This window comes from Streptosporangium sp. LJ11, assembly GCF_051918945.1.
GTDB lineage: Bacteria > Actinomycetota > Actinomycetes > Streptosporangiales > Streptosporangiaceae > Streptosporangium.
Genome location: NZ_JBPXMB010000003.1, coordinates 1 through 115,343, shown reverse-complemented (window position 1 = coordinate 115,343; position 115,343 = coordinate 1). Strand labels below are relative to the sequence as shown.

The 115,343-nt window shown below is 70.9% G+C and carries 90 protein-coding genes and 2 pseudogenes (1 of these 92 running past the window's edge); 44 read left to right on the top strand and 48 right to left on the bottom strand.

What is annotated here, in order from left to right; translation table 11 throughout:
* The 8 genes from ACTOQ3_RS05300 to ACTOQ3_RS05265 form a co-directional block, all read left to right on the top strand.
* Positions 1-1,427 carry the 3' portion of a phage resistance protein gene (locus tag ACTOQ3_RS05300; RefSeq protein WP_440082276.1) on the top strand. 2,275 nt of this gene lie to the left of the window's left edge, so the window shows 1,427 of its 3,702 coding nt (coding positions 2,276-3,702); its start codon lies off the left edge, out of view; its stop codon occupies positions 1,425-1,427.
* 3 nt (positions 1,428-1,430) lie between these two features.
* Entirely contained in the window at positions 1,431-4,043 is a 2,613-nt protein-coding gene (gene pglZ / locus ACTOQ3_RS05295) for a BREX-2 system phosphatase PglZ (protein WP_440082275.1), read from the top strand.
* A gap of 17 nt (positions 4,044-4,060) precedes the next feature.
* Complete coding sequence (gene brxD, locus ACTOQ3_RS05290; RefSeq protein ID WP_440082274.1) at positions 4,061-5,371, top strand: BREX system ATP-binding protein BrxD; 1,311 nt, start codon at positions 4,061-4,063, stop codon at positions 5,369-5,371.
* Positions 5,368-7,446: a DEAD/DEAH box helicase gene (locus ACTOQ3_RS05285; RefSeq protein WP_440082273.1), complete on the top strand. Its 2,079-nt coding sequence runs from the start codon at positions 5,368-5,370 to the stop codon at positions 7,444-7,446. Before brxD ends, ACTOQ3_RS05285 begins: the two co-directional genes overlap by 4 nt.
* A 216-nt stretch (positions 7,447-7,662) precedes the next feature.
* On the top strand, positions 7,663-9,507 hold the full coding sequence (locus tag ACTOQ3_RS05280; RefSeq protein WP_440082272.1) for a GmrSD restriction endonuclease domain-containing protein: 1,845 nt from the start codon (positions 7,663-7,665) through the stop codon (positions 9,505-9,507).
* Positions 9,504-10,478 (top strand): CBS domain-containing protein, encoded by a 975-nt coding sequence (locus tag ACTOQ3_RS05275; RefSeq protein ID WP_440082271.1) that lies wholly within the window; start codon positions 9,504-9,506, stop codon positions 10,476-10,478. The genes ACTOQ3_RS05280 and ACTOQ3_RS05275 overlap by 4 nt, the downstream gene beginning before the upstream one ends.
* Before the next feature lie 1,014 nt (positions 10,479-11,492).
* Positions 11,493-12,389: an FAD-dependent monooxygenase gene (locus ACTOQ3_RS05270; RefSeq protein ID WP_440082270.1), complete on the top strand. Its 897-nt coding sequence runs from the start codon at positions 11,493-11,495 to the stop codon at positions 12,387-12,389.
* Between the two features lie 35 nt (positions 12,390-12,424).
* Entirely contained in the window at positions 12,425-12,577 is a 153-nt protein-coding gene (locus ACTOQ3_RS05265; RefSeq protein ID WP_440082269.1) for a TetR/AcrR family transcriptional regulator, read from the top strand.
* Positions 12,578-12,631: 54 nt separating this feature from the next.
* On the opposite strand, the gene ACTOQ3_RS05260 is transcribed toward ACTOQ3_RS05265, so the two are convergent.
* From ACTOQ3_RS05260 to ACTOQ3_RS05250, 3 genes are all read right to left on the bottom strand, one after another.
* Positions 12,632-12,913, bottom strand: coding sequence for a hypothetical protein (locus tag ACTOQ3_RS05260; RefSeq protein WP_440082268.1), 282 nt, complete (start codon positions 12,911-12,913; stop codon positions 12,632-12,634).
* 389 nt (positions 12,914-13,302) lie between these two features.
* Positions 13,303-13,740: a hypothetical protein gene (locus ACTOQ3_RS05255; RefSeq protein WP_440082267.1), complete on the bottom strand. Its 438-nt coding sequence runs from the start codon at positions 13,738-13,740 to the stop codon at positions 13,303-13,305.
* Positions 13,741-14,036: 296 nt separating this feature from the next.
* A complete protein-coding gene (locus ACTOQ3_RS05250; RefSeq protein ID WP_440082266.1) occupies positions 14,037-14,792 on the bottom strand; it encodes a helix-turn-helix domain-containing protein in 756 nt (251 codons plus the stop codon).
* A 237-nt stretch (positions 14,793-15,029) separates the two neighbouring features.
* Here ACTOQ3_RS05250 and ACTOQ3_RS05245 point away from each other — a divergent pair, with 237 nt between their 5' ends.
* Positions 15,030-15,695 carry a DUF4097 family beta strand repeat-containing protein gene (locus ACTOQ3_RS05245; RefSeq protein ID WP_440082265.1) on the top strand — a complete coding sequence of 222 codons (666 nt, stop codon included), beginning with the start codon at positions 15,030-15,032 and terminating at the stop codon, positions 15,693-15,695.
* A 379-nt stretch (positions 15,696-16,074) separates the two neighbouring features.
* A complete protein-coding gene (rph, locus tag ACTOQ3_RS05240) occupies positions 16,075-18,681 on the top strand; it encodes a rifamycin-inactivating phosphotransferase (RefSeq protein WP_440082264.1) in 2,607 nt (868 codons plus the stop codon).
* Positions 18,682-18,765: 84 nt separating this feature from the next.
* Here the strand turns inward: rph and ACTOQ3_RS05235 are convergent, their stop codons facing one another.
* On the bottom strand, positions 18,766-19,260 hold the full coding sequence (locus ACTOQ3_RS05235) for a TetR/AcrR family transcriptional regulator (RefSeq protein WP_440082263.1): 495 nt from the start codon (positions 19,258-19,260) through the stop codon (positions 18,766-18,768).
* A gap of 39 nt (positions 19,261-19,299) precedes the next feature.
* On the opposite strand from ACTOQ3_RS05235, the gene ACTOQ3_RS05230 reads away from it, so the two are divergent.
* Positions 19,300-20,070, top strand: a complete 771-nt coding sequence (locus ACTOQ3_RS05230; protein WP_440082262.1) for a zinc-binding dehydrogenase — start codon at positions 19,300-19,302, stop codon at positions 20,068-20,070.
* 98 nt (positions 20,071-20,168) lie between these two features.
* A complete protein-coding gene (locus tag ACTOQ3_RS05225; protein WP_440082261.1) occupies positions 20,169-21,776 on the top strand; it encodes a carboxylesterase/lipase family protein in 1,608 nt (535 codons plus the stop codon).
* Positions 21,777-21,854: 78 nt separating this feature from the next.
* On the opposite strand, the gene ACTOQ3_RS05220 is transcribed toward ACTOQ3_RS05225, so the two are convergent.
* Complete coding sequence (locus ACTOQ3_RS05220) at positions 21,855-22,910, bottom strand: helix-turn-helix domain-containing protein (RefSeq protein ID WP_440082561.1); 1,056 nt, start codon at positions 22,908-22,910, stop codon at positions 21,855-21,857.
* Positions 22,911-23,011: 101 nt separating this feature from the next.
* Here ACTOQ3_RS05220 and ACTOQ3_RS05215 point away from each other — a divergent pair, with 101 nt between their 5' ends.
* Entirely contained in the window at positions 23,012-23,971 is a 960-nt protein-coding gene (locus ACTOQ3_RS05215) for a proline dehydrogenase family protein (protein ID WP_440082260.1), read from the top strand.
* Positions 23,972-24,029: 58 nt separating this feature from the next.
* On the opposite strand, the gene ACTOQ3_RS05210 is transcribed toward ACTOQ3_RS05215, so the two are convergent.
* The 9 genes from ACTOQ3_RS05210 to ACTOQ3_RS05170 all read right to left on the bottom strand — a co-directional run bounded on the left by ACTOQ3_RS05210 (position 24,030) and on the right by ACTOQ3_RS05170 (position 35,419).
* Positions 24,030-24,686, bottom strand: coding sequence for a response regulator transcription factor (locus ACTOQ3_RS05210; protein WP_362846521.1), 657 nt, complete (start codon positions 24,684-24,686; stop codon positions 24,030-24,032).
* A 219-nt stretch (positions 24,687-24,905) separates the two neighbouring features.
* A complete protein-coding gene (locus ACTOQ3_RS05205; protein WP_440082259.1) occupies positions 24,906-25,529 on the bottom strand; it encodes a hypothetical protein in 624 nt (207 codons plus the stop codon).
* Between the two features lie 329 nt (positions 25,530-25,858).
* Positions 25,859-26,782: a hypothetical protein gene (locus ACTOQ3_RS05200; RefSeq protein WP_440082258.1), complete on the bottom strand. Its 924-nt coding sequence runs from the start codon at positions 26,780-26,782 to the stop codon at positions 25,859-25,861.
* A gap of 101 nt (positions 26,783-26,883) precedes the next feature.
* Complete coding sequence (locus ACTOQ3_RS05195) at positions 26,884-30,207, bottom strand: WD40 repeat domain-containing protein (protein ID WP_440082257.1); 3,324 nt, start codon at positions 30,205-30,207, stop codon at positions 26,884-26,886.
* Positions 30,204-31,472, bottom strand: coding sequence for a hypothetical protein (locus tag ACTOQ3_RS05190; RefSeq protein WP_440082256.1), 1,269 nt, complete (start codon positions 31,470-31,472; stop codon positions 30,204-30,206). Before ACTOQ3_RS05190 ends, ACTOQ3_RS05195 begins: the two co-directional genes overlap by 4 nt.
* On the bottom strand, positions 31,469-32,614 hold the full coding sequence (locus ACTOQ3_RS05185; RefSeq protein ID WP_440082255.1) for a hypothetical protein: 1,146 nt from the start codon (positions 32,612-32,614) through the stop codon (positions 31,469-31,471). The genes ACTOQ3_RS05190 and ACTOQ3_RS05185 overlap by 4 nt, the downstream gene beginning before the upstream one ends.
* A gap of 233 nt (positions 32,615-32,847) precedes the next feature.
* Positions 32,848-33,231 (bottom strand): hypothetical protein, encoded by a 384-nt coding sequence (locus tag ACTOQ3_RS05180; RefSeq protein WP_440082254.1) that lies wholly within the window; start codon positions 33,229-33,231, stop codon positions 32,848-32,850.
* 160 nt (positions 33,232-33,391) lie between these two features.
* Positions 33,392-34,246, bottom strand: a complete 855-nt coding sequence (locus ACTOQ3_RS05175; protein WP_440082253.1) for a helix-turn-helix domain-containing protein — start codon at positions 34,244-34,246, stop codon at positions 33,392-33,394.
* A gap of 180 nt (positions 34,247-34,426) precedes the next feature.
* A complete protein-coding gene (locus ACTOQ3_RS05170) occupies positions 34,427-35,419 on the bottom strand; it encodes an aldo/keto reductase (protein WP_440082252.1) in 993 nt (330 codons plus the stop codon).
* A 115-nt stretch (positions 35,420-35,534) separates the two neighbouring features.
* Between ACTOQ3_RS05170 and ACTOQ3_RS05165 the strand changes: the two genes are divergently transcribed.
* From ACTOQ3_RS05165 to ACTOQ3_RS05150, 4 genes are all read left to right on the top strand, one after another.
* Entirely contained in the window at positions 35,535-36,092 is a 558-nt protein-coding gene (locus tag ACTOQ3_RS05165; RefSeq protein WP_440082251.1) for a TetR/AcrR family transcriptional regulator, read from the top strand.
* An 89-nt stretch (positions 36,093-36,181) separates the two neighbouring features.
* Positions 36,182-37,399, top strand: a complete 1,218-nt coding sequence (locus ACTOQ3_RS05160) for a hypothetical protein (RefSeq protein ID WP_440082250.1) — start codon at positions 36,182-36,184, stop codon at positions 37,397-37,399.
* Complete coding sequence (locus ACTOQ3_RS05155) at positions 37,389-38,714, top strand: hypothetical protein (RefSeq protein ID WP_440082249.1); 1,326 nt, start codon at positions 37,389-37,391, stop codon at positions 38,712-38,714. Before ACTOQ3_RS05160 ends, ACTOQ3_RS05155 begins: the two co-directional genes overlap by 11 nt.
* 173 nt (positions 38,715-38,887) lie before the next feature.
* Entirely contained in the window at positions 38,888-42,238 is a 3,351-nt protein-coding gene (locus ACTOQ3_RS05150) for a chromosome partitioning protein ParA (RefSeq protein WP_440082248.1), read from the top strand.
* A 49-nt stretch (positions 42,239-42,287) separates the two neighbouring features.
* Here the strand turns inward: ACTOQ3_RS05150 and ACTOQ3_RS05145 are convergent, their stop codons facing one another.
* From ACTOQ3_RS05145 to ACTOQ3_RS05135, 3 genes are all read right to left on the bottom strand, one after another.
* Positions 42,288-42,746, bottom strand: a complete 459-nt coding sequence (locus ACTOQ3_RS05145) for a nuclear transport factor 2 family protein (protein WP_440082247.1) — start codon at positions 42,744-42,746, stop codon at positions 42,288-42,290.
* A gap of 152 nt (positions 42,747-42,898) precedes the next feature.
* A complete protein-coding gene (locus ACTOQ3_RS05140; RefSeq protein ID WP_440082246.1) occupies positions 42,899-43,663 on the bottom strand; it encodes an SDR family NAD(P)-dependent oxidoreductase in 765 nt (254 codons plus the stop codon).
* Between the two features lie 40 nt (positions 43,664-43,703).
* Positions 43,704-44,663 carry an NADP-dependent oxidoreductase gene (locus tag ACTOQ3_RS05135; protein ID WP_440082245.1) on the bottom strand — a complete coding sequence of 320 codons (960 nt, stop codon included), beginning with the start codon at positions 44,661-44,663 and terminating at the stop codon, positions 43,704-43,706.
* Between the two features lie 158 nt (positions 44,664-44,821).
* Here ACTOQ3_RS05135 and ACTOQ3_RS05130 point away from each other — a divergent pair, with 158 nt between their 5' ends.
* On the top strand, positions 44,822-45,208 hold the full coding sequence (locus tag ACTOQ3_RS05130; RefSeq protein WP_440082244.1) for a winged helix-turn-helix transcriptional regulator: 387 nt from the start codon (positions 44,822-44,824) through the stop codon (positions 45,206-45,208).
* Positions 45,209-45,419: 211 nt separating this feature from the next.
* Positions 45,420-46,148 carry a class I SAM-dependent methyltransferase gene (locus ACTOQ3_RS05125; protein WP_440082243.1) on the top strand — a complete coding sequence of 243 codons (729 nt, stop codon included), beginning with the start codon at positions 45,420-45,422 and terminating at the stop codon, positions 46,146-46,148.
* Positions 46,149-46,161: 13 nt separating this feature from the next.
* On the opposite strand, the gene ACTOQ3_RS05120 is transcribed toward ACTOQ3_RS05125, so the two are convergent.
* Complete coding sequence (locus tag ACTOQ3_RS05120) at positions 46,162-47,196, bottom strand: DNA-3-methyladenine glycosylase family protein (protein ID WP_440082242.1); 1,035 nt, start codon at positions 47,194-47,196, stop codon at positions 46,162-46,164.
* A gap of 31 nt (positions 47,197-47,227) precedes the next feature.
* Positions 47,228-48,001: a hypothetical protein gene (locus tag ACTOQ3_RS05115; protein ID WP_440082241.1), complete on the bottom strand. Its 774-nt coding sequence runs from the start codon at positions 47,999-48,001 to the stop codon at positions 47,228-47,230.
* A 41-nt stretch (positions 48,002-48,042) separates the two neighbouring features.
* On the opposite strand from ACTOQ3_RS05115, the gene ACTOQ3_RS05110 reads away from it, so the two are divergent.
* Positions 48,043-48,423: a VOC family protein gene (locus ACTOQ3_RS05110; RefSeq protein WP_440082240.1), complete on the top strand. Its 381-nt coding sequence runs from the start codon at positions 48,043-48,045 to the stop codon at positions 48,421-48,423.
* Between the two features lie 90 nt (positions 48,424-48,513).
* Here ACTOQ3_RS05110 and ACTOQ3_RS05105 read toward each other — a convergent pair.
* A pseudogene (locus ACTOQ3_RS05105) lies at positions 48,514-48,861 on the bottom strand (ATP-binding protein); the annotation flags it as partial.
* 20 nt (positions 48,862-48,881) lie between these two features.
* On the opposite strand from ACTOQ3_RS05105, the pseudogene ACTOQ3_RS05100 reads away from it, so the two are divergent.
* Positions 48,882-49,277 (top strand): annotated as a pseudogene (locus ACTOQ3_RS05100) (DUF5753 domain-containing protein); the annotation flags it as partial.
* Complete coding sequence (locus ACTOQ3_RS05095) at positions 49,268-49,489, top strand: DUF397 domain-containing protein (protein ID WP_440082239.1); 222 nt, start codon at positions 49,268-49,270, stop codon at positions 49,487-49,489. The pseudogene ACTOQ3_RS05100 and the gene ACTOQ3_RS05095, both read left to right, overlap by 10 nt.
* Before the next feature lie 175 nt (positions 49,490-49,664).
* On the opposite strand, the gene ACTOQ3_RS05090 is transcribed toward ACTOQ3_RS05095, so the two are convergent.
* The 3 genes from ACTOQ3_RS05090 to ACTOQ3_RS05080 all read right to left on the bottom strand — a co-directional run bounded on the left by ACTOQ3_RS05090 (position 49,665) and on the right by ACTOQ3_RS05080 (position 52,978).
* Positions 49,665-51,068, bottom strand: a complete 1,404-nt coding sequence (locus tag ACTOQ3_RS05090) for a serine/threonine-protein kinase (RefSeq protein WP_440082238.1) — start codon at positions 51,066-51,068, stop codon at positions 49,665-49,667.
* 58 nt (positions 51,069-51,126) lie between these two features.
* Positions 51,127-51,801 (bottom strand): response regulator, encoded by a 675-nt coding sequence (locus tag ACTOQ3_RS05085; protein ID WP_440082237.1) that lies wholly within the window; start codon positions 51,799-51,801, stop codon positions 51,127-51,129.
* A 67-nt stretch (positions 51,802-51,868) separates the two neighbouring features.
* Positions 51,869-52,978 carry a sensor histidine kinase gene (locus ACTOQ3_RS05080; RefSeq protein ID WP_440082236.1) on the bottom strand — a complete coding sequence of 370 codons (1,110 nt, stop codon included), beginning with the start codon at positions 52,976-52,978 and terminating at the stop codon, positions 51,869-51,871.
* Between the two features lie 111 nt (positions 52,979-53,089).
* Here ACTOQ3_RS05080 and ACTOQ3_RS05075 point away from each other — a divergent pair, with 111 nt between their 5' ends.
* Positions 53,090-54,154, top strand: a complete 1,065-nt coding sequence (locus ACTOQ3_RS05075; RefSeq protein WP_440082235.1) for a DUF418 domain-containing protein — start codon at positions 53,090-53,092, stop codon at positions 54,152-54,154.
* Positions 54,155-54,308: 154 nt separating this feature from the next.
* Here ACTOQ3_RS05075 and ACTOQ3_RS05070 read toward each other — a convergent pair whose 3' ends face one another.
* Positions 54,309-58,337 (bottom strand): AAA family ATPase, encoded by a 4,029-nt coding sequence (locus ACTOQ3_RS05070; RefSeq protein WP_440082234.1) that lies wholly within the window; start codon positions 58,335-58,337, stop codon positions 54,309-54,311.
* Positions 58,338-59,465 (bottom strand): exonuclease SbcCD subunit D, encoded by a 1,128-nt coding sequence (locus ACTOQ3_RS05065; protein ID WP_440082233.1) that lies wholly within the window; start codon positions 59,463-59,465, stop codon positions 58,338-58,340.
* Between the two features lie 141 nt (positions 59,466-59,606).
* Between ACTOQ3_RS05065 and ACTOQ3_RS05060 the strand changes: the two genes are divergently transcribed.
* Positions 59,607-61,124, top strand: coding sequence for an alpha/beta hydrolase family protein (locus ACTOQ3_RS05060; RefSeq protein ID WP_440082232.1), 1,518 nt, complete (start codon positions 59,607-59,609; stop codon positions 61,122-61,124).
* Positions 61,125-61,225: 101 nt separating this feature from the next.
* Here ACTOQ3_RS05060 and ACTOQ3_RS05055 read toward each other — a convergent pair whose 3' ends face one another.
* Positions 61,226-62,164 (bottom strand): alpha/beta hydrolase, encoded by a 939-nt coding sequence (locus ACTOQ3_RS05055; protein WP_440082231.1) that lies wholly within the window; start codon positions 62,162-62,164, stop codon positions 61,226-61,228.
* 331 nt (positions 62,165-62,495) lie between these two features.
* On the opposite strand from ACTOQ3_RS05055, the gene ACTOQ3_RS05050 reads away from it, so the two are divergent.
* A complete protein-coding gene (locus ACTOQ3_RS05050) occupies positions 62,496-63,974 on the top strand; it encodes an LCP family protein (protein ID WP_440082230.1) in 1,479 nt (492 codons plus the stop codon).
* Positions 63,975-64,101: 127 nt separating this feature from the next.
* Here the strand turns inward: ACTOQ3_RS05050 and ACTOQ3_RS05045 are convergent, their stop codons facing one another.
* From ACTOQ3_RS05045 to ACTOQ3_RS05035, 3 genes are all read right to left on the bottom strand, one after another.
* The gene (locus ACTOQ3_RS05045) at positions 64,102-65,115 is read right to left on the bottom strand and encodes an enolase C-terminal domain-like protein (RefSeq protein ID WP_362846451.1); all 1,014 of its coding nucleotides are present in this window, start codon (positions 65,113-65,115) and stop codon (positions 64,102-64,104) included.
* A gap of 274 nt (positions 65,116-65,389) precedes the next feature.
* On the bottom strand, positions 65,390-66,859 hold the full coding sequence (locus tag ACTOQ3_RS05040) for an MFS transporter (RefSeq protein ID WP_440082229.1): 1,470 nt from the start codon (positions 66,857-66,859) through the stop codon (positions 65,390-65,392).
* 49 nt (positions 66,860-66,908) lie between these two features.
* Positions 66,909-67,646 (bottom strand): TetR/AcrR family transcriptional regulator, encoded by a 738-nt coding sequence (locus tag ACTOQ3_RS05035; RefSeq protein WP_440082228.1) that lies wholly within the window; start codon positions 67,644-67,646, stop codon positions 66,909-66,911.
* Between the two features lie 171 nt (positions 67,647-67,817).
* Here ACTOQ3_RS05035 and ACTOQ3_RS05030 point away from each other — a divergent pair, with 171 nt between their 5' ends.
* Positions 67,818-69,275 carry an MFS transporter gene (locus ACTOQ3_RS05030; RefSeq protein WP_440082227.1) on the top strand — a complete coding sequence of 486 codons (1,458 nt, stop codon included), beginning with the start codon at positions 67,818-67,820 and terminating at the stop codon, positions 69,273-69,275.
* Positions 69,276-69,419: 144 nt separating this feature from the next.
* Here ACTOQ3_RS05030 and ACTOQ3_RS05025 read toward each other — a convergent pair whose 3' ends face one another.
* The 5 genes from ACTOQ3_RS05025 to ACTOQ3_RS05005 form a co-directional block, all read right to left on the bottom strand.
* Entirely contained in the window at positions 69,420-70,583 is a 1,164-nt protein-coding gene (locus ACTOQ3_RS05025) for a VWA domain-containing protein (RefSeq protein ID WP_440082226.1), read from the bottom strand.
* Positions 70,576-73,293: a DUF5682 family protein gene (locus tag ACTOQ3_RS05020; protein WP_440082225.1), complete on the bottom strand. Its 2,718-nt coding sequence runs from the start codon at positions 73,291-73,293 to the stop codon at positions 70,576-70,578. The genes ACTOQ3_RS05025 and ACTOQ3_RS05020 overlap by 8 nt, the downstream gene beginning before the upstream one ends.
* 162 nt (positions 73,294-73,455) lie before the next feature.
* The gene (locus tag ACTOQ3_RS05015; RefSeq protein WP_440082224.1) at positions 73,456-74,523 is read right to left on the bottom strand and encodes an ATP-binding protein; all 1,068 of its coding nucleotides are present in this window, start codon (positions 74,521-74,523) and stop codon (positions 73,456-73,458) included.
* Positions 74,523-75,935 (bottom strand): DUF5691 domain-containing protein, encoded by a 1,413-nt coding sequence (locus ACTOQ3_RS05010; protein WP_440082223.1) that lies wholly within the window; start codon positions 75,933-75,935, stop codon positions 74,523-74,525. Before ACTOQ3_RS05010 ends, ACTOQ3_RS05015 begins: the two co-directional genes overlap by 1 nt.
* Positions 75,932-77,416 (bottom strand): SWIM zinc finger family protein, encoded by a 1,485-nt coding sequence (locus ACTOQ3_RS05005; RefSeq protein WP_440082222.1) that lies wholly within the window; start codon positions 77,414-77,416, stop codon positions 75,932-75,934. Before ACTOQ3_RS05005 ends, ACTOQ3_RS05010 begins: the two co-directional genes overlap by 4 nt.
* A 97-nt stretch (positions 77,417-77,513) precedes the next feature.
* Here ACTOQ3_RS05005 and ACTOQ3_RS05000 point away from each other — a divergent pair, with 97 nt between their 5' ends.
* The 3 genes from ACTOQ3_RS05000 (at position 77,514) to ACTOQ3_RS04990 (ending at position 80,631) form a co-directional block, all read left to right on the top strand.
* On the top strand, positions 77,514-77,945 hold the full coding sequence (locus ACTOQ3_RS05000) for a cupin domain-containing protein (protein WP_440082221.1): 432 nt from the start codon (positions 77,514-77,516) through the stop codon (positions 77,943-77,945).
* Between the two features lie 153 nt (positions 77,946-78,098).
* The gene (locus tag ACTOQ3_RS04995) at positions 78,099-79,634 is read left to right on the top strand and encodes an aldehyde dehydrogenase family protein (protein ID WP_440082220.1); all 1,536 of its coding nucleotides are present in this window, start codon (positions 78,099-78,101) and stop codon (positions 79,632-79,634) included.
* A gap of 187 nt (positions 79,635-79,821) precedes the next feature.
* Entirely contained in the window at positions 79,822-80,631 is an 810-nt protein-coding gene (locus tag ACTOQ3_RS04990) for a class I SAM-dependent methyltransferase (protein ID WP_440082219.1), read from the top strand.
* Between the two features lie 39 nt (positions 80,632-80,670).
* Here the strand turns inward: ACTOQ3_RS04990 and ACTOQ3_RS04985 are convergent, their stop codons facing one another.
* A complete protein-coding gene (locus ACTOQ3_RS04985; protein WP_440082218.1) occupies positions 80,671-82,500 on the bottom strand; it encodes a M14 family zinc carboxypeptidase in 1,830 nt (609 codons plus the stop codon).
* Positions 82,501-82,652: 152 nt separating this feature from the next.
* On the bottom strand, positions 82,653-83,060 hold the full coding sequence (locus ACTOQ3_RS04980) for an ATP-binding protein (RefSeq protein ID WP_440082217.1): 408 nt from the start codon (positions 83,058-83,060) through the stop codon (positions 82,653-82,655).
* Positions 83,061-83,252: 192 nt separating this feature from the next.
* Between ACTOQ3_RS04980 and ACTOQ3_RS04975 the strand changes: the two genes are divergently transcribed.
* Both ACTOQ3_RS04975 and ACTOQ3_RS04970 read left to right on the top strand, forming a co-directional pair.
* Entirely contained in the window at positions 83,253-84,077 is an 825-nt protein-coding gene (locus ACTOQ3_RS04975; protein WP_440082216.1) for a helix-turn-helix domain-containing protein, read from the top strand.
* 33 nt (positions 84,078-84,110) lie between these two features.
* Positions 84,111-84,341, top strand: a complete 231-nt coding sequence (locus ACTOQ3_RS04970; protein WP_440082560.1) for a DUF397 domain-containing protein — start codon at positions 84,111-84,113, stop codon at positions 84,339-84,341.
* Between the two features lie 188 nt (positions 84,342-84,529).
* Here the strand turns inward: ACTOQ3_RS04970 and ACTOQ3_RS04965 are convergent, their stop codons facing one another.
* Entirely contained in the window at positions 84,530-87,481 is a 2,952-nt protein-coding gene (locus ACTOQ3_RS04965; RefSeq protein WP_440082215.1) for an AAA family ATPase, read from the bottom strand.
* Between the two features lie 14 nt (positions 87,482-87,495).
* Positions 87,496-88,188 carry a hypothetical protein gene (locus ACTOQ3_RS04960; protein ID WP_440082214.1) on the bottom strand — a complete coding sequence of 231 codons (693 nt, stop codon included), beginning with the start codon at positions 88,186-88,188 and terminating at the stop codon, positions 87,496-87,498.
* 1,012 nt (positions 88,189-89,200) lie between these two features.
* Between ACTOQ3_RS04960 and ACTOQ3_RS04955 the strand changes: the two genes are divergently transcribed.
* The 10 genes from ACTOQ3_RS04955 to ACTOQ3_RS04910 all read left to right on the top strand — a co-directional run bounded on the left by ACTOQ3_RS04955 (position 89,201) and on the right by ACTOQ3_RS04910 (position 95,126).
* Positions 89,201-89,929, top strand: a complete 729-nt coding sequence (locus ACTOQ3_RS04955) for a hypothetical protein (protein ID WP_440082213.1) — start codon at positions 89,201-89,203, stop codon at positions 89,927-89,929.
* Between the two features lie 5 nt (positions 89,930-89,934).
* Positions 89,935-91,122 carry an SRPBCC family protein gene (locus ACTOQ3_RS04950; protein ID WP_440082212.1) on the top strand — a complete coding sequence of 396 codons (1,188 nt, stop codon included), beginning with the start codon at positions 89,935-89,937 and terminating at the stop codon, positions 91,120-91,122.
* A gap of 25 nt (positions 91,123-91,147) precedes the next feature.
* Positions 91,148-91,588 carry a gas vesicle protein GvpJ gene (gvpJ, locus tag ACTOQ3_RS04945; protein WP_440082211.1) on the top strand — a complete coding sequence of 147 codons (441 nt, stop codon included), beginning with the start codon at positions 91,148-91,150 and terminating at the stop codon, positions 91,586-91,588.
* A 145-nt stretch (positions 91,589-91,733) separates the two neighbouring features.
* Positions 91,734-92,468, top strand: a complete 735-nt coding sequence (locus ACTOQ3_RS04940; RefSeq protein ID WP_440082210.1) for a GvpL/GvpF family gas vesicle protein — start codon at positions 91,734-91,736, stop codon at positions 92,466-92,468.
* Positions 92,469-92,484: 16 nt separating this feature from the next.
* Positions 92,485-92,706, top strand: a complete 222-nt coding sequence (locus tag ACTOQ3_RS04935) for a gas vesicle protein GvpG (RefSeq protein ID WP_440082209.1) — start codon at positions 92,485-92,487, stop codon at positions 92,704-92,706.
* Positions 92,707-92,751: 45 nt separating this feature from the next.
* On the top strand, positions 92,752-93,189 hold the full coding sequence (gvpO, locus tag ACTOQ3_RS04930) for a gas vesicle protein GvpO (RefSeq protein ID WP_440082208.1): 438 nt from the start codon (positions 92,752-92,754) through the stop codon (positions 93,187-93,189).
* Position 93,190: 1 nt separating this feature from the next.
* A complete protein-coding gene (locus tag ACTOQ3_RS04925; protein ID WP_440082207.1) occupies positions 93,191-93,625 on the top strand; it encodes a gas vesicle protein in 435 nt (144 codons plus the stop codon).
* Positions 93,618-94,412: a GvpL/GvpF family gas vesicle protein gene (locus ACTOQ3_RS04920; RefSeq protein ID WP_440082206.1), complete on the top strand. Its 795-nt coding sequence runs from the start codon at positions 93,618-93,620 to the stop codon at positions 94,410-94,412. The genes ACTOQ3_RS04925 and ACTOQ3_RS04920 overlap by 8 nt, the downstream gene beginning before the upstream one ends.
* On the top strand, positions 94,402-94,695 hold the full coding sequence (locus ACTOQ3_RS04915) for a gas vesicle protein (protein WP_440082205.1): 294 nt from the start codon (positions 94,402-94,404) through the stop codon (positions 94,693-94,695). Before ACTOQ3_RS04920 ends, ACTOQ3_RS04915 begins: the two co-directional genes overlap by 11 nt.
* Positions 94,692-95,126: a gas vesicle protein K gene (locus ACTOQ3_RS04910; RefSeq protein WP_440082204.1), complete on the top strand. Its 435-nt coding sequence runs from the start codon at positions 94,692-94,694 to the stop codon at positions 95,124-95,126. The genes ACTOQ3_RS04915 and ACTOQ3_RS04910 overlap by 4 nt, the downstream gene beginning before the upstream one ends.
* 105 nt (positions 95,127-95,231) lie before the next feature.
* On the opposite strand, the gene ACTOQ3_RS04905 is transcribed toward ACTOQ3_RS04910, so the two are convergent.
* From ACTOQ3_RS04905 to ACTOQ3_RS04895, 3 genes are all read right to left on the bottom strand, one after another.
* On the bottom strand, positions 95,232-97,895 hold the full coding sequence (locus ACTOQ3_RS04905) for a glycoside hydrolase family 3 N-terminal domain-containing protein (protein WP_440082203.1): 2,664 nt from the start codon (positions 97,893-97,895) through the stop codon (positions 95,232-95,234).
* A gap of 399 nt (positions 97,896-98,294) precedes the next feature.
* Complete coding sequence (locus tag ACTOQ3_RS04900; RefSeq protein WP_440082202.1) at positions 98,295-99,839, bottom strand: MFS transporter; 1,545 nt, start codon at positions 99,837-99,839, stop codon at positions 98,295-98,297.
* Between the two features lie 209 nt (positions 99,840-100,048).
* Entirely contained in the window at positions 100,049-103,345 is a 3,297-nt protein-coding gene (locus ACTOQ3_RS04895) for a BTAD domain-containing putative transcriptional regulator (protein ID WP_440082201.1), read from the bottom strand.
* A 236-nt stretch (positions 103,346-103,581) separates the two neighbouring features.
* Between ACTOQ3_RS04895 and ACTOQ3_RS04890 the strand changes: the two genes are divergently transcribed.
* Positions 103,582-103,908, top strand: coding sequence for a carboxymuconolactone decarboxylase family protein (locus ACTOQ3_RS04890; protein WP_440082200.1), 327 nt, complete (start codon positions 103,582-103,584; stop codon positions 103,906-103,908).
* A gap of 95 nt (positions 103,909-104,003) precedes the next feature.
* Here ACTOQ3_RS04890 and ACTOQ3_RS04885 read toward each other — a convergent pair whose 3' ends face one another.
* Positions 104,004-105,263 carry a nucleotide sugar dehydrogenase gene (locus ACTOQ3_RS04885; RefSeq protein ID WP_440082199.1) on the bottom strand — a complete coding sequence of 420 codons (1,260 nt, stop codon included), beginning with the start codon at positions 105,261-105,263 and terminating at the stop codon, positions 104,004-104,006.
* A 648-nt stretch (positions 105,264-105,911) separates the two neighbouring features.
* Between ACTOQ3_RS04885 and ACTOQ3_RS04880 the strand changes: the two genes are divergently transcribed.
* Complete coding sequence (locus ACTOQ3_RS04880) at positions 105,912-108,020, top strand: DUF4082 domain-containing protein (RefSeq protein WP_440082198.1); 2,109 nt, start codon at positions 105,912-105,914, stop codon at positions 108,018-108,020.
* A 72-nt stretch (positions 108,021-108,092) separates the two neighbouring features.
* On the opposite strand, the gene rfbB is transcribed toward ACTOQ3_RS04880, so the two are convergent.
* From rfbB to ACTOQ3_RS04865, 3 genes are all read right to left on the bottom strand, one after another.
* Positions 108,093-109,070 (bottom strand): dTDP-glucose 4,6-dehydratase, encoded by a 978-nt coding sequence (gene rfbB, locus ACTOQ3_RS04875; protein WP_440082197.1) that lies wholly within the window; start codon positions 109,068-109,070, stop codon positions 108,093-108,095.
* Positions 109,067-110,134: a glucose-1-phosphate thymidylyltransferase gene (locus ACTOQ3_RS04870; protein WP_440082196.1), complete on the bottom strand. Its 1,068-nt coding sequence runs from the start codon at positions 110,132-110,134 to the stop codon at positions 109,067-109,069. The genes rfbB and ACTOQ3_RS04870 overlap by 4 nt, the downstream gene beginning before the upstream one ends.
* Positions 110,135-110,220: 86 nt before the next feature.
* Positions 110,221-110,754: a GtrA family protein gene (locus tag ACTOQ3_RS04865; RefSeq protein WP_440082195.1), complete on the bottom strand. Its 534-nt coding sequence runs from the start codon at positions 110,752-110,754 to the stop codon at positions 110,221-110,223.
* Between the two features lie 14 nt (positions 110,755-110,768).
* Between ACTOQ3_RS04865 and ACTOQ3_RS04860 the strand changes: the two genes are divergently transcribed.
* A complete protein-coding gene (locus ACTOQ3_RS04860) occupies positions 110,769-111,818 on the top strand; it encodes a glycosyltransferase family 2 protein (protein ID WP_440082194.1) in 1,050 nt (349 codons plus the stop codon).
* Here the strand turns inward: ACTOQ3_RS04860 and ACTOQ3_RS04855 are convergent.
* The 3 genes from ACTOQ3_RS04855 to ACTOQ3_RS04845 form a co-directional block, all read right to left on the bottom strand.
* Positions 111,736-112,560 carry a GNAT family N-acetyltransferase gene (locus tag ACTOQ3_RS04855; RefSeq protein ID WP_440082193.1) on the bottom strand — a complete coding sequence of 275 codons (825 nt, stop codon included), beginning with the start codon at positions 112,558-112,560 and terminating at the stop codon, positions 111,736-111,738. The two genes, ACTOQ3_RS04860 and ACTOQ3_RS04855, sit on opposite strands and share 83 nt — an antisense overlap.
* Entirely contained in the window at positions 112,560-113,714 is a 1,155-nt protein-coding gene (gene rffA / locus ACTOQ3_RS04850; RefSeq protein WP_440082192.1) for a dTDP-4-amino-4,6-dideoxygalactose transaminase, read from the bottom strand. Before rffA ends, ACTOQ3_RS04855 begins: the two co-directional genes overlap by 1 nt.
* Positions 113,715-113,793: 79 nt before the next feature.
* The coding region (locus ACTOQ3_RS04845; RefSeq protein ID WP_440082191.1) for a hypothetical protein at positions 113,794-115,343 on the bottom strand (1,550 nt) is incomplete at its 5' end.

The window sequence follows — 115,343 nt, the reverse complement described above, 5'->3', positions numbered from 1 at the left end:
GCGGGGTGCTCAAGGAGGTGTACGGGGTGGCCGACCCCGACCAGGCCAACCTCGGCCGGGAATCCGAGCAGCATGTCATCCCCCTGGTCGACGGGCTGGAGGTCCGGCTGGCCGCCGCGATGGGACTGTCCGGGGCGCTGGACGCGATCTGCGGCAAGCTGCTCGACCACCGCTACACCAAGCACCCCAACCTCAATCCGGACGGCAAGCACCCTGTCTACCGGGCCAAGGACCTGGAGCTCGTACTGCGCACGATCGAGCAGGCGACGCAGAGCGAGGCCAAGCGCGCCGAGGTGCTCAAAACCGACGTGCCGACGCTGTTCCGGATCGGCCACCAGCTGGAGCTGGGCACCATGCACGAGGCTCACTTCGTGCTCCGCGAGGAATGGCCGCTGCGCATCGAGCGGGCTGCGAGCGGGCAGGACAGAAGCGGCGATCTCGCCGTGTCCGACATCAAGAAGTGGATACTCGACGAGCAGCCCGGCCTGCCCGGCGACATCGTCAACCTGATCGTGTTCGCCTACGCGATCCAGCGGGACCGGGCCTGGATCCGGGCCGGGCAGATCGTCGGGGCACCGGACCTGAAGAGCCTTCCGGGCGACATGGCGCTCCGCGCGCAGCTGCTGCCGGACGCCGGGGAGTTCGCAGTCGCCTCCGACCGGGCCCACCAGTTATTCCAACTGGCCAGGCAGCCCATTCTGAGCGCGCGTGCCGTCCGCACCCTCGCCGTCGCGGTGCGGAAGCGGGCCAGCGAGTTGCTGCCCGACGCCGAGACCCTGCTCAAGGAGCTGGAGCGGCACGAGACCCTGCTGGAGCTGACCGGCTCCAAGCGGCTCGACACGGCCCGCACCGCCGCTGCCCTGGTCGAGACGCTCGCCGGGATCGGCGACGACACCGCGCTCCTGCGGAAGCTGGCCGCCTTCTCGCTGGACCGCCCACCGGGGGTGTACGTCGCGAGCCTGGAGCAGGCCAAGACGGTGGTCTCGGCGTTCGGCGCGGTGACCTGGCAGATCATGGCATCTCTGGCGGCCCGCGAAGACGAGCCCGCCAAGATCGTACTGATCCGGCTGCGGGAGGTCGCCACTCGGGACGAGCATGACGTCTCGCTGGTTTCCGCCCTCAAGATCGCGAACAAGGCCGCAGTCGATCTGGTGGTCACCCCTCAGCCACCTCAACCTCCGGTCGTCTCGCCGCCCGTCGTTACGCCACCTGCCATCACCGTTCCGGTCTCTCCCGACCCGGCGCATGTCGTTCCCTCTCCCGGCGGAAAAACCGATGGCGTGACCGTTCCCGTCGCCGCCCCCGGCACGGTCCGCCACACGGTTCACGCCACCAACGAACTGGAGACCATCATCGGCGAACTGCGTGGTCTGGCCAGGAGACATCCGGAGGCGCGGATCGAGATCACCTGGCGAGTGGTGGAATAGTCGATGAGCTCACCAACCCTGACCGGGCAGCCGCCGCACGCCAGCAAAGCCGTGATCGAGGCTGCGGTGCGCCGTGCCGTCACCCGAGGCGCCCCGGAAAGAATCATCGCGCTGCGCGCCGCCCCCGAGTGGCGCGGCCTGTCCTCGCTGCCGATCGACGGACATCATGTCGAGGTCCGCGCCTGCGGGACCGTACTGGCCGTGCTGGACGCGGTCAGCTCCCACCGCGACGGTTATCTGGTGCTGCTGACACCGTGCGAGGATCTCGGCGACAGCCTGCTCGCCCGGGTGGTCGAGCACGAGTTGCGGCCGGTCAACCGGTTCGACCTGGTCCGGGAGTCGTTCGGGGCACGTCTCGCCGACCCTCGGCTCTCCTCCCGAGGCTGGACGTGGCTGGCGGAGGCATTGATCGAAGCCCAACCTCCGGCGGGCTGGCCCAAGTTGGGCGGCGGAGTGCTCACTCTGGAGACCGCGCTCGGCACGCTCGCCACCGCTCGCTTCGAGGGCGAGGTGGACGCGGTCACCCTGCTCTCCTGGAGCCGGGACGCCGCCGCTGTGGCGCGTTTCCACGCACTGGCCGACGCGGAGCGTACCGGCCTGCGGGAGTGGTTGGAGAGCGAGATCGGCCCGGTCGCCTCCGTTGTGTTCCGGCTCGCGGCGAACGGCCACGCGACGGACACGGTGCCGCTCGGCCTGGTGACCTCGGTGCTCTTCGGTGACACCACCGCTCGCAAGCAGGTGGCCGTCCAAGCCAAGGTCCGTGTCGAGGAACGCTTCTTCGGCGGCTCCCCGATCTCTCCGCAGACTGTACGGCGCTTCTCCGAGACCGCGGAGTCGCTTTGGACCCGCTGGCTGGCCGACCCCATCACCCTGCGGCAGGCCGAGATGGTCGTCGCACGAGCCGAGCAGATCTTCGTCGAGCTGCAGGCCGAGTCGCTGGCCAACCTGAGCGACGCACTCACGCTCGGCTTTTACGCCCGATTGAATGCGCTGGCCGAACACCTCGTCAGGGTCACCGCCTCCGGTGATCTGGACGGGCTGGAGAGCACTCTGGACAAGGTGCTCAAACATCGCCTCGCCATGCGCCACCGGGAGGAGGTGCGCTCCGCGGAGATGGCGGTACGACTGGCGCGCTGGCTGAGCTCCTCCATGGAGACACCCCAGACCGTCGACGCGCTCGCCGTACGGCAGGTACGCGAGTGGGGCTGGGTGGACCGGGCCATCGCCGCGGTCTGGCAGGCCGACACGGCGAAGGTCCCAGGAGCCAAGGTCGCCTACGGAGCGCTCTACGAGGCCTCGCGAGCTCGCCGTACGACGCTGGACGAGACGTTCGCTCACCGCCTGGCTGCCTGGACCGAGCACGGCTCCGACACCACCGAACTGGTGCTCGCCGAGAACCTGCTGGAGCGAGTGGCCCGGCCGCTGGGCACTCCGGTGGTGATCGTGCTGGACGGGATGAGCGCGGCGGTCGCCTGTGAACTCGCCGACGACATTCTCACCGAGTGGGGATGGGCCGAGATCGGCCGCCGGGCCGACGGTCGCGAGCCCGCGCTCGCGGTGGTGCCGTCGATGACCCGCTTCTCCCGGACCAGCCTGCTCTGCGGGCGGCTCCACGAGGGCACCCAGAAGGACGAGGTACCCGGCTTCCGCGCCCTGTGGTCGGGCCGCAGGAGCACACTGTTCCACAAGGGCAACCTGAGTGGCGACGCGGGTGCGAAGCTGGACGGCGAGGTCCTGGCGGCGATCGCCGAACCCACCGTCGTGGTCGGGATCGTGCTCAACGCCGTAGACGACTCCCTCGACAAGGGGCCGACCGACGGACGTGACTCCTGGACTCTCGATGGTGTCGCCTATCTGCGCGAGGTACTGGCGGCGGCCTGGTCCGCGGGCCGTACCGTGGTACTGACCTCGGACCATGGGCATGTCCTGCACCGTGACGCCCCGATGGCGACGGAGCGGTCGGCCTCGGCCCGCTATCGGAGCGGAACACCGGGGGCGGGCGAGGTGTTGCTGCGCGGTCCGCGCGTGCTGAGCGGAGACGGAGAAGTGGTCGCGCCATGGGACGAGTCGATCCGCTACACCGCCAAACATTCTGGCTACCACGGCGGAGCCTCGCTGGCCGAGATGGTGATCCCGATTCTGGTGTTCACCCCCTCCGAGCGGCACCGCCCGTCAGGCTGGCAGGCGTTCGATCCCAGCCAGCACTCCCCCGCCTGGTGGAACCCGCCGGTCATGGCGGCTCCTGTACGAGCCACGAGCAAAAAAGAGCAGACAGATGTCCTGTTCTCCGTCGCCGAGGCGACAGGCGACTCTCTTGGCGCCCGGGTCGTCTTGTCGGAGACCTTCGAGGCTCAGCGGGTCTTCGTGCGCAACGCCCCGGCCTCCGGTGAGATCGCCATGCTGATCGACGGTCTCGCAGCGGTGGGTGGGAAGCTCCCGGTGAACGCGGCCGCCGCACTCGTCGGTCAGGTTCCGGCACGGATGCGCGGCTATGTGAGCCAGGTCTCCCGGCTGCTCAACCTGGAGGGCTACGGTGTGCTGACGCCGGCCGACGGCGACCGTACCATCGTGCTGGATGTCGGTCTGCTCAAGCTGCAGTTCTTGGGAGAGGTCTGATAGTGACAGTTCCCGCGGTGAGTGCCGCCCGGCGCCGCGAGGTGATCTCCGCCCTGCGACGGGGGACGGTACCAGCCACGGGGCTGGACCTCTTCGCCGTCGGGCTGGAACGCTTCGAGAACGCGCTGGACGAGGAGCTGTCCGCCGTCACTACGGGCGGCGCGGTGTTCAAGGCGGTCCGCGGTGAGTACGGCTCCGGCAAGACGTTCTTCGCGCGCTGGCTCGCCGAACGGGCCAAACGGCGCGGTATGGCGGTCAGCGAGATCCAGATCTCCGAGACCGAGACGCCCCTGCACCGGTTGGAAACGGTCTATCGCCGGCTGACCGAACGGCTGGCCACCGCGTCGCACCCGCCGTCGGCGCTGCGTGAGGTGATCGACGCCTGGTTCTTCACCCTGGAGGAGGACGTGCTCGCCGCCGGAGCAGGAGATCTCGACGCCGGGGTCGCGGAGCTGATGGAACAGCGCCTGGCCGCCGTGGCGAAAAGCACCCCGGCCTTCGCGGCGGCACTGCGCGGCTACCGCGGTGCCCGGCTCGCAGAAGACAACGCGACCGCGGAGGCGCTGCTAGCTTGGCTCGGTGGTCAGCCCAATGTGGCCGCTGCCGCTCGCCGGGCCGCCGGGGTCCGGGGAAATCTGGATCACTTCGGAGCGCTGGGGTTTTTACAGGGTCTGCTGACCGTGCTGCGCGACTGCGGCCACCCGGGCCTGCTCGTCGTGCTGGACGAGACCGAGACCTTGCAGCGGGTCCGGTCCGATGTGCGGGAGAAAGCGCTCAACGCGCTGCGGCAGCTCATCGACGAGGTCGACGCAGGCCGTTTCCCCGGCCTCTACCTGCTGATCACCGGCACTCCGACGTTCTTCGACGGACAGCAGGGTGTTCAACGACTGACGCCGCTGGCCCAGCGGCTGGCGACCGACTTCACCGCCGATCCCCGGTTCGACTCGCCGCGTTCCGTGCAGCTCCGGCTCGCCGGATTCGATCTCCCCAAGCTCGTCCAGCTCGGCTCCGCCGTACGGGATCTGTACGCGGCGGGCTCGGCGCATCCGTCGCGGGTGATGAACCGTGTCGATGACCCGTACGTGGAGACTCTGGCCCGCGCCGTCACCGGGAACCTGGGTGGGCAGGTCGGGGTGGCACCCCGGATCTTCCTGCGGAAACTGGTCGACGGGGTGCTGGACCGAGTCGAGGAGTTCGACGATTTCGATCCGCGTCGCGACTACACGCTGACCGTGTCCTCCGCCGAGCTGACGTTCGTGGAGCGGGAGGCCGCGGCGCCCTCGCTGCGTGCGGCGAGCGTGGACGACGTGGAGCTCGACCTGCCGTGAGGCTCCACCCGACGCTGCACCATCACATCGTCAATGCCCTGGGATGGCCGGAGCTGCGTCCACTCCAGGCCGCCGCCGTGGGACCGGTGCTGGATGGGGAAGACGCGCTGCTACTGGCCCCCACCGCGGGCGGCAAGACCGAGGCGGCCGTCTTCCCGCTGCTCTCGCTAATGGAGGCGGACGGCTGGAGCGGCCTGTCGGTCATCTACGTGTGCCCGCTGAAGGCGCTGCTCAACAACCTGCTCCCCCGGCTGGAGACCTACGGCGGCTGGCTGGGCCGCCGGGTGGCGCTCTGGCACGGAGACGTGACCGCCGCACGACGGCAGGCGATCCTGCGCAACCCACCGGACATCCTGCTCACCACACCGGAGTCGCTGGAATCGATGATGGTGAGCACCAAGGTGGACCACCGCATGTGGTTCGGCGACCTACGGGCAATCGTCGTGGACGAGGTGCACGCCTTCGCCGGGGACGACCGGGGCTGGCATCTGCTGTGCGTGCTGGAACGACTGACCCATCTATGCGGGCGACCGATCCAGCGGCTCGGGCTGTCGGCGACCGTCGGTAACCCCCCGGAGTTGCTCGCCTGGCTGCAGGGCTCGTCGAAACGGCCCGCGCGGGTCATCGCTCCGGAGGCCGGTCCTGCTCCAGCGCCGGACGTGGGGCTCGACTACGTGGGATCGGTGCCGAACGCCGCGCGGGTGATCGCAGCACTACACCGAGGCGAGAAACGGCTGGTCTTCTGCGACTCCAGGAGTCTGGTCGAGCAGCTCGGTGCCTCCCTCCGGGAGCTGGGCGTGACCGTGTTCCTCTCACACGCCTCCCTGTCGATGGACGAGCGGCGACGGGCGGAACAGGCATTCACGGAGGCGCGGGACTGCGTGATCGTGTCCACCTCCACCCTGGAGCTGGGCATAGACGTCGGCGACCTCGACCGAGTCATCCAGGTCAACGCCCCCTCCTCGGTAGCCTCGTTCCTCCAGCGACTGGGCCGTACCGGACGCAGATCCGGTACTCGGCGCAACTGCCTGTTTCTGGCGCTGACCCACGACGACCTGCTCACCTGTGCCGGGCTGCTGCTCTTGTGGAGTCGTGGCTATGTGGAGCCGATCGTGGCACCTCCGTCGCCCCAGCACATCGTCGCCCAGCAGATCCTGGCCCTCGCGCTGCAGGAACATCGGATCGGCTCGCGCCTCTGGCAGGAATGGTGGAACGGGCTCGGCCTGTTCGGCCCGTCGGCGCTGCCGGTGGCCGAACATCTGGTCGCCGAGGGTTTCCTAGAGTCCGACGGCCCGCTTTGGTTCATCGGCCCCGAGGCGGAGAAGCACTTCGGCCGTCGGCACTTCATGGGTCTTACCGCCGTCTTCACTGCTGCGCCCGAATTCGCCGTGTTGCACGGCCGTCAGGAACTCGGGAAGACCGATCCCTCCCTGCTGACCGCTTCGGTGGACGGGCCACGGCTGATCCTGCTGGGCGGGCGCACCTGGCGGGTTACCTGGGTGGACTGGAAACGGCGGCGCTGCTTCGTCGAACCGTACGACGGTGGGGGCGGCCGGGCTCGGTGGGTGTCCTCCGGGATCGGCGGTGTCTCGTTCGCGGTGGCCAGGGCGATGCGGGACGTTCTCCTGGGTGAGGATCCCCCGGTGTCACTGAGCCAACGGGCGGTCGGCGGGCTGGCAGCGGTCCGCAAGGACAACCTCGAGATCGTTCATCCCGGCGGCACGGTCATCGTCCGTGCCCCCTCCGGCGACCTGCGCTGGTGGACCTGGGCCGGGTATCGCGGCAACACCACCCTGAAGGCGACCCTGGGATCACTAGCCGACGAGTCACAGCGAGTCGATGATCTCTACCTGCGGCTCCGGGGCGACCTGACCGCCGCGGAGTGGCGCTCCGCAGCTCCTGCGCTGCGGGATCGGCTTTGCCTGCCAGAGGTCGACGACAAGGCGGTGGACGGCCTAAAGTTCAGCGCCGCGCTCCCCCGCCGACTCGCCGTCGCGACCCTCTCCACCCGCCTCGCCGCCCTCGACACGGCGGCAACCGTACTCGACGAGCCACAACGTTTCACGATCCTGTAATACCTCCCAAGTGAACGCTTGCTGCGACGCAGACCACCGCCCCGAAATAGACATATGAACTAAAAGCGACAAACCCGCTGTCCAGGTAGTTTGGGTGTGGCATTGGCGCCACATGACTCCCATGAAATAAAGGAGGATTAAGAGGATCACACAGACAAGTTCGTGAACCGTGGCTAGAGTTTTTGGACCAACACCGATGCTACGCCAGGGAGAGCCGTGCCCTTCGAGAATCCCAGTTACAACCTCGGCGACCTGCTGGATATGGTAGCCACCGGCGAGGTGCAACTCCCCGACTTTCAACGGCTCTGGAAGTGGGACGACGAACGAATCAGATCCCTTCTGACAACCGTGACCATGGGGTATCCACTGGGCGTGATGATGACCCTGGAGACAGGGGGGTCAGGTGCTCGGTTCAAGCCACGCCCGCTCACCGGAGCGGCCCTGGACAGCGACGTGGAGCCCGAGCAACTACTGATGGACGGCCAACAGCGGATGACCTCGCTGTACCAGGCACTCAAGTCGGCCAATCCTGTGGAGACCGTAGACGCGCGCAAGAAGAAGGTGCAGCGCTGGTACTACATCAACATAGAAACTGCGATCTCTCCGAACGGAGATCACGAAGAGGCAATTCTCTCTGTGCCAGCTGATCGGATCATCCGTCAAGACTTCGGTCGTGAGGTGATGCTCGACCTCAGCACCGAGGAACAGGAGTGCACGAGGGGATATTTTCCGCTCAGGCTCGTCTTCGACATCAGTGCCACCGGGAGATGGATGTGGAAGTACGCCACCGACGATGTACGAAGGGAGCAGTGGACGGAATTCCACAAGGGCGTCCTGGAGAACATCACAAAGTATCAGGTTCCGGTGATCAGGCTGACCAAGAGCACGCCGAAAGAAGCGGTCTGCACCGTCTTCGAGAAGGTCAATACCGGCGGCGTTCCGCTCAATGTGTTCGAGCTCCTGACCGCGACCTACGCGGGAGATCGTAAGTACTTCCAGGCCAACGGATACGACTTCCAACTCGTGGAGCACTGGGAGAAGGTCCTGAAGGAACTCTCAGAACACCGTGTCTTCAATGGACAGACCCAAAGCGAACAGCTCGCCAGCAGTGATTTTCTGCAGACCATCTCACTGCTGTCCACCTACCATCGACGCCGCCCACATTCGGGTAGTGATCCGTTCGTCACGCCGGTGGCGAGCTGCAAACGCAAGGACATCCTGGATCTCCCGTTGGAGGACTACCTCCAATGGGCTCCGAAGGTGATCGAGGCGTTCCACTGGACCGCCCGGTTCCTCACGACTCAGGGAATATTCAGCTATCGAGATCTTCCATATCGCACGCAGGTTGTCCCCCTCGTCGCGATCCGAACCATGCTGGGGACAATCACTGATGAGCACGGCGCCCTGGAGAAGATCACTCGCTGGTATTGGTGCGGAGTTCTGGGCGAGCAGTACAGCGGAGCCCTGGAAAGCCGGTTCCCACGTGACATGGAACAGGTAGTCGCATGGGTACGCGGCGGGAAGGAGCCGGAGTCGGTTACCGCGGCGACCTTCCGCGCCGCCCGGTTGGACACCTTGTTCAGCCGTAACAGTGCCGCCTACAAGGGCGTATACGCCCTTGTCCTGCGACAGGGCTGCTACGACTGGACATACAGCAAGGACGTCATCGACACGACCATCTTCGAAGAGCATCAGATCGACCTCGTGCGGATCTTTCCCGCTGCCTGGTGCGACAAGAACGGCGTCCCCGCAGAGCAGAAGAACGGCATCGTGAACAAGACGCCGCTAACCCAGCACACTTCCCGGATCATCGGCACTCGTTCACCGTCGGTCTACATGCGGGCGCTGGAGAGAGAGACGGGCATGCCCGGCAATTGGTTGGATGACGCGGTCGGCACTCATCTGATCGATGCCGCTGATCTTCGGGTCGCCGATTTCAGAAAGTTCTACACCAACCGGCATCGAGAATTGGTCGCACTGATCGAGGGTGCCATGGGCCGACTGACCATTCCAGCGGAAACAGCCCCTGAGAACGCTTCCGACTACCAGGAGGCGGAGTGAACGACAAGCTCAAGCAGTTTCTGGATGAGGCAGCCGTCTCGCCGGTCGAGCTGACCGTCCGGGACCTGCTTGCCAAGTGGGATGTGAAGATCCGTAATTTCAACACAGTTCCCCGGATTACTGCGGATCTCACCAATGCCAACCTGACATGTGACCCATCTTTTGATGACGTTGACCTGAATACAACGGTATGCGTCTCCTCCAAGGAAGCAATCGCCGACCAAGACGAAACGGACGACAAGTCCGCGCTCTCCTTCCCCTATGCGGCTCTCTTCGTCAGCGATATTCCCTCAGCGAGCCGCGAGGTGACTTCGATCCCACCGGATGCGACGCTGGCTCAGGCACGCACCGTGATGATGGATCATGGCTACTCGCAGATTCCTGTTATCACCAATAGTGGAGTTCTCGTCGGCGCTGTGAGTTGGGAGCGGATAGGACACATCCAGGCCGGCGCCCCGAGCGCCGAACTCTCGGATGTCATCGACCCTCACCCCAGCACCATCAAGATCAACGACGATCTCCTCAAAAAGATCCCGTCGATCTATGAAGCAGGATTCGCACTTGTGCGCAACCAAGATGACGATATCTGCGGGATCGTAACCACCGCCGACCTCACCGAACAGTTCTTACTGCTCGCCGAACCGTTCTTCCTCATCGGAGAGATTGAGAGGCGGCTACGACGCTGCATCGACAAAACCTTCTCAGCCGATGATCTGCAAGTCGTGGGCAAAAAGATCACCTCAGCCAATGGCATGACTTTCGGACAGTACGTAAGGTTTCTTCGTACCGAAGGTATCTGGCCTCGACTTAGCTGGCAGATCGACTGTGCACTCTTCACCAACCGACTCGACCATATTCGCCAGGTCCGGAATGAGATCATGCACTTTCGCCCTGACCCATTGACTCCGAATCAGCGTGAACGCCTGCTTCTTTTCGCTTCCTGGATGCGTAGCCTAGACCCTCAGCCTTGACCATCCATTCAGGTTACATGAGTAGCAGAGTCATCCATAGGAGTGGCATTTTTTACGGTCGTCGCTATTTAAATGCAAAGGTAAATAAAAATCGTTCCAGCTGAATCGACAGTCGATTTATCTCATCTGCATACTTTATGACATTTATGATAGATTTGTCATGATTTGCTGCCAGCGCCCCCAGGGAACGCGCCGCCGATATTTTCATTCGGAAGATTTCGACAGAGTCTATGTTCTGATCTGACGACGAAAGTATCGCGAAACATTATGTACAGGTGTTGATCACTTTTTGCTTTGGCTGCGGTGCATGGGCTTGGTTTCCTATCCGGCCAGCCCCTCGAAGAAGCGGACAGATTATCCAGCACCCTCTAAGACTTGGCCAGTCTTACCTTCGGTGTATCCGGCCTAGTTTTTGAACTTCTTGCGATCCGCGATTTCTCGCCGACCACCCTTGAACCATATGGACATCCTTCTACGCCCAAACTAGATTCAGCACGGGGGGTGTTCTTCGCCGACGAGGCGTCGGTACACACCGACTACCACGTGGGTGAGCGGTCAGGGCTCGGTCCGGCGTGGCGTTCGAAGTACGGTTCTGCCGACGACCCGCGTAGGGCCCATCGCGTCGAAACTGACCAAAATAACCAATTTGGTCAGTTCGTTCAGTACGGTGACAGGCAAGCACGCCGAAGGAGTCCTCACGACGAACACCCCCGCCGACCGGCGCGCCCTGGTGGTCGGGCTCGGCATCGCCGGCATCGCCACCGCGCTGCGACTGCGCCAGGTCGGCTGGGAACCGGTGGTGGAGCGGGCGCCCACCCGCCGCTCGGGCGGGTACTTCATCATGCTGTTCGGTGCCAGCGTCGCCTCCGCCCGGCGGCTGGGCGTACTGGACCAGATCGATACCCGAGGCGGGCCGTGGATAGCCATGTACGACGTCGACCGGGCGGGGCGCCGCCGTCCCGGGCTGGACCCGGCCACGCTGGGGGAGGGCCCCGCCGGCTGCTGCGCGGCGCCGTGGAGCGGGGACTGTTCTCGGCGCTGCCAGCGGACGTGGAGATCCGCTACTCCACTGTGCCCGTCCGCATCGTCCAGAACGGGTCCGGGGTGGAGGTGTCGCTGCACGACACCGCGGCCGACGCCGTCGTCACCGAGCGTTTCGACCTGGTGGTGGGCGCCGATGGGATGCGCTCCACGGTGCGCGGGCTGGTCTTCGGCTCCGAGGACTACCTGCGTCCGCTGAACCATATGGTGGGCGCGGCCCTCCTGGACGGGCCGGTCGACGGCTTCGGCCTGTCCGACGGGGTGGTCCTAGCCGAGCCCGGCCGCTCGGCGTGGGCCTTCCCCTTCGCCGATCACGCCCCGAGCCTGCTGTTCTCCTACCGCACCGGCGACGTCGACGCCGAGTTCGCCCGCCCGCCGATCGAGTCCATCCGCGCCGCGTTCGGGCCTGAGCCCACCGGCCCCCTACTGGAGGGCCTGCTCACCTGCTACGAGCAGGCCTCCGACACCCTGTTCGACTCGGTGAAGCAGGTCAGGATGCCGACCTGGCACCGCGGCCGGGTCGTCCTGCTCGGGGACGCGGCCTGGTGCGTGACCCTGTACACGGGCATGGGCGCCTCCAGCGGCATGGCCGGCGCCGAGCTGCTGGGCACCATGCTGCGACGCCACCCGGGCGATCTGCCGGGCGCGCTGCCGGCCTGGGAGGCGCGGATGAGGCCCTTCGTCCGCGCCCAGCAGGATGGCGCCCTGGTCGGGCGCCGGATGTTCACCCCGCAGGATCGCAAAGAGCTCCTCCAGCGTGCCGGGATGATGCGCCTGATGCGCGCGCCGGGTGTCGGAAAGGCCGTGAGCAGGATAATGCTCAACAACAAGAACATGCGGGTCAAGAACGTCTACGTCGCCGCCCCCTGACCAGATCCGAACCGCTGACAAGGAGGACAGTTCCGGTGGGCCCATTGGTCGAACTCCACTCGCGCAAAGCCGCCCGCATCCTGGACAGCGCGCGCGAGCTGGTGCGCGACCACGGCGCGGGCAAGGTCACCGTGTCCGAGATCAGCCAGGCGGCCGGCGTCGGCAAAGGCACCGTCTACCTGTACTGACCCAGCAAGGAAGACCTGATCCGCGGCCTGTTCGCCCGCGACCTGCTGACCCTGCTAGAGGAGGTCATCGGCCACATCGGCGCCGACCCCGCCACCGTCCGGCCCCGCCGCCTGGCTCCGCTGCTGGTGCGCACCGCGAGTACGCTCCCGCTGGCACGCCGCCTGCAGAGCGGCGACGCGGAGTTGCACCGGCTGCTCGGCTAGGAACCCGGCGACCGTGAGCTGTACGACCGCACCCGGCCGGCCGCCATGTGCGAGGCGGTCCTGCCGATCCTGCGCCGCCACGACCTGATCCGTCACGACCGCCCCCTGCCCGCCCAGGCCTACACCCTGCACGCTGCGCTGGTCGGGTTCCTCAACACCGTCTCCGAGCTGGCCACCGCCCCGTCCGGTGTCGACGCCCCCGACGAGGTACTGGCCGACACCGTGGCCGTCCTGCTGGAGCCCCCCGCCGCCCCAGCCAGGCAGCCGTCACCGCGGCCGCCGAACAGACTCTCGCGATCTTCCGCGAGCTCCGGGACGCGGTGCTGGACCTCATCGAGGGCAGCCAGGCCACCGGCCACTGAGACATCCGGCTCCGGGCCCTGCCAAGGAGGACGGTCCCGCCCGAACACGACGGCACTTCTCAGCACCTCTCGCGAGACCTCCTCGGAACACCGCGAGAGCACGGCGCCGCCTCCGGCCGGCCGAAGAGGGCCGGAGGCGGTGCCGTGCCGGGGGGCGGGCTACTGGACGGCCCCGAGCCGGTACCGGCCGCCGCCACCGCAGCAGAACTCGTAGTCCCAGGTCGCGTCCTGGTTGATGGTGACGCCGCCGATGAGGTCGTTGGGATCGATGTCGTCGTACTCCATGAGGCGGAGCTGGGCGCCGACGGGGACGCACTTGTCGACCTCGACCCGCTGGCCCGCGCCCATCGACACGTAGGCCGCGGTCACCGGCCAGATCTTCGTGCCACCGCTCGTGATGAACACCTCGTCGCGGCCGTTCTCGGTGACCGCGAGGGCCCGGAGGCCATCGAGGAACACGCCGGCGCCACAGGTGAGCGCGGCCTTCTCCCGGGCCGGGCCCGCGTCGGCGACCGCCGCCGGGGTTCCGGCCAACGCGAGGCATCCGGCCATCATGGCCGCGGCCGCGAGCTTCGACGGTTTCCGCCAGGTGCGCATGCCGGTTCCCGTCCGTCGCCCGCGGGAGTTCTCTTCGACTCGCATTCGTGTGCACTCTCCGTTTCGGCTGGTGGTGACGTGTGTTCGCGCCACGCGTGCACCCTGACCTCGGTGGCCGCGTGGCTCTTCCTGCCTCCACCAGATCTACGGCACAGCCGCCCGGGCAGACCATGATCGGGCCCGCTCCTGTCGATAAACCTGGAGTTCGTGTCCGTTTTCGACAGGGTGCGCACCCCTGGACGGGCGGCCGTCCGCGGCCGGCCTCGTCTCATGGCCGTGACGATCGAGACGGCTGCCTATCCGTGGTCCGGACCTGGCCGAGCGGTGTCGTTCGAGGTCCTTCCGGGTTTGGTGTGGAGGACTTCGCGGGCCTGTTCGGCGGCGCGGGTGATGCTTTCGCTGATGAAGTCGAGGAAGCGGGCGATGTTCTCCAGGCGGTCGGCGGCCGGGGTGCGGGGGCCGAGGACGGCGACGCCCTGGCGTGCGGTCTCGACGAGCAGGTCGTTGGATCGGGCGCTGGCGATCGTCGCCTGGTAGAAGAGTTCGTCGTCGACGACGTAGCGGTCGCGACGGCGTTCGTCGCGTTCCCGGCGGACGAGGCTCTGGCTCTCCAGGAAGGCGATCGCCTTGGAGATCGACGCCGGGCTGACCTGGAGGTGCCGGGCGAGCTGGGATGCGGTGAGACTGCCCGCGTCGGTGGTGAACAGGCAGGTCAGCACCCGGGCCGTCATCTTGGTCAGGCCTGAGGCCATGAGGACGGTGGTGAACGTCTCCTCGTACTCGGCCACGGCCTCGGCGTCGCGTCCGTGCGGCTGGGGGACCGGCTCCGGCCCTTGGGAGGAGGCGGGCCTGCGCCGGTTGGCGCGGCGTTCGGTGGCGCGGTGGGCCAGGTCGGCGCGGTAGGCGGCAGGGCCGCCGTTGCGCATCACCTCACGCGTGATCGTCGAGGTCGGACGGTCGAGTCGCCGGGCGATCTCGGCGTAGGGGAGGCTGTCGGCCAACCCCAGCGCGATCTGCCGGCGGTCCTGCTGGGTGAGTCTGCCTCCCGGCATCGCGATCTCCCTGGTGATCCTTCGTGGTGGTCCCTGGCCCCCCACCATAGCGTTCACTTCTCATTCATTGCAATGATCAGAGCATCTTCCGTTGCTTTAGTATCAGGACTGTTGCAACAGTTTATCGACGTTCACCTGCGTAAATGTATCTTCTATGCAACAAGTATGTTGCCAGATTTAGGAACGCAACGTAGCGTTTCCAATGTCAGAAACAACGAGTGAGCACGGGAGAGCACGATGCAGAAGTTCGACACCCCCGCCCCGATCTCCGCCGTCCTGGACATCCCCGCCGGACGCGTCCAGTTCATCGCCGCGGACCGCGCCGACACCACCGTCGAGGTCCTGCCCGCCGACCCCTCCAGGAGCCGCGACACCAAGACCGCCGAGCAGACCACCGTCACCTACGCCGACGGCGTCCTGCGGGTCACGACCTCGACCCTCGACAACCGACTCTTCGGCCCCTCCGGATCCCTGGAGATCACCGTCCAGCTGCCCGCCGGCTCCCGCGTCGAGGCCAGGGCCGCCGCCGCCGAGCTCCGCGGCGTCGGACGCCTCGGTGACGTCGCCTTCGAAGGCGCGTACCGCCAGATCAAGATCGACGAGGCCGCGAGCGTCCGCCTCACCGCGCTCGACGGCGACGTCGAGGTCGGCCGGCTCAACGGCCCCGCGGAGATCAGCACCGCGAAGGGCGACATCCGGATCACCGAGGCGGTGCGCGGCACGGTCGTGCTCCGCACCCAGTCCGGCGACATCTCGGTCGCCGCCGCCGCCGGCGTCTCGGCCGCCCTTGACGCCGGCACCGGCTACGGCCGCGTCAGCAACGCCCTCAAGAACAACGGCACCACCGAACTCGACATCCGTGCCACCACCTCCCACGGCGACATCACCGCCCGCAGCCTCTGAAGGAGCGGGACCGGGACCATCCGGCCGGGTCCATCGCGATCGAGATCCCGCCGGTCGTCGCCGAGGATCCGGCCGTCCGTCCCGAGGGGCCCGCGATCCGCGTACGCGCTCCTGTCCACGTCCACCGCACCCTGCGGCAGGTCGGGGCAGGTCGGGACCGGGCGCGGGGGCCCGGTGCGGGCGCCGGCCGGCGCCCAGGAGATCACCGCCGCCGAGCGTGAACGGCGGCCCGGGATGCCGGTGCGGGGAGGCCGGGTCAGGCCGCGCGCCACTCCCCGCCACTTTCATTTTGTATCAGATCCGCGCGTCTCATGAGACGTCAGAAAGTGGTTCATACTGCCCGTTGCGAACCGGCCCGACAAGCAATGGAGCAACGGAATTGGGTTACGTGCTGGGTTTCGAGGAGATCGACTCGACGAATATCGCGGACGTCGGCGGAAAGGGAGCGCAGCTGGGCGAGCTCTCGCGAATCGACGGCATCCGCGTGCCGGACGGCTTCTGCGTCACGACGGACGCCTTCCAGCGGATCGTGGCCGAGGCGCCGTCGATCGACGCCCGGCTCGACCTGCTCTCGCGCGTGAACCCGGACGACCGCGAGGCGATCCGCACCCTGAGCGCCGATGTCCGCCGCGTCGTCGAAGGCGTCGCGATTCCCGGCGATCTCGAGGCGGCGATCGGCGAATCGCTCGCCCGGCTCGGAGAGCGGGCCTCCTACGCGGTGCGTTCCAGCGCGACGGCCGAGGACCTGCCGACCGCGTCCTTCGCCGGCCAGCAGGACTCGTACCTGAACATCGTGGGCCTGCCGGCGATCCTCCACCACGTCCGAAGGTGCTGGGCCTCGCTGTTCACCGAGCGGGCGGTGACCTACCGGCGCCGTAACGGCTTCGACCACCGCAAGGTACGGATGGCCGTGGTCGTACAGCGGATGGTGTTCCCGGACGCGGCCGGGATCCTCTTCACCGCGGACCCCGTGACCTCGAACCGGAAGATCGCCACGGTGGAGGCCGGCTGGGGGCTCGGCGAGGCGCTCGTCTCCGGCCTGGTCGCCGGGGACGTCTACACGGTGCGCGACGATCAGGTCGTCACCACGGCGGTCGCCACCAAGCCGCGGTCCGTCCAGGCGTCGCCGGGAGGCGGTACCCATGACGCACCGATCGAGCCGCGACGGCAGACGCAGCCGGCTCTGACGGATGCGCAGGTCGTGCGCCTGGTGCGGCTGGGCCGGCGCGTCGAAGCGCACTTCGGCAGGCCCCAGGACATCGAATGGTGCCTGGCCGGCGATGACTTCCACATCGTCCAGAGCCGGCCGATCACCACCCTGTTCCCCCTCCCCGAGACCGATGACCGGGAGAACCATGTCTACGTCTCCGTCGGTCACCAGCAGATGATGACCGACGCGATGAAGCCGCTGGGACTCTCCGTGTGGCAGCTGACGACCCCACGGCCGATGCACGAGGCGGGCGGACGGCTGTTCGTCGACGTGGCTCCCGTCCTGGCGACGGCCGCCGGTCGCGCGAACCTCATCGGGACCCTGGGGAGGTCCGACCCGCTGATCCGGGAGGCGCTACAGACCGTCCTGGACCGCGGCGACTTCATCCGCCTGCTCGCGGACGAGGATTCCGTCGCCGCGCCCGCCGGCGACTCACCCGCACCGATCGAGACCGATCCGGCCGTTGTCACCCAGCTGATCCGGCGGAGTCAGGAGTCCGTCGCCACCCTGCGGAGCGAGATCCGGACGCTGTCCGGGCCGGCGCTGCTCGACTTCATCAAGGCCGACATCGCGGAGCTGAGGCGCATCCTGTTCGATCCGCGGAGCCACCAAGTGATCATGGCGGGGATGGAGGCGGCCTGGTGGCTCAACGACCACCTCGAGGCGTGGCTGGGCGAGAGGAACGCGGCCGACGTGCTCACGCAATCCGTCCCCCACAACGTCACCTCCGAGATGGGGCTGGCGCTCCTCGACGTCGCGGACACGATCCGGCCGCACGCGGAGGTCGTGACGTTCCTGCACCGCGTCGTGGACGAGGGCCGGGAGGGCGACGGTTTCCTGGACGAGCTGGCCGGGCTGGCCGGCGGACGGGAGGCACGTGACGCCATCCGGGGCTACCTCGACGAGTACGGCATGCGCTGCGCAGGCGAGATCGACATCACCAGAACGCGCTGGAGCGAGCATCCCGCCACGCTCGTGCCCACCATCCTCGGCAACATCAAGAACTTCGAGCCGGGCGCCGGCGAACGACACTTCGAACAAGGACGCCTGGAGTCGCAGCGGAAGGAACAGGAACTTCTGACGCGGCTGCGCGCCCTGCCCGACGGGGAGCGGAAGGCCGAGGAGACCAAGCGGATGATCGACCGCGTCCGCGCCTTCGCCGGATACCGGGAGTACCCCAAGTACGGCATGGTCAGCCGCTACTTCGCCTACAAGCAGGCGTTGCTGCGGGAGGCCGATCGCCTCGTCCGCTCCGGCACCCTGCGCGAGAAGGAGGACATCTTCTTCCTCCGGTTCGCGGAGTTGCGGGAAGTCGTGCGCACCGGCGACGTGGACGCCGGGCTCATCCTGGAAAGGCGGGAGGCGTTCCGGTCGTACGAGGCGCTCACACCGCCCCGGGTCCTCACCTCGGACGGCGAGGCCATCAACGGCCGGTACCGGCGTGACGACGCCCCGCCCGGCGCGCTGGCCGGCCTCCCGGTCTCGGCCGGGACCGTCGAGGGCCGTGCCCGCGTCGTCACGGACATGGCGCGGGCCGACCTCGAGGCGGGCGACATCCTGGTCACCACCTACACCGACCCCAGCTGGACCCCCCTGTTCGTCACCGTCGCCGGACTGGTGACGGAGGTGGGCGGCCTCATGACGCACGGGGCGGTGATCGCGCGGGAGTACGGCCTGCCGGCCGTCGTGGGTGTGGATCAGGCCACCCGGCTGATCCGGGACGGGCAGCGGATCCGCGTTCACGGGACCGACGGGTACGTCCAGATCCTCGGCTGAACCGTCGACTCGGACCCGGGACCCCGGCACCCGAGGTGGGCGGTGGTGCGGACCCGAGCAGAGGGCCGTGCCGGCGGGTGCCCGTCATGTCGCAGGAAGAGCGTGCGTGGTGGGACAGGCTTGGATCGCGTGGATGACGAAACCCGCGAAGCGCCTGGAGGCCGCGGCCTGGGCCGCGGCCGTGGTCGCGTGGATCCCCTTGTTCGCCATGAGCAGGAGAATCAGATCGTCGGGGACGGAGAAGTCGGGGCGCAGCCGTCCGGCCTCCTTGGCGCGGCGGGCCAGTCCTGCTACGGCCCTGAGGGTGTGATCGCGGCCTTCGGTGACGTCCGTGGCGCCGGGAAAGGCCGACAGGAACGCTTCGGTGAAGCCCCGGTCCTGGGCGTGCAGTGCGCAGATCCTCTCGATGACCAGGCACAGACCGTGCCAGGGGTCGGGATCGGCGCACCCCTCGTCGACGATGGCGCGGCACGCGCGCATCTGGTCCGCGAAGGCTTCGGTGACCAGCAGTTGCTTCGTGGGGAAGCGGCGGTAAAGGGTGGCGGGTCCGACCCCGGCGCGCCGTGCGATCTCCCGCATCGGGACGTTCAGCCCCTGGGCGGTGAGGTGGCGGGCACCGTGACCGCGGTCGGCGACGGCGTCGACACCTCATGGGTGGGCCGTCGGGTGTGGGGCTTCACCGGCACCGGCGGAGGATACGCCGAACAGGCCGTCGTGCCGGTCCAGGAGATCGTTCCCCTCTCCGCCGACCTGTCCGCCGTCGACGCGGTGGCCCTCGGCGGTTCCGGAGTGGTCGCCCACTTCGGGCTCTCCCACGCCCGCTTCGCTCCCGGAGAGACCGTCCTGGTGCGAGGCGCGGCCGGCAGCATCGGGATCACGACGGTGCAGCTCGCGGCCCGCGGCGGCGCCGCCGCGGTGGCGGTCACGACCTCCTCGGCCGCGCGCGGCCGGCGGCTGCGCGAGCTCGGCGCGACCCACGTGCTCGAGCGCTCGGGCGAAGGCGGCCAGGACGCTCCGGCCGGCTACGACGTCATCATCGACGTGGCGGCGGGCGCGGACATGCCCTCGTTCCTCGACCGGCTCAACCCCAACGGCCGCATGGTGGTCGTGGGCGTCGTCGCGGGCCGGCCCCCGGCGGACTTCGGCATGCGGATGATGGCGGCGTTCCAGAAGTCGCTGTCCTTCTCCACCTTCAGCGCCGATACCGTCCCCGAGACCGACCGGCGTGCCGTGCGGAGCGAGCAGTTCGCCGCCGTGAGGCGGGGAGAGCTCCAGACGGTGGTCCATGAGCTGCTGCCCCTGGACCAGGCCGTGGTGGCGCACCGGAAGATGGACGCGGGCGAGGTCTTCGGGCGGATCGTCCTGACACCGCGGTCCCGTACCTCGTAGCGCCCGGAACCGGCCGGTTCCGGAGATGACATTTGTCCTGGGGCGTTCGGGATCGATGGATCTGCTGGAGCAGCCCGTCCGTTGACAGCGTGGAGGGTATGAGACGAAAGGCGATGAGTGCCGCGCTGGCGGCGACGATGCTGGTGCCGGCGTGCGCGGGCGTGCCCGCGGGGCGGGCGCCGGAGAAGACCGGCGAGAGCGTGGTCCGGACGGACGCGGGAGCCGTACGGGGAACCGTGACGGGCGAGCACCGGATCTTCCAGGGGATTCCCTACGCGGCCCCGCCGGTGGGTGGGCTGCGGTGGAACTCGCCGGCGCCGGTGAGGCCCTGGAGCGGGACCAGGGAGGCCACCAGGCCGGGCAGCGTGTGCCCGCAGGTGGGAAGTGACTACGCGAAGGTGACCGGCTCCGACGAGGACTGCCTGTTCCTCAACGTGACGGCGCCGCGCACGCCCGGGAGGAACCGGCCGGTGATGGTGTGGATCCACGGCGACGGAGCCCTGGGCTCCGGCGACCTCAGCGATGTGCGCCGCATCGTCACCCGCGGGGACGTGGTGGTCGTCACGATCAACTACCGGCTCGGGGTGTTCGGGGGCTTCGGGTACCCGGGGCTCGAGGGGTCGGGCACGTACGGCCTGCAGGACCAGCAGGCGGCTCTGCGCTGGGTCCGCCGCAACGCCGCCGCGTTCGGCGGGGACCCGGCGAACGTGACGGTGTTCGGCGTCTCGTGGGGCGCGCTGAGCATCAGCGGGCACCTGACCTCGCCGGGCGGCGGAGGCCTGTTCGACCGGGCCGTCATGCAGAGCGGCGAGGGCATGATGGACATGCTCGCCGGCAGCATGGGTGAGGGCGTCCCCGCCTACCCGTCCTACGCCTGGCGCCCGGTGGCGGAGGTCGAGAAGATGGGAACGTACGTGGCCCCGCGGCTCGGTTGCGAGGATCTCCGCTGTCTGCGGGCCCTCCCGGTGGAGAAGATCCTCGAAGTGCCGCAGATCATGAACATGTTCCAGACATACGCCTACGGAGGCGAGACGCTGCCCGGACCGCCGTCCGCGGCGTTGCGGGCAGGTCGTTTCCACCGGGTTCCGGTGATCTCCGGGGCGACCCGCGACGAGCACCGGATCTTCGTCGGGTTGTTCCACGACGCGGCGGGCAGGCCGGTGACCGCCGAACGGTACGGCAGGCTGCTGAAAACCGCGTTCGGCAAGGACGCGGCGAGGGTGCGCGCGGAGTATCCGGTCGCCCGGTACGGCTCGCCGGGGCTGGCGTGGGCCGCCGTGATCACCGACCGCATGTGGGCCAGGGCCACCTTCGAGCAGAACGGGCTGCTCAGCGGGAAGGCGCCGACGTACGCCTACCAGTTCGCCGACCGCCGGGCCCCGATGTTCCTGCCGTTGGGGACGGACTTTCCCTGGGGCGCCTACCACGCGGGCGACATGCCGTACCTGTTCACCGAGAAGGCGGTCACGTTCACCCCGGCCCAGCGGAGGCTGTCCGACCAGATGATCGCCTACTGGACCAACTTCGCCCGGACGGGCGATCCCAACGGGAAGGGGCTGCCCCGCTGGGAGCGCTTCGACCGCGCCGCCCCGGTCCCGCACACCCAGTCCCTGGAGCCGGACGCGATCAAACCGGTCGACTACGCCGCCGACCACAATCTCGGCTTCTGGCCGGCACCGGGCGCCGGATCCGCGCCCGGCCGGTGAGCATGCCTGCGGCCGGATCCGCAACGCGCTCGAGAACACCGAGGGCGCCGCCACCCGGCTCGACGTACGCGACCACCCCTACGGCGACAAGGCCGTCCCCGAAGGGACGACGCGCCGTCCGCCCTCCTCGCGCGGGCCGCGGAAGGTGCGCCGGTAGGCGTGGGGCGTGGTCCCCAGATACCGGGCGAAATGGTGACGCAGCGTGGCAACCGACCCAAATCCGGCTCGTTCGGCGACGAGGGCGATGGGCTCGTCGGTGCTCTCGAGATGACGCTGGGCCAGCAGGACGCGCTGGCCGGTGAGCCACTGCAGCGGCGTGGTGCCGATCTCCCGGTTGAAGCGGCGGGCGAAGGTGCGCGGCGACATGTTGGCCCGGCGGGCCATCCTCTCCACGGTCAGTTCCCGGTGAAGGTTGGCCTCCAGCCAGACCAGCAGTGGCGCGAGGTGCCCGGTGCCGGGCTCCGGGTCCGGACGCCTGACGTACTGGGTCTGGCCGCCGTCGCGGTACGGGGGCGCCACCATGCGCCGGGCGATGTCGCCTGCGACGGCGTTGCCCTGTTCCTTGCGCACCAGGTGCAGGCAGGCGTCGATCCCGGCGGCGGTGCCGGCGCCGGTGATGACGGGATCCTCGTCGACGTAGAGGACGTCCGGTTCCACCCGGGCCCGCGGGTAGCGGCGGGCGAGCTCCTCCCCGTAGCGCCAGTGGGTGGTGCAGCGGCGGCCGTCCAGCAGGCCGGCCTCGCCGAGCAGGAAGGCGCCGGAGCAGATGCTGAGCACGCGGGCTCCGCGCCGTACCGCGGCCCGCAGCGCCTCGAACAGCTCCTCCGGCTGCCGTACGCCCGGGTCGGAGGCCGGGACGCCGATGAGGTCCGCCGACTCCAGCCGCTCCAGCCCGTGCGGGGTCTCGAGGTGGAAGCCGTGCCTGGTGCGCACGCTCCTCCCCGTGGCGGAGACGACCGCGAAGTCGTAGGCGGGCAGGCCGTCGTCACCGCGATCGATGCCGAAGACCTCGCAGAACACCCCGAGTTCGAAGGCGTGCCCGCCGTCGAGGGCCAGGACGGCGACGTCGCGCAGTATGGGGACCTCCTGGTGACGGTACGTGCCCGGCACGATGACTGGCAGGAATTTCACCATATTAGTCATTTCTGCCACTTTCTGGGCCGGCGGGCCGCTGGAAAGCTGGCATCGGGCCGGCCGGACCGGCGATTCCCTCACCCTCGAAAGCCAGGCGCACGATGACCACCGTTCAGCTCACCGATACCGACGAAGCCTCCACCGGGGCGGCCCAGGTCCTGCGCACGCTCGCGCTCGACGAGGAGCTCAAGTGGCGGGTGCCCGCGGACCCCGTGCTCGGTCCCCTCGCCCGGCGGGTGGCCCGGCGCTTCGTGGCCGGCGAGACCCTCGCGGACGCGCTGGAACGCGTGGCGGAGATCCTCGCGGGCGGCCACCGCGCGAACGTCGAGTACATGGGGGAGAGCTGCCGTGACCCGGAGCGGGCCCTGGCGGAGACGGCCGTGTTCGTCGACGCCGCCCGCCGGCTTCCGCCGCGGTGCTCGATCTCCCTCGACCTCTCGCACATCGGCCTGGCGATCGACGAGGAACTCGCCCTGGAGAACGCCACCCGTATCGCCCAGGCCACCGCCGGTACCGGACGGGAGATGATCATCTCGGCGGAGGGCTCCGACCGCACCGACGCGGTCCTGTCGGTGCACCGCGGGCTGTGCGAGCGATTCGACCACGTCGGGATCACCGTCCAGGCGAGACTGCACCGCACCGGCGAGGACCTGCGGGGACTCCTCGCCCTGCCGGGCAGGATCCGCCTGGTCAAGGGCGCCTTCCTGGAACCGGAGACCGTCGCCTACGCGCGCGGGGACGCCGCGCTGCCCGCCGCCTACCTGCGCCACGCCGAGGCGCTGGCCGCCTCGGGACACCTGTGCTCGTTCGCGACCCACGACTGGGACCTGATCCACCACATCGACCGTCATCTCGGCGGGACGGGCCGTGCCGACGCGCCGTGGGAGTTCGAGACCCTCCTGGGTCTCGGCCCCGACCGCCTCGCCGCGATGGCCGAACGCGGCCACCCCACCCGCGAGTACGTCGTCTTCGGCACCGAGTGGTGGCTGTACGTGTGCAACCGGCTGGCCGAGGACCCGCGACGCCTGTTCCAGGCGCTCGTCGACGCCGCCGCCCCCTAGTCAGGGCGGCACCGCTCCCTGGTCACGGCGGCGCCGGGGCCCGCGGGGCGGGGCGCGGTCAGTTGAGCGAGCGGTAGCGGCTCAGGATCGGTTCGGTCAGGTCGTGGGACCACAGCCAGCCCGCCTCCCTGGCGATCCTGACCGCCTCGACGCGCGTGCGGGCGTCGACCTTGTTGAGGATTCGCGCCAGGTAGTTGCGTACCGTGCCGCCGGACAGGCAGAGACGGTCGGCGATCTCCCCGACCGGCGCCCCCTCGGCCGCGGCCTGCAGGACCTCCAGCTCGCGCGCGGTGAGCGGGTTCCTCTTCGCGTTGAGGGCGGCGACGGCCAGTTCGGGGTCGACGACCCGCTCACCGGCGGCCACCCGGCGTACGCAGCCCGCGAGCTGGCCCGCGGGGGCGTCCTTGACGACGAAGCCGCGCGCTCCGGCGTCCAGCGCCCGGCGCAGCGCGGCCGGGGTCGCGAGCCCGGTCAGGATCACCGTCCCGCACTCGGGAAGCCTGCGGTGCACCTCCGCCGTCGCGGTGAGACCGTCGGTGCCGGGCAGGCCGATGTCGATGAGCGCGACGTCCGGCCGGTGGAGCAGGCAGGAACGGACCACCTCGTCACCGTGACCGACCTCGGCGACGACCTTGATGTCACTCTCCGTGGAGAGCAGGGCGACCATGGCTCCTCGGACGAGATGCATGTCCTCGGCGATCAGGACGCTGATCATGAATCGTCTCCCCTTTGCTACACCGCGCGCTCTCATCTGGCCCGGGGACACTACCCAAGGAAGTCGGGTGACTACCGCAAGTCCGAGTTAAACACGAAACACGGGGCATTGAGGTGCGATCACCGCAGGTGAGAGGCCCCGTGACGCGGAAAATTGAGTGCTTCCCTCGACGCGGGACCACAGAACAACCGCCCACTTACCTTCACTTTTCTACTTCTTCTACGATTTTTCGCGCGACCGCCTCCGAAGCACTTTTCTCGCTTGCCTGACGGTTATGCCGGGGTTATCAGAGAGGATGCGGCTCATCTCGACCTTTCGCAGGTGTCGCGCCTTGAGCCGCAAGAACTTGGCTTCGGGAACGGGAGGCAGGGCGTCCATGACCGCCTGATAACGCTGGGAGACGCGTTCCCGTGCGGCGGCCTCGTCCCCCGCCGCGGGCAGCGCCCGGTATTCCGCCTTGAGGACGGCGAGTTGCCGAACGGCGTCCTCGTGACCGCGCGCCCTGCCACGCCAATCGAGCACCAGGTCGATCAGGGTCAGCGTGAAAGTGAACATGGCGAACCAGCCCAGGAGGGTCGAGCGCTCGATGGTGATCACAAGGAGGGATATCTTCGCGTCGCCCGACGCGAAGGCGAACGCGGTCGCGACGACGGAAGCGGCCAGCAGCACACAGGTGGAGGCGACGGCCCTGCGACGATACTGACCTCTGAGCATGGAGTGGGAGGTGGCCATCTGATCGACCGTACTTCGCTGCCGCTCGATCTCACGCAGGGCGTGGTCCCCGGAAGTCGCCGGATCGGGGTTGCCTCTCGGACGACCGGCCTCACCCTCCGCGTACTTCACAGCGCTCCTCAATGCCGGTTCGGTCTTATGGCTTCGGAACGATCCGGCCGGTACCGGCATCGGGAGGGATGCCGACCTGACATGACTCCGTTCCTTCCAGCTACGGAAGCCGCCATCGATCAAGGCACTCACCAGGAGGGAACACTCGCGAGCGTCCTCGGAACGCCGCCTGGAACCATGGGAGCACCGAACGGCTCGAACGTCGAGTGGTCGCGATCCGGTGCCCGTGGCACGGTGAGCGGGCTGTCCGGCCCGGTCACGCACGCCCGACCGGCGTGAAACCACGAGGCCTCACAGTCGCGACGCGGCGAAGGGCCATCGGGCGGCGTTCACCAGGTCCAGCGAAAGCCCGCGGCGGCGTGTTCCAGATAGGGGACGAAACGATGGACGCAGGCGTCCCGGTCCAGCGCCGCCGGCTCCTCGACGATGACCTTCCCGTCGCGGTGGTCGTCCCAGATCGTCCACCAGAGCCGGTGCGGGCGACGTCCGGGATCGAACTGCACGACGATGTCGACGTTGTCCGCGCGGGCGTGGGCCACCCGCCGGTATTCGAGGTCCGCGTCACCGGTGCCCGGCCGGAAACTCACCTCGTACTCGAGCGAGGCGACCTGCCCCTCGCGCAACGGGCTGTTGAGAGCGATCTCCAGCACCGGGGTGCTGCCGGTGAATTCCCGCATGGCGGCGACGTACCCGCCCCGCAACACCTTCACTTCGACGGCACCGCGGAACAGGCGGTAGGGGAAGAAGTCGACGCCGTCCTCGCACGCGAGGATCGCCCTGATCGTCCGGTGTGAGCAAGGGTGGCCGTCGGAGCCGATGACGCGCCGTTCGAAGACCGACACGGTGCGATGCCGTTGCCTGATCGGCACGAACTGCGGCTGCCGGAGCGTTCCGCTCACGGCGGGCGAGGCGTTCGACGGGGCGGGGAAGCGGGTGGCGAAGAGAAGGTCGCTGTCATGACGGCTCATCTCGAAGGCACCGACGAACCAGCTCAGCGTCTCCGCGCTCAGCACCTCGCCGCGCAGTGCCCGGTTGACCCGGTCCTTCAGCTCGCGGCGGAGCGCGACCTCGGACTCCGAGCGGCGGCCGGACTCCCAGAGGTAGAGCGCCAGCACCTGCGCGACCGCCGACTGGTTGAGCCCGCCGCCTCGTGACCCGTCGCGCAGTCTGGCGAGAGACCATCTCCGCCGGTAGCGCTCCTCAAGCAGGAGGTCCGCCAGCATCCGCCCAGCGGCCCGAACCTCGCCCGCCATGTAGTGCCCCTGAAACCGTGTGAACAGTGCTCGACCCAGCGTAACCGGCGGAATGCGGCTCCAGCGGTGTTTCCTGGTGACCGACATGGTCCATCCCGGTTTCAGCAGAGACGTACTGGCATCACACCAGGGGCGTATCGCCGCCATTCGTCGGGACGCAGGTCGCGCCGGGCGCGGGCGCAGATGTGTTTCAGCGGGTCGCCCGTGAGAGCTCCGACGTCCCACAGCCGGGCCATGCCGTTTATATCACTGGTGATCGACGTGGCCAGATACCGGCCGTCGGGACTGAAGGCGGCCTTGTAGAGACCCGGGAGGAGTTCGGTCTCCTGGTCCCTGATCGGATCGCCGATCTGGCGCCCGTTCTCCACGTCCCAGAGCCGGACGGTCTTGTCGTCGCTGGTGGTGGCCAGAGTGCTGCCGTCGGGGCTGAAGGCCACGGAGTTGACATAGTTGCGGTGGCCCAGCAGCGGCGTGCCGATCTGCTTGCGCGTGGTCACGTCCCACAGCCGCACGGTGTGGTCCTGGCTCGCGCTGGCCACCGTCCGGCCGTCGGGGCTGTACGCGATCCCGAGGATGGCGTCGGCGTGACCGGTCATCGGCTGCATGGTGATGTTCTGGTGGGTGAGGTCCCAGAGCCTGATCACGCCGTCCTCGCTTCCCGTCACCATGCTCCGGCCGTCATGGTTGAACGCCAGCGAGGTGACGGTGCCGTTGTGGCCCTGCAGGACGCCCGCCTCCTCCCGCGACGATACGTCCCACAGCAGGACGGTCTTGTCCTGGCTCCCGCTGGCGAGGATCTTCCCGCCGGGTCTGAAGGCCAGCGAGTAGACGTCGTCCCTGTGCCCGGTCATCGGCTTGCCGACCGGGCGGCGCTTGCGCACGTCCCACAGCCGTACCGAGTCGTCGTGGCCTCCACTGGCGAGCAGGGAACCGTCCGGGCTGAAGGCGACCGACAGGACGGGGCCGGTGTGCCCTTTCAGGGGCTTTCCTATCTGCTCCTGCGTGGCCACGTCCCACAGCCGCACGGTTTTGTCCTCACCCCCGGTGGCGAGCGTCTTGCCGTCGGGACTGTAGGCCACCCCGATCACGCCCCAGGTGTGGTTGATGAAGGGGATGCCCACCCCGAAGAGCGGGCGGATGTCCCAGACGCGGACCGTGCCGTCCTCCGAACCCGAAATGATCGTCCGGCCGTCGGAGGCGAAGGCCATCGCGTAGAGGGGACCGGCGTGACCCGCCAGCACCGGCCCGACGGCCTGGTGGGTGGGAACGTTCCAGAACCTCACGCTGTTGTCCAGACCGGCGCTGGCGAGCGTGATCGTGTCGGAACTGAACTCCAAGGCGGAGATCCACGAGTCGTGACCGCGGATGGCCCCGCCGAAGGCGCGCCGGGTCCCCGTGTTCCAGATCCGGATGGTCTTGTCGGTACCGCCGCTCGCGAGCAGCGGCCTCTTCTTGTCGAACGCGAGCGCCGTGACCGCGTCGGTGTGCCCCTTGATGGGGGCGCCGATCCGGCGGCGGGAGGCCGGATCCCAAATCCGCACGGTCTTGTCGGTACCGCCGCTCGCCAGCGTGCGACCGTCGGGACTGTACGCGAGAACGAGGACATCGCCTCGATGACCGGTCAGCGGAGCACCGATCTGGCGTCGCGCGTCAAGGTCCCACAGGCGCACGGTGTCGTCGTGCCCGGCACTCGCGAAACGCCGGGCGACCGGGTTGAAGACGACGGAGGTCACCCAGTCGCGGTGGCCCGTCAAGGGCGTGCCGATCGCGCGGTGGGCCGCCACGTCCCACAGCCGGATGGTCCCGTCCTCCCCTCCGCTGGCCAGGGTCTTCCCTTCGGAGTCGTAGGCCACGCTGAGGGCTCTCTTCTCGTGCCCGGTCAGAGGGGCTCCGATCTGCCGCAGCGTGGCGGCGTCCCAGATCCTGACGCTCCTGTCCGAGCAGGCGACCGCGAAGGTGCGGCCGTCCGGGCTGTAGGCCACGTCGGTGACCCCGCCACAGGCCGCGTCGAGCCGGGCGACGGCCGGCTTCACCAGGGCGGACCGCATCGCGTACCGGGACTCCGGGCCGGGCTTCAGCTTCGACGCCGCTCCCGCCAGCAGCATCGCCAGTTGCGGATCGTTCCCGGCGCCGTTCTGGCTATCCTCGACGAACTGGGCCGCCACCGCCTCCCGGCGCTGCCGCATTTCCCTGGCCTCGGCGTCCCGCTGATAGTCCTGCATGACGAGACCGTACGTGCCACCGCCCGCGGCGAGCAGCAGGAAGAACACGAGGGCGTTCCTGACGATGACGCCCCTGTCGTTGCGCCGCGCCAGGCGGGCGGCGTCGCGCCAGTTCGCGGCGGGCACGATTTCCAGGGACGGCCTCGCCTGGGCCCGCGCGGTCTTGTAGTCGGGTTCCGGCACGATCACCCTGGCGTTCTCGGGAAGGCTGCCGAGCTTTCGCTCGTACCCGCCGACGGAGCGCAGCACTCCCTTCGCCCCGACGGCGCCGATCACCGCGTTCTTGGCCACGAGCCGCCGTACGGTGCGGAGCCCCGACAGCGGTCTCTGCAGACGCGCGATCTCGTCGATCACGACTGAGAACGCCGCCCCCAGGGACTCGTCGTCGACCCGGGAAAGCGGCCCCTTCTCCGTGTCGAGGGACCACAGGACCATGCCCTCCACCCGCTTCGCCCCGGCCTGTTGCCAGGCCGCGCGCAGGGAGTCCGCGAACCGCTCGTCTCCCGAGAACAACGACATCCGGGCGGCGTCCGGCACGAGCGCGGGAGGCAGTCCACGCAGCAGGGTGCCGCGCAGCGTGGCGAGCTGCCCGTCCGTGCCCCGGTCGAAGAGCACCGTGATCGCCTGTGGCCTGCTCGTCCGCCCGCCGGCCCCGGACAGCGTCCGCAGCGTCATGGCGCAGGCGAGGGTCGCGCCTGTGAAACGCGCCTCACCGGCGATCCGGCACAGGAGCTCCAGGCGGCCGAGGAGATGGATGTCGTCGCCCGCCACGTCCTCCGGCCGCCATCCGGGCGCGCCCGCGGCCGTGTACCGTGCCTCGCCGTACCAGGCGAGAGCGGCTCGCAGGGGTTCACGCTGCACCTCGTCGGCGATGAGGCTCAGCCCCAGACCGGCCAGCGCGCGCACCGCGTGTGACGCCCTCGTCTCCTCCGGGACGAAAGGGCCGCCGGCCCGGCGGGCGAACTCCGGGTCCGACCTGAATCCCGTGATCTCGCACAGTTCGTGGTGAAGGGGTGTCACCCCGCGGTACAACGCTTCGAGTGAGTCGAAGCGCCGGGCCGCGACCAGCTTCGCGACCAGGTCGAACAACGGCTGGAACGGCCCTCTCAGTTCGGTGCGGAGTATCTCGGCCGCATCGTCGTCCCTCGGTTCCTCGAAGAGATAGCGCTCACATTCGTTAACCCACAGGGTGGTGTCTGTCAAAGTTCGTCCTCGATGGTGAGCCTTAAGGGGTGATTCTCGGGAAACTCCCTCGCGATACGTGTCCACTCGGCCACGACACTGTTGGTGGTGGCTCCCCGGACCGACCGGCGTACGTCTTCCGGTGGGACCAGCGAGATCTCCGCGATCCCCAGGGGCGGCCCGGTGACCTCGATCTCGACCCAGTCGCCCGATGGCACCACGAGGCCGAGCCGTCCGCTCAGCTCTCCTCTCTCCACGCGCAGCAAGATGAGGTGGCGGGCGCTGGAAGCCGGGCCCGAGACCAGAACGGGCAGGAACATCGCGCCGTACGCGGCGAGCAGCGACTCGTCGGCGGCGGCCCAGGCGGTCCGGGCCCTGATCTCGACCCTCCCCCTGGAGGTGACCCCGAGACGTACGGAGAACGGTTCGCGCACCGCGTCCGTGGTCTCCCTGCGCACCCCTTCCGAGGTGTTCGCGGCGGGATTCAGCCGGGTGTCGAGTCGTAGCGGCGACCGGGGCGCCACCGCTCCCTCCAGCCTCGCGACCGCCCGGCCCGCGGCGTCGGCAATGAACCTGTCGAGGTTCGGCAGTTCGCGGACGAGTTGGGCCAGCACCTGCCGGGTGGCCGGCGGGAGCCGGTCGGCGGCGATGTCCCTGAGGCGGACGCAGAGCGCGGCGGCACCCAAGTGGATCAGCTCCGGCTCCTCTGCCCGGAGCCCTTCGTCCAGTTGCTCCAGCGCCGCCGAGAAGCGCGACCCGACCGGCACGAACCAGTCACGCAGGAAGACGAGAGAGCTCTCCCGGCCACCCCGGACCATGGACAACGCCTGGGCGGCGAGCCGGTCGACCAGCTCCCAGGGAAGCAGGTGGTAGATCTCCGGCGGCGGGGTGCCCTCCTGCGCGAGCCGGCCGACCAATAGGCGCCTCAGGGTCACGTCGGCCCGCGCCATCGTCGCGAGGTCGGCCGGCCGAAGGACCGCTTCGGGCCAGTTCTCCTCCAGCCGGGCGACGACGGCGAGCTCCTCCCGGGTGACCGGCACCGGGGCCGCGCACTCGTCCACCTCGACGACGAGTTCCGCGGTGCCGTCCCGGCGCAGACCCAGAACCTCGCCGGTGTCGAGGAGCACGCCGCAGCGCTCCCAGCCGGAGGCGAACCCGGGCATCCAACGGGCGTCGGCGCGCTCGTCCCCGTCGTTCACGATGTCGCCCCGCCTCCGTGCGGCCGAGCCGTCACGGAGGGGCCGAGTGGTGGCGACCCAGACGCCGAGCGGGCGGGCGGACATCATCCGGCCCGATCCTGCAGCGCCTTGACCAGATCCTCGGCGACCGTCCCCCGCTTCTCCGAAAGGCGCAGTTCCTCGGCGAGCCCTAGCTGCTCGGCAGGGGACAGACTCGCGGGAAGACACTTGTCCCGCACCTTGAGCAGCAGGGGCCAGTCGGCCTCCGGAATCCTGAAGGGAAGGCCTGCCGGCAGCCCGTCGACCCAGCGCCTCACCCCGTCGGCGTCGACGTCCCCCCAGCGAAGCCGGAACTTCAGGTAGCGCATGATTATGCAGGCCTGCGTGGTCGGGTCGTCCCCCCGGTAGAGGACGTCCAGGACTCTCCTGCCGGTCCGAGGGCCTTCCCCGTTCGTGGTCCTGGTGGCGCCCAGGTGAGTCCTTCCCAGCCCGGAGGGGTCGATGACGACTTCGAGCCGAGGGTCGTAGTAGAGGGCGTTGACCGTGAAGTCTCGTGACCAGGCGTCGTCGAGCAGGTTCCCTCCGTACGCGGGGAACCGGAAACCGGCGAGATCCAGCGGGCGATACTCCATGATCCTTTGCTGGGGCGGCGCCGAGGGAGACACCGACCAGACGAGACGGCCCGAGACCCGCCAGTGATAGTCACCGCAGCCCATGCGCCTGAGCCGACGGGCCGCCAGCTCGCACAGTTCCCCCGGCCCGGCGGTGCCGGTGAAGTCGAGGTCGTTCACCGACGTGGCATCCCCGTGAGCGAGCAGATCGCGGACCGCACCCCCGACCAGCCACGCACGGTGGCCCGCGCCGGCCATGTCGTCGAGCAGCGCCCCGACGAACCTCCCGTCCTCCCCCATGTCCGACAGGGCCAGCTCGAACGCGGCACGCATGAACGGCGGCGCCGACTCCAGCCTGTCCTTCAGATCCCCCTCCTGCACCGGGGACGGCCCGGTGCGCAGGACGCTCTTGGTCGAACCGACGAAAGAACGGAGACCCCTCCTCGGTGGGGACTCCAACTCCTCCTCCCCCTCGACCAGGACCTGGTCCCCGAACTCGGCGGAGGAGGCGGAATCGGCGATGAAGGCGAATCCTGCGACGGTCAGGTCACCGACCTGGTCGCCGCGTGCGACAGGATCGTCAGCGGCTCTGGAATAGAGAAGCCGCAGGTCATCGGTATTGACAGATGTGGTCGGCAATGATTTTTGATCCATGGTGAGAACCATGGAAGCATTCCTCTGTCGCACTTATGTCGCAAATGACACCTGACATCGCACTTGTTCTACAACAAACAAAAGTCATTGATTATCGCGATAGAACGGGCCGAATATGCCATAAGACACCAGTTATAACCAGGGCGGCATCGTGCTCTGCCGGCCTGCGGGCAACGGGGCGGGTTTTCCCGGAAACCCCTGGGACTCGCCCGGCGGGGTCAAACCGGGGCGGCGGCCTCGTGGTGTTCCATCAGGACGTCGGTCAGCAGGTAACCGCCGCGTATCAGGTGGACCAGCGGGCGGGCGCGCAGCTCCCGGTAGTGAGCGGCTATCCGGATCGCAGCCGCCACCGGGGTGGTGGCACTCGTCCACAGCGGCCTGTCCCGGTCCGCGGGCACCGGGACCATCCACCAGAAGCGGCACGTGTCGTCCAGGCGGGCGACCAGGCCGTAGTAAACGGAGATGACGATCTTTCCGGACGGCAGGCGGTGGACGTCCGCCGGGATGTTGTGGGATCGGGCCAGCAGGGCCGCCAGTTCACGGGCCCGGAGTTCGGCGGGGGAAGGCGCGAGGTCTTCGGGGATTCTGTGATCAACGGTCACGCTGGCGAGGGTAAGGATCTTCGGCCACCCGCCTCAACGATGTTGCGCGATGTTGCGCGTTCGCCCCTCGCGAAGCATCCCCTTCACGGATCTTCGCCTCTCGCGGAACCTCCCTCCCCTCGGCGCATCGCTTCCCGCGGACGCCACCGCCCTCGGGGCGTCACTTCCCGCGGAACCCGCCGGCCGCGGCCCGCAGCATGTCGCGGGCCTCCTTCCCGTACGCCGCGGCACCGCTCAGCGCCTGGAACGCCTTCTCGTACACGGCCACGTCGCTGGGGGCCTTGTGCTGGATCTGGCCGGGCACGGTGTCCACGCGGACCCGGTTGGCGTCGTATATCCAGAAGTTCTCCGGCGGCATGAGCGGCGGCCTGATCGTCGCGGAGACGACGCCGAAGGACACGTTCGCGGTGCCGGAGGTCAGCTCCGCCAGCCGGTCGAGCTGGGCGGCCATCTGCTCGGGGCCGACCAGCGGCATGCGGAGCGCCTGCTCCCCGACGATGAACGCGAACCGCTTGCTCCCGTTGCGCAGGATCTCCTGCTGTTTCAGCCTCGCCGCGACCGCGGCCTCGATGTCGTCCGGGATGCCGCGGAAGTCGATGATGGCGCGCAGGTGACCCCGGGCGTAGTCACCGGTCTGGAGCAGGCCCGGCACGGCCGAATGCTGCCAGACGCGGAACTGGTGGGTCTTGTCGTACAGCGGCTGGAAGGAGCGCTGGACGTGGCCGAGGCCGCTCTCCTCCAGGCGGCGCCAGTCGGTGTACATCGCGTCGATGTTCTGGGCGGCCGCGATGAGGTCGACCACCTGCTCGTCCGCGTCGCAGGCCTCGCACCACGTACGGATGTCCGCCTGGTTGGGCATCTGGACCGCGTTCTCGATCTTGGAGATCTTGGTGTGGTCCAGGCCGGTCTTCGCCGCCAGCGCCCGCCCTGTCAGCCCGGCGTCGGCGCGGAGCGCCCTGAGCCTGGCGGCGAGAATGCCCTTGGCCTCGTCGATGCGTGCTGTGGAGGTCGCCATCTCCATCACCTCGTCACCGCGGGGGGGTTGGTTCTCCGACCGTACGTCGGATGTTGCGATCTGTCTTAAATGTTGCGAATAGTTGCCGGAGAATCGTGGGCGCGCCCCCAACGGGTGTCACCGGCGGCGTCCTCGACGGTGGATCGCGCGGTGACACCGGGGTGACAGGTGGGCGGGCGTTCAGCCCAGGTCGGGCGGCGGGGGCATACGGTCGCCTTCGACCTGGGCCGCGAGGGGTTCGAGGTCGGCGAGTTCGTCGTCGGTCAGCGTGATGTCGAGCGCGCCGACGTTCTCCGCCAGCCGTCTCCGGTCGCGGGTGCCGGGGATCGGTACGACGGTGACGCCGTGCCTGTCGGAGCACGCCAGCAGCCAGGCGAGGGCGACCTGCGCCATCGTCACGCCACGGGCGTCGGCGATGCGCCGGATCGGGGCGAGCAGTGAGGCGTTGTGCCCGGCGTTGGCGGAGTCGAACCGGGGCAGGCCGCGCCGCACGTCGTCCTCGGCCAGCCCCTCGGTGGAGGTGATCCGCCCGGTGAGGAAGCCGCGGCTGAACGGCGAGTAGGCGACGAAGCCGATGCCGAGTTCGGCGCAGACCGGCACCACCGAGTCCTCGTACTCGCGGGTGAACAGCGACCACTCGTTCTGCACCGCGGTGATCGGATGTGCCGCGTGCCCGGCCCGCAGTTGCCCGGCGGTCACGTTGGACAGGCCGACGTACCGGATCTTGCCCGCGGCGACCAGCTCCGCCATCGCTCCGACGGTGTCCTCGATCGGGGTCGTGTAGTCGGGGTGGTGCAGGTAGTACAGGTCGATGTGGTCGACGCCCAGCCGTCGCAGGCTCGCCTCGCAGGCGTCGCGGACGTACTCGGGATCGCTGCGCACGCCCACCAGCTCTCCGGTTCCGGGCTTGCGGATCGCGGCGAACTTGGTGGCGACGGTGATGCCGTCGCGTCCGTTCGCGGCCAGGAAGTCACCGATCAGGCGTTCGTTGGCGAAGTCGACGCCGTAGTAGTCGGACGTGTCCAGCAGGGTCACGCCGAGTTCGGCGGCCTTCCGCAGGGTGGCCAGGGATTGGTCGCGGTCGGTCGGGCCGAGGAATTCGCTCAGCCCCATGCAGCCCAGGCCGAGCGCCGGGACCTTCATACCGGTGCCGCCGAGTGTGACCGTACGCATGGCAGAGCCTTTCGTCGAGGGAATGACGGGTAGAATCCGGGATGAACGTCCCGGTTATCCGGAAAATATACGGGACGGCCATCCCGTTTGTCTATCGATCTTGGAGTACACCCGAGTGAGCAGCAGGCCATTGCGTGCCGACGCCCGGCGCAACAGGGCACAGGTCCTACAGGTCGCGGCGCGGACCTTCGCCGAGGAGGGGCTGTCGGTGCCCGTGCACGAGATCGCGCGGCGGGCAGGTGTGGGGACCGGCACCGTCAGCCGCCACTTCCCCACCAAGGAGTCGCTGTTCGCGGCGGTCCTGCTGGACCGCATGGAACAGCTCGTGCGCACGGCGGGCGAACTGGCGGACGGCGAGGAGCCGGGCGAGGCGTTCTTCGCCTTCTTCGCCCTCATGGTCGAGGAGGGCGCGGCCAACAAGGGGATCGTCGACGCGCTCGCGGGTGCCGGGTTCGACTTCCAGGCCGTCGCCGCCGACGACGCCTACGACGTCATGGGAGCCTGGGAAGAGCTGCTCCGGCGCGCCCAGGAAGCGGGCGTCGTCCGCGCCGACGCCGACATCGCCGATGTCAAGGCGCTGCTCACCGGCTGCCTCGACCGCGAGCGCCACACCCTCGACCCGGATGCGCGCGCCCGCATGCTCGCCATCGTCCGCGAAGGGCTCCGAGTCTGACGGGTGACACCTCGGCCCGGTCGCGGGCCACGGGCACTTCTCGGCGGTCCGGGTCAGGATTGTCGGGCACAAGCCTTACGGTAGGGCGCGTGCCAGAGACGAACCACGAGATCACGCTCGACTCGGCCCTCACCGAGGAGGCCGTGCTCTCGACCTACCGCCGCATGTTCGCGGCGCTCGCCCGCGACAGCGGCGCGGTGGTGGACGACCCCACGCTGGTCGACATCGCCGAGACGCTGTTCGCGGCGTTCGCCGAGGCGGGCGAGGAGTGGCTGACCCACGAACAGATGCGCCACGTCTGCCGGGCCTACCCGCTCGACCGGTTCGAGAACCGGCTCCGGGTCCTGCGCGGTCTCGGCGCGATCCGCGAGGTGTTCCCCAAGCCCAACCAGCTCCGCTACCGCGCGTCGTTCACCAGCGTGGTGGGGCTGATGTTCATCCGCCGGATGATGGACGACGGCGGCCAGTCGGAGATGCACCGCCTGCTCGCGCTCGAAGACCTCAACGTGGCCGACCCCCGCACCACGATGGAGGAGGCCCGCGCCAGCGCGCAGAACCTGTCGCGCGCCTTCCGGCTGTGGGCGCTGGAGCTGATCACCCTGACCGGCGGCACCATCGAGGAGCTGCGTGAGCAGGCGCCCAAGCTGTGGGGCACCGAGGAGATCGCCCGGCGGGCGCAGAGCCTGCACGGCACCATCCTCACCCGCTGGCCCGACCTCGACCGCACCTGCACCGAGCTGCGCGCCGCGATCTACTCCTACAGCGACGCCTCGCGCCGCGCCGCCGGGCGTCTGGCCGACTCCGCGGGCACGACGAGGAACCTGACGCTGCTCCCCGCGGAGACCTGGCGCACCTTCGCGCAGACCGCGAGCAGGGAGCGCCTGGCCGCGGTGCTCGACGGGTTCGTCTTCGACGCCCCCGCCCCCTGGCACGACCCGGCGGCGATCGTCAGAGCCGTGGACGAGAGCCCCCGCCCGGCACCCGCCCAGCCCACTCCCCCGCGCTCGGCCCTGCCCGACCCCGGTCCCGCCGGCACCCACGACCCCGGCACCGACGGGCTCGACCACCTGACCGCGGTGGCCGAGGCCGCGCTCGCCGGGCGCTCCACCGTCCGGCTGGAGGAGCTGCTCACCGCCGACGGCGAGTGGGTCTCCGCCCGCCGGCTGCTGGCCGACCTCGTCTCCGCCGACCTGCGTCCCGACTCCCCCTACCGCCTGCGCTGGTCCGACGGGCTCACCGCCGACCCCGGCGGCGAGCCCGCCTGGCTCTCCCACGGCCACCTCGAAAGGACCGGCGGTGCCGGCTGATCCGCGACACACACCGGCCGCGACGGCCCCGGCGTCCGGCACCGAGCCGTCCCGGACGGCGCACGTCCGTGCCAGGGCGGGCGGTCCCCTCCCGCTCGGAGCCGGAGAGGCGGCTCCCGCCGGGATGGCACGGCTGGGGCGCGGCGACGGGACGGGCCTGGCGTTGCCGGTCTGGCCCGACGGGGCGACCCCGTCGCTCCTGGAGGAATACCAGGTCGCGCCGATGGCGGTGGAACGATCCGGGGAGACCCGGCGGGTGCTGGCCGCGGCGCTGCGGTGTTGCTGGACGGACCTGTCCGCCGACCCCTGGCCCGGCACCGCGGCCACGGTGGACGACGTGCTGTCGGCGTACCGGGCGCTGATCGGGCGCGGCGACGACCTCATGCGCAACTGGGCGGTCGGCGCGCTGCGCCGCCTGCACGACTCGGCCTGGCTGGAGGTCACCGGCGGTCTCGTACGGCTCGGCCCCCGGTGCGCCTCCTGGCCCGCCGCGTCGCACGCCCAGTTGCGGGAGCTGATGCGCCGGCTGCCCGCCGGCGAGGAGGTTCCGGGCGGCCCGGAGGTGCTCCCGGTCGCCGAGGGCGTCCTTGACGGCGTGGAGACGGGGGCCGGTGTCACGGTTCCCGAGGAGGTGGACGAGGATCTGCTCGGCCCGTTCGACGAGCGGCGCAGGGCCGAGGTCGTGGCGGCCTTCATGGCGGTGGAGCACGCGGCCGAGCCGGTGCACGAGGCCCGTTTTCCCGCGTTGCGCGACCCGGTGCTGCGCCGCGCGCTCGCCGAGATGCTGGAGCGCCGCGGCCGGGTCCTCGTCCACGACCGCGACGCGTGGACCTCGGGCTACGCGGCCGAGACGCTCGCGGGAGGGGGTGTGCCCGCCGGGCCGGGTCCGAGCGCTGGATCGGGCCCGACGCCGGGAACGGTCCCGGGGACGGGTGCCACCCCGGGAGCGGGCTCGGCTCTGGGTGAGTCCGAGCGGGCGGTCCTGGTGCTCGTGCTGATCCACTCGGTGGCGATCCCGCGGGCCGACGGCCTGCTGCCCGCCGACAGCTGGCTCTCGCCGTTCCCCGCCCAGATCGACGAGCTTCGGCGGCACACCAGGCTGCCGATCGGTGAGCTGGACGCCGCGTTGCGCGTCCTGCGCCACGCGGGCCTGGTAACCCAGGTGAAGGCGGGCGAGGAGGCCGGGGGTTACGTGCCGGGGCCGCAGTTCCACCGGCTGACCCCGCAGGCCAGGCGCCGCCTGCAGGAGGAGCTGATCCTCGCCGCGGGACCGCACACCCCGCTGGCGGCGGCCGTACGGGCCAACCGGCGGTGAGCGGGTCCGGAAAGACCGCCCCTCGCGAAGGCGGGGCGCCGGAGACCCCGGTGGGCCCGGTGCCGGGCGGACGCGAAGAGGCCGTCGCTCACGATGAGCGGAACCCGGGGCGGGGTGCCGGAGATCCGGCGCTCCAGGCACCGGAAGCAGGATGGAAGAAAGGAACGACGGGGTTGACCGACCAGCGGAACCAGGCCGAGAAGAGCTCACGCGGGAGCCGAGCCGGGGCCACGGAGAACCGCACCGGCACGGCCGGGGCCGGAAAGGCCTCCCCGGCCGAGGCCGCCGGAGCCGCTCGCACCGGGAACGTCCGGGCGGAGGGTGCCCGGAGCGGGAGGACCAGGGGTTCCGAGACCGCCGGGGACCCGGGCGGGACGCAGGCGACCCTGGTCCCCGTGGAGGCGACCCGCGCCACCGCCCCGAGCGAGAACGTGGTGGGCGACCGGGTGCTGATCGCCGTGCAGCCGGTCAACATCTCCCGGCTCTCGACCCACCCGGTGCCGACCGTGCCGGGCACGCTGATCGTGGTCGCGGGCGCGGGGCCGAAGGATTCCAACGGCGCGGGCAAGTCGTCGTTCATCGCGATGATCACCGCGTTGCTCGGGGACGAGCAGTGGCGTTTCGCCTCGGGGGCGAAATCCGTCGCGGAGCTGCTGTTCAACGCCGAGCTCGCGGCGGGCGGCGGTGGCCGGACGTGGGCCAGCGCCGACCACGGCTACATCGTCGGCGTCTTCGCGGCGGCCGACCCCGCGCACACCGGCTCCGGCTCCACGGACTCCGTCTCCACCGGCCCCGTCCCCACCGGCCCCGCGGACACCGATTCCGCGAACGCCGACCCCGTGGACGGCGTCTCTCCGGGCGGCTCCTCGGGCACGGTTTCCCGGAACTCCGGGGACACCGGCTCCCCGGACCGTGCCTCCCTGGACGACGCGGTGACCGTGTGGCTGCGGGTCAACCAGGAGGCCCCGCATCTGGAGATCAGGTGGATCCAGGGGGTGCACCTGGCGGCGGCGGCCTCGGAGGCCGAGCGGGTGGCGCGGGCCGACGAGCTGTGGGCGGCGCTGCCCCGCTCGGCGGGACGCCGTGACGTGGTGGCGCGCGACCTGACCAGGGTCCTGTACGGCGACCGCGTCAGGTGCGTGTCGTTCCTGTCGACCTCGGTACGGAGCAAGGTCGCCACCAACCTGCTCTCCCAGCCGCTCAACGAGATCTCCCCCGAACGGGTCTTCGAGGCGATCGCCGCGCTGACCGGCCTGGACTCCGAGCTCGACCAGGAGCGGGAGGCCCGCCGCGACGAGCACGCCAGGCGGGTGCGGGCGACGCGGGCCGTGGAGCTGCTCCGGGAGTTCGAGGGCGAGTCCCGCACGCTCCTGGAGACCTTCGACAGGCGTGACCGGGCCCGGGTCCGGCTGGCCGACGCGCTGCGCTGCTGGCGGGGGCGGCTGGCGCGCAGGCTGGCCGACGCCGGGCAGCGGGACGAGGCGCTGGCGGCCGAGCTGGAGCGGGTCCGCGCGGCGGGCGACCGTGCCACGGAGGCGATCGCCGAGGTCAGGGCCGAGATCGCCACGCTCAAGGACGACACCCTGGAGCGCGGGCTGGCCGAGGCTCGCAGGGAGCTGACCACCCTGCAGGCACGCGCGGCGAAGCTGGACGCCGACCGGGCGGTGGCGGAGAACTCGGTCGACGAGCTGCGCGGCTGGATTCCCGGTCTCGAGGAACAGCGCCGCCTGGCCGACGGGCGCGACGTGGCGGCGGCGGGTGCCGAGCTGGCCGAGGCCAGGACGCGGCTGAACGAGGCGCTGAAGGCGCTGGGCGTGGCCGACCGGGAGGCCGAGGGGGCGAAGGCCGCGCTGGACGACGCCGAGGGCGGCCCGGCGGCGGCCCAGCTCAACGCGCTCGCCGAGGCGGGTGTCGGGGCGACCGGCCTGCTCGACGCGATCGACGTCGCCGAGCAGGCCCGCGACGACGAGGCCGCGCCGCGCCGCGACGGTGCGGCCGCCCCCGCGCTGGGAGCTCGCGGGTGGCCGCACGAGCACGCGGTGATCGTCGACGCGGCCGACCTGGCGGCCGCCGCGCGCGCCCTGGGCGCGCTGCCCGGATCGGTGCTGGTCAGCGCGGCGGGGGTCACCGTCGTGGGATCGTTCGAGGTCGCGGTCACCGGCAGGGAGGCCCGCATCAAGGCGGCCGAGCAGCGCCTGCACCGGGCGCGTGACACCCAGGAGAGCGCGGCGGCGGTCGTACGGGCCGCGGAGGACGCCGTGGCCGAGGCGGGCAGGAGGCTCGAGGGGGCGAAGGCGTCCGTGCAGCTGGCCGACATCGAGCGCCGGCTGGCCGAGCGCCGGAGCGCGCTCACCGAGCTGTCCGGGGCGCTGGCCGGGATCGCGCCGAAGGTCGACGAGGCCGAACGCCGGGCGAGCGCCCTGGACTTCCGCGCCCGTACGAGAAACATGGAGATCGAGCGTCTGGAGGGCCGCAGGGCCCGGCACGAGTCCGACCGCGACCAGGCCGCGGAGCAGGCGGCGAGGATCACCGCCGACCGCGACGCGCTCGGGCTGGACACGCTGGCCGGTGACTGGGGCGGCACCGTCGACGGAGCCCGCGAATGGCTGGGCGCCCTGGACGAGCAGGAGCGCCCGCTGACGTCCGAGGAGTGGTGGCGGGCCGCCGAGCGCCGCCTGGACGAGGCGCTGCGCGACACATTCCCCGGCGAGGACGAGGAGATGCCCGAGGAGCTTCGCTTCCTGGTCAGGGAACGGACCGCGCCGGGCGCCGGGCGCACCGCCCGCGAGCAGGCGACGTTCCCCGGCGTGTGCTCGGCGCTCGCGTCCTACCTGCGCGGTCAGGAGGACTACGAGCGGCACCGGCGCCGCCAGATCGAGACGCAGATCGTCACCCGGCAGCGCGACCTGACGGCCGCCGCCAGGGGTGCCGAGGAGGCGGCCCAGTCCACCGCCGTGCACCGGTCCGCGCTGACCGCCGCGATCAGGGCGCGGCTGACCCGGGTGGCCGAGGAGTTCGACAAGCTCGACACCTCCTACGGCGGTTACGGCGCGACGCTGGAGTTCCCCGTCCCGCCCGCGCCCGCCGACCCCGAGCAGCGCTGGGCGTGGCGGGTGACGCCCAAGTGGCGCAGGGGCGAGGGGCAGGGGTTCGTGCCGTACAACCGGCGGGCCAACACCGCGCTGATGGACGAGAAGGCGGTGAAGCTGGTCTGCGCGGCGGCGATCGCGTCCTCGGGCGGCGGGCACCTGTGCCTGGTCCTCGACGAGCTCGGCCGCAACCTCGGCAAGGAGCACCGCAGGGAGGCGGTGGCGCTGTTCCGCCGGATCGGCGAGACGTACGGGATCACGGTGATCGGCGCGCTCCAGGACGACATGGAGCCCTACGCCGTCGACGCCTGCGGGCAGTACGTCAAGCTGCGCCGCTCCTCCGACGCGATGCCGTACAACGAGCCGCCGGTCGTCATCGGCCACGACCGGCACGCCGAGCGGGTGCGTGCCCTGGCCTCCGCGGTGAGCCGATGAGCCGGTGGGCCGGTGACGAGCCCGGGATCGGGCGCTCGGGGGATCACCCTCACACGGGAGGCAGGCCGCCCTCGAAGACCTCGAGCTTCAGGCGGTCCAGCCTCAGGCGGCTGATCAGCCACCTGCCGTCGATCTTCCGGTACTCCTCGTGGTAGTGCCCGTAGCCCCGCATCCCCTGCGGCAGGCCGTCCTTCTCGGGCCATTCGAGATAGTCGTCCATGCTCCAGATACCGGTGGCGGTGTCGGGACCGGTGATGTCGATCTCGGGCATGAAGCCCCGGTGGACGGCGATCGCGTTCCCGTTCCAGCCGCTGGTGATGCGGGCCAGCTCGGCGGGATCGCGGAGCACCGTCCCGTCGATCTCGAGATGGATCTCCGGCGTGAACAGCCTGACCCATTCGTCCCACTTCTTGGTGTCATGGAACCGGAAGTAGCGCGCCTTGAGCTGCTTGATCTCTTCGATGTCGAGAAGGCGCCGCAGCGCGTCGTCGTTACCCACGGTGGTCATGTGGCACTCCTGAACGGTTGTCCGTGACGGGGGCACGGGGATGAGATGTCGATCGCTCGTCGGGGAAGGTCGGGCGACGGCGCCGTGGCCGGCGGGCCCCGCACCGCCCGCGCCCCGGCGGCGGCCGGTGCCCGCCACGGCGGGATCCGTCGTCAGGCGGCGGTCATCCCGCCGTCGATCGCGAGCGCGGCCCCGGTGATGAACCTGGCCTCGTCGCTCAGCAGGAACGCGGCGAACGCCGCGATCTCCTCCGGCTGGGCGATCCGCCCGAGCGGGTGCATCGCCTCGGCCGCGCGCAGGGACTCCTCGGGTGTCGGGCCCAGGTTGGCGCGCAGCAGCGGGGTGTCGACGCCGCCGGTGACCAGGGCGTTGATCCGTACGCCGGCCGTGGCCTCATCGAGCGCCGCCGAGCGGGTGAGCCCGACGACGCCGTGCTTGGCGGCGCTGTAGGAGGCCATGCCCGCCGCTCCGACGACGCCGAGGTTGGAGGCGTTGTTCACGATCGCGCCGCCGCCGGCGGCCCGCAGGGCGGGGATCTGGTGCTTCAGGCCGAAGAAGACGCTGCTGAGGTTGAGCGCCAGGTCGGCCTGCCAGGCGTCGCCATCGATGCCGGTCACCGGGCCGATCGCGGTGGCGGCGCCGACGTTGTTGAACGCGCCGTCGAGCCGGCCGTACCGCTGGACCGCCTGGCGGACCAGCTCGGCCGCCTCGGCCTCCACCGTCACGTCGGCGGGGACGAAGGTGGCCTCGCCTCCGGCGGCGCGGATGCCGGCCGCCAGCGCGTCGCCGGCCTCCTTACCGCGGGCGGCCAGGACGACCTTCGCGCCCTCGGCGGCGATCCGCTCGGCGGCGGCACGGCCCATGCCGGAGGTGGCGCCGGTGATCAGGATGACCTTCTCTGCGAAGCGTGCGGGCATGGCTACTCCTTTGTCGGTGAGGTTCGGTGAGGTCAGAAGGTCAGAAGGTGAGCACGAGCCGGCCGCGGACACCGCCGGCCGCGAGCCGCCGGTGCGCGTCGGCCGCCTCGGCGGCGGGCAGGGTCGCCGCGACGCGCGGGATGAGCACGCCCGCCTCGGCGAGCCGGCGGACCTGGTCCAGCTTGTCCGTCCGCCCCGCGTAGTCGGGGACGAACGTCGTCTGCACCGTGATCGGGCCGTCGCCGTCGAACTCGTGGCCGCCGGGTTCGTCGCCGGTGCGGAACCGGGCGTACGTGCCGCCGTCACGTACGGCGTCGAGGAGCCGCGGCCCGACCAGCGCCGTGTCGGCGACCGCGTCCACGCCGTCCGGGTACCGGGCCCGGATGTGGTCGGCGACATCGGATCCCCTGGCCACGACGTCGGTCGCGCCGGAGCGGCGGACCAGGGCCTCGTCGGCGGGCGCGGCGTCGGCGATCACGGTCAGCCCCGCGTGCGCGGCCATCTGGACCAGGTAGCCGCCGAGTGTCCCGGCGGCCCCGATCACGGCGAGGACGGAGCCCGGCGCGAGCGCCAGCTGGTCGAGTGCCAGCCGCGCGGTGAGCCCGTTCATCGGCAGTGTCGCCGCCGCCGCGTGATCGATGCCCGCCGGTGCGCGGACGACCCAGCCGGCCGGCAGCACCACGTACTCGGCGTAGCCTCCCGCGGCCGGGCCGATCGGCATCACCATCGCCATCACCGGCTCCCCCGGGGACAGCTCGGTCTCCGTCCCCGGACCGATCTCGTCGATCACGCCGGCGATGTCCATCCCGGTGACGTACGGGGCCGGCACCCCGGCGAACGCCTGCGCGTGCACGCCGGCGCGCAGCAGCGTGTCCGCCGGATTCACCGCGGCCGCGTGCACCCGCACCCGGACCTCACCGGGCCCGGCGTGCGGTTCCGGAAGGTCGACGACCCGCAGAACGTCGGGTCCCCCGAACTCGTAAAACCCAATCACTTTCATAACCGCAGCTCCAGGACAGTTCTCTTTAGATACCAGGTCTGTTGTCCGTACCATTGCATCGGAATGGAGGAGGCGGCAAGAGAGCACTTCAACATGCCCAGGTATCCCCGGGAGAACCGTCCAGGACAGAACCAGGTATCTCTCGTATACTGTCGGCCATGGCGCATCCGACCACCGAGACGGACGACCTCACCACCGGCCTGTGCGAGCAGGGCCGCGCCCTGATCCGCGACGTGCTCGACCGGATCGGCGACAAGTGGTCGGTGGTCGTCATCTGCCAGCTGGGTGACGGCACCCGGCGGTTCAACGAGCTGCGCCGGATGAGCGAGCCCATCACCCAGCGCATGCTCAGCGCGACGCTGCGAGGGCTGGAGCGAGACGGCCTGGTGACACGGACCGTCCACGACACCACCCCGCCGCGCGTCGACTACGCGCTGACCCCCCGCGGGATCGACCTGCTCGGGGTCGTCCGCGGCCTGGCAGGCTGGGCGGAGAACAACGCCGCCGGCATCCTGGAGTCGAGGACGGCCTTCGACGCCCGGTGACCCGGAGGCCCGGAGGCCCGGAGGCCCGGAGGCCCTGCGCGGCCGGCCGGGCCGGGCGGGCTCACGTCTTCCGCGACCCCGGCGGCACGATCACCCGCGGCACGGGCGAGGTCGAGCCGGATCGCGAGGCGTCGCCTGTTCGCGCGGCCTCTCGACCACTGGCGGCCGAAAATCCGTCGCCGGAGCGCCTGACCGTGGATATGGTCGCCGGGTGCCTGATGCGATCTTCGCTCACCCTCGTCTCGCACCCGTCTACGACGCCTTCGACGGGGACCGCGACGACCTGACCGCCTACCTCGGCATCGCCGACGAGCTGGGCGCGGGCCGTGTGCTCGACGTCGGCTGCGGGACGGGATGCCTGGCCGTCCTGCTCGCCGAGAGCGGCCGTACCGTCGTGGGTGTCGATCCGGCCGAGGCGTCACTTGAGGTGGCGAGGTCGAAGGATCACGCCGCGAAGGTCACCTGGGTGCACGGCGATGTCACGGCGGTTCCGGCGCTCGGCGCCGATCTCGCGGTGATGACGGGAAACGTGGCACAGGTCTTCCTCACCGACGACGACTGGACACGGACCCTCCGGGGCATCCACGCCGCGCTTCGTCCACGTGGCCACCTCGTGTTCGAGACCAGGCGTCCCGAACGCCGGGCCTGGGAGGAATGGGCCGCCGACGATGCTCAGGTCATCCGCGATGTCCCGGGAAGCGGACCGGTGGAGCAGCGTCTCGAGGTCACCGACGTGAGCCTTCCGTTCGTCTCCTTCCGCCACACCTACCGGTTCCTGTCGGACGGCGCGGTGGTCACCTCCGACTCGACCCTCCGGTTCCGCGGCCGCGACGAGGTGGAGTCCAGCCTGGTCGCCCGCGGCTACCGCGTACTGGACGTGCGCGAGGCACCTGATCGCCCGGGTCGCGAGTTCGTGTTCGTCACCGAGCGCACGACCTGAAGCCCGGCCGGCTTCACGCCGCGGGCAGCCGGTTGACAAGGTGGTCGCCGGTGGCCCAGAGATACTGGACGGCGTAGGCGCGCCAGGGGCGCCAGGCGGCGGCACGGTGGGTGAGCGCCGCGGGGGTGACGGGAAGGCCGAGCCTGCGGGCGGCGACGCGGATCCCGAGGTCGGCGGGGATGAAGGCGTCGGGGTCGCCGAGGGCGCGCATCGCGATGGTCTCGACGGTCCAGGGCCCGAGTCCGGGAAGCGCCGAGAGCTGCGCCCGGGCTCGGCGCCGGTCGCTTCCGGCGCCGAGATCGATCTCACCGGCCGCCAGGGCGGCGATCAGGCCGGTGAGCGTCGCGCGGCGCGTCCGGGGAAGGGCGAGCCTCGTAGGATCCAGCGAGGCCAGCGCCTCCGGGGTGGGGAAGAGATGGGTGAGTCCTCCGTCGGGGTCCGTGATCGGCTCGCCGTGCGCGGTGACCAGCCGGGCGGCATGGGTGCGGGCGGCCGCGGTGGACACCTGCTGCCCGAGCACCGCGCGTACCGCCAGCTCGGACGCGTCGACGGTGCGGGGCACCCGGCGGCCGGGGTGCTCGTCCACGAACGATGCGAGCGCCGGGTCGGCGCGAAGGACGTCTCCGATGACGGCGGGGTCGGCGTCGAGGTCGAGCAGGTTCCGGCACCGGCTGATCGCGGTGGAGAGGTCACGGCGGTCGCTGAGGGTCAGACGGCAGCCCACGTGGTCGGGCCTCGGCCACAGGGTGACGACGCCGTGGCCGTACGGCAGGCGCAGCGTGCGGCGGTACGCGCCGTCGCGCCACTCCTCCACCCCGGGCACGGCGGTCGCGGCGAGATGCCCGAACAGGTTGCCGGGACACAGCGGAGCCCGGAACGGCAGCCGCAGCGACACCGTCCCGTGGTCGTCGGCCACCGGCCGTTCGCTGGACGGGGCCGGTACGGGAAAGGCGTAATTCTCACAGTCGAATCTCGCCCGGGAGTGATCCACACAGCCGGACCCCGCCTGGGCGGCGCGATCCCCCGACCTGGAGTTCTCGTCATGCATACCTGCAGTGTCCAGGAGAGCGACGACCGTCCTACCCGCACACCCCGCGAAGGGCGCAAACCTTCTCCGCCATCTTCCTCACCTGGCCCGCGATCTTCTCGCTCACTCCTCTGCCGGCGATGTCGTGGGTGTAGAGGAAGAGGGCGGCGCCCCGGCGGCCGACGCCCCACAGAGAGCTGGGTTCACGATCACGCTTCCCCTTCCTGGAAAAGTGGCTTCCGACGATCATGGCCTCGTCCCCGGCGTGCAAAGTCCTGCCGACGTGAACACGCCCGGGACGGGTGGCGGTCTCCTGCCTCGCGCACCGTTTCATGTCCGTCCTGAGCCTGAGGAACGCGGCATGGGCGGATCCCGCGCTCGGGTACAGCGCGAGCTGCTCGCTGTCGTAGGAGGGACCGCTGGTCAGGTGCGTGATCGTTCGCATCGCGACGCGGCCGTCACGGGACTTCCCCTTCGTGCCACAGGGGTTGAGTTCGAACTGCCGGGACGTACTGTCGCTGATCTTCCACCACTCCTCGCCCACCGCCACGGGAGGAAGCGGCGCCCTCGCCGTGGGTTCGGTCAGCAGGAACCCTTCGGGAATCCTGGTGGGGCTCACCTCGGCCGCACCGGTTTCGCCAAGGATCAAGCAGGCACCGGTCCCGCCCAGGAGCAGACAGATCGTCACCATCGTCACCATCGCCCGGTTGATCACAGGGCACGAGTCTGCGAGCTCCGTGAAGGCCCCGCAACCCGAAAGCACAATATGTTCTGAAATATCGCCTGACGCCTCCGATAACCGCACAAGCACCTCGGTGATGTCCACGCGCCGCGTGATCCGAGCGGCTTTCGGGGCAGGACGCAGCCATGCGCGGACGAACGGACTCTCACTACTGGGGTGTGGTACTCGACGCACCCGACGCACAGGAACTCGCGCGGTTCTACGCGCGCCTTCTCGACTGGAAGATCACCAAGGAGGAACCCGGCTGGGTCACGATCGCACCGGCCGACGGGGTCACGTACCTGGGTTTCCAGACGTCCCAGAACTACGTACGCCCGGTCTGGCCGAACGCCGACGGCTCGCAGCAGATGATGATGCACCTCGACCTGGAGGTCGACGACCTTTACGGCGCGGTCGACCACGCGATCGAGACGGGCGCGACACTCGCCGACCACCAGCCGCAGGACGACGTCCGGGTCCTCCTCGACCCCGCCGGACACCCGTTCTGCCTTTACACGGACGAGTAGCGAAAACCCGCAAGACATACACACCGTATTTGTGGAGTGTGGGATTCTGGTTTCCCGCTTATTGACGCGTATCGCGGGACGCCGTACCCGCTATTCCGGCCGTACGGCGAGAACGGCGGCCTCTTCCACGGGAGCTGCGGGTGCGGCCGGAATGGCGCACCACACCGTACGGCCGACCGCCCCGAAGTCGCGGACGCCCCAGTTTCCCGCCGATGGTTCGTCGACGATGAACAGCCCTCGCCCGTCCTCCGCGTCCAGGGAGGGGCAGTCCCGCAACTGCGGCTCGCTCGACGCGGAGCCGGGGTCGGTGACCTCCACGTACATGAAGTCGTCGACCACCTTCAGGACGACCATCACCAGGTCACCCGCCGGGCCGGAGGTGGAGTGCTCGACGGCGTTCGTGGTGAGCCCGGAGACGGCCAGCCGCACCCGCCCGTAGGCGGGATGATCGGGACCGAGGAGAGCGTCAGGCCATCCTCGACCGGACGAACCGCCCCATGCTCTGGGCGGTCATCGACGAGGGCGTCCTGCTCCGCCCCGTCGGCGCGGACGACGTGATGGCGGCGCAGCTCCGCCACCTCGCCGAGATGGGCGAGCGCCCCGACATCGCGATCCAGATCCTTCCCCTCGACGCCCGCACGACGACCGGCGTCAGCGGGGGCTTCGTCCTCGCGCACGCGCGCAGGGGTGTGGTCAACGCGGCCTACATCGAGTCGGCCGGTGCGGGCCAGGTAACCGATCGCCCCGACGAGGTCGCCGTCCTGGCATTGCGATACGAGGCGATCCGCGTCGAGGCGCTGTTCCAGCGCGAGTCCCTGAAGCTGATCAAGGAGACGACCAAGAGATGGACGTGAACCGGGAACCGGCAGAGGCGACGTGGGTCAAGTCCACCCGCTCGGCGAGCAACGGCGGCGAGTACGTCGAGGTCGCCGGACTGTCCGGCGGGCGCCGCGCCGTCCGCGACAGCAAGGACACCACCGGCCCCGCACTCGTCTTCACCGCCACCGAATGGATCGTTCCAGGACGGCGCGGCGCCGGATGTCGGCGAACGGGTGAGCGAGTTTGATCTCGGAGGCGCGGGAGGGCCCCTCGCCGTACTTGGTCGCGTCGAGCGTCACCTGAGCCACCATGGAACGTTCCAAACGTCGCGGAGGGGTGGGCGCCCCTCACGCTAGAACAATCACCTGACCTCGTCGAGACCCATGTTCACGGTACGCGGCCGGTGACCCTTGCCGTTTCCCTTAAGGATTTCTCCCGTTCCCGTTCCCGTTCCCGTGGCCGGCCGGTTTGCCCTTGTGCTTGTTGGCATTGGGATTGGCCTTCGCGGCGGTTCCCGGCTTGCCCGCCCCGGGGGAACCAGTAGTGGTCGCCGCCCTGGGGGCGACGTCGGTCCGTCCGCTGCGGCGAGGTGCGGCGGTGGGGTACTCGTCGTCGATCACCTGCCGCGTCTCGGGGGTACGGGTGGCCTGTGGCGCCGTGACGGGAGCGGTCCCGGAAGGAGCGACCGGCTCCGGCCGGCCGGACTCGCCACCGCGCCATCCGGCGGTGAGGGCCGCGCCGGCGAGAACGCCGGCGGCCAGAACCGCGACACCCGCCGACAGGCGCCGGCGCCCGATGACCCGCCGGTGTGCCGAGGTGGGCCCGGCCTCCTCACGAAGGTGGTGCGCCGCGAAACCACGACCGGCGTCTCCGTGGAAGTGGTGACCGGTGGAGCGGCGGTCGGCCTCGACAGGCCCGGTGGACCGCTGGTCCGCGGCCGGCACCGCGACGCCGGCGGCGAGGAAGGGCGCCGCGGTGCTGTCCGCGTCCCGCTCCCACAGCGTGACCACGTCCTCCAGCTGTTTCCGGGCACGGGCGGCGTCGGTGCGCCGGGCGGGGTCCTTGTCGAGCAGGCCGGCGATGACGGGCGCCAGGGGCCCGGCGTGCCGGAACGGTTCGGGATCGGCCGTCAGCACGGCGGCGAGGGTGGCCAGCGCGGTGCTGCGCCCGAACGCGGAGCGGCCTTCGGCGGCGGCGTACAGGGTGGCCCCGAAGGACCACAGGTCGCTTTCCGGACTCGACGCGACTCCGCCGGCGCGCTCGGGGGCGATGTAGGCGGGCGTGCCCACGACCATCCCCGTCCTGGTGAGAGACACGTCCTCGTCGACGGCGGCGGCCAGCCCGAAGTCGGTCAGGATGGCGTGCCCGTCCTCGGTGAGCAGGATGTTCGCGGGTTTGACGTCGCGGTGCATGACTCCGGCCGCGTGGGCGGCCTCCAGCGCCGACAGCACGTCCAGCCCGACCCGCGCGAGGGTGGGCGCGCGCATGGGCCCCTCCTCGGCGACCACCTCGGCGAGGTTGCGCGAGCGCACGAGCTGCATCACGATCCACAGGGAGTCGTCGGCCCGCACCACGTCGTACACCGCGGCGATGTTGGGGTGGCTCAGCCGCGCGGCGAGGCGCGCCTCGCGCATCGTGCGTTCCAGCAGGACCTCGCGCTCCGGCCCGGTCAGGTGATCGGGGAGCTCGACCTCCTTGACCGCGACCTCACGGTCGAGGAGGTCGTCATGGGCGCGCCACACCGTCGCCGTGCCGCCTCTGCCCAGCCCGGCCAGGAGACGGTAGCGCCCGGCCAGCAGCCACCCTTCGTAGCGCAAAGAAGACATTGGGCATGCCTACCCGATGATTGAGCCCGTATGTCACTGATATCACTACATCTGATGCCTACCGGTTACCGGATCGTCCTCCGGGGGGCGGCCCGCCCCGGCCTCGGCTCTCCCAGGCCCACGCCACGATCTCGACCCGGTTGCGTACACCGAGCTTGGCCGTGATGCCCGACACATACCCCTTGACCGTGCTCAGCGAGATGAACAGCTCGTCGGCTATCTCCTGGTTGGTGCGTCCCCTGCCGATCGCCTGGACGATCTCGGTCTCCCGCGCGGTCAATGGCTGTGCCGGCACGCGGGCCCCGGTCCGGGTGCCGCGGTCGGTGAGCTGGCGCAGCAGCCGCAGCGTGATGGACGGTGAGATGAGCGCGTCTCCCGTGTACGCGGCCCGCACGGCCTCGACCAGCAGGCGGGGACCCGCGTCCTTCAGCACGAATCCGGCCGCGCCGCAGCGCAGCGCGCCGTAGACGTACTCGTCCAGGTCGAACGTGGTGACCATGACCACCCTGGGCGGGGCCCCGGCCAGCGCGCGGGCGACCTCGATCCCGTCGAGGCGGGGCATCTGGATGTCCACCAGGCACACGTCAGGAAGCGTCCTGCGGGCCTGCTCGATCGCTTCGACGCCGTCGCCCGCCTCGGCGACCACGGTGATGTCGGGCTGGTCCTCGAGAATGATCCGCAGGCTGGCCCGGACCATCTCCTGGTCGTCGGCCAGAAGCACCCGGATGGTCATCGGCACTCCCCGACGGGCAGGGGCCGCGCCATCCGGCATCGGCGCTCCGTGACGGGTGCAGGCGGTCTCATCGGTGTTCTCCGGTGGGGATGGTGGCGCGGACGGACCAGCCCGAGCCGGGGCGAGGGCCGGCGGTCAGGGTGCCTCCGAGGGCTTCGAGGCGTTCGCGCATCCCGATGAGGCCGTATCCGGCGCGGCGGTAGCGGCGGGCGGGCAGTCGCGGGGCGTCGTCCTCGACCTCGACCGTGACGGCCCTCTCGTGCTGGGTGATGCCGATGGTGACCTCGCGGGCGTGCGGGGCGTGCCGGGAGACGTTGGTCAGCGCCTCCCGCACGATCCGGTACACGGTGCTGCTCACCTGGGGCGGCCAGCCGGACGGCTCGGCGTCCAGCCGCAGGTGCGCCCGGCGGCCGTGGCTCTCGAAGCCCTCGATCAGCTCGCCGAGCCGTTCGTGGCCTTCGGCGGCGGGAGCGGCGTCACGCAGGAGGCCGACCACGCGGCGAGTGGCGGCCAGGGCCTCCGAGCCCGCGGTCTCGATGCCGGCGAGGGATCCGGCCGTCCTCTCCGGGTGCTTGGCGGTGACGAGCTGGGCGGCCTGGGCCTGGAGCACGATGCTGGTGATGTGGTGGGCGACGACGTCGTGCAGCTCCCTGGCCAGCTCAAGGCGCTCGGCACGTCGTACCCGCTCGGCGACGGTACGGCGGCGGGCCGCGAGCAGCCGGAGGCCGCCCCCTGCCGTCAGGGCGGTGAGCCAGAGCAGGCCGCTCACCACCGGCACGGCCGAGCCGGGATTGACGAGAAGGCCGCCCGCCACCACGGCCAGTCCCGCGGCGGCCACGGCGCAGGCCGTGCGGGCGGGCAGCGTCCTGACCGCGGAGCCGACGAGCACCGCCGCCCCCAGGGACGCGGCGGGGCTGGGTTCGGCGGGAAGGTGGACGAGGCGGGTGACGAGGACGGCGAGCGCGGCCACGGCCAGGCCGGCGACGGCGGTCCACAGCGGATCGCGGTGGCGCACCAGGGCGAGCGCGCACACCCAGGCGGCGACCGCCGCGCCGAACGGCCAGTACCCGGCGCCCCAGCTGCCGGCGACCTGGTACGCCTGGAAGGCCACGGTCACCGCGAACACGGCGCCGAGCCCGGCGCCGGCCGCCACCTTGAACCGATCGGGAACACCCACGGCCTCCAGGCTAGGGGAGGCGTCCCACTGGCCCGTACCGGCCGAAAGTACTGTTCCCTCCCTGCTTTCCGCCGATGTGGGAACGGGCCGGAGTCCACAGGATGAGGTCCCATGCCACATGAGACGCTCCCCCCGGCGCCGGAGTCCACAGGGCCGGGACACCCCACGACGACCTTCTCCGGCCGGCCGCGTGTCGCCGCGCTCGACGTGCTGCGCGGGTTCGCCCTGTGCGGGATCCTGCTGGCCAACGTCAAGCCGATCGCCCACATGATCCACGCCACCGAGGTCACGCGGTCCGTGGTGGTGGCCCCGGGTCAGGACGACGCCTGGCTGGGATTGGGGCTCTTCGTCGACCAGCGCTTCTTCCCGATCTTCTCCCTGCTGTTCGGCGTCGGTTTCTCGCTGCTGCTGGACTCCGCGGGACGCCACGCCCCGCGCCCGCGGGTGCTTCTGGCGCGCCGGCTCCTGGCCCTGCTCGCCGTGGGCCTGGCCCACATGTTCCTGCTGTGGCGAGGCGACATCCTCACCATCTACGCCGTCGTCGGCCTGCTGGTGCTGCTGCCCTCGACCTGGCTGCCGCGCCGGGCCGTCGCGGGGCTCGCCGCCGTCCTCATCGCGACGCCGCTGATCCTCGACAGCAACGGTGTGCCGCTGGTGCCCGGACTGTTCCTGCTGGGGTCGGCACTCACCCGGTACGGGGTGATCGACCGGATGGAGCGCTCGGTCCGCGTTCCGGCCGCGCTGGCCCTGCTCTTCGCCGCGGGGGCGGTGCCCGCCGTGTGGCTGCAGATCGAAACGCCGGCCGGCGACGCGTACTTCAACACCTGGTTCGGCCTCGCCGGGTCGCTGATGGCGGGCGTCTACGTGTGCGTCCTGTTGCTCCTGCTCAGAACGCCGCTCCGTCCGGCGCTGCAAATGATTTTCACGCCGCTGGGCCGGATGGCGCTGACCAACTACCTGTCCGCCACGATCCTCGTCCTGGTGGCCGCCCGCCTCATCGGCGACTCGCCGGACGGCTGGTCGTCGGCGACGGTGCTCCTGGTCGCCGGGGCCGTTCTCGTCCCCCAGTGGCTGGTGTCCACGCTCTGGCTGCGCCGCTACCGCCAGGGCCCGCTGGAATGGCTCTGGCGCTGGGCCACCTGGGCCCGCCGCCCGCCTCTGCGCCGCACCCCCTGACCGCCGGGTTCATATCGGCGAGGCGTCGGTCGGGCGGCTCGCCGGGCCCGCGTGCGCTGAGCGCGTTCGGTGTTCCGGGCCGGCCCGGCCGGACCTGGCGACGTGGTCGTGGCTCAGGCGACCGAGCGGGTGATCCGGGGCACCGGCGGACGGGTCACTGGCGGACGGTCGAACCCCGGCGCTCCTTGCGGATGTGCAACTGCGCGGGCACCCGGGTGCGCAGCTCGGCGACGTGGCTGACGATGCCGACCGCCCGGCCGCCGTCGCGCAGGCCGTCGAGGATGTCGAGCACACCGTCGAGGGTGTCCTCGTCCAGGGTGCCGAAGCCCTCGTCGACGAAGAGCGTGCCGAGATCCGCTCCCCCGGCCTCGGCGGTGACCACGTCGGCCAGGCCGAGGGCGAGGGCGAGCGAGGTGATGAAGCTCTCGCCGCCGGAGAGGGTCGCCGGGTCACGGCCCACGCCGGTCCAGCTGTCCAGGATGTGCAGGCCGAGCCCGCCGCCGGACCTGCTCCGGTCTCCGGCGGAGCGGTCGCGGTTGTGCTCAAGGAGATAGCGCCCGCCCGACATGTGGTCGAGCCGCTCGTTGGCCGACTCGACCACCTGGCTGAGGCGCTCGCCGAGCACGTAGGACGACAACCGCATCTTCCACCGGTTGTCGGTGGAGTTGCCGCCGGTCAGGGTGGCGAGCCGTTCGGTCAGCCGGTGCCGCTCGTCGGCGGGCTCCCAGCGTCGCAGGCAGGCGGCCAGCTCGGTGCGGAGCGCGGCCAGCCGGGCCAGGCGGGCCTCGCCCCTGTCCCGCTCGGACAGCAGGCGGGCGTGGGCGGCGTCGGCCGCGTCCCGCGCCTCGCGCAGTCCCGCGAGGTCGGGTTCCGGCTCGGCCGCGGCGGCGACCAGCTCGGGATCGGCGAGCATCGCGGCGACCGCGGCGCCCTCCTGGGCGAGCTCGCGGAGCCGGGCGGCCTTCTCCTCCCGTTCGGCGGGGGAGCGGACGGCGGCGCGGGCGTCGTCGAGCCCGAGGAAGCCCGCCTCGACGGCGGCGCCCAGCGCCCGGTCGCGGGCCGTCACGAGCTCGGCGGCGGTGACCCGCTCGTCCCTGACCGCCTCGACGGCCTCCCGCAGCAGCTCCGCCTCGTCGGCCAGCCGGTCCAGCCTGGCGGCCAGTGTCGGGTCCTGGCCGCGCGCCTCGTCGAGGCGCGCGGCCAGCCGCTCGGCGTCGGCGCCGAGCCTTTCGACGTTCGTACGGCGGGAGGCCAGCCCGACGGCGAGCTCGCGCGAGCGCTCCCCGAGCCGCTCGGACTCGGCGGCGATCCGCCCGGCCTCGGCCGCCAGCACCGGCTCGGCCCCCGCCGACTCGCGGAGCGCGGCCAGCGCCCGCTCCGCCTCGGTGAGCTCGCCCGCGGCGTCCCGTACGGCCAGGTCGGTCCGGTCGCGCGCCTCGCGGTGGGCCGCGGCGGCCTCGATGGCGCGGGTCGCGGCGGTGAGCGCGGCGGACAGGAGCGCTGCCTCCCGTGCCAGGCGGTCACGGCGGGCCCGCACCGAGGGGTCGGTGCCCCGGGCGCCGTCCAGGCGGGCGGTGAGGCGCTCGCGCTCGGCCTGCCAGCCCGTACGGCGGGCGTGGCCCTCGGCGAGCCGCCGGGCGATCTCCGCCGCCCGGGTCCTCGCGCCGTCCAGCTCGGCGGCGATCCGCTCCACCTCGGCGGCGAGGGCCTCCTCGGCGCTCGCGGCGGAGGTCAGCGCCTCCAGTTTCCGGCTCGCCTCGGCGAGGATCTCCCCCGCCTCCTCGCCGGTCGCCTCTCCCGCGACGGCGAGTGCCTCGTCGAGGCGGGAGACCAGCGTCGTGACGGTGTTTCCCGCGGCCTGGCGCCGTTCCATGGCCGCCTCGTAGGCGCCCTGGGCGGCGCGCTCGTCGTCGGCGGTGGGCGCCTGGTCGGCCGGGGCGGCGGGGGCGGGGTGGTCGGGTGAGCCGCAGACCGCGCAGGGGTGGCCGGGGGTGAGCTTGGCGGCGAGTTCCGCGGCCATGCCGTCGATCCTGGACTGCCGGATGTCCAGGTGCCGGTCGCGGAGCGTCTGGGCGAGGTCGGTGGCCTCGGTCTGCGCGGCGCGCGCGGACTCCAGCTCGACGCGGAGTATCTCGCGGCGCCGTGCCGCGGCGAGCACCGCGGCGGCGGTGTCGGCGCTCGCCCGCGCCGCCGGGATCCCCGCCGCGGCGGCCCTGGCCTCACCGAGCCGGGCGGACGCCTCCGCCGACGCGGCGGGCAGCCCCTCCAGGGTCTCGCGGACCTCGGCCTCCTGCCGGACCACCTCCGGGAGCTCGGCGTCGAGCGCGGCGATCAGCCCGTCGAGCTCGGCCAGCCGGGCCTCCTCGACCCGCAGCCCCTCCAGCCCGGCCAGCTCCCGCCCGCGATCCCTCTCCTGGGCGGTGAGGACCTCGCGGATCTCCCCGGGGTCGAGGGTCTCGCGCACCTCGTCGGGGTCGAGGGTCTCGCGCACCTCCGGAGGGAAGGCGGCCAGCCTGGCGGCGAGGTCGGCGCGGGCGGCGGACAGGTCGGCGGCGAGGCGGTCGCGGTGCTCGGCCGCCCGGAGGCGGGTGACGGCGCCCTCCACCGCCGACTCGGCGGCGGGGAGGCGGGCCGCGTCCAGGCGGGCGGCGGTGAGCCGTTCGTCCAGCTCCCGGCGGAGACCGGGGAGGGCCTCCAGGCGGGCGTCGGCCTCTGCCTGAACGGCGGCCAGCTCGACGATCTCGCGAGCGGTCCTCTCCCGCTCCCGGACGATTCCCGTCAGGCGCGACTCCTCCGCGCGCAGCTCGCCCAGGCGGGTGATCTCACTCCGGCGGTCGCGCTCCAGCGCGGCCAGGTGACCGAGTACGGCGTGGCGGCGGTCAGCACCGGCGTCCGTGGGGTCACGGACATCCTCATGGGCGCCGGCGTCCACGTGGTCGCGGGCGTCGTCGCCGTGGGCCGCGCCTGCCGTACCGGCGCCGTCGCGGGCGGTGCCGGTACGGTCGCGGACGGCGTCCCACCGGTCGAGGGGGGCGCCGAGGAGGGGGAGGGCGCGGGCGACGGCGTCGGCGGCCAGGTGGTGGGCCTTGGACGCGGCCTCGGCGCGCTGCTCGGCCCCCTGGATCAGCGGCAGCACCCGGTCGGCGGCCGCCGCCTCCTCCAGGATGGCCTCCAGGTCGGCCCGCTCCTCGGCCGTCTCCTCCAGGGCCCGGCTCCTGGTCAGCGCCTCGGCGTGACGCCGTCGCCGGTCGGCCAGCGCGGCACCGCGTTCCAGGCTCTCGCGCGCCCGCCGTACGGCGGCCTCGCCCTCGGCTCCCTGCCCGTCCAGCCGCGCGGCCTCCAGGCGCGCGAGGTTCTCAAGCGCCTGGGCCCACCCCAGCGGGTCGTCCTCCACGGACCGCGCGGGCTGTGCGGGCTGTGCGGGCTCCACGAGCTTCACGGACTCCCCCGGTTCCGTGAACTCCGTGGAGACCCGCGGCTCGGGGAGATCGGCCAGCGCGGTCAGGAGGGCGGGGCCCGCGGCCTCCTCCAGGCGCTTGACGGCGAAGTCGACCTCCTTGCGGAGGGTCTGCTGCTCGCGGTACGCCTCGGTGCGCTGCTCGGCGAGCCAGGACTCGGCGGTGGCGTAGATCTTCACCGAGAACAGGCGCTCCAGCACCCTGCGGCGATCCTCGCCGTCGGCGCGCAGGAACTTGGCGAAGTCCCCCTGGGGCAGCATCGCGACCTGGAGGAACTGCTCGGCGTTCATGCCGAGCAGGGTGCCGACGAACTCCCCTGCCTCGTCGACCCTGGTCGTCAGCCCCACCCACTCCCCGGAGGGCGCGAGCTCCTGGAGCAGGGCCTTCTCGTTCTCCCTGGTCGTGCCGGTGCCCCTGAGCTTGGGGCGCTGCCAGGCCGGCGACCGGGTGATCTTCAGCCTGCGGCCCCTGACCGTGACCTCCAGTGCCACGCTGGGCCCCCGGCCCGGGGGCGCGTGGTCGCAGCGCAGGCTCTTGGCACTGTCGCGCCTGCCGGGCACCCTGCCGTACAGGGCGTAGCAGAGCGCGTCGAGCACGGTGGTCTTACCCGCGCCGGTGGGGCCGTGGATCAGGAACAGCCCCGCCTCGGCGAGGGCGTCGAAGTCGACCTGCTCCTCACCGGGGAAGGAGCCGAAAGCGGTGATCCACAGACGGTGCGGGCGCATCTACGCCTTCGCCTCCTTCATGCGGGAGAACTCCACGGCCTCCCGCAGCAGCCGGGTCTCGGCGGGGTCGGCGGCCTCGCCGCGCACCTCGCGGACGAAGTCGAGGGCGACGTCGATCTCGGGGCGCCCGGCCGCCCTGGCGCGGGTCACGGTCTCGTGGACCCCGCCCTCGGGTTCGAAGGACAGGGCGAGCGTGTGCGGGAAGCGGGACCGGAGCCGCTCCATCGCGCCCTTGGGCCGGATCCGGTCGACGAGCGTCACCTGGAGCCAGTGGTCCTCGTGACGGGCGTGCTCGGGCGCGGCCAGCAGGTCGTCGATGCGGCCGGTGAGGCGGCTGACCGGCCGGGGCACCGGGGCCTCGACGAACTCGGCGCCCTCGTAGCCGCCGGGGTCGATGTCGACCACCCAGGAGCCCTTCGTCTGGCCGCTCTCGGAGAAGGAGTAGGCGATCGGGGAGCCGGAGTAGCGGGCGGTCTCGCTCATCCGCTGGCGGCCGTGCAGGTGGCCGAGCGCCACGTAGTCGACGCCGTCGAAGGCGCGCACCGGGACGTGCGCGACGCCTCCCACGCTGATGTCGCGCTCGCTGTCGCTGCCCTGCCCCCCGGTCACGAACGCGTGGGCGAGGACCACCGACCGGGGCCCTCGCCGCCCGAGGTCGGCGCGGACCAGGGACATGGCGTGCTCGATCGCGGCGGTGTGGGTGCGCTCGGGCAGCTCCCAGGGGACGCGTACCAGCTCGGGCTCCAGGTAGGGGATGCCGTAGAAGGCGACGTCGCCGACGACGACCGGCTCGCCGACCCGCTCCGGGTCGGTGCGCAGGTGGACACCCGCCGCGTCGATGAGGTCGGCGCCGAAGCCGAGGCGGCGGGCCGAGTCGTGGTTTCCGCTGATCAGCACGGTGCGCACCCGGGCGTCGACGAGCCTGCGCAGCGCCTGGTTGCACAGGTCGACCGCGTCGACCGAGGGCAGCGCCCGGTCGTAGACGTCACCGGAGACCACGACCACGTCGATCCGCTCCGACCTGACCGTCTCGATCAGGTGGTCGACGAAGACGCCCTGGGCGGCCAGGAGACTCTCCCGGTGGAACGAGCGGCCCAGGTGCCAGTCCGATGTGTGCAACACCCGCATGTCGCACGAAGCTAACAGGACTCAGCGACAAATGTGGCCACTCGCGTCACGCGAATCCCCCCTCTGGTGGGGGCTTCCGGTGGTGAGTACGCTTGAAGATCGGATGGAACGATACCGGAACAACGACGATCGCGGAGGCGAGTGACCATCGGGGATCGCGTGGGTGTCCAGGTGGGCCGCGGTGTCCTGAGCGTCGCATCCGGCCTGATCCTGGTGGTTCTCGCGACGGTGGGCTACACCCTGCCGCCGCCGTTCGACCCGACCCCCCTGCACGTCGATCCGGTCTTCCAGGCCCTTCCGCCCCAACCGCCGTCCGAGCTCCGGCCGGTCACCGCGAACAGGCAGATCACCACGCGGGACGTCACCGTCACGGCCGAGGACGGCACGTTGCTGGGAGCGACCATCCGCGCGCCGATGGCCCCGGGACGGCACCCGGCGCTGGTCTTCGTGCAGGGGGCGGGTCCCGGGGTCAGGGGCGAGTTCACCACCCAGGCCGAGTGGCTGGCCAGGGCCGGGATCGTCACCCTCGTCTACGACAAGCGGACCGTCGGCTACGACTTCATGAAGCGCGACTTCGGCCTCCTCGCCCGCGACGCCCTGCGCGTCCTGAAGGAGCTGCGTTCGCGCGAGGACGTCGACCCGGCCAGGGTGGGACTCTGGGGGGTGAGCGAGGGGAGCTGGGTGGTGCCCCTCGCCGCCAACGAGAGCGGCGCCGTCGGGTTCACCGTGCTGGTGTCGGCCCCCAACGTCTCCCCCATGCGGCAGGTGACGTGGGCGCTGGGCGAGCAGCTCCAGCGGTTGTACGCGCCCAGCGGGGTGCGCGAGCTGCTCATCCGCGCGATCGGCGCCGTGGACGCGGACTTCCTGCGCTACGACGGCCTGCCCGCGCTGCGCGAGCTGCGGCAGCCGGTCCTGGCCCTGTACGGCACACGCGACCCCTCGATCCCGTTCGTGGAGAGCAGCAAGGCGCTGACCGGTGCGCTCGCCGAGGGCGGCAACAACGCCTACACGATCCGCTACCTCGACCGCGCCGACCACGGCATGCGCTTCCACGGCGGCCCTCTCGTCCCCGACTACCTTCGGACGCTGGCCAACTGGGTGCTGGGCCTGCCGGGCACGGCCACGCCGTCGGTGCACATCGCCGGTGCCACGCCGGTCCAGCGTCTGGAGGCGAGCGACGTCCCGGCCGCTCCCTGGTACGCCGGGGGTACGGTGATCGGCCTGACGCTCTGCCTGGCCGTGGTCGGTTACGTGGTCGGGCCGGTGGCGGAGATGGCCGCGCGGCTGCGCGGCCGGGCGGCGGCCGCGGAGGCCGGCGTCCTGATCTGGCCGCCGATACGGCGGCGGTTCCGCCGGATGGCGTGGACCGGGGTCGGGCTGCTCGTCTCGGTGGTGGCGTTCATCACGCTGCTCGTGCTGTTCTCGGTCAACCAGGCCGGGGCGTGGCCCGCGGTGCTCGCCGGGTGGCTGGTCATCAGGATCCTGGCGCTGCTGATGCTGCTGCAGGAGGTCACGGGCGTGGCGGCCGTCGTGTCGGGCCTGCGGGAGGGCTGGCAGCCCTCCCGCCCGCAGAGCTTCGCGGTGGCCGGGGTGCTGGGCAGCACCGGCCTGCTGCTGGTGGCCGCGGCCTACTACGGCCTGTTCTCGTTTCCCTGGTAGGGCTTTCCCGGTGGGGCCGCGGCGTCCCTCGCCTCCGCGTCCCCCGGCAGGCCACGACGCAGGCCACGACGGCCGGAGGCGGCGTCACGTCCTCGTGACCGTCAGGGACAGCCGTCGAGCCAGCGGTCCATCTCGACGAAGACGCGCTTGCGGACCGGCTCGGCTGACAGCACCAGGTCGTGTACGCCGCCTGGCACGCGGACGCACGTCACGTGCGAGCCGATGCTGGTCGACCAGCGGGCGATCCGCCGGGGGTCGAGCACGACGTCCGCCTCCTGCGCCTCCGGCGCGAAGGCGCGCAGCCGCAGGCCCTTCTCCGCGCAGAGCACCAGCACCGGCACGTCCACCCGGAGACCGTCGTGCAGCCTGCGCTGCGCCCGGCGGATCGCCCCGATCCAGGCCGCGTGCACCGGGAACCCGCCGATGGGCTTCCACTCCAGGTCGAAGTCCCACTCGCCGTGGTGGCTGCGGTGCAGGCTCGTGCCGTACGCGGTGGCGGTCACCATGGGCAGGACGGTGCGGGTGGGCAGCCTGGACAGCTGCACCCGCAGCAGGTCCGCGGCGACCCGCACGGGGGCGGGGACGTTGAGGTCGAGGAAGGGGCTGTTGAGCACCAGTGCCTGGACCAGTCCCCGGCCGCGGACCCGGTCGGCCCAGAGCGGGGCGATCAGGCCCCCGGTGGAGTGGGCGTTGAGGACGACGTGATCGTGCCCGTCGCGCTCGCGGATGATCCGTACCGCCTCGTCGATCTCCGGGAAGTACTCGGTGAGGCTGCGCACGAACCCGCGGGTCTGGTGCGGCAGCAGCGAGCGGCCGTACTTGCGCAGGTCGAGCCCGTAGAAGTCGAAGCCCCTGGCGACGAAATGGTCGGCCAGGTGGGTCTGGAAGAAGTAGTCGGTGAAGCCGTGCAGGTAGAGCACGGCTCCGCGGGCGGGCTCGGCGGCACGCCGCCGCACCAGCGAGGCCACCACCGCCCCCTCGTCGTCATCGGCCATCGGCAGGACCGTGAGCTCGTAGTCGGGACCGAGAACGTCGGGCATGACGGCCAGGGTAGTTCGTGCGGATTGTCCGCTCTCCAGGGGGATCTCGCGAGGAGGACCGGAGGACCCGGCGGGGAGGGTCACGGGGGCGTTCCTCCGGGGAGACCGTGACGGTTCCGCCGGGGGCGAGCCGGTGCGGGTGACCGGGAATCACCGCGGCGCCGCCGTGATTCGATCCCAGTGAAAACCATGATCGATTCTTATTGCTGTAGAAATGACGCGATATAGGAGCATTAGCTTCCCGAGTTGTTCACCGACTTGTCGCCCGCGACCTGGTTTCACCCCCCTACCATCTCCCTGCGGCGGTCAAGCGCGAGGAAACGGGGAGCAGTTGCGGGACAGATCAAAGCCGCCCGGAGTCGGCGCGGTCATCGGCTGGACGGCACTGGCCGCCATCGTCCCGGGCGCCGCGCACCTGCGCGCCGGATGGCGCAGGACGGGGCTGGCGATCCTGTGCGCGTACACGGCGCTGCTGCTGGCCCTGCTCTGGGTGGCGCTCACCTCCGACCTCGGCGGGATCGCCGGGCGGCTGGCCGCCTCCTCCGCGCTGACCAACGTCACCGTGGTCGTCTCCCTGGCGCTCGGCGCCGCCTGGTTCGCGCTGGTCGTGCACTCGTTCGTCGTGATGAACCCCGGCACGCTGCCCAGTGTGGGACAGGCGATCGCCGGAGGCGTGGCGGGAACGCTCGCGGTGGCCGTACTCCTGCCGTTCGGCCTGGTCGGGCAGTACACGGCGGTCTCGCAGTCGGCACTGGACGACGTCTTCAACGCCCCGTCCACGCCGCGCCCGGCGAGCGACGGGGGCGGGGGCGGCGAGGACGACCCGTGGGCGGGCCGCAGCCGGGTGAACATCCTGCTGCTCGGCGGCGACGCCGACACCCATCGGGTGGGCGTGCGGACCGACAGCATCAACGTGGCCAGCGTGGACGTCAAGACCGGCAACACCGTGCTGCTCAGCCTGCCGCGCAACCTGGAGAACGTCCGCTTCGTGCCCGGCTCCCCCATGGCGAAACGCTTCCCCGAGGGGTTCCGGCTCCCGGCCAACCCCGACGGCTCGCGCGAGGATCTGCTCTTCGCGGTCTGGGAGTACGCCGACTCCCACCCCGAGATCTTCGGGGGCCGTAAGGGCCAGGGCACCAAGACGCTCATCGACACGGTCGGCTACACGCTGGGCCTGAAGATCGACTGGTACGCCCTCGTCAACATGTGGGGCTTCGCCCGGCTGATCGACGCGATCGGGGGCGTGACGCTGACCGTTCCCCAGGACGTGGTCTTCGGCAAGTACAACGAGGGCCTGGTCAAGGCCGGAACCCGCAAGCTGCGCGGCGCCGACGCGATGTGGTTCGCCCGCTCGCGCACCAACAGCGACGACTACACCCGGATGGGACGCCAGCGCTGCGTGCTGGGCGCCCTGCTCTCCCAGTCGGACCCGGCGACCGTGCTGTCCCGCTTCAACCAGGTCGCGCTGGCCACCAAGGAACTGCTGCGCACCGACATCCCGCGCCCGATGCTGGAGCACCTGGTCCCGCTGGCGCTGAAGGTCAAGAACGCGAAGGTGACCAGCGTCCAGTTCGTCCCACCGCTGATCAACACCGGCTACCCCGACTGGAGCAGGATCCGCACGGTCACCGCCAAGGCCCTGCGCGCCTCGGCCGTCACCCGGCGCCCCCTCACCGCCACCGCGGCCCCCACCACCACGCCGAAGACTGCGGCTGAGCGAGGACCCACCCGCACCCCCCGCCCCGGGACGAGCACCACGGCGAAACCCGATCCGACCTCTCCCAAGGGCATCACCGAAGGCTGCGGCTGAGCGGGGCCCTGTCTCCCGTTCGTCTCCCCGTTCGTCTCCCCGTTCGTCTCCCGTTCGCCTCCGGCCGGCGGCGGACAGGCCAGGGTGCGACCGGGCGGCCGGGCCGGCTCCCCGCGCGGGCCGCGGGCTAGACCGAGTACGACTCCTTGGACAGGCGGCGGACCCGGTCCTCGTCGATGCGGTGACCGAGGCCCGCCTGGGTGAGCGGCACCGCCACCACGCCGCCCGAGGCACCGACCGGCGGGTCGACGATCTGCGCGCTGCGCGGCGGCTCGGCCACGTCGCAGGGCAGGCCGCAGCCGGGCAGGCTGGCCGCGGCGACGGTGGCCGCGCGGGCCAGCCCGGTGCCCTTGCCCCCGGCGCAGGCGATCTCCCATCCGGCGCGTACCGCGCGGTCGTGCACCCGTCGCACCTCGCGCAGGGAGCCCAGGGCCGCGGGACGGAGCAGCAGCGCCCGGCCCGCCCTCGCGGTGATCGCCTCGTCCAGCTCGGCGGCCGAGGCGACCTCGAGCAGCACCGGGGCGGCGACGCGCTCCTGCAGGTCGGCATGGTCGCCGAGACTCGCGAGACCGGTGAAGGGGCGTTCGATGACGGAGAGCGTGTAGGCGTCCAGCGCCTCGAGGGCGTCGACGTCGGTGTAGGCGCCGCGGGCGTCCACGCCGATGCCCAGCGCGGGGTACGCCCGGCGGACGGCGCGCAGCGGCTCGATGTCCCAGCCGGGGTGGACGTCCAGGGTGACGTGGGCGTACCCGGCGCAGACGTGCCGGTTCACCCTCGCGACCAGGCTCTCCAGGTTGCGGTCGGCGCCGATCCTGACGGTGGCCATGAGGGAGGTGCGGGTGCCGCCGAGCGCGTGGGCCAGCGGCACCCCGCGCATCTTCGTCCACAGGTCCCAGCAGGCCATGTCGGCGGCGGACCCCCCGGGGACGGCTCCCAGCTCGTCGGGATGCTCCCAGTCGACGCCGATCAGCGCCTGGGCGAGCCCCTCCTCCAACGCGACCCAGGTCTTGGGATCGGCGTCGACGACCTCTCCCCACCCGGTCATGCCGCCGTAGTCGGTGAGCCGGACGAGGATGCTCTCCGGCCGCCTGCCGTACGGCAGGACCAGCCGGAACACCTCAAGCTCACGGACGCGCGGCATGGACCCCCCTGGACCTCTCCGAGCCCGGACGACTCCGGGCTCCGACGACTTCCCAGGCTCGGAGGACCCGGGCTCTGGAAACGCGAATCCCGCCCGGAGGCGGGACTCCCCCCTCAACACCGCGAAGAACGGCGTTCTTCCCATGGTGCCACGATGGCCCGGGAACGCCTCCGGCGCGGAGGGGGAATCCGGTCCGGTACTTCCGTCCTTTCCGGCTCGGAGAGACCGGGACCAGGGGGCCGGGAGTGCTTGAGGGGTCGCAGGACGGGGGAGCTCAGCTCCGGGGAAGGACGCGTCCGGAGACCAGGGCTCCGGTGGCCGCCATCAGCGCCGTCAGCCCGAAGCACAGCACGTAGACGGCGACGGAGGCGCCCAGGGCCGCCAGGAGCGCTCCGGTGACCGCTACCGCGACGACCGTGTAGACCGACTCGGCGACGCCGAGCGACGCGCTGTTCTCCCCCTCCTCGCCCGGGGGCGACAGCTCCAGGATGAGCACCGACAGCGTCGGGTACACGATGCCCATGCCGAGCCCGAGCAGGATCTCGCCGAGGAAGGCGGTGGCGACCGGGACGGCGGCGAAGACGGTCAGGCCCATCAGCGCGAGGCCCACGGCGATCAGCACCGAGCCGGAGCGCAGCACCAGGACCCGGTCGAACCGCTTGCGGCCCACCACCCAGGAACCGAACGACCAGCTCAGCGCGCCACCGGTCAGGGTGAGCCCGGCCATGGTCAGCGACAGGCCGCGTTCCTCGTTGAGCATCAGCGGCAGGAACGCCTCGCCGCCGATGGCCGCGCCCGCCGCGATCCCCCGCAGGGAGATCACCGATGGCAGGCCGCGGGCCGCGCGCAGGGTTCCCGGGGGGAGCAGCCGGGGCAGCGCCGCGACCAGCATGGCCAGACCGGCGGCGAGCAGGACGAGCCCGGTGCCGGGCACCGCACCGCCGGAGCGCGTGAGTGCCGACGCGCCGTACTGCATGAGCGCGGCTCCGGCCGCGACGAGCAGCGCCCAGCCCAGCCGGTGCGCGATCGAGGAACGGGCACCGGACGGCCGCTCCGGCATCGCCCCCGACACTGTCTCCGACACCGCCCCCGGCACCGGCCCCTGCTCCGTCACCGGCCTTGTCACCGGCTCCGTCATCGGCTCCGTCATCGGCGCGGAGGCCAGCCCGCGCCAGAGCAGCAGGGCCGCCGGGAGGAGGATCGCCGTCACTCCGATGAAGACCCAGCGCCAGCCCGCGTTCTCCACCACGACGCCGGTGATCGCGGGCCCCACCATGGAGGGCACCACCCAGGCGGTCGCGAAGATCGAGAACACCCGGGGATGAAGATCCGCCGGGTAGGAGCGTGAGACCAGCACGTACATCGAGACCTGCAGGATGCCCGCGCCGAAGCCCTGGACGAACCGGCCCGCGACGAACACGTCCATCGTCGGCGCCACCCCGGCGACGACCAGCCCGGCGGCGAAGACCGCCACCCCGGTCCAGAGCGGCGCGACCGGCCCCCCGCGGTCGCCCCACCACCCGCCCAGCACCGTCGCGACCACCCCGGCCGCGAGCGCCCCGCTGAACGCCAGCCCGTACAGCGCGTGACCGTCCAGCTCGTCGGCCACGACCGGCATGGCGGTGGCCACCGCGAGGTACTCGAAGGCGGCCAGGGAGATGAGGGCCACCATCCCCACCGTCAGGGCGCGGTGACTCCGGGCGAATATCCCGGCAGGAGGCTCGTCGGTCATCACGGTAGTCATGGGGTCGACGGTACGGCCCGCGCGCGGTGGCACACATCAGGCTTTCGGATCAGCCCTTGGTCGTAGGACCGGCGTCCTGGACGTGGGAGACCAGGCCCCGCAGGAGCAGGTCGAGCCCGAACTCGAACCGCTCGGTGCCGTTGGCGGCCATCAAGGTGTCGACCTGGGCGACGATGTTGGGGAACCGGTCGACGGGCAGGCTGCGGTAGAACGCGGCGATCTGACCGAAGAATTCACCCAGGAAGCTCGCCAGGTCCTTGCCGCTGCCGCGCTGCCGGTTGACGTAGAGCGACCCCTCGTAGGCGTCCGAGCAGACGTACAGACCGAGGCGGTCGATCATCAGGGCGGCGGCCCTGGGCGGCACACCGCCCGCGAGCATGACGGCCAGCTGCCCCTCGGCCACCCGCAGCGCGTTGGGCCCGGTCGGGATGCCCGCCAGGCCGACCCTGGCGATGTCGGCGTGGGCGCTGAAGACCCGGAAGGCGTCGAGGACCATCTCCCTGAGCTGCTCCAGCCAGCGCTCCGGCTCGGGCTCGGGCACGTGGATCTCGCCCACGACCTCGTCGTACATCAGGTCGAGCAGCTCCTCCTTGTTCGCCACGTGGGCGTAGAGCGAGGCGGGACCGGTGCCGAGCTCCTGGGCGACACGGCGCATGCTCAGCGCGTCCAGCCCCTCGGCGTCGATGAGGCGCAGCCCGGTGGCGACGATGAGATCCCTGCTCAGGACGGTTCGCGGAGCGCTCACCTTGCGGGTCTTGCGCCACGGCGGGACGGGGATCTCGGTCACGCGCCGATCCTATACCGCGGCGGATCACGGTCGCGAACACCGTACTTTTTACGAACATCGTTCGTTTGATGCGAACGATGTACTTGACTCAAACGTCGTTCGTTTATAAAACAGTGTTCGCAGTCAACGAACACTGTTCTTCGGCCATCGACTCCCCAGATCGGATCCCCCATGACACACACGGTCGAGACCGGCTCCTCACCCACCGGCGCGGAGCCGTACCGATGGCGCTGGCCCGCCCTCTTCGTGGTTCTCGCCGCGGAGGTGATGGACCTGATGGACGCCATGATCACGATCATCGCGGCGCCGTCCATCCAGAAGGAGCTGGGCGGCTCGTCGAGCATGATCCAGTGGCTCAGCGCCGGATACACCCTGGCGATGGCCATCGGCCTCGTCACCGGGGGCCGCCTCGGCGACCTCTACGGGCGCAGGCGCATGTTCGTGGCCGGCGCCCTCGGCTTCACCCTGTTCTCGCTGCTGTGCGGCCTGGCCACCTCCCCCGAGATGCTGATCGGCGCGCGGGTGCTGCAGGGCCTGGCCGGGGCGGTGATGGTGCCGCAGGGCCTCGGCATCATCAAGGAGGTCTTCCCGCCCAAAGAGCTGGCCGCGGCGTTCGGCGCGTTCGGCCCGGTCATGGCGCTGTCCACGGTGGCGGGCCCCGTCCTCGCGGGCTGGCTCGTCGACGGCGACTTCTTCGGCACCGGATGGCGCATGATCTTCCTGATCAACCTGCCGGTCGGCCTGATCGCCCTCCTCGGCGCGCTCCGCTACCTGCCCGCGTCGAAACCCTCGCACGCCTCGCGCCTGGACCTGACCGGCACCGGGCTCATCTCGGCCGCCTCCTTCCTGCTGATCTTCCCCCTGGTCCAGGGTCGCGACCTCGACTGGCCCGCGTGGACCTTCGCCCTGATGGCCGCCTCGATCCCGGTCTTCGCGCTCTTCTGCCTGCACCAGTCCCGCAAGGATCGCGCGGGCGGCGACCCGCTGGTGGTGATGAGCCTGTTCCGCAAGCGCTCCTTCACCGGCGGCCTGATCACCGGTCTCGTCTTCTTCGCCGGGATGATCGGCTTCTCCCTGGTGTTCGGGCTCTACACCCAGATCGCCCTGGGCTACGACCCGTTGAAGGCGGGGCTCGCGGGCCTGCCGAACGCCATCGGCACCCTGGTCGGCTTCGGCCTCGTCAACGCCTCGGGACTGGCGAGGAAGGTGGGTCGCAGGCTGATCCACATCGGCGCGGTCGCGATGGCCGGGGGCGTCACGGGGGTCGCCCTCACCCTGAACATCGCGGGCATGGGCGTCACCCCCTGGCAGCTCGCACCCGCCCTGCTGCTCACCGGCGCGGGGATGAGCCTGATCATGGCGCCGTTCTTCGACATCGTGCTGGCCGGGGTGGAGCCCCACGAGTCCGGCTCCGCCTCCGGCACCCTCACCGCCGTCCAGCAGCTCGGCGGCGCCCTGGGCACGGCGGCGATCGGGACGCTCTTCTTCGGCCTGGTCAAGCAGGGCCGCAGCCTTGAGGACGCGATGCTGCTGACGATCTGGGTCGAGGTGGGCCTGCTCGCCGTCACCTTCGTGACCGCCTTCCTCCTCCCCCGGCGGGCGCGGGCCGAGCAGGAGGTCGCGCACTGACACCCACCGGCGAACGGGCGGGCTCCCGAGGGCCCGCCCGTTCACGGCGCCCCGAGTACCGCGGCCTCCGAAGGTGACCCGGCCCTCCCTGGCGTCCCGGCGAGGGCAGGCCCCCGTGGCCCTGCCGCCCTCGCCGGGACGGGATCAGGTGGCGGCGCGCTCCAGCCGGCGTTCCGCCCACTGGCCGATGTCGCGGCGCTCGATCGCCGCGGCCATCAGGTCGGGGAAGGCGTCGGGAGTACAGGCGAAGGCGGGCACCCCCATGGCCGCGAGCGCCGCGGCGTTGTCGTGGTCGTAGAAGGGCGCGCCCTCGTCGGAGAGCGCGAGCAACACGATCACCTGGACACCGCCCGCGGTCATCTGGGCGACCCTGCGGAGCATCTCCTCCCGTACGCCGCCCTCGTAGAGGTCGCTGATCAGGATGAAGATCGAGTCACTGGGGCGGGTGATGAGACCCTGGCCGTAGGCGATGGCCCGGTTGATGTCGGTGCCGCCGCCGAGCTGGGTGCCGAACAGCAGCTCCACCGGGTCGTGGAGCTGGTCGGTGAGGTCGACGACCGCCGTGTCGAAGACGACCAGCGAGGTCCTCAGCGAGCTCATCGAGGCGAGCACCGCGCCGAAGACGCTCGAGTAGACGACGGAGGCGGCCATCGACCCGCTCTGGTCGATGCAGAGCACGACCTCGCGCTGGACGGCCCGCTGCCGCCTGCCGTATCCGACCAGCCTCGACGGGATCACGGTGTTGCGCTCGGGCAGGTAGTTCTTCAGGTTGGCCCGGATCGTGCGGTCCCAGTCGATGTCGGCGGCCCGCTTGGGCCGGTGGGTCCTGGCCGAGCGGTCCAGGGCGCCGGTCACGGCGGCCTTCGTCTTCTGCACGAGTTTCCGCTCCAGCTCGGAGACGACCTTGCGCACCAGCGCCCTGGCCGACTCGCGCGCCTTCTCGGGCATCACCCGGTTGAGCGACAGGAGCGTGCCGACCATGTGGACGTCCGGCTCGACCGCGTCCAGCATCTCCGGCTCCATCAGCAACCGGGTCAGGTTCAGCCGGTCGACGGCGTCCTTCTGCATGACCTGGACGACGGTCGAGGGGAAATAGGAGCGGATGTCGCCCAGCCAGCGCGCCACCCTGGGCGCGGAGGCGCCCAGGCCCCCGCTCCGCTCGGCCGAAGCACCACCACCACCACCGCCGCCGTTGTACAGCGCGGCCAGCGCGCCGTCCATCTGGGCGTCGGTCCCGGTGAGCGAACACCCGGTGCCGTCCGCGTCGCCGCCCAGGACCATCCGCCAGCGGCGGAGCCTCTCATCCATCGGCACTGCCCGTCCTTCCCTCGATCGCCGGCTCCGCGGTCGCCGGCCCCAGAATCGTCAGCACGGTCCGCACGGCCGCCGCCGCGCGCTCCTCGTCGAAGTCCTCCGCGTCCGGCGCCAGGCCGCCGGTGCCCGCCCCCAGGGAACGGACGCGCGAGCCGATCGAGCGCCGCTCCGGGGCGGCGAAGGCACCGAACGTCCTGCGGAGCAGGGGCAGCACATCGACGAAGGTCTCCGGGGCGAGCCCGGTGAGCCACTCGTCGACCAGCCCGAGCAGCCTGGGATCGTGCACGAGCAGCAGCCCGCCCCCGGACAGGAACCCCTCGATCCAGGCGGCCGCCCTCGCCGGCGGGTGCCCCGCCGACATCGCCCGCGACATCCGCAGTCCCACCTCGGCCGTGTCGAGGTCGGCGGCGTCCAGCAGGATCCTGGTGAGCCGTCCCTCGATGAGCCCGTGCAGGTCGGCGCGGCCGGAGGCCCCGCGCAGCGCCACCAGCCACCGGCCCTGCGGCGTCTCCTCCCCGTCCTCCCCGGGACCGGCCGAACCTCCCTGGACTCGCGAGCCACCCGCGCCCGCTCCCTCGGACACGCCCCTTTCCCCGGAACCGTCCTTTTCCCCGGAACCGTCGATTTCCCCGGGACCGCCGAGGGCACGGGAACCGTCCGGGCGGACGGGTCCGGTGTCGAGCAGGGCGACGGCGGCGTGGACGGCGTCGACGTGGCGGATCAGGTCGCGGGCGGCGTCGTCGTCAAGACCGGTGACGGCCCCGCCGAGGCCGACGCAGATCCTGGTGAGCATGGCCTCGACGATGGTGACCAGGCCGGTGGCGGGGGTGCCGCGCACGTCGCCGTAGCGCTGGGCGCGGACCATGGCGGGGAGCGCGGCCATCAGGTGCGTGACGTCACCGTCGAGCGCGGCCCGCGCCGACAGGGCGTCGAGCACGTGCGGCAGCGCCTCCGGCAGGTCGGCGAGCAGGCAGCGCTCCACCAGGCCGGTGAGCCCGGCCAGCGTGACGCCGCCGGACATGCCGCCGGCCCCCCCACTCCCACCCGGCCCGCTCCCACCCGGCCCGCTCCCTCCAGGACCGCCTCCTCCCGGACCGGACGTCCCGCCGGGCGCCCGGCCCCGGATGGTCCGGCCGGACGGCCCTCCCCCGTCGGCGAGGTCACGGACGCGGGCGGCGGCCGCCGCGGGGACGGTCGTGCCCCAGGCGCCCGCCTCGATCAGGTCGATGTCGAACTCGGGCCGCCAGGCGAGCGACCACGACTCACGGAAGGTGCCCTTGCCCCTGCTCTCGCGGGGAGTGCCCCAGTCGACGCCGAGCAGGCGCAACCGGTGCAGCAGCCTGCTGCGCTCCAGGTCCAGGGGTTTGCGCAGGTCGAGGTCGTACTCCCGCTCGAGCGCCTCGGGCTTGAGTTTCACCCGCCGCTGCTCCTCGCGCAGGTGGCGCTGGAGAGGGACCATCGGGGTGGCGTCGGGCACCTGGCCGAGCCGCTCCCCCACGACCATGCGCCGCTGGATCAGCTCCACCGGCAGGTCGTCGCCCTCGCACAGCACCGCCCTGACCGCCTCGGTGACCTCCGCCAGCCCGGCCAGCGGCCGCCCCCTGAGCACGGCCAGGCTCTCCGCGAGCCGTACCGCCTCGATGACGTGCGCGGAGGAGACCGGCAGGTCCTCCTCGCGGAGCACCCCGGCCGCACCGGTCAGCCACCGCTCGACCGGCCGGTCGGGTGAGGCGAACAGGTGGTGGTACCAGCCCGGGGAGGTCACTCCCGCGCCGTACCCGCTCCAGGCGGCCAGCCGCCCGTACGTCCACGGCACCCAGGTCATCTCGGCCCTGACCTTGGGCAGCCCCCTGAGCAGCGCGTCGTCGGCCTTCACGGTGGGCAGCCCGGCCCCCCACGGCGCGCCCTCACGCGCCGTGCCCGCCAGCGCGGGGACGTGCCAGGCCCCGCAGACCACGGCGATCCGCTCGAACCCGTCTCTGACCGCCCTGCGGATCGTGCGACGCATGAAGGCCTCGCGCCGCGCCTCGTACTCGTCGGCGACGTGCCCCTCGCGGACGGCCTCCATGGCCTGAGCGATCATGTGGAACGGAGTGTCGCCACGGTGCTCGACCGCGTCCTCCCACCACCGCTCCGGGTCGTCGTACCCGGCGGCGCGGGCGAGAGCCCCGATCGGATCGATCCGCACGGCCTCCGGGGCGACGTCGTCCGGCTCACCGTGAGTGTCGCCGTCCCTCTCACCACCGGTCGTCTCCCCCTGGGAGCCGGGGACCCTCCCGTCCGGTCCCCGCGCGCCGGCGCCCTCCGGCGTCTCCCCCTCCCGGGGTTCCGCAGGTCCGGCGTCACCGGTCTCCCCCGGCTCCGCGTGACCGCTCGCGCCGGGGCGGGAGGCGAGGCTGTGCACGGCCGGCAGGTCGCAGAAGCGGACCGGGACGCCCGCCGCGACGGCGTGGCGGATCGCCTGCCACTCGGGGGAGAACACCGCGAACGGCCAGAACGCGGCCGTGGACGGCTCGCCCGGCACGTGGGCGAGCAACGCGACCGGCGGCTGGAGATCGGGGTCATGGGCCAGCGTGACCAGCTCGTCGGCCTCGGGCGGGCCCTCGATGAGCACGACGTCCGGCTTGAGACGTTCGAGCTCGTCGCGCAGGGACCGCGCCGACCCCGGGCCGTGGTGCCGGATGCCCAGCACGGAGACGCTCATCCGCGCCCCCCGGCCGGCCGGGGGACCGCCGTCATCGGCGGCACCGGCGACGCGAGGGCCGGAAACACGGGGTTCGGGGACATGGGGGTCGGAGACATGGGAGCCGAAAGCGAGAGGGGCGAGAACGAGGGAATCGGGAACGCGCCCGTCCCGGGGGCCGCCTCAGCCCGCGTCACGGCAGGCCCGGTAGAAGTCGCGCCAGTCCTGGCGCTCGCGCACCACGGTCTCCAGGTATTCGCGCCAGACGACGCGGTCGGAGACCGGGTCCTGGATCACGGCGCCGACGATGCCGGCCGCCACGTCGGAGGGGCGGAGCACCCCGTCACCGAAGTGCGCGGCCAGGGCGATGCCGTTGGTGAGGACGGAGATGGCCTCGGCGGTGCTGAGCGTTCCGCTGGGGGACTTGACCTTGGTGCGGCCGTCCTCGGTGACGCCGGTGCGCAGTTCCCTGAAGACCGTGACGACGCGGCGGATCTCCTCCAGACCTGTGAGGGTCTCTGGCAGCTCCAGGGAGCGGCCGAGCTGGCCGACCCGCCGGGAGACGATGTCCACCTCCTCCTCCGCGGTGGCGGGAACCGGCAGCACGACGGTGTTGAACCGGCGGCGCAGCGCACTCGACAGGTCGTTGACGCCGCGATCCCGGTCGTTGGCGGTGGCGATGACGTTGAAACCGCGCGCGGCCTGGACCTCCCGGTTGAGCTCGGGGATCGGCAGCGTCTTCTCCGACAGCACGGTGATCAGCGCGTCCTGGACGTCGGAGGGCATGCGGGTCAGCTCCTCCACGCGGGCGAGCCGTCCCTCGGCCATCGCCCGCATCACCGGGCTCGGCGTGAGCGCCTCCATGGACGGACCCTCGGCCAGCAGCCTGGCGTAGTTCCAGCCGTAGCGGACGGCCTCCTCCGCGGTGCCCGCCGTTCCCTGCACCAGGAGGGTGGAGTCACCGCTGATCGCGGCGGCCAGGTGCTCGGACAGCCAGGTCTTGGCGGTGCCCGGCACGCCGAGCAGCAGCAGCGCGCGGTCGGTGGCGAGCGTCGCCACGGCCACCTCGACGATGCGCCGCGGCCCGATGTACTTGGGGCTGATCTGGTCCCCGTCGCCGAGGACGTAGGCGGTCACCGCCCAGGGAGACAGTTTCCACCCCGGCGGGCGGGGGCGATCGTCGCCCTTGGCCAGGATCGCCAGCTCCTCGGCGTACTGGTCTTCGGCATGGGCCCGCAGAACCGTTGTCACTACGTGAGCTCCTTCAACATGTCGTCACGGAAACGCAGGAGGGCGGCGACCTCCTGGATGGGCGGCTCCGGCGAGAGCCGTCCGGCCAGGCCGTGCAGGGTGGGGTCGATGCGTTCGCCGGCGAGCTTGACCAGCTCCCCGAGGTTCCACGGCTGGGTGCCGGAGACATCGATGATCTTCTGGAGGACGGCCCTGGCCAGGGTGGGTCCCCACGGGGCCGCGGCCCCGCCGAGAACCATGATCAGCTGACCGTCCAGCCCGTGCCACCGGACGAAGTCGGCGGCGACGACCTCCTGCTTGTCGCGGGGCAGCGCGGCCAGCAGGTCGGCGAGCGGATCCCAGGTGAAGAGCTCCAGCGCCCACTCCGGGTCGGCCTGGAGGACGGAGGCCCTGACCCATCCGGCCATGACCTCGCGGCCCCAGTCGACGATCTTCAATCGGACGAGCTCGCGGGGCGGCCGTCCGAGCAGTGAGGGCCAGACACCGAGCGGGGTGCGGGCCACGGTCTGCTGCAGCCACCAGCTCCGCTCGCCGGTCCCCCGGGGCGCCTTGGCCCGGACGCCGTCGCGCTCCAGGGCGCTGTCACAGGCCACCGGCGGGTCGACGTGGATCTCGTCGCCGACGACGGTGACGTACCGGGCGGCCCGCTCGGCCATGCGCAGGGCCAGGCGCGACTCGGGGAGGCGGGTGAGCAGGTCGGCGGCCCGATGGCGGACCTCGCGGCGGCGGTCGTCGAGGGCGGCCTCCAGGAACGGCTCGTCGTCGGGTGAGAGCCCGGTGACGAGGACCTCCAGGAAAGCCGCCCGGTCGTCGGGCGTCTCCTTCTCCCAGGTGGCGGCGAGCAGCTCCCTCGCCCGCGCCGGGTCGGCCGCCCGCAGCGCTCCCAGGTGGACGCGGCGGTCACCGGAGGTGCCGAACTCCCAGACCTGGGAGACCCCGTCGGAGCCGGTGCCGGCGATCCCGGTGACCTCCTCCAGCAGGAAGCCCCACGCCGGGTTCAGTCCCGCCAGCCAGCGTCCGCGGTTTCCGGCCAGGACCCCGAGGTGCGGGCGGATCGACCGGTCCTTGGCCGCGTGGTCGAGAAGCTCGGGCAGCAGGTGCGGCGAGAGGCGGTATCCGCGCGCGGCCGCGGTCTCCAGCCACTCGGTGAGCAGCCTCGGCTGTTCACCCCCGAGGATGCGGGCGAGCCTGTCGCCCGCGGCGCGCGAGACCGCGGGCTGCTCCTCGGGGGCCGCGACGGCGGGCGGCTCGGCCGGGACGACCGGCCTCCGCCCGGCGCGCGTCCGCAGCGTGTGCACGGCCGCGCGCCCGAGCAGCTCGACCTCGCTCGCCCCCTGACCGGGCAGGGGGCGACGGTCGGTCCCGACGAGCGCGGCGGACACCAGGTCCTCCCATTCGGCGGAGGTGCTCACAGGACGATCACCCGGCCTTCCTCGTCCCAGGTCGTGAGGGGACGCAGTCCCCTCGGGGTCCATTCGACGGCGACGGTCAGCGGGTGACCGCCGGAGGTGGCGACCAGCCGCCACGGGGTGCCCGCGGACGGGTGGAGCGGCAACCCGCCGGAGGGCCCGGCCAGGAGCCGCGAACCGCTCCCCGCGGGAGTCACCCCCGCCAGCACGAGCGGCCAGGAGTCGAGCCAGGGGTCACCGGCCAGGGCCTCGGCCACCTCGTCGAGGGCCTGCTCGACGGTCGAGCCGGGCGGCGGACCGGCCGGGGCGACACGGTGACGGACGGCGTCGTCACCGACGGGTTCGTCCCGGACGGCGTCATCGCCGAGGTGTTCGTCCCCGGCGGGATCATCCGGAACGGGGTCGTGACGAGCGGCACCGTGCTGGACGGCGTCACGGCGAGGGGAATCGCGACGGGCGGCGACCACCGCGCGCAGCGGGGCCGAACCGGGATAGAACGCCAGGTCGGCGTCGATGGTCGTGCCGGTGACGAGCGAGGCGTCGAGCGCCTGCCCGACCGGGGCGAAGGAGAGCACCAGGGCCGCCCGGCCCGTCGAGCGCCCGCGAAGCCAGACCCGGCGCGCGATCAGCCGGTCGTGCTCCTCGTCGCGCCGTCCCAGCACGTCCCACCGGTCGCGGACGGCACCGCGGGCGAGCACCTCCTCCTTCGTCACCGGGAAGCCGATCCGGTCGCGCACCCTTTCGAGAAGCTCGGCGGGGGCCGCTTCCCGATCCGCCCCCTGGGAACCGGCCCCGTCGCCGTCCGGGACGGAAAGACGGCGGTGGGCCACGCAGAGCAGGTGCAGCAGCGCGTACTCGCCGAGCAGGCGAGCGGGCCAGTCGTCGCCGTCCAGCACGGCGCCGAGGCGGGACAGCGAGCCCGCGACGGCGGGCGCCTGGGCGTCGACCAGGCGTTTGACCAGGTCGTCCCACAGGTCGTGGCGCCGTGACCCGGCGATGCCCTGCCTGATCTGGTCGGCGAGCCAGCGCTCCAGGTCCGACAGCCCCGCGGTCACCCGCTGCTCGCGCCGCGCGGCCCGGCGGCCGTCCGCGGGACCGGCCTCGGCGGCCTTGGCGGCGCGGGCCGTCCCCGCCTCAGCGGCCCTGGCCGCGCGGCCGCGCCGCCCGTCGAGCCACTCGCCCACCCAGTCGGCGGGCTCCCCGGCGGCGGGGACACCGTCGGCCGACCACAGGAGCAGCAGGCCGAGAGCGTGCTTGCACGGGAACTTCCTGCTGGGGCAGCTGCATCGGTAGGCGGGCTCGGACAGGTCGACACACGTCCGGTAGGGCTTGGAGCCACTGCCCGCGCACTCGCCCCACACCGCGTCGGCGGTGGCTCCGGACCCCGACCACTTGCCGGGGGAGGAGATTCCCCGGGCCGCTTTCTGGGACGAGGCGTCGGGCGCGAGCGCCAGCACCTGATCCCGGTTCCACCGTTCGATCACGGACCGAACCTAGCCAACCCCGCCGACAAATCCGGGCCCGTCCTCGACGGCCGTCCCACGGCACGCCCTCCGGGACCGGGTCCCTAGAATCGGTGCGATGACGACCCCTTCGCGCCCTCCGCTCGCCGAGGCCCTTGACCTGCTGCCGCACCCCGAGGGCGGCTGGTTCCGCGAGACCTGGAGGACCTCCGTCGACCTCGCCCCGCCCGGGTACGCCGGCACGCGGGCCACCGCCACCGGCATCTACTTCCTGCTGGAGCCGGGCGAGGAGTCGCGCCCGCACGTGGTCGCCTCCGACGAGGTGTGGTTCTGGCACCGGGGCGGCCCGCTGACGCTGATCCTCGGCGGTCATGAGGGCCGGCCCTCCGACACCGTGACCCTGGGGCCGCTGGTGGAGGAGGGGCAGGTCCTCCAGGCCGTGGTGCCCGGCGGCACCTGGCAGGCCGCCCGCCCGGCCGGGGCCGAGGGCGTGCTGGTGAGCTGCGTCGTCTCCCCCGGTTTCGACTTCGCCGACTTCCGGATGGCCTGACGGGCGGCGTGCGGATGACGTGACGGACGCTGCGACGGACACCGTGACGGACGGGCCGTTGGGGAAGATGACGCGAACGCCCTCCCGGTCGATGTGACGGTCTCCCCCGGCGCGGGGAGAATGCGGTCACAGGTCGACACCGGGAGGTCGAAGGTGACCAGCGAGATCGTCTCCGTCATCGGCGGAAAAGAAACGTCCAGCGGCACGGCCTACGAGTCGGTCAACCCGGCTCGCGTGGACGAGGTGGTCGCGCGGGTCCGGCTGGCGGACGCGAGCACTTTCTCCTCCGCGTGCCGCACGGCCGCCACCGCGCAGCGGGAGTGGGCGCGGGTCCCCGCGCCCGTCCGGGGACGGGTGATCGCCTCGATCGGACGCCTGGTGGAGGCCAACGCGGAAGAGCTGGCCCGCCTGGTCACCCGCGAGATCGGCAAGCCGTACGCCGAGGCGCTGGGCGAGGTACGCGAGATCGTCGACACGTGCGACTTCTTCCTCGGCGAGGGCAGGCGGCTGTACGGGCAGACGGTTCCCTCCGAGATGCCGGACAAGAACCTGTTCACCTTCCGGGTCCCCGTGGGGGTGGCCGCGGTGATCACCGCGGGCAACTTCCCTGTCGCGGTGCCGTCGTGGTACCTCGTCCCGGCGCTGCTGTGCGGCAACGCGGTGGTGTGGAAGCCCGCCGAGTACGCGGCGGCCTCCGCGCACGCGCTCTACCGGCTGTTCACCGCGGCCGGTCTGCCCGACGGCGTGCTGAACCTGGTCCTCGCCGACGGCGCCGCGACGTTCGAGGGCCTGGAGGCGGCGCTGGCCGAGGGCACGGTGCACAAGGTCGGGTTCACCGGCTCCACCGAGGTGGGCCGCCGCGTCGGCGAGCTGTGCGGGCGCCACCTGCAGTCCCCCTGCCTGGAGCTGGGCGGGAAGAACCCGATGGTGGTCATGCCCGACGCCGACCTCGACCTCGCCGTGGAGGGCGCGCTGTTCGCCGGCTTCGGCACCGCCGGGCAGCGTTGCACGTCGCTCGGCACGGTGATCGTGCACGAGAGCGTCCACGAGGAGTTCCTCCGCCGGTACGCACGCGCCGTGGCCGGGGCCGCGGTCGGCGACCCCGCGGGAGACGTGCTGTGCGGGCCGCTGCTCGACCGGAGGTTCGCCTCGCGTTACGAGGAGTACCTGGGCTGGATCCAGCCGCATCACGCGGTCGTCTCCGGTCCCGTCGGCCGCATCACCCCGGACAATCCGCGCGGCGACTTCACCGGGGACGGCGGCCTCTACTACCACCCGGTGGTCGTGGACGGCGTCCGTCCCGATGACCGGCTCTTCCTGGAGGAGACCTTCGGCCCCATCGTCGGCGTGACGCCCTTCGGCGCGCTGGACGAGGCCGTCGATCTGGCCAACCTCCCCGGTTACGGGCTCTCCTCGTCCATCTACACCACCGACCCGGCGTCGGCCTTCCGCTTCCGCGAGGGCATCGGCGCGGGCATGGTCAGCGTCAACAACTCCACCTCCGGCGCTGAGGCCCACCTGCCCTTCGGCGGCAACGGCAAGTCGGGCAACGGCAGCCGCCAGTCGGGGGTGTGGGTCCTCGACCAGTTCACCCGGTGGCAGGCGATGAACTGGGACCATTCGGGCAGGCTTCAGAAGGCCCAGATGGACGTCGCCGAGATCGTCCCCGACCTGGAGTTCCGCCTCTGACGCGCCCGACGTCCCTGACGTCGCCCGGTACCGGCCGGACGTGCCGGTACCGGTCCGTCGCATGCCCCGACGCCACTCGCGGGGGGCGTCGGGGCACATTCACGATGCTCATATAGTGAGACTATTTTTCTTGAGATATGAGACCCGTGTTATGGTCCGACCAGCGGACGAGAACGGGGAGGACCCCATGACCGGCAAGGACGCCACATACACGCACGGGCACCACGAGTCCGTGCTCAGGTCCCACAGGTGGCGTACGGCGGAGAACTCGGCGGCCCACCTCCTGCCGCACCTGAGGCCGGGCATGACGCTGCTGGACGTGGGCTGCGGGCCGGGCACCATCACCGTCGACCTGGCGGAGCGGATCGCGCCCGGCGCGGTCACCGCGGTCGACATCACCGAGGCGGCACTCGGGCCGGCCCGCGCGGAGGCGGCGCGACGCGGGCGCTCCGACATCGCGTTCGCCGTGGCGGACACGCACGCGCTGGAGTTTCCCGACGACACCTTCGACGTCGTCCACGCCCACCAGGTGCTGCAGCACGTCGGCGACCCGGTCCGGGCGTTGCGCGAGATGCGGCGGGTCTGCAGGCCGGGCGGGATCGTCGCGGTGCGCGACAGCGACTACGCCGCGTTCGCCTGGTTCCCCGAGACGCCCGAGCTTGACGAGTGGCTGGACCTGTACCAGAGGGTGGCGAGGGCCAACGGCGGCGAACCCGACGCGGGACGGCGGCTGCTGTCGTGGGCGCACGCGGCCGGGTTCACCGACGTCTCGGTCACCTCCTCGACCTGGTGCTTCGCCACTCCCGACGACCGCGCGTGGTGGGGCGGCATGTGGGCCGAGCGGATCCTGGAGTCCGACATGGCCCGCCAGGCGCTCGCCTCGGGCGCCGCCACCCAGGAGGACCTGCGCCGTGTCTCGGAGGGCTGGCGGACCTGGGCCGGGGAGCCGGACGGCTGGCTGTCGCTGCTCCACGGCGAGCTGGTCTGCCGCGCCTGAAGCCCGGGGCGCCCCCGGTGGGGACGCCCCGAGGGAGGATCAGGGTTGCTGGGTGATCTTGACGTTGTCGACCCCGGCCTCGACCAGGGAGGCGCCGGAGGCGTCACCGGCCTCGACCAGGATCCGGACGCTCTGCCCCGCGAAGGCGGACAGGTCGGCCGTGGCCACGCCCCAGGCACCGTTGCGGTTGGAGGCCGCGCCGAGTTGCTGGAACACCTGGGTGGTGGTGGAGCCGACGACCTTCACCCGCAGGAAGTCGGCGCTGGAGGCGTTGGAACCGTGCGCCAGATACCAGGAGAACGCCAGCTTGAGCGTGCCCGTCGACGGCAGGGTGACCGCCGGCGACCGGACGCTGGTGATGCCTCCGTCGATGTCGTGGTCGCCCGCGGCGGTGCCCGCGAGCCTGCCGGTGACCAGGTCGTTGGTGCCGCTGACGGTGGTGCCGAGCTGCTTGGCGCCGCTGGAGGTGGTGGCCTCGGGGTCGCCGCGCTCCCACTGGCCGGAGGTGGCGGTGTCGGTGCCGGACGGGTTGGTCGTCCAGCCGGTCGCCGTCTCGAACTCGTCGGAGTAGACGGTCACCGGCGGGGTGCCGGTGCCGCAGTACTGCGACTCCTTGCCGATGATCCGGTAGACGCAGTCGGCGTATTCCAGGAAGCGCAGCGTGGCCTCCCGGTTGCGGGTGGTCTGCGGGACGATCTGCTCGTCGGGGGGGTAGAAGCCCGGCGAGGAGCTGACCGGGTACATCTCGAAGGTGTAGCTGAAGATCTTGTAGACGCCCCACAGCCAGTCGTCGATCGTGCCGTCGGTGATGTAGAGGTCGCTGGCCTGCTGGGGGGTGTAGTTGTTGGTGGAGGCCATGTTCTGGCCCAGGGCCGCGTGGGCGTCGCGGTCGTCCTGGGTCAGGCCGGGGCCGGTGTCGTTGTAGGTGTAGCCGTACGGCCACAGGATCAGCTCGCTGTAGGTGTGCCAGTCGATGTGCGCCTTGATCTGCTGCACGCCGCCGACGACCCGGCTGCGCACCCAGTTGGCCACCGCCCTCACCTCGGGGGCCGACTCGGCCGCCGAGCCCCGGTAGGTGTCGCTGGAGGGGGAGCCGGAGGAGCCGCCGCAGCAGCCCCAGTTGTGGCCCCAGTTGCGGTTCATGTCGGTGCCCACGGCCGAGGAGCCGGAGTTGGGCTGGCGGTTCTTGCGCCAGGAGCGGTAGGAGCCCGCGGCGATGTCGTACTCGCCGCCGTCGGGGTTGAGGTCCGGCATGATCCAGATCTCGCGGCCGTTGACCAGGCCGGCGATGCGGCTGTCGGTGGCGTACCCGTCGGTGAACAGGTTGAGCAGGTAGATCGCCATCTCGACGGTCAGGTGCTCGCGGGCGTGCTGGTGGTGGGTGAACAGCACCTCGGGTTCGTTCTCGTCCGTGGCGACGTTGTCGCTGATCTTCACGGCGATCAGGTCGCGTCCCTCGTACGAGGTGCCGTAGCTGATCTTGCGGGCGATCGTCGGGTGGTCGGCGACGATCTGGTTCACCGCGGCGGTCATCTCGGCGTAGTTGTGGTAGCCGGAGTCCGCCGACGGGAAGTCGGAGCGCTGCTCCGGCCCGGTCGGGTATAACGACCTGGGGATCTTCGTGACGGTGTGGCCGAGCTTCTTGATCTCGGCGACCTCGGCCTCGCTGGCGGTGATCACGACCGAGTCGGGGTCGACCTGGTCGATCGCGGCACCGGTGGCGGCCACCGCGCTTCGCTGCTGGGCGGTGCTCGGCCCCTGGACCTTGTACTGGCTGTTCGGTTGTGGCTCGGCCGAGGCTCCCGCCCCGGTCACACCGAGGCACAACAGCGCCAGGGCGGCGAACACCACGATCAGACGGCGTCTCACCTGCGTCCTCCTCAGGCACGCACTCTAGGGTTTTGTCGCGTGCCTCCACCGAGAGTCAAACAGCCGCGTTGATTAGCAAAGGCCCAAATTTTGGGAGCGGCGGGAACTCGGCTCCGCGCCCTGGCCAGGAGCGGGGTGAAAGCGAGAGAGGTTCAGAAGACGACCTCGAACCAGAGCGTCCTGGACCCCTCGGGGGCTTCGTCCTGGATGCCCCAGTTGTCGGCGAGCAGATCGACCAGGAACATGCCCCGCCCGCCCTCCGCCTCCGGGTCGTTGCGCACGTGCGGCGCCGACGCCCCGGACCCGGCGTCGCAGACCTCGACCAGCACCGCGGCCGACCCCACCGCCACCGTCATCGCGACCTCGCCGCCCCCTCCGGAACCGGAGTGGAGCACCGAGTTCGTCACCACCTCGCTCACCAGGAGGACGACGTCGTCGGACGCGGGATGCCCCTCACCGAGGAGCTCCCTGACCCGGCTCCGCGCCACCGACACCGACTCCGGAACCCCTTTGAGGGTCACCGTTGATCGGGGTGAGACGGCCCGCCGTCCGGTCGTCATGATTGACCTCACTCCCTGACACGCATATTCCATACACATCGCCCTGTGAGATGGCACACTCACTCACGGTGAACTGTTCTATCAAGGACTGCAATACCTCATGTTGGGATTCCGCAGATTTGCTATCAAAGGACGGAGGGAGGTAGATGCGTGGCTTCTCGACGCAGCCCCACGGCCCGTCATCGCCGTCTGATGGCTGAACTGAGCCGTCTGCGAAAGGACAGCGGCCTGACACGGGTGGAGGTGGCAGAGCGGATCGGCTCCACCGACACCACCGTCTGGAGGTACGAGACGGGCCTGTCCCGGCCTCGCCCCTCGGACGTGTCGGCCCTCACCGATGTGTACGGCGTGACCGGGGAGGCTCGAGACTCCCTGATCCAGATGGCCGTCGAAGCCAGGAGGCGGGGCTGGTGGCACCCCCACCGCGAGACCCTGAAACCCGGTTTCGACTCCTACATCGGGCTCGAGGCGGAGGCGTCGCTCGTGCGCTCGTACGAGCCGCTGGTCGTCCCCGGCCTGATGCAGACCGAACCGTACGCACGCGCGGTGACCGAGGCGACCTCAGTTGTTCCGACCCCCTCCAAGGTCGAGGAGACGGTCTCCGTGCGCATCTCGCGTCAGCGGTTGCTGCACGGGCCCGGTGACCCGATCCACCTCGTGGCCGTGCTCGACGAAGCGGTGATCCGGCGTCGGATCGGCGGTCGCGACATCATGTCGGAGCAGCTGGAGCATCTCGTCCACCTCAGCGGGCTGCCCAACGTGGAGATCCGGGTCGTCCCGTTCTCCGCGGGGGCGCACCCCGCGATGGACGGCCAGTTCTGCCTGCTCAGCTTCCCCGAACCGGAGGACCCCGACCTGCTCTACCTGGAGCAGGCCGCGAGCGGGAACGTGCCGGACGACCCCGAGCAAGTCAGCCGATACGCCTCCATGTTCGAGAGCCTCTGCGCCATGGCTCTCAGTCAGGAGGCGTCGGCGGCCTTCATCGCCCAGATGGCGAGAAGGTTTTCCACCCCCTAGTACCCGAAGGAAGAAAAAGTGCGAGGGTCCACGATGGATCTGTCCGGCGCCCAGTGGCGTAAGAGCGTCCGCAGCACCAACGGAGGCAACTGCGTGGAGGTGGCGGTCGTCCCCGGTGGCGCGGCGGTCGCCGTCCACAAGGCCGAATCCGACCACCTCTACCTCGTCCGCGACTCCAAGGATCCGGGCGGCCCGGCGCTGGCGTTCACCCGGAGCGAGTGGGACGCCTTCGTCGGCGGCGTGAAGGACGGCGAGTTCGACTGACGGACCTCCGGGGAGACCTGCCTCACGGTTTCCCCGGAACCTCCGACCACAGCCCGCCCGCGGCCTCGGCCCGGCGGGCTGTGGTCGTCGTCCGTCACTCGTCGTCCGTCGCCGTCGCTCGTTACCTCGTCGCTCGTCGCCTCGCTTCTACGTCACCTGTTGGAAACCCCGCGATCCACCGGGAATCCTCAGCGCGAGGGCCGTTCGTCGTCGCCGTTGTAGCCGAGGATCCGCATGGCGACCTCGGGGTCCATCGCCGCGGCGAGCAGCTGGGCCCGTTCCACGGCACTGTCCCGCTGGGCCTCGGCCCTGGCCCTGGCCGCCTGCGACCCCCGGGTGACCGCCGCCACGATCGCCGCCCCCACGATCGCCGCCAGCACGGCGACGAGCACTACCACGAGCGTGCCGGAATCCGGCGAGCCCGCCCGGCCCAGCGCGACCGTCCCGCCGTTGAGCGCGTAGGTGCCCAGTGCCGTGAAGATCGCCAGCGCGGCCAGGCTGGCCGCGATCACGAGCACCGTCCGCGGTTTCCCGCCGCGCGCCGCGGGGGCGGCGGGCGGCGGCGCGGGCGACGGCGGTGACGGGCGCACCGGGGTGTCGTCGCCCCAGGGCACGAAGTCGGGTTCGGTCATGGCCGCCGGGGACGCCGGGGACGCCGGGGACACAGCGGTCGGCACCGTACCCGGCATCGTGTTCCGCACCGTGCTCGACACCGTGGAACCGTGACCGTTGCCCGTGAGCACCGCGCCGTGGACGACCGCGGCGGGTTCGAGCCGGGGCAGCGCCGGCGGGACGGGCAGGGCGCGCGCCACGTGGCTGTGCTCGCGGTGCGCCCGCGCCGCCTCCAGGTGATACTCCTCGATCTCGTCGTAGAAGTCCTCCGAGAGATAGATGGAGCCGTCGATCAACGGCCCCCGCCTGCGTTCCAGGATCGCGACCACGTCGTCACCGTTGAGCGTCTTGTGCGCCTCCAGCGCGTGCGCCAGGCACAGGACGTCCCGCCGGTGCTCGCGCAGCAGTTCCTCGGTCCGGTCGAGCAGGCCCACCAGGTTGAACTCGATGCGCTCGCCCAGCACGTCGGGTGCGAGCGGCTGGCTGCCGCCCGGCGCCTTGGTGAAGCCGATCCCCCCGCCGCCGGGCTTGGGCATCGACTTGCCGCCCAGGATCTCCAGCTCCTGCAGCGCGGGCACCGAGGTCACCCCGCGGCCCATGCCCCAGTGCGCCTCCATCAGCGCGGTGAGGTACGTCGCGGAGAACAGGTCGCCGGAGACACCGGAGGAGTTGTCGTCGCCGAAGAACATCCGCTCCCCCGCCAGGGAGGCGAGCGAGACCATGATGTCGGCCTCGTGCTCGGACTTCCAGCGGGTGAACTGGTCCTCGGGCTTGATGCTCGCGACCATGCCGAGATAGTCGGCGCCCTTCTCGATCGTGGCGATGTCGATCTCGAGGTGGTAGCGGGTGCGGTACGCCGCCACGGCGTGGCAGGCCTCGTGCACGGCCACGGCGTGCCGCTCGCGCTCGATGTACTCCACGTCCTCGGGGGGCCCGAGCTGCTTGAGCCGCTTGGCGTGGGTCACGTCCGACCAGGTGATGGTCTCCCGGCCGTCGCGGATCGCGGTGATCAGCGACTCGTTGACCAGGTCCTTGATCGTGGCACCGGTGGCGTAGGGCGTGATCGTCGCCAGCTTGTCCAGCTGCGCGTCGGTCAGCTCGTGGTCGACCTTGTCGAAGTAACCGCGGTAGGTGCGGACCCGGCCCGCCTTCGACGGGTAGCCCACCTTGTAGATGCGGTCGATGCGGCCCGGCCGCAGCAGTGCCTCGTCCAGCGAGTTGGGCATGTTGGTGGCCATCATGACCAGGATCCGGTACTTCGGCGGCGGCTTGGGCCGCATGCCGAAGAGCCTCCGCACGTGCCGGTTGACGATGCCCCTCGGTTTCTTCAGGCCGGACAGCTCGGTGAGCAGCGCCTGCAGCGTGCCGGGGTCGCCGCCGCCCCCGCCCATGCCGCCCATCATGAAGCGGCTGCGGCCGGTGTCGGGTTCCTTCGGTCCGGCCGCGCCCTGACGGGTCAGCAGCCAGCGGGTGTCCTCGCTGAGGTAGCCGAAGCCGTGGCATCCGGCGGTGTGCGGGGAGAACCCGGGGGCGCCCCGGGGTCCCTGCTGCGCCAGCGAGCCGCGCTTGCCGAGGGAGTCGGCCTCGTCGAAGAAGACGATCACGCCGCCGTACCGCAGTGAGAGCTTGCGCAGCTTCCTGAACAGCGACTTCACCTTCAGGATGCCGATGCCCATGAACATGTTGACGAACGCGCCGGGATCGACGAACACGTACGGCTTGCCGGTCTCCCCGGCCACGGCCTCGGCCATCAAGGTCTTGCCGGTGCCCGGCGGGCCCCACAGCAGCAGGCCGCTGGGCACGTAGCCGCCGCGCTCCTCGATCGCGTCGGGCCTCTCCAGGAAGACGATGTTCTCCTTGACCCGCTCGACGACGTGGTCCTGGCCCCAGACGTCGGTGAAGCGGGTCTTGATGTCGTCGGGGAAGTACGTCTCCACGCCGCCCCGCGACAGCAGCCAGAACAGGCCGATGAACTGGAAGGCGATGAAGAAGAACGCGAAGGCGAGCTGCGCCACGTACGGCAGGGCCTGCCAGAGCAAGGCGGGTGCCTGGAACAGCGCGAGCGCCGGGGAGGTGTCCAGCACCTCGCCGAGGATGAGGGCGAGCACCGCGATCCAGAACATCCACTTGATGGCGCGCGCCATCCTGAAGCGGTTCCAGTCGGAGAAGCGGCGATGGGTCCAGCGCTCGAAGCCGCCGAACACGCCACGCGTCCAGAACCGGTTGTACCCGGCGGACCGCTCGCTGACGAAGAAGTGGAGTTGCCGCAGTAACTCGGCCCCGAGGAGCCAGAAGATCCACGGTGCGGCGATCGCGGTGATGATCATCGCATCCCGGAACGTGATGATGCCCTCGTACGAGGCCATCTCACTCCACACCAGAACGAAATAGATGATCGTAAGGATGAGCAGGAATTTGATCCGGTCCCAGAACGGCATCTTCTTGCGCTTGTCGGGATGCGGATCCGTCGGACCGGAGCCGGGAGCCCGGAGTCCTTCGAAGTTGGGAGGCGGTGGAGGTGACTTCATGGACGGGCTTCTCCTCACCCGGCGAGCCGCTTGACCTTGAAAGATTGCGCGATCTTCTCGAACTCCCCGGCGCGCTTCCGGTAGCAGGCGGCCGAGCAACGGATCAGCAGGGTGGAGATCTGCTTGCCGTCCTGGGCCAGGTAGGAGGTGAGGTCGAAGGTCTCGATCCCGGCCCCCTGGATCGCGTAGTTGAACCGCACGTGCACCCCGCGCAGGCCGTCTCCCGGCTGGAGCACCTCGTCGGCGAGCAGTTCGAAGTCCCGCAGCGGATAACCGGGAATCTCCGCGTACTGCTTGCGCACCGTCTCGGTGACGGGCAGGACGGAGTTGCGCATGGTGTTCAGGGACAGCGAGTCCTGCTCCTCGGGGAGGAGCTTGGCGATCCGGGCGAAGACGAACGGCTCGTCTCCGGTGCCGTAGCCGAGAAGGTGGTCGGCGGACGGCTCGGCGTGGGCGTCGTAGGCGGCCGACCAGACGAGCTGCTTGCGCAGCCGCGCGGTGGCCGATTCGGGATCGGCCCCGATGGTCGCCTTGTCCAGCGCCGCCTGGTCGACCTTCCGCCAGGTCGCCGGAACCTTGAAGTACGTCTGCCCGTCGTCGTGGCGAACGTAGGTGAACTCGGCACGTGCGCATCCCGTGAGCCCGCCGACCATGGCGGAGACGACCGCCACGGCCGTCACGGCGAACCCGGCCCTCGATCTTTTCACCAGGGCTATACCTCCGCTTTACGGGTTAACGAGGTGGTTGTGCCCGTTTTCCAGGCAACTCTCTCCTCTCTCGACTCTCCCAATCTGCGAAAAATTGACCAAATCTTTCCAGGAACCCAGCTTCACTTGTTACACACTGCCGCTGTTGGATTCCCGACATCATTGAACCCTCAACCTCAGCCTCGGAACAGAGGCCGGACGGGCCTTCCCTCTCCCTTTTCTCCGGACCGGACGATCCCCGGACCACACCACGCGTTGAACCGTGTCGCTAACGGGCCGGCACCGGTGCGGGGTCCGCCGGCCACGCCCCGCGGCATTCCCGAGCGGCCCCGGGCCGGACTCCGGCCGCCCCCGGCACGGCCGGGACGGAAAGGGACCTGACTCCGGTCGCGGCCGGGGCGAGGAGAAAAGGGAACCGAAGCCGAGGCCGGAAGGGAGATGATCAAGGGCCGGGGCGGGGCGGAGAAGGCCCGGAGCCGGGGCCGGTGAGGGTCGGCGGCACGGGCGCGGAGGATCCTCCCCCGCCATGACATGAATCGATGAACGGCGCGCGTACCCATTCGGGGCGGCATTAACAATAACGACGGATTATGTTCTGCAACAAAGTCTCACAAGCCGGTCGTGAGCCGTCGCCACCGGTCAAGGTCACGGCCGCCGTCGATCAACGGCCCCCGTGGGGATGGCGGGCCCCCGGCGATCAGGCCGCCGAGTTCGGGCGGACACGCCTCCCACCCGCCCCACACGGGCGCGCCCACTCCGACGGAGGACCCGAAAGAGCTCGCGGAACGCCCCCGACCAGAGCAATGCCCCTTTTGTTACCTTTTTACCCATATATACCGTTATTCAGATTTTTCAGGGTAAGGAGACACATAGCTTACGAAATATAATGATTTTATGCCTTTAAAAGAAAGGGCATTAAAAATCATCGATGCCGCCTTCCTCAGCGATGTGCCGGTGAAAACTCTCAGGGAGGTGGAGCGCACGACGAGACCGCCGACAAGGAGTGATGATCGTGAACAATGAAGTACGAATAGCCCTCGCCGTAGCCGGCGGCTACCTCCTGGGGCGACGCCAGAAGCTACGACTGGCGATGGCACTGGCCGCCGCCGGAGCGACCGGCCGGTTGAGCTCCGGCCAGGGCGACCTTCTCCAGCAGGGGCTGAAGGTGCTCAGCTCCTCCCCGGAACTGGCGAAGATCACCGAAAGTATCCGGGGCGATCTCGTGGACGCGAGCAAGGCCGCCGCCAAGGCCGCGGTGAGCAGGCAGATCGACTCGCTGAGCACCAGGCTTCGCGACCGGGCGGAGTCCCTGCGCAACCCGCTGGAGGACCTGGAGGACCTGGGAGAGGAGCCCGAGGAGGGCGAGGAAGGCGAGGAGCCCAAGGGACGCCGCGGGCGCATAAAGGGCATCCTGTCCCGCAGGAAGGCCCGGCGACACGAGGAGGACGAAGAGGAGCCGGAGACCGACGAGGAGGAGCGGGACGAGGAGGAAGAGGACGAGGAAGAGGAAGAGGAGGAAGCCCCGCCCGTCCGCAGGCGTCCCGCCTCCGCCGAGCGCCGTGGTGCGGCCAAGCCCACCCGGAAGGAACCCCGGGACTCCGGCGACGAGGAGGATGAAGCGGACGAAGAGGACGAAGAAGAGGACGAGGAGCCACGGCCCAAGGCCAAGCGCCGGCCGCCCTCCCGAAGCGGATCGGCCTCTTCCCGCAGCAAGCCGACGCCCGTCAGGGCACGGGGGTGACCTAGATGGCCGAGACCTCGAAGAAGCGTCCCGACCGTAAGGGCGGCGGCGAGCCGCCCGCCAACCGGATCAGCCAGGAGTTCCACAACCTCATGGGAGCCCTCGGAGAGCGGGCTCTGTCGTCGGTGAGCGGAAAGGTCGAAGGCGTGACCGGCCGGCTGACCGACTACGCCGGAAGCGGCGGATCCAGTCTGATCAGCGCGCTGACCGGCTCCAAACACCCCAAAACGGCGATCGCCGGAGGCATGGTGAAGGGGCTGGGCAAGATGGCCGTCGGCGGCCTGGTCAAGAAGCTCACCGGGGGCGGCAAGGGTGGTCAGAGCGGGAAGCTGAAGATGACCAACATCATCGAGTCGATCGACGTCGGTGCCCCCGTACGTGTCGTCTACGACCAGTGGACCCAGTTCGGCGACTTCTCGAGCTTCATGAAGAAGGTCGAGGGCGTCGAGCAGAAGTCCGACGAGAAACTGGAGTGGACGGCGAAGGTCTTCTGGTCCCGCCGGATCTGGGAGTCGACGATCCTCGAACAGCTGCCGGACAAGCGGATCATCTGGCGGTCGAAGGGGCAGAAGGGCCATGTCGACGGCGCCGTGACCTTCCACGAGGTCGCCCCCGAGCTCACGCGGATCCTGCTCGTCCTGGAGTACTACCCGCAGGGCCTCTTCGAGCGCACCGGCAACCTGTGGCGCGCCCAGGGCAGGCGCGCGCGCCTCGAGCTCAAGCACTTCCGGCGGCACGTCATGAGCCGGGTGCTCCTGCATCCCGACGAACTGGAGGGGTGGCGCGGCGAGATCCGCGACAGCGAGGTCGTCAAGGACCAGGAGACGGCACTCCGCGAGGAGGAAGAGGAGAAGAAGAAGGCCGAGGAGGAGAGGTCCGAAGGCCCTGAGCGGGATCGCGCCGAGACCGGCGAGGAGCCCGAGGAGGACGAATTCGAAGAGGGCGAGGAAGAGGAAGAGGAGCCTGAAGAAGAGCGCGCGGCCGACGAGGAGGAGGAAGAAGGCGAGATAGAGGAAGAGGAAGAGGAGCCCGAAGAAGAGCGCGCGGCCGACGAGGAAGAGGAGCCCGAGGAGGAAGAAGAAGAAGAGGAGGAGCCCAGGCGCCCGTCGCGCCGCCGCGGCGCCGCAGGTCCCGAGAACGCCGAGGAGGCGCCCAAGCGCCCCGTTCGCCGCAGGGCGGCAAGTCGTACGTGACCGGGGAGACCAGGGAGGAAACGCCATGACCATCGTTCAGCCCTCGGGCGGCGGGGTGAGCGGCCACGGGTCCTCATCGAGCCTGGCCGACGTCATCGACACGATCCTCGACAAGGGACTCGTGATCGACGCCTACGTCAGGGTCTCCCTGGTCGGGATCGAGCTGCTGACGATCGACGCACGCGTCGTGGTGGCCAGCGTCGACACCTACCTGCGCTTCGCCGAGGCCGTCAACCGCCTCGACCTCACCCAGACCGGCAACCAGAAGGGGCTGCCGGAGCTGGTGGAGGGCATGACGGAGAGCGGCAGCAGGAAAAAGGTCAAGGGTGCGACGCAGGGACTGCTGGACACGGCGGGGGAGAAGATCCGCGGCCTGACGAGCGGCGAGTCCGGCGAGGACGAGTTCGCGGAGGCCGACGGGGAGCGCGAGCCGGCGCCCCGCCGCAAGCGGCGCAGGGAGGAGTGAGATGCGCGGTTCCAGTGAAAAGCGCGGAACGGTCCGGACCGGCAGGTCCAGGACCGAGGCCCCCAGGACGGCCGGACGGCACGACACCGGTCGCGGTGATCGGGCCGCCGCGGCCCGGTCCGGAGGACCCGACGCTCCCGGGCGCGTGACCGGCACCTACGTGTACGGGATCATTCCCTCCGACGTCGAGCTGACCCCGGGCACCCGGGGGGTGGGAGACCCGCCCAACGCGGTCGAGCTGGTACGCCACGAAGAGATCGCCGCCCTGGTGAGCGACGTCTCCACCGACCGCCCCCTCGGCAGGCCGGACGACCTCGTGGCCCACCAGCGGCTGCTGGACGCCACCGCCGCGGAGGTGCCCGTGCTCCCCCTGCGTTTCGGGGCGGTGGTGACGGACGCCCGGGCGGTCGTCGACGAACTGCTCGCCCCCCACCACGACGAGTTCCTCGCCACGCTGAACGAGCTGGAGGGACGCGTGGAGTACGTCGTGAAGGGGCGCTACGTCGAGCAGGCCGTCCTGCGGGAGGTGCTCGACGAGAACCCGGAGATCGCGCGGCTGCGCGACGAGATCCGCGGACGCCCCGAGGAGGCGACGTGGGACACGAGGATGCGGATCGGAGAGCTGGTCAACACGTCGATCGCGGCCAAGCGCGAGGCCGACACCGGCGCGCTGGTCGACACCTTCGACCCGCTCTGCGTCTCCATCGTCGTGCGCGAGCCCACCCACGAGCGGGACGCCGCCCACGTGGCCCTGCTCGCGGACACCGACCGGCGGCCGGAGATCGAGCAGGCCCTGGACGAGTTCCGGACCCGGTGGGCCGACCGTGTCGAGCTGCGCCTGCTCGGCCCGCTGGCGGCGTACGACTTCGTCAAAACGTGAAGGAAGGTGATCGATCGTGGAACCGCTGGGACTGATCCTCGGGCTGCCGTTCGCGCCGTTGCGCGGGCTGATCCGGCTCGCGGAGCTGCTTCAGGAGCAGGCCGAGCAGGAACTCCGGAGTCCCGCGGCGGTCAGGCGCCGTCTGGAGGAACTGGCGGAGGCCAGGGCCTGTGGCGAGATCTCCGAGGAGGAGGAGGCCGCGGCGGCGGAGCGGATTCTCGCAGAGATGATCGCCTAGCCGGTACGACCGCACCGGTACGGAGACGACGAGGGGAGTGATCGCGTGCCTGTCAGGCGCAGAACCCGTGAGGAACGCTCCGCCGACGATTCCTACAGAACCGCCGGTGACGAGGCCTTCGAGAACGAGGAACCGTACGAGGAGGACCTGGACGAGGACCTCGACGAGGACGAGGACGAGGACGAGCCCGCGAAGGAGCCGCGGCGGCGTTCCCCCGCCCTGTCGGCGGCGACCGCCGGGGCGGCCGGGTTGCGGCACATCGTCAGCCTGACCGCGAAGGACACGGAGGGGGTGACGCTGGTGCGACGGACCGAGGACGGCTGGCTGGTCGAGGTCGAGGTCGTCGAGGACCGTCACGTCCCCTCGTCGGGCGACATGCTGTCGCTCTACCAGATCGAGATGGACCCCGCCGGCGACCTGTTGTCGTACCGCAGGACGAGGCGTTACAGGCGCGGCCGGGCGGACAGCGGCGAGGCGGGCTGACGTGGCCGACGTGACGCGACCCGGCGGCGCCTTCCCGCGGTCCTACGGCGGGGCGACGCCCGGCGGGCGGGAGTCGTCCGGCAACCTCGCCGACATCCTGGAGCGGGTGCTCGACAGGGGTGTGGTGATCGTGGGCGACATCCGGGTGAACCTGCTGGACATCGAGCTGCTCACCATCAAGCTGCGCCTGCTCATCGCCTCGGTCGACACGGCGCGGGAACTGGGGATCGACTGGTGGGAACACGATCCGTGGCTCACCTCCCGCGACCGCGACCTGGTCGAGGAGAACCGCGTCCTCCGCGAGCGGCTGGCCACCGTGGAGGACGGCCAGGTCACCCGGCGCCGTTCCCTCGGCAGGGGCGAGGGCACCCGTTCGCCCGACGACGCCCGGGAGACGAGAAGGGCCGGAAGGCCGAGGGAGGAGCGCGATGCCTGAGGCGGGCACGTATCTCTACGCGATCGCCCGGGACGTGGGCCGCGTCCTCCCGGATCACGTGGTGGGCGTGGCCGGAGCGCCGGTGCGCGCGATCACCCACCAGGGCCTGGTCGCGTACGTGAGCCCGGTGCCTTTGGAGGAGTTCGGCGAGGAGCCGCTGCGGCGTTCCCTGGAGGACCTGGACTGGGTCGGGGGGACGGCCCGCGCCCACAACCGCGTCGTGGAGGCCGTGGCGGAGGAGGCTCCCACGGCCCCGGTCCGGCTGGTGACGGTCTACAGCACCGAGGACCAGGTCCGCGACCTGCTCCGGCGCAGGCACGACGACTTCACCGAGGTGCTCGCCCACGTCACCGGGTGCAGGGAGTGGGGGGTGAAGGCGTACGCCGAACCGGGCACGGACGCCCCTCGCGCCGAGGAGGCGCCCGCGAAGACCGACAGCCCGGGAAGGGCGTACCTGGAACGCCGCCGGGCGAGCCTGCGCGGCCGGGAGGACGCCTGGCGCCGGGCGGCGCGGCGTGCCGAGGACATCCACGCCGCCCTGGTGTCCGTCTCGGTCGCCGGCCACCGCCACCGGCCGCAGGACCCGCAACTGTCCGGCCGCGAGGAGGTGATGCTGCTCAACGGCGCCTACCTCGTCGACGAGGACCGCCGCGAGGAGTTCACCGCGGCCGTCGACGCGCTGCGGAGCCAGGGGATCGAGATGCAGCTCACCGGTCCCTGGGCACCGTACTCCTTCACCTCGATGGACCTCGGCCCGGCCCGCGCGGAGACGTCCGATGACCCGTGACCACCGGCCGCGAGGCGCCGAGCTCGCCGCCCAGGGGCGCATTCCCCCCGAGCGCGTGGCACTCGTGGACCTGCTCGACCGGCTGCTGGCCGGCGGGGTGGTCGTGAGCGGGGACCTCGTGCTGTCCATCGCCGACATCGACCTCGTCCGCATCTCCCTGCGCGCCCTGATCACCTCCGTACGGGACTCCGACCCGATCCCGTCCGCCCGGCCACCCGGTGCGGTCACACTCCTCGGGACCTCAGGGACCTCAGGGGCCCCAGGGGAAGGAGGCCCGCCGTGACCCGCCTCCCCGGCGACCCCCTCGCGGAGGACCTCCGCGGCACGGAGGACCCTCGCGTCACCCGGGAGCGGCCGCGCCCCGCCGCGAGAAGGTTCACGGTCACGCGAACCGCGCCCGCGGGCACGGCCGGAAACGCGCGAGGAGCGGCGCGGGCCGTCCGGTGGCGGGTGAACACCGATCCGGAAGCCGTCGAGCGGGATCTGACCCGCCTCGTGCTCACCCTCGTCGAGCTGATACGGCAGCTGGTGGAACGCCAGTGCGTGCGCCGGATGGACCAGGGAGACCTGTCGGACGAGCAGGTGGAGGTGCTGGGCGTGACGCTGATGCGCCTCGAGGAGGCCATGACCGAGCTGTGCGAGCGCTTCGGGCTCTCTCCGTCCGATCTCAACCTCGACCTCGGGCCGCTCGGGACCCTCCTGCCCACCGACTGACGCCCGCCGCGTCCCCCGGAGCCCCCGCCGGTAGCCGTGGAGTTCTCCGGACGCGTGACGTGGCCGGAGGGGGCGAGCCCCTCCGGCCACGTCGTCTTCGGACTCCTAGGTCAGGTCCTCACACTTCTTCGCGTCGGGGTCGTCGGCCGCCTGCGGCACCCAGCGGACGTTGGCGAACGAGGCGGAGAAGGCCCCCTCGGTGTAGACGAGGAACGGAGTGTTGACCACTTCCAGATCGAGGCCGCCCGCGGCGAAGCAGGCGATGGGGATCTTGACGGTCGACTTCGTACCGACCGGAAGCCCCTGGAAGAGGGAGGTCGCCACCACCTCGGAGAAACACGGGTAGACGCAGTGGACGCTGAGCACGGTCCTGGCGGCCGGGGGCTGGTGGACGATCGTGTCGAAGACCAGCGCCCCCTTCGCGTTGAGGTAGCCCCGCAGGTCCGTACCGCCCGCCGGGTCCTGCATGTAGAGCTGGGCGGGACCGGTGCCGGTCCAGGTCGCCTTCAGGCCGTCCTGCTGCACGTTGACGTCCGACTGCACCACGCCGATCTCGGCGTGCGCCGCCTGGCCGTCGGCGCCGATCTCGGTGCCGCCCCAGTTCTCCGGGGAGCCGATGAAGCCCCTGTACGGCGCGATGTCGGTCCGGTTGAAGATCTCCAGCTCCTCGCTCGCCTCGCCGCCACCGCCCTGCTCGCCACAGCCGAACGGGGGCGCGGTCTCGTCGAGCGTCCCGACCGACCCGCTCTGGCCGTCGCGCAGGCCGTACCCGAGCGGGAACAGCGGGTCGTAGCCCTCGGTGCCCGGGTTCAGCGGCGACTGGCAGGCGCTCTTCGGCCACGAGTACGGCAGCCTGCCGGTGAAGCCGTCACGGTGCCCGCCCCGGACGAGCACGTCGGCGACGCCGCCGCCCTCGGTGCCGGGCAGCCACGCGGCGACGAAGGCGTCGGAGCGGTTGAGCTCCTTGTTCATCCAGAGCGGCCGGCCGCCGACGTAGACGGTGACGACGGGCGCGCCCTTGCCGGTGACCTTGTCGAGCACCGCGAGGTCGGCGGGGTAGATCTTGGCGGCCTCCAGCGTGCGCCGCGCGAGGTCGCCCACGCCCTCGGCGTAGGGCGTCTCGCCGATCACCGCGATGACCGCGTCGTACGCCGAGGGGTCGACGCCGTCGCCGGTCTCGCTGAAGGTGACGTCGGCCTCGCCGAGCGTCTCGCGCAGGCCGCCGAGGATCGTCGTGCCGTTGGGGAAGTCGGCGTTGACGTTGCCGGTGCCCTGCCAGGTGAGGGTCCACCCGCCGGTCTGGTTCTGCAGGCTGTCGGCGCTCTTGCCGACCACCAGGACCTTGGAGTCGGCGGCCAGCGGCAGCACCCTGCCGTTGTTCTTGAGCAGGACCTGCGACCTGCGCACGGCCTCCCTGGCGAGTCTCTTCGACTCCAGCGCCTCGGCCGACCCGGCGAAGGCGCGCCTGGACGGCTTGGGACCGTCGAGCACCCCGGCGCGCAGCTTCACCCGCAGGATGCGCGTCACCGCGTCGTCGATGCGCGCCACCGGGATCGCGCCGCTCTCGACCTGGGCGATCGTGTTGGTGATGAACGCCTTCCAGTCGTTGGGCACCATCACCACGTCGATACCCGCGTTGATCGCCTGGGGGCAGCTCGCGTTGGTGCACCCGGCGACCTGGCCGATGCCGTTCCAGTCGGAGACGACGACGCCGTCGAAGCCCATCTTCTGCTTGAGGATGTCGTTGACGGCGCGCTTGCTGCCGTGCAGCTTGCCCTCGGCGATACCGAGCTCGGCGTTGGTCCAGCTGTTGAACGAGACCATCACGCTCTGGGCCCCGGCCGCCAGGGCTCCGTAGTAGCCCTGGCCGTGCACGTTGATCATCTCGGCCTCGGACGCGGGGTTGACGCCCTGGTCCACGCCCTTGAGCGTGCCGCCGTCACCGATGAAGTGCTTGGCGGTGGCGATGACGCCGTCCTGGCCGATGCCGCGCGGGTGCCTGCCCTGCAGTCCCCTGACGGCCTCGTACCCGTACGCCCGGGTGATCCGGGGGTCCTCGGAGAAGCCCTCGTACGTGCGGCCCCACCGGTCGTCCTGGGGAACGGAGACGCTGGGCGCGAACGCCCAGTCCTGGCCGGTGGCGCGCATCTGCCGGGCGGTCGCCGCCCCGATGTCGCGCACGAGGCACGGGTCCTGGGCGGCGCCCAGCCCGATGTTGTGCGGGAAGACCGTCGTGCCGTAGACGTTGTTGTCGCCGTGAACGGCGTCGATGCCCCAGATGACGGGGATCTTCGCGCGGGTGGCGACGGAGGCGTTCCAGTAGGCGTCGGCGAGGTCGAGCCAGGCCTGCTGCGTGGCGTGCTTGTCCTTGCCCGGCCAGGAGCCGCCGCCGTTGAGCACCGAGCCGATGAAGTACTGCCTGACCTCGTCGGGGGTGATCGCGGCGATCTCCGGCTGGGTCATCTGGCCGACCTTCTCGGCGAGCGTCATGCCCGCGAGGATCTTCGCCACCCGCTTCTCGTCGGACCGGTTCCGCCCGATCCTGCTTTCGACCTTGGGCCACTCGGAGAGCGTGGGCAGCTTCCTCTCGATGCGGGCGCAGCCGCGGGAGTCCAGGGCGGGCTTGCCGATCACCGGCTGCCGGCCGCCCGTCGCGGTCTCGGCGCCCGCGCTCGGAATCCCGGTGGCACCCGCTGACAGGACGGCGAGACTCGCCAGCACCGCGAGTCCGCTCCGGCGGGCGCCCGGTCGGGCGAAGGGTCTGATCATCGAGGATCCGTTCTTCAGGCACTGCGATGGGCGTGGCGAATCCCCCGAGTCCGCACTGCGCAGATCCTGACGCTGTGACACAGCCGAGTCAATACCCTCGCGAGAGCGCTCTCTCGAGCCGACATGTGATCTACGGGCGTTTCACCGCTCGCGATCCGCTTCCACCAGGCGCATCGCCGCGCCCACGCCAGCGGGTGCGGCATCCACATGAGAGCGCTCTCAGCACACCGGGCGCCCCCGCGACGAGGCTTCGCCGGACGGCGGGCGGTCAGGACACGGTGTCGCCGCCGTCGCCGCCGTCGATGGCGGACGCCCTGGCACGGGGCGTCCTCACCCGAAGCGTCCACACCCGGACATCCGCACGGCCGCTCGTACGGCGCTCGCACGGCGCCGCACGAGTCACCGACGCGGCTCGGGAAGAAGCTCCTCGGGGATCACGTCGGGGACGCCGCGCAGGCTGACGAGCGAGACCGCCGCGAGTACGGCGATCGTCACCGCGGCGGTGATCGCGGTCACGTGGACCCCGGCGACGAAGGCCAGCCTGGCGGCTTCGGCGACGGCCCCGCCCAGCCGGGCGGGCAGTGCCGCGGCCGCCTCCAGGGCGGTGGGCAGCGACTCCCCGATGGGGCCCACCACCTCGCCGGGCACCCCCGCCGGAAGCCTGAGCTCTCCCCGGTAGACGCCGGTGAGGACGCTGCCCAGGACGGCGATGCCCAGCGCGCCGCCCAGCTCGAAGGAGGTCTCGGAGATCGCCGCCGCGGCGCCGGCCCGCTCCCTGGGCACGCTCGCGAGCACGGTGTCGTTGGTCACGGCGAACGTCAGCCCGATGCCCACCCCACAGACGATCATGGGGGCGAGGAAGTAGAGGTAGGGAGTGTCGAGAGCGGTCTGGCTGTAGCAGGCGAAGCCCGCGGCGGCCATCGCCAGGCCGAGCGCCACCACCCTGGCCCGGCCCCAGCGGGTGATCAGCCCCGCCGCCAGGACCCCGCCGACCGCCGCCGACATGCCCCCGGGCAGTCCCGCGAGACCGGCCCGCAGGGGCGACCAGCCCAGCACGAGCTGGAAGTACCAGGCGAAGATCAGCGACAGCGCGGACATGCCGAAGATGGCGACGAGGTTGGCACCGACCGAGGCGGTGAAGGCCCGGCGCCGGAAGAGGCGGATGTCGATCAGCGGGTCGGCGAGCCGGGTCTGCCGCCGGGCGAACAGCGCCAGGGCGGCGATCCCGACGACCCCCGGCACCAGGACGCCGGCACCGGTGAGGCCGTGCACGGCAGCCTCCTTTACAGCGTAGATCACGCCGATCACTCCGGCGATGGACAGCGGCACGCTCACGAGGTCCACCCGCCCCGCGGCGGGGTTGCGCGACTCCGGGAGCACGACGAGGCCGGCGAGCAGGATGAGCAGCATCACCGGCAGGTTGATCAGAAAGACCGAGCCCCACCAGAAGTGGTCGAGCAGCAGGCCACCGACGACCGGTCCCAGGGCGAACCCGGCCGCGCCCATCCCGCTCCACAGGCCGACCGCCGTGGTCCGCTCCTTCGGATCGGTGAACACGTTGCGGATGATCGACAGCGTCGAAGGCATGATCGTGGCACCCGCCACCCCGAGCAGGACGCGGGCGGCGATGAGCAGCTCGGGGGTGGGGGCGTAGGCGGTCACCCCCGAGGCCACGCCGAAGGCCGCGGCGCCGATGAGGAGCAGCCGCCTGCGGCCGATCCGGTCGCCGACGTTGCCCATCGTGATCAGCAACCCGGCGAGCGCGAAGCCGTACGCGTCGCCGATCCACAGGATCTGGGTCGACGAGGGCCGCAGGTCGGCGACCAGCTGGGGAAGGGCGAGATGCAGGACGGTGACGTCGACGGACAGGAGCAGCGCCGCCAGGCAGGCGACGGCGAGGGTCGCCCACCTGCGGCGCCCCGTGACCGGAGATTGATCGTTCATGCCCGTCATCGTGACCGGCGGCGCTGACGGCCCACGCACCTCCCGCTGACGCCCGCCGCACCGGGGGCGCGTGTCGCCGACGAGGACGCGTGCCGTCCACGCCTCCATCCCCGTCGGGCCGGCCCGGTGCCGGGACCGTCCGGGCCGTCCAGGCCGTGACCGTCCGGGCCGTCCGGGCCGCCGGGGTCGTCCGGGCCGTCAGGCCGGGGTCACGGGGCGAGCATCGCGAGCATCCCGCTCCGCGACATCCGGGTTCCCGCGCGCCACTCCTCCTCGTACGCGGCGTCGCCCATCCGGGCGCGGACGGCCGGCGTGACACCGGCGCCGGAGTCCGCCGCGGCGGTGCCGCAGAGGGCCGCGGCCGCGCCCAGCAGCCGGGCCGCGCTCCTGACGTCGCCCTCCAGCAACGCGACCTCCGCCAGCCCCTCGATCGCCGAGCCCGCCACCAGGGGGTAACGCTGCAGCGCCGGTTCCAGTGCCCTGCGGTACCAGGTCCTCGCCCCGGCGCCGTCTCCGCCCGACGCGGTGATCCGGCCCAGGTCGACGATGATGCGCAACCGGACCTCCTCGGTGCTGTACCACTCCTGCGTGCACAGCTCCAGGGCCCGGAGGGCGAGGTCGAGCGCCTCGTCCAGGTTCCCGCGAAGCCTGGCGATCTCGGCGAGACCGTGGTGGACCTTGGCCATCACGTCGGGGGCTCCCGCCCGGCGGGCGTGGTCGATCGCGCGAAGGTACTCGGCGTGGGCGGTCGCGAGGTCGCCGTCGCGTACGGTCCCCGCGGCCCCACGGCAGACGAGCTCCGCGATGTCCTCGTCCGACCCGAGTTCCTCCGCCAGGCGAAGCGCCTCCCCGCCCAGCGCGCGCGACGCGTCCCTGTCCTGCCGCAGGTCGGCGAGCCCGGCCAGCTCGGCCAGCGTGAGCGCGCTCCCCCAGCGCTCCCCGAGGGACCGGAACAGCTCCAGCGCCTCCCCGAAGGAGCGCTCGGCGCTCCCGGCGTCGCCGCCGTACCGGTAGAAGTAGCCGTAGCCGAAGTGGGACAGCGCCCGCAGCCACGGGTCGGCGATGACGAAAACCTTCGGCTCCTCCGGCAGGAAGTCGGGCGGACCGGTGAACATCGGCCACAGCATGCCCAGGAACGGCCACCGGTACGGCAGGTCGATCGGCGGGATGATCTGAACGATCGTCTCCAGAAGGGCGAAATGCCTGGGCGACCGCGTCTCCCCGGAGGAGGCCACGAGCACGCACATGGCGTACTCCTCCTCCATCCCCTCGGCCGGAACGGCCGCCGTCGCGCTCCCCGCCGGAGCGGACCCCGTCACGTCCCCGAACGGCGCGAGCCCGATCGCGCGCTCCGCCGGTGCGGAACCGGCCGGCCCCCCGGCCGGAGCGGCCCCGGTCGCGCCCTCGGCGGGGACCGGCCCGATCGCGGCGAGCAGGTCGGCGGCGATGGCCGCGCCCTCCGAGCGGCGGCCCCGCAGCCACCAGTACATGGCGAGCCCGGCGAGCAGGCGCAGCCCCAGCCCGGTCCTGCCGGTGTCGACGGCCCAGCGCAGCGCGGCGTGCAGGTCGTCGTGCTCCTCGTCCAGCCGCCGCAGCCACTCCAGCTGCCCGGCGTCGCGCAGGTGGGAGTCCGCCGTGGCCACCAGGTCCGCGTAGTACGCGGCGTGCGCCTCGCGGCGCGCCTCGGTCTCGCCGGTCTCGGCCAGCCGTTCCGCGCAGTACACGCGGATGGTCTCCAGCATCCGGTAGCGCTCACCCACCCGCTCGACGAGCGACTTCTCCGCGAGGGAACTCAGCAGGTCGACGGCCTCGTCCTCGCGCAGCCCGCACACCCGCCCGGCCGCCTCCAGCGTCGCGCCGCCCACGAAGACGGTGAGCCGCCCGGCCAGCGACCGCTCGTCGCCGTCGAGCAGGTCCCAGCTCCAGGCGACCACGGCGCGCAGCGTCTGGTGCCGGGGCAGCGCGGTGCGGCTGCCGCGCGACAGCAACCGGAACCGGTCGTCCAGCCGGGAGGCCACCTCGGCCACCGGCAGGGAACGCAGGCGCGCCGCGGCCAGCTCCAGCGCGAGCGGCAGCCCGTCCAGGGCCCGGCAGATGCCCAGCACCTGCTCGACGTTGGCGTCGTCGACGCGGAAGCCCGGAAGCACCGCCGCCGCCCTGTCGGCGAAGAGCCGCACGGCCGGGTAGGCCAGGGCCTCTCCCGCGGCGGTGCCCGCCCTCGGCACCGGCAGCGGCGCGACCGGGTGGATCATCTCTCCGGTGATGCCGAGCGCCTCCCTGCTGGTGACCAGGACGCGCAGCCCCGGGCAGGCGGCGAGCAGGCGGTCGGCGAGCTCGGCGACCTCCGCGACCAGGTGCTCGCAGTTGTCCAGGACGAGCAGCACGGGACGGTCGGCCAGCACCGCGACCAGCCTGGCCAGGGGGGCGGGCATCGGGCGGGCGGAGCCGGGGAACAGGCCGGCGTCGCGGACGCCCAGCGCGCCGAGGACGGCCTGGGCCGCCTCCCCCTCGCCGAGGACGGGGGCCAGTTCCACGAAGCACACGTCGCCCCGCTCCCCCGCGGCGACCTCACCGGCCAGCCGGGTCTTGCCCGCGCCGCCGGGACCGACCAGGGTGACCAGTCTCGCCTCGCCGAGCAGCGCGCGGAGCCTGGACATCTCGTCCTCCCTGCCGACGAAACTGGTCAGCGGGGCCCACAGACCCGATCGGACGGGCGCGGCACCGCCGGCTGCGACGTCGGCCGTGCCGTCGCCGGAGGCACCGGTCAGGGCGGGGTCGGCTCTGAGTACCGCCAGGTGCACGGCGGCCAGTTCCGCCGACGGGTCCACGCCGAACTCCTCACCGAGGATCCGTCTGGCCCCCTCGTACACCTCCAGGGCCTCGGCCCGCCTGCCCGCGTTGTACAGGGCACGCATCAGCTGCCCGTGCAGCCGCTCCCTGAAGGGGTGGGCCGCGGTCAGCTCCTGCAGCTCGGCGACGAGCTCGCGGTGGCGGCCGAGCTCCAGCTCCGCCTGGACGCGGTCCTCCACGCAGTCGAGCCGGAGCCTCTCCAGCCTGGCCGAGGGCGCCCGGGCGAACGGCGACTCCCCCACGTCGGCGAGGGCGGGCCCGCGCCACAGGGAGAGGGCCTCGCCCAGCAGCCCGACGGCCCTGCCGTGCTCGCCGGAGGCCAGGGCCCGGCGGCCTTCGGCGGCGAGCCGTTCGAAGCGGTGGGCGTCGACGGCGTCGGCACCGGCCGCGATCCGGTATCCCGCCGGGTGGAACTCGATCATCTCCTGGACGCCGAGCGTCCTGCGCAACCGCGAGACCTGGGACTGCAGGGCGTTGGCGGCGCTCGCGGGCGGATCGTCGCCGTACAGGCCGCCGATCAGCCGCTCGGTGGTCACCACCCTCCCCGCGTCGAGGAGGAGCATCACGAGCAGCGCGCGCATCCCCTGCCCGCCCACGGCGACCACGCGCCCGCCGTCGAGCCGGATCCGGGTGGGACCGAGGATGTCGAACCGCATAGCCCGATTATCGTGGCTTCTCCCCTTTCCGCTTCTCCTTCCCCTCGCACCGCCGATCGGGGTCCGCGCGTGTAATGCCGGATGATCTCTGGTACGACATATATCTACATGTAAGAGCTTTGGGGAAAAAAGATCTTTCTTTGGCGCCGGAGGGGGCGGGGCAGGCGGGGTAGGGACTCCACTGGCCGTCCCCGCCAGGGAACGGCCGCCGGGGGGGCTCCACACGGAGGTGTTCGATGGAACAGGTCCACAGCTGGGACCACGGCGAGAACGAGCCCGGCGACCTCTTCGGGGCGACCGCCGAGAGCCTGTTCGCCGAGGTGTGGTCCAGGAAGGGGATCTCGAACCGCGACCGGCGCATGCTGCTGGTCGGCCTGCTCGTCGGCCAGGGCATGGGCGAGGACGTCGACGTCCAGCTCGACGCGGCGCTGCGGACCGGCGACCTCACCCCCGACGAGCTCCGCGAGGTCGTCGTCTTCCTCACCCACTACGCCGGATGGCCCCGGGGCGCCAGGCTCAACGGCCAGGTCGAGGAGCTGATCGCCCGCGTCATGAGGTCCTGACGTCCGGCGCGACCGGTCGGCCGCCCGCCTCCCGGGATCGCGCCCGCACGCGCGGGTCCTGCCGGCGGGACCGGCCGGTCGCCCGCGACGCGAGGTCAGAGTCTCTCGACGTTGGGTCCCCGGCAGCGGTTCCTGGTGTCGAAGACGAGGGCGCTCGCCCTCTGGACGAGTCCGTAGTCGAAGCAGTCGTGGTCGGTGAGGACCACCACCGCGTCCGCCTTCGCCAGTTCCCGTTCCGAGAACGCGACGATCTCGATGCCCTGCGGCAGCAGGAAGCAGTCCACGTGCGGGTCGGCGGCCCGTACGTCCGCGCCCAGCTTGCGAAGGCCCCTGACCACGTCGATCGCGGGTGACTCGCGGCAGTCTCCGGCGTTCTTCTTGTACGCGAGGCCGAGCGCGAGCACCCGGCTGCCGTTGACCGGCTTGCGCAACCGGTTCAGCGCGAGACCGACCCGGCGCACGACGTGGTCCGGCATGTGGGCGTTGATGTCGTTGGCCAGCTCCACGAACTGGAAGTTGTGCCCCAGGCTGCGCTTGACCTTCCACGACAGGTACGACGGGTCGATCGGCAGGCAGTGCCCGCCGACGCCGGGCCCCGGGGTGAAGCGCATGTAGCCGAACGGCTTGGTGGAGGCGGCGTCGATGGCCTCCCAGGCGTCGATGCCGAGCTGCTGCGCGAAGATCGACAGCTCGTTCACCAGGGCGATGTTGACGTGCCTGAAGGTGTTCTCCAGCAGCTTGCACAGTTCGGCCACCTGCGGCGAGGAGACCGGCACGACCTCGTCCACGATCCTCGAGTAGAACGCCCGGATCCGCTCCAGGGACGTCTCGTCGACGCCGGAGACCACCTTGGGGGTGTTCCCCAGGCGCCAGTGCTCGTTGCCCGGGTCGATTCGCTCGGGGCTGTAGCCCAGATGGAAGTCCTGCGGTGCCCGCAGTCCCGAGCCCTCCTCCAGCAGCGGCAGCAGATACTCCTCGGTGGTCCCCGGATAGGTGGTGGACTCCAGGACCACCGTGACGCCCCGCCGCAGCAGCGGGGCGATCGACTCCCCCGCCGCGCCGATGTGGCGCAGGTCGGGAACGCCCTCGCGCAACGGCGTCGGCACGGTTATCACGCAGACGTCGAACCCCTCGGCGGCGGCGTAGTCGGCGCTGGCCAGGTATCGGCCGGACCGGTGGGCCAGGGACAGCATCTCGTCGCCGACGTCCTCGACATAGGACTCGGCGGCGTTGAGGCGCTTGACCCGCCACTCGTCCAGGTCGACTCCCACGACGTCGAAGCCTGCCGTGACGGCGCCCATCGCAAGTGGCAGGCCGACGTATCCCTGGCCGACCACAACCAGTTTCTCTCCCACGGCAGAACCTCCGTCGATTTGGGATTAAGACCCGACCTCGACTGTAGGAGTCTCGCTTTCCCGTACCACCGATTCCGCCGCCGTCCGGGCGTGTCGCCCGGAATCCGGGGCTGCTCAAGCACGGCGCACGGGACCGGACCGACCACCGATAACAGCGCCAAAACCTTAAAACATTACCTAATCATCTCAAATATGCATTTATACTTTTTATGCACATATTATGGGTGACCAGCAGGTGGGCCGGTGCGCGCGCGGACGAAATCAGGCCACCTTCCACCCGCACCCGGACGCCCCTTCGAACAGGATCGATACCGCTTTAACGCCGAAAAGTAAGTAATGTCCGGAAGAATTATCGAGTAAATTTTTCATCAGCCGCATATCAACATGCGCTCTTCCTGGACGTACGCGAGCCCGCGCACGCCACCCTCCACGGCAGAGTCGTCAGCGTGTTACGTGACGCCTTTTCAGCGACGTGACGACATTCCGATGATTTTTCTCAACATCCACCTTTAGTCTCCTCTGTGTGATTAATACGACAAAACACATAGAGGCTCGACAAAGACCTCAAGTTTCATTCATGACAGATCACAGGCGACGGAACGCTCCGGACGTCTGACGCATCACGAGATCAGTGAGGAGTTGTGTCGCATGTCCAAACCCGTTCGCGACGCGCTCGACCAGACGGCCGGCACGGCCGCAACCATGATCGACACCGGGGGTTCCCGGAGCCGGCCGCTCTTCCGGTTCCGCCCGCCCCGCCCGCGGGGTGCCGCCGGCCGCGTCCTGCTGAAGGCGGCCGTGGCGGCCGCCCTCGCGATGGGCGCGGTCGCCGGCACCCCGGCCGGCGCGAGCGCGGCCGATCCGGTGGACATCGGCGACGCCGCGCCGTTCGGGGTGCTGGCGGCCGCGATCACCAACGTGAACTCCACGACGGTCACCGGCGACCTGGGGGTGAGCCCGGGAACCACGGCGAGCGGCTTCCCGCCCGGCACGGTCTCGGGGACCAAACACCTGGGAGACGCCACCGCGGCGCAGGCCAAGGCCGACGCGGCCGGTGCCTACGACGACGCCGCCGGACGCACGCCCGACGCCACGGTGGCCGCCCAGCTGGGCGGGACGACCAGGGGGCCGGGCGTCTACGACTCCGTCAGCGGCAGCTTCTCGATCAACGGGACCCTCACCCTCGACGCGCAGGGCGACCCGGACGCCGTCTTCATCTTCCAGGCGTCCGCCCTCAACGCGGCGAACGTCAGCAACATCAGCCTCCTGCGCGGCGCCCAGGCCGACAACCTCTTCTGGCAGATCGACGGCTCGGCGACGCTGGGCACCTACTGCACCTTCCGCGGCAACATCCTGGCGCAGGACTCAGTCACGATCAGCAGCGGGGCCAACGTCAACGGCCGCGTCTTCGCGTTCGACGGCACGGTCGCCATCCAGGGCACCGGCAGCCTGCCGCACACCCGCGTCACCGTGCCGAACGACCCGCCGACCACCACCACCCTGACCTCCTCCACCGACCCCGCGTGGAGAGGGGAGCCGGTCACTCTGACGGCGACGGTGCAGGCGGTCAGCGGTACGGTCGTACCCGCCGGCGAGGTGGTCTTCAAGGACGGCTCGACCGTCCTCGGCTCGGCCTATCACGACAGCTCGGCCCCCGCCCGGATCACGGTCTCCGACCTCTCCGGGGGAGAGCACGAGATCGTCGCCGTCTATCTCGGGGGTGACACCTTCGACAACGAGGCCCTGATCCACTTCGCGCCGAGCACGTCACCGCCCGTCACCCAGAGCATGTCGGACAGCCTGTGGAACAGCGCGGAGGTGCCCGCCGTCCCCGCGCAGCCCGACGCGCAGGGGGTCACCGTCGGCGTCAAATTCAGGGCGACGACGAGCGGGACCGCGATCGGCATCCGGTTCTACAAGGGCCCGCAGAACATCGGCACCCACGTCGGCAGCCTGTGGACGAGTGGCGGCGCCCTCCTGGCCAGCGCCACCTTCACCGACGAGACCGCCTCCGGCTGGCAGCAGGTCACCTTCTCGACACCGGTGCCGATCACCGCCAACACCACCTACGTCGCCTCGTACCACGCTCCGGCCGGCCGCTACGCGACAACCCGCCCCTACTTCGTCTCCCAGTACTCCAACGGCCCTCTCTCCGCCCTCGCCAGCGGCGCCGCGGGTGGCAACGGCGTCTACACCTACGGGGCGTCGAACGCCTTCCCCGTGAGCAGCTACCAGTCGACGAACTACTGGGTCGACGTCGTGTTCATCCCGACGGACAGCCTGTGGGACAGGGTGGCGGTGCCCGCCATCCCGTCGCAGCCCGACACGCAGGGGATCTCCGTCGGCGTCAAGTTCAAGCCGGCGACGAACGGGAAGGTGAGCGGGATCCGGTTCTACAAGGGCCCGCAGAACACCGGGGTCCACACCGCCAGCCTGTGGGCGAGCAACAGCGAGCTCCTGGCCAGCACCCCCTTCACCGGCGAGACCGCCACCGGCTGGCAGCAGGCCAACTTCCCGCAACCCGTCGACGTCACCGGTGGCACCACCTACGTCGCCTCGTACCACACCACATCCGGCTACTACTCGATGAACCGCCCCTATTTCACGTCCCCGTACGTCAACGGCTCCCTGACCGCCCTCGCCAACGGCGCCGAAGGCGGCAACGGCGTCTACACCTACAACGCGAACAACATCTTCCCGACGAGCAGCTCCCAGGCGACGAACTACTGGGTCGACCCGGTCTTCCACGCCAACTGACGCGACGCTTGCGTAACCCGTAACCCGTGACCCGTGACCCGTGACCCGTGCCCCCGTGGCACGGGTCCGGTGTCAGGGCGTCCGCTCCTTGAGCGGGCGCCACCACCGAGGGTTGTCCCGATACCACCGGACCACCTCGGCCAGGCCGTCGCCGAAGTCCTTGCGGGGCTCGTAGCCGATGGCCCGGATCTTCGTCCAGTCGACGGAGTAGCGGCGGTCGTGCCCGAGCCGGTCGGCCACGGGCTCGACCGCCTCCCATCCCGCGCCGAGCGCGGCCAGCAGCCGCCCGGTCAGCTCCCGGTTGGTCAGCTCGACGCCGCCGCCGATGTTGTAGACCTCACCGGGCGTCCCCTTCCTCAGCACCGTCTGGATGCCCCTGCAGTGGTCGTCGACGTGCAGCCAGTCGCGCACGTTGAGCCCGTCGCCGTAGAGCGGGACCTTCTCGCCGTCGAGGAGGTTGGTGACGAAGAGCGGGATCAGCTTCTCGGGATGCTGGTAGGGGCCGTAGTTGTTGGAACAGCGGGTCACCCGGACGTCGAGCCCGTGGGTGCGGTGGTAGGCGCGGCAGAGCATGTCGCCGCCCGCCTTGGCCGCGGAGTAGGGCGAGTTCGGCAGCAGAGGTTCGCCCTCGCTCCAGGAGCCCTCCTCGATCGAGCCGTACACCTCGTCGGTGGAGACCTGGAGGACCGTGCGGACCCCGCCCTCCAGCGCGGCCTGGAGAAGTCTCTGGGTCCCCAGCACGTTCGTCGTCACGAAGTCGCCCGCGCCCGCGATGGACCGGTCGACGTGGCTCTCCGCCGCGAAGTTCACGACCACGTCGTGGCCGGGGACGACGTCCGCGAGGAGCCGCGCGTCGGTGATGTCACCCCGCACGAACGCGTAACCGGGGTGGCCGTCGAGGGGGGCGAGGTTGGCGAGGTTGCCCGCGTAGGTGAGCTTGTCCAGGACGGTGACCCGCGTGTCCTCGCAGCCGGGCCAGGAGCCGAGCAGCAGGGACCTGGCGTAGTGGGACCCGATGAACCCGGCTCCGCCGGTGACGAGGACTCTCATGCGCGCACCTGGATCCTGCTGTGGTCGCCCACCATGAGCTCGTGGGTGTTGGACACGCCGGCCGCGCGGCTGACCTCGACGTTGCGCCCGATCAGGGAGTGCGCGATGCGCGAGACGCCCTGCACGGAGGAGCCGTCGAGCACGATGGAGTATTCGATCTCGGCGTTGCCGACCAGGCAGCCGGAGCCGATCGAGGTGAAGGGACCGACGTAGGAGGAGAGGATCTTGGTGTCCGCGCCGATCACGATCGGGCCGCGGAGGATCGAGTTCTCCACCACCGCGCCCGGCTCGACGACGACCCGCCCGGTGATCTCACTCAGGCCGTCCACGGTGCCTTTGATGTCGGGCTCGACGCGTTCGAGGACGATGCGGTTGCACTCCAGCATGTCCTGGAGGCGCCCGGTGTCCTTCCAGTAGCCGCTGACGAGATGCGAGTGGACGCGGAAGCCGTTGCCGAGGAGCCACGCGACGGCGTCCGTGATCTCCAGCTCGCCGCGTGCCGACGGGGTGATCGCCCGGACCGCCTCGTGGACGGCCGGGGAGAAGATGTAGACCCCGACGATCGCGAGGTCGCTGCGCGGGTGCTCGGGCTTCTCCTCCAGCCCGAGGATCTCCCCTCCCGGCCCTATCTCGGCCACTCCGTAGAACTGCGGTTCGGCGACCCTGGTGAGCAGGATCTGCGCGTCGTGGTCGGCCAGGCGGAAGGCGTCCACCAGATCGGTGATGCCGTCCACCAGGAAGTTGTCCCCCAGATACATCACGAACGGTTCGTCGGCGAGGAACTCCCTGGCGATCAGGACGCAGTGCGCCAGCCCGAGGGGGGCCTCCTGCGGGATGTACGTGACGTCCAGCCCGAACCGCGAGCCGTCGCCCACGGCGTCCCGGATCTCGTGGCCCGTGTCGCCGACGACGATGCCCACGCTGGTGATGCCGGCCTGCCGGATCGCCTCAAGCCCGTAATAGAGCACCGGCTTGTTGGCGACCGGGACCAGTTGTTTCGCCGAGGTATGGGTCAGCGGGCGCAGCCTCGTTCCCTTGCCGCCCGCCAGAACGAGTGCCTTCAACGCTCTCTGAGTCCTTCCGCGAAGAACGCATGGCCGTGCGACCACATGTCCGGCCGATTTTACAGGGATCCGGAATCGATGCCTCTTCACCGGCTCGCGCCTTTACCGATGAGCGTACGGGGTGTTGCCTTTTTAACACTTTTCCTCGGTTCACGGAACACCCACGCCCGGTTTATCGCATAACTCAGCGGCGGGCTCATCACTATCACCACCCCCTGGGCCACCATGATCGAGATCCCGGCGTGTTCCACCAGAAGCGGGACCCCGATGACGGACGCCGCGAGGAAGCTCAGCCCGACCGCGTAGAACCGCAGGTAACCTGCCGGCCAAGAGTGCCCGGAGCCGCGGAAGACCACCAGCCTGTACCAGGGGTAGACGATCACCACGGTCACCAGGTGGCCGGCCACGGCCAGGAAAAGATAAGGGACGTCATCTTCAACGACCAGCAATCCTAGGCCGAGGAGAGCGTAATAGACCATGGCCGTCATGGCGCCGGCGAGCAGATATGTGATGCGGTGGCCAGCAAAAGCCGAGATCACGGCCGGCCGCCCGAAATGCGAATTATTGTCACGGGCGGTTCCACCTTCGACTTCAACCATGCGACGGTCGCTCCGGATCATGATCTGACATTGGGATGAAACAGGATTGTAGTAGGCGACGGGAAATAAGCGGGGGATCAATGTCGGTGTCGGTGGTTATTCCGTGTTACCGCTCAGCGCGGACCCTTCCGGCGCTGGTGGACAGGCTCATGCCGGTCCTTCGCGGGCTGTCCGTCCCGCACGAGGTGATCCTCGTCGTCGACGGAAGCCCGGACGACACGTGGGAGACCGCCGCCGAGCTGGCCCGCCGGGTCGACGCGGTCCGGGCGATCCGCCTGTCCCGGAACTACGGGCAGCACAACGCGCTGGTCGCCGGCATCAGGGAGGCGGCGTTCGAGGTCGTCGTCACCATGGACGACGACCTGCAACATCCCCCCGAGCAGATCCCTCTCCTGCTGGCCGCCCTCGAAGGCGACCGCCTCGACCTGGTGTACGGCGTCCCGCACGAGGAGGAGCACGGGTTCCTGCGGAGTCTCGCGTCCCGATCGGTCAAGGCCGCCATGGCCGGCGCGCTGGGCATCCGCACCGCGCGTACGATCAGCGCCTTCCGTGCCCTGCGCACGCACATGCGCGACGGGTTCGAGGACCTGTCCGGCCCGCACGCGTCGATCGACGTGGCCCTGTCATGGGCCACCACGCAGGTGGGCTCCGTCGGCGTGCGCATGAACGAGCGCGACCACGGGCGGTCGAACTACACGCCGCGCCTGCTGGTCGGGCACGCGATGAACATGCTCCTCGGGTACAGCACCGCTCCGCTCCGCGCGGCGAGCTACCTCGGATTCCTCGTCGGCGTGATCGGCCTGCTGCTGGGGGGCGCCGTCCTGTGGCGTTTCGCCGCGGGCGACACCACGGTGGCCGGGTTCACCACCATCGCCTCGATGGTCGCGCTCTTCTCCTCCGCCCAGCTGGTGTCCATCGGAGTCCTCGGCGAGTACATCGGCCGCATTCACGGAAACGGCATGGGCCGCCCGACGTACGTGGTGCGCGAGCGCGTCGGGTCGTCTACCGCCGATCTTCCCCAGCGGCCCGGCGGCCCTGGCGTTCCCGCGCGCGCAGGAGCCGGCTCCGGACCAGATGAACGGTGAGGAAGGTCTGGACGGGCTCGAATCCGTACCTCGCCCATGCCCTCTGCACCCGCGTGTTGTGTCCCTGGGTGGAGATGACGACCTCTGCCGCGCCACGCGCCAGCGCGCGGTCCTCGACGGCCCTGAGCAGGTGGGCGTAGAGACCCCGCCCCTGCGAGCCGGGGATCACCCCGGCCAGGAGGATCTCCGTCCGGGGGCCGTCCTCCTCCAACGTGGCCAGCCCGAGCAGGCGGGGCCCCTCCACTCCCGCGCCTCGCTCCTCCAGTGCCAGGCACTCCCCCTCCGCGGACGACCTCAGTGCCCATTCCCGGTAACCCGCCAGGGCCTTGACGGCGTCGAACAGCGGATTGGCCAGGTAGTGGTTCCCGTACGCGCCGAAGATGTCGGAGACCAGTGCCTCCACCGCGGCGGGACCGACCGGCTCCGACGTCCGCAGATCGGGCGACGGAGCGGGCCCGCGCCCCTCTCCCGCGCGCAGGCGCCAGTACACGAGGGAGTCCGCGAACACGGCGGTCCGGCCGAGCGCGGTCAGCTTCGCGAACCAGCCGACGTGTTCGGCCGGATACCGGAGCACGACGACGTCCGCGACCGACCCCAGGAGCGCCTCGCGGACCGCGGAGAACGGTGCCCCGGACTCGGCGGGGACGGTGAGGCGCTCCACGGAACATCCGAACCGGGCCGATTCCAGCGGCGACTCCACGGCCCGTACGGCCCGCGCCTCGATCACGTCGTGCCAGGCCATCAGCTCACCTCGTAGGACCGGACGGCGTCGATCACTCGCGCCACGGCGGTCTCGTCCAGGTCGGCGTAGAGCGGCAGCCGTACGAGGCGGTCGGCGACCCTCTCCGTGACCGGGCAACCGCCCGGGGCCACACGACCGAACCTCGCCCCCGCGGGCGCGGCGTGCAGGGGCTGGTAGTGGAACGTCGCCTGCACGCCTCCCCTCCGGAGATGGCCGATGAAGGCCTGGCGATTCTCCAGATCCGGGAGCAGCAGGTAGTACAGGTGCGCCGGATGCGTGCAACCGTCCGGGATCGCCGGCTGGGAGATCCCGTTCCTGGCCGCCCAGTCCGCCAGGTCCTCGTGGTACCGGTACCAGATGGCGTGACGCCGGGACTGGATCTCGTGGAACGACTCCAGCTGCGAGGTCAGCTGTGAGGCCAGGACGTCGGACAGCAGGTAGCTGGAGCCGATGTCGACCCACCGGTACTTGTCGACCTGGCCGCGGAAGAACCGGCTGCGGTCGGTGCCCTTCTCCCGGATGACCTCGGCGCGCGCGACGAGACCGGCGTCGTTCAGAAGTAGCGCGCCGCCCTCCCCGCACTGCACGTTCTTCGTCTCGTGGAAGCTCTGCGCGGCCATGCTGCCGAACGATCCGAGCGGCCGGCCCCGGTAGGACCCGCCCAGGCCGTGGGCGTTGTCCTCGATGAGGGTGAGGCCGTGCCGATCGCAGAGTTCGGCGATCTCCTCCATCGCGCACGCGATGCCCGCGTAGTGGACGACCACGACGGCCCGCGTGCGATCGGTGATCGCCGCTTCGATCAGCCGCTCGTCCACGTTGAGGGTGTCGGGCCTGCAGTCGACGAAGACCGGGACCGCCCCGCGCAGCGCGTAGGCGTTGGCCGTCGACATGAAGGTGAACGACGGCATGATCACCTCGTCGCCGGCCTGGAGGTCCAGGAGGATCGCCGACATCTCCAGCGCGTGCGTGCAGGAGGTGGTCAGCAGCACCTGGCCCGCCCCGGTGATCTTTCCGAGGATCTCGGCGGCCCGCCGGGTGAACGGCCCGTCCCCGCAGGTGGATCGCAGCCGCACGGCCTCCCCCAGGTAATCCAGCTCGTTCACCGAGATGTGTGTTCGGTTGAAGGGGATCGTCTTCAGGTCGGTTGCGTTCACGGCCGAAGTGAACAACGAAAGGACCGGGCGACACGTGTTGCGCCGTCGTTCCTTGGCGATCCATTACGCAAGTCTTAGGTCACGCCGATCCGTCCGGAATCCGGTAGACGGCGTAGTCGCCGGAACGAAAGCGGAGCTCGGCGAAGTCCCCGATGTCCCCGATCCTCGATGCCCGGCCCGCGCGGCGCTCGTCGGCGAGGAGCCAGCGCACCTGGTAGCGCTCGCGCAGGCGCTGGATCGCGGCCGCCGAGGGCGCGTGGAAGGCGGCGTCGTTCAGCCTGATCCGTTCACCGTCCCAGAACGGCAGATACTCCGTCAGGGACCCCGGACGCCAACGGCTCATGTTCGCGGAGGTGTAGGTCCACCCCTCGACCAGCACGCGCCGTTCGGACAGGGCGGCCACCCAGAACTGGCTGCTGTCGCACGGGTTCTCCCGCCCCCAGCGGCAGTGCGCGTTCGTGGCGACCAGGTCGTCCGGTCCGGAGTGGGCGCGCAACCAGCGCGCCGCGGCCAGTGTCCCCTCGGGGATCACCTCGGCCGCCGCACGGTGCGGGCCGCCCTTCGCCGCACCGTAGGCGAACGAACCGCCGTGCAGGAACGCGAGAATCCGCGCGTGCGCCGCCGCGGGCAGGCCGACGGCCGCCAGCATGAACATCACCAGGGCGAGGACGCGGAGCCTGCGCCGGCCGGCGAGAAGCAGCCCGGCGGAGGCCAGGAGCACGATGAGCGAGAGAGCGGCGTACGGCCCGTAGAGGGCGATCTCCGCCTGGTCCGGGCCGAGGGGGACCGTGACGCCGCAGGCGAGGGGGATCAGGTACGCGGCGACCACCCCGGCACCGGCCGCGCACGCGGCCGTCCTGAGCGGGAGCCGGGCCCGTCTCCGGATGACGAGGAGCCCGTGGACCGCGACGATCACCGGGTAGGGGTAGGCCCCCCGCAGGAAGTAGAGCTGGCTCAGGTCGGGGTGCCCGAGCAGGAGTGCCGCGCCAAGGCCCGCCGCGCCGATGCCCAGCATGAGAACCACCGCGGGGCGCAGGAGCAACCGCCGCCGGCAGAGCAGGCCGAGGGCTCCGCACCAGGCGACGGCCCAGCACAGTAGGTACAGCGCGGCGAAGCCGAACACGGAGGCCGGTGCGAGATCGTCCGCTCCCCCCCGCGAGGTCAGTTCCGCCCACGTCACCCGCACGAACCCGAGGACGTCGACGATCGTTCCCTGCCGCACCTGGCCGAACAGCACGAACTGGGCGTAGAGCAGGCAGGCCGTGGCCATCCCCAGGGCGATCAGCGCGGCCCGGATCGACCGGCGCCTCCTGACCGCCTGGACCGTGGCCACCGCCGCGAGCCCGGCGATGAGCAGGGGCAGGTAGGTCGCCTTCGCCCCCATGACGACGACGAGGAAGATCCCCAGCAGGAGCCACGGGCCGGTGCCGCGCTGGCGGCGCTCCAGAAGGTCGATGAGCACGATGACGACGGGGGCGAACAGCAGTGCCCCGAACGTCTGGGTGGGACTCGACCAGGCGGTGTCCTGGATGCCGCCCCAGGTGAAGTTGGGGTTCGCGCCGAGGTAGAGGCTCGGCGCCGCGACGAAGACCGTACCGCCGACGGCCAGGAGGGCGCCCGCCCACGAGC

What these genes read in the sequence shown, in the direction of transcription:
- pglZ (WP_440082275.1), top strand. Translation starts at nt 1,431, where the DNA reads ATGAGCTCACCAACCCTGACCGGGCAGCCGCCGCACGCCAGCAAAGCC.
- ACTOQ3_RS05255 (WP_440082267.1), bottom strand. Translation starts at nt 13,740, where the DNA reads ATGCGCACCTGGCGGAAACCGTCGAAGCTCGCGGCCGCGGCCATGATG.
- ACTOQ3_RS05250 (WP_440082266.1), bottom strand. Translation starts at nt 14,792, where the DNA reads ATGCCGGGAGGCAGACTCACCCAGCAGGACCGCCGGCAGATCGCGCTG.
- ACTOQ3_RS05245 (WP_440082265.1), top strand. Translation starts at nt 15,030, where the DNA reads ATGCAGAAGTTCGACACCCCCGCCCCGATCTCCGCCGTCCTGGACATC.
- ACTOQ3_RS05235 (WP_440082263.1), bottom strand. Translation starts at nt 19,260, where the DNA reads ATGCGGGAGATCGCACGGCGCGCCGGGGTCGGACCCGCCACCCTTTAC.
- ACTOQ3_RS05225 (WP_440082261.1), top strand. Translation starts at nt 20,169, where the DNA reads ATGAGACGAAAGGCGATGAGTGCCGCGCTGGCGGCGACGATGCTGGTG.
- ACTOQ3_RS05220 (WP_440082561.1), bottom strand. Translation starts at nt 22,910, where the DNA reads ATGGTGAAATTCCTGCCAGTCATCGTGCCGGGCACGTACCGTCACCAG.
- ACTOQ3_RS05215 (WP_440082260.1), top strand. Translation starts at nt 23,012, where the DNA reads ATGACCACCGTTCAGCTCACCGATACCGACGAAGCCTCCACCGGGGCG.
- ACTOQ3_RS05210 (WP_362846521.1), bottom strand. Translation starts at nt 24,686, where the DNA reads ATGATCAGCGTCCTGATCGCCGAGGACATGCATCTCGTCCGAGGAGCC.
- ACTOQ3_RS05200 (WP_440082258.1), bottom strand. Translation starts at nt 26,782, where the DNA reads ATGGCGGGCGAGGTTCGGGCCGCTGGGCGGATGCTGGCGGACCTCCTG.
- ACTOQ3_RS05190 (WP_440082256.1), bottom strand. Translation starts at nt 31,472, where the DNA reads ATGATGTCCGCCCGCCCGCTCGGCGTCTGGGTCGCCACCACTCGGCCC.
- ACTOQ3_RS05175 (WP_440082253.1), bottom strand. Translation starts at nt 34,246, where the DNA reads ATGGCGACCTCCACAGCACGCATCGACGAGGCCAAGGGCATTCTCGCC.
- ACTOQ3_RS05170 (WP_440082252.1), bottom strand. Translation starts at nt 35,419, where the DNA reads ATGCGTACGGTCACACTCGGCGGCACCGGTATGAAGGTCCCGGCGCTC.
- ACTOQ3_RS05145 (WP_440082247.1), bottom strand. Translation starts at nt 42,746, where the DNA reads ATGACCACCGTGGGTAACGACGACGCGCTGCGGCGCCTTCTCGACATC.
- ACTOQ3_RS05140 (WP_440082246.1), bottom strand. Translation starts at nt 43,663, where the DNA reads ATGCCCGCACGCTTCGCAGAGAAGGTCATCCTGATCACCGGCGCCACC.
- ACTOQ3_RS05135 (WP_440082245.1), bottom strand. Translation starts at nt 44,663, where the DNA reads ATGAAAGTGATTGGGTTTTACGAGTTCGGGGGACCCGACGTTCTGCGG.
- ACTOQ3_RS05130 (WP_440082244.1), top strand. Translation starts at nt 44,822, where the DNA reads ATGGCGCATCCGACCACCGAGACGGACGACCTCACCACCGGCCTGTGC.
- ACTOQ3_RS05120 (WP_440082242.1), bottom strand. Translation starts at nt 47,196, where the DNA reads ATGCATGACGAGAACTCCAGGTCGGGGGATCGCGCCGCCCAGGCGGGG.
- ACTOQ3_RS05110 (WP_440082240.1), top strand. Translation starts at nt 48,043, where the DNA reads ATGCGCGGACGAACGGACTCTCACTACTGGGGTGTGGTACTCGACGCA.
- ACTOQ3_RS05095 (WP_440082239.1), top strand. Translation starts at nt 49,268, where the DNA reads ATGGACGTGAACCGGGAACCGGCAGAGGCGACGTGGGTCAAGTCCACC.
- ACTOQ3_RS05090 (WP_440082238.1), bottom strand. Translation starts at nt 51,068, where the DNA reads ATGTCTTCTTTGCGCTACGAAGGGTGGCTGCTGGCCGGGCGCTACCGT.
- ACTOQ3_RS05085 (WP_440082237.1), bottom strand. Translation starts at nt 51,801, where the DNA reads ATGACCATCCGGGTGCTTCTGGCCGACGACCAGGAGATGGTCCGGGCC.
- ACTOQ3_RS05075 (WP_440082235.1), top strand. Translation starts at nt 53,090, where the DNA reads ATGCCACATGAGACGCTCCCCCCGGCGCCGGAGTCCACAGGGCCGGGA.
- ACTOQ3_RS05070 (WP_440082234.1), bottom strand. Translation starts at nt 58,337, where the DNA reads ATGCGCCCGCACCGTCTGTGGATCACCGCTTTCGGCTCCTTCCCCGGT.
- ACTOQ3_RS05065 (WP_440082233.1), bottom strand. Translation starts at nt 59,465, where the DNA reads ATGCGGGTGTTGCACACATCGGACTGGCACCTGGGCCGCTCGTTCCAC.
- ACTOQ3_RS05055 (WP_440082231.1), bottom strand. Translation starts at nt 62,164, where the DNA reads ATGCCCGACGTTCTCGGTCCCGACTACGAGCTCACGGTCCTGCCGATG.
- ACTOQ3_RS05045 (WP_362846451.1), bottom strand. Translation starts at nt 65,115, where the DNA reads ATGCCGCGCGTCCGTGAGCTTGAGGTGTTCCGGCTGGTCCTGCCGTAC.
- ACTOQ3_RS05040 (WP_440082229.1), bottom strand. Translation starts at nt 66,859, where the DNA reads ATGACTACCGTGATGACCGACGAGCCTCCTGCCGGGATATTCGCCCGG.
- ACTOQ3_RS05030 (WP_440082227.1), top strand. Translation starts at nt 67,818, where the DNA reads ATGACACACACGGTCGAGACCGGCTCCTCACCCACCGGCGCGGAGCCG.
- ACTOQ3_RS05025 (WP_440082226.1), bottom strand. Translation starts at nt 70,583, where the DNA reads ATGGATGAGAGGCTCCGCCGCTGGCGGATGGTCCTGGGCGGCGACGCG.
- ACTOQ3_RS05020 (WP_440082225.1), bottom strand. Translation starts at nt 73,293, where the DNA reads ATGAGCGTCTCCGTGCTGGGCATCCGGCACCACGGCCCGGGGTCGGCG.
- ACTOQ3_RS05000 (WP_440082221.1), top strand. Translation starts at nt 77,514, where the DNA reads ATGACGACCCCTTCGCGCCCTCCGCTCGCCGAGGCCCTTGACCTGCTG.
- ACTOQ3_RS04990 (WP_440082219.1), top strand. Translation starts at nt 79,822, where the DNA reads ATGACCGGCAAGGACGCCACATACACGCACGGGCACCACGAGTCCGTG.
- ACTOQ3_RS04980 (WP_440082217.1), bottom strand. Translation starts at nt 83,060, where the DNA reads ATGACGACCGGACGGCGGGCCGTCTCACCCCGATCAACGGTGACCCTC.
- ACTOQ3_RS04975 (WP_440082216.1), top strand. Translation starts at nt 83,253, where the DNA reads ATGGCTGAACTGAGCCGTCTGCGAAAGGACAGCGGCCTGACACGGGTG.
- ACTOQ3_RS04970 (WP_440082560.1), top strand. Translation starts at nt 84,111, where the DNA reads ATGGATCTGTCCGGCGCCCAGTGGCGTAAGAGCGTCCGCAGCACCAAC.
- ACTOQ3_RS04965 (WP_440082215.1), bottom strand. Translation starts at nt 87,481, where the DNA reads ATGAAGTCACCTCCACCGCCTCCCAACTTCGAAGGACTCCGGGCTCCC.
- ACTOQ3_RS04950 (WP_440082212.1), top strand. Translation starts at nt 89,935, where the DNA reads ATGGCCGAGACCTCGAAGAAGCGTCCCGACCGTAAGGGCGGCGGCGAG.
- gvpJ (WP_440082211.1), top strand. Translation starts at nt 91,148, where the DNA reads ATGACCATCGTTCAGCCCTCGGGCGGCGGGGTGAGCGGCCACGGGTCC.
- ACTOQ3_RS04920 (WP_440082206.1), top strand. Translation starts at nt 93,618, where the DNA reads ATGCCTGAGGCGGGCACGTATCTCTACGCGATCGCCCGGGACGTGGGC.
- ACTOQ3_RS04915 (WP_440082205.1), top strand. Translation starts at nt 94,402, where the DNA reads ATGACCCGTGACCACCGGCCGCGAGGCGCCGAGCTCGCCGCCCAGGGG.
- ACTOQ3_RS04905 (WP_440082203.1), bottom strand. Translation starts at nt 97,895, where the DNA reads ATGATCAGACCCTTCGCCCGACCGGGCGCCCGCCGGAGCGGACTCGCG.
- ACTOQ3_RS04900 (WP_440082202.1), bottom strand. Translation starts at nt 99,839, where the DNA reads ATGAACGATCAATCTCCGGTCACGGGGCGCCGCAGGTGGGCGACCCTC.
- ACTOQ3_RS04895 (WP_440082201.1), bottom strand. Translation starts at nt 103,345, where the DNA reads ATGCGGTTCGACATCCTCGGTCCCACCCGGATCCGGCTCGACGGCGGG.
- ACTOQ3_RS04890 (WP_440082200.1), top strand. Translation starts at nt 103,582, where the DNA reads ATGGAACAGGTCCACAGCTGGGACCACGGCGAGAACGAGCCCGGCGAC.
- ACTOQ3_RS04880 (WP_440082198.1), top strand. Translation starts at nt 105,912, where the DNA reads ATGTCCAAACCCGTTCGCGACGCGCTCGACCAGACGGCCGGCACGGCC.
- rfbB (WP_440082197.1), bottom strand. Translation starts at nt 109,070, where the DNA reads ATGAGAGTCCTCGTCACCGGCGGAGCCGGGTTCATCGGGTCCCACTAC.
- ACTOQ3_RS04865 (WP_440082195.1), bottom strand. Translation starts at nt 110,754, where the DNA reads ATGATCCGGAGCGACCGTCGCATGGTTGAAGTCGAAGGTGGAACCGCC.
- ACTOQ3_RS04860 (WP_440082194.1), top strand. Translation starts at nt 110,769, where the DNA reads ATGAAACAGGATTGTAGTAGGCGACGGGAAATAAGCGGGGGATCAATG.
- ACTOQ3_RS04855 (WP_440082193.1), bottom strand. Translation starts at nt 112,560, where the DNA reads ATGGCCTGGCACGACGTGATCGAGGCGCGGGCCGTACGGGCCGTGGAG.